The sequence below is a fragment of the Maribacter sp. R86514 genome (assembly GCF_044597005.1).
In the GTDB taxonomy this organism is placed as follows: Bacteria; Bacteroidota; Bacteroidia; order Flavobacteriales; family Flavobacteriaceae; genus Maribacter.
This window is the reverse complement of the sequence record NZ_CP138999.1, coordinates 1,737,643-1,852,985: the sequence shown is the minus strand read 5'-3', so window position 1 is coordinate 1,852,985 and position 115,343 is coordinate 1,737,643. Positions and strand designations below refer to the sequence as shown.

90 protein-coding genes and 3 tRNA genes (2 of these 93 only partly in view) are annotated in these 115,343 nt (G+C 36.2%); 46 read left to right on the top strand and 47 right to left on the bottom strand.

The features are described from left to right. Positions 1-1,108, top strand: the 3' portion of a protein-coding gene (locus tag SJY30_RS08215; protein ID WP_396635071.1) for a B12-binding domain-containing radical SAM protein. 1,073 nt of this gene lie to the left of the window's left edge; the window shows 1,108 of its 2,181 coding nt (coding positions 1,074-2,181); its start codon lies off the left edge, out of view; the stop codon is at positions 1,106-1,108. A gap of 53 nt (positions 1,109-1,161) precedes the next feature. Here SJY30_RS08215 and SJY30_RS08210 read toward each other — a convergent pair whose 3' ends face one another. Continuing rightward, a complete protein-coding gene (locus SJY30_RS08210; RefSeq protein WP_396635070.1) occupies positions 1,162-2,859 on the bottom strand; it encodes an alkaline phosphatase D family protein in 1,698 nt (565 codons plus the stop codon). Between the two features lie 153 nt (positions 2,860-3,012). Here SJY30_RS08210 and SJY30_RS08205 point away from each other — a divergent pair, with 153 nt between their 5' ends. From SJY30_RS08205 to SJY30_RS08185, 5 genes are read left to right on the top strand one after another with little or no spacing between them, the layout of a single operon-like run. Continuing rightward, positions 3,013-3,507, top strand: a complete 495-nt coding sequence (locus SJY30_RS08205) for a GyrI-like domain-containing protein (RefSeq protein WP_396635069.1) — start codon at positions 3,013-3,015, stop codon at positions 3,505-3,507. Next, complete coding sequence (locus SJY30_RS08200; RefSeq protein ID WP_396635068.1) at positions 3,504-4,787, top strand: nitrate/nitrite transporter; 1,284 nt, start codon at positions 3,504-3,506, stop codon at positions 4,785-4,787. The genes SJY30_RS08205 and SJY30_RS08200 overlap by 4 nt, the downstream gene beginning before the upstream one ends. Next, positions 4,750-5,142, top strand: coding sequence for a DUF4345 domain-containing protein (locus SJY30_RS08195; RefSeq protein ID WP_396635067.1), 393 nt, complete (start codon positions 4,750-4,752; stop codon positions 5,140-5,142). Before SJY30_RS08200 ends, SJY30_RS08195 begins: the two co-directional genes overlap by 38 nt. A 30-nt stretch (positions 5,143-5,172) precedes the next feature. Next, positions 5,173-5,694 carry a hypothetical protein gene (locus SJY30_RS08190; protein WP_396635066.1) on the top strand — a complete coding sequence of 174 codons (522 nt, stop codon included), beginning with the start codon at positions 5,173-5,175 and terminating at the stop codon, positions 5,692-5,694. Next, a complete protein-coding gene (locus SJY30_RS08185) occupies positions 5,691-6,509 on the top strand; it encodes a tetratricopeptide repeat protein (RefSeq protein WP_396635065.1) in 819 nt (272 codons plus the stop codon). The genes SJY30_RS08190 and SJY30_RS08185 overlap by 4 nt, the downstream gene beginning before the upstream one ends. A 31-nt stretch (positions 6,510-6,540) precedes the next feature. Here the strand turns inward: SJY30_RS08185 and lptB are convergent, their stop codons facing one another. From lptB to SJY30_RS08165, 4 genes are read right to left on the bottom strand one after another with little or no spacing between them, the layout of a single operon-like run. Next, positions 6,541-7,281, bottom strand: a complete 741-nt coding sequence (lptB, locus tag SJY30_RS08180) for an LPS export ABC transporter ATP-binding protein (protein ID WP_036153061.1) — start codon at positions 7,279-7,281, stop codon at positions 6,541-6,543. A 51-nt stretch (positions 7,282-7,332) separates the two neighbouring features. After that, positions 7,333-7,683 (bottom strand): carboxymuconolactone decarboxylase family protein, encoded by a 351-nt coding sequence (locus SJY30_RS08175; protein WP_396635064.1) that lies wholly within the window; start codon positions 7,681-7,683, stop codon positions 7,333-7,335. Beyond that, positions 7,667-8,548, bottom strand: coding sequence for a twin-arginine translocase subunit TatC (gene tatC, locus SJY30_RS08170; RefSeq protein ID WP_396635063.1), 882 nt, complete (start codon positions 8,546-8,548; stop codon positions 7,667-7,669). Before tatC ends, SJY30_RS08175 begins: the two co-directional genes overlap by 17 nt. After that, entirely contained in the window at positions 8,548-9,525 is a 978-nt protein-coding gene (locus tag SJY30_RS08165) for an SIS domain-containing protein (protein ID WP_396635062.1), read from the bottom strand. The genes tatC and SJY30_RS08165 overlap by 1 nt, the downstream gene beginning before the upstream one ends. A 173-nt stretch (positions 9,526-9,698) precedes the next feature. On the opposite strand from SJY30_RS08165, the gene recQ reads away from it, so the two are divergent. Beyond that, on the top strand, positions 9,699-11,909 hold the full coding sequence (recQ, locus tag SJY30_RS08160; protein WP_396635061.1) for a DNA helicase RecQ: 2,211 nt from the start codon (positions 9,699-9,701) through the stop codon (positions 11,907-11,909). A gap of 303 nt (positions 11,910-12,212) precedes the next feature. Continuing rightward, positions 12,213-12,725: a fasciclin domain-containing protein gene (locus SJY30_RS08155; RefSeq protein ID WP_396635060.1), complete on the top strand. Its 513-nt coding sequence runs from the start codon at positions 12,213-12,215 to the stop codon at positions 12,723-12,725. Positions 12,726-12,813: 88 nt separating this feature from the next. Here the strand turns inward: SJY30_RS08155 and SJY30_RS08150 are convergent, their stop codons facing one another. From SJY30_RS08150 to SJY30_RS08135, 4 genes are all read right to left on the bottom strand, one after another. Then, the gene (locus SJY30_RS08150; protein ID WP_396635059.1) at positions 12,814-14,124 is read right to left on the bottom strand and encodes a carboxypeptidase-like regulatory domain-containing protein; all 1,311 of its coding nucleotides are present in this window, start codon (positions 14,122-14,124) and stop codon (positions 12,814-12,816) included. Between the two features lie 92 nt (positions 14,125-14,216). Further along, entirely contained in the window at positions 14,217-14,960 is a 744-nt protein-coding gene (gene rluF, locus SJY30_RS08145; protein WP_396635058.1) for a 23S rRNA pseudouridine(2604) synthase RluF, read from the bottom strand. Between the two features lie 16 nt (positions 14,961-14,976). Continuing rightward, positions 14,977-16,110 carry a serine hydrolase gene (locus SJY30_RS08140; protein WP_396635057.1) on the bottom strand — a complete coding sequence of 378 codons (1,134 nt, stop codon included), beginning with the start codon at positions 16,108-16,110 and terminating at the stop codon, positions 14,977-14,979. Positions 16,111-16,125: 15 nt separating this feature from the next. Continuing rightward, positions 16,126-16,365: a hypothetical protein gene (locus SJY30_RS08135; protein ID WP_396635056.1), complete on the bottom strand. Its 240-nt coding sequence runs from the start codon at positions 16,363-16,365 to the stop codon at positions 16,126-16,128. A gap of 225 nt (positions 16,366-16,590) precedes the next feature. Here SJY30_RS08135 and SJY30_RS08130 point away from each other — a divergent pair, with 225 nt between their 5' ends. The 4 genes from SJY30_RS08130 (at position 16,591) to SJY30_RS08115 (ending at position 23,004) form a co-directional block, all read left to right on the top strand. Beyond that, complete coding sequence (locus SJY30_RS08130; protein WP_396635055.1) at positions 16,591-17,472, top strand: peptidyl-prolyl cis-trans isomerase; 882 nt, start codon at positions 16,591-16,593, stop codon at positions 17,470-17,472. Between the two features lie 34 nt (positions 17,473-17,506). Then, the gene (locus SJY30_RS08125; RefSeq protein ID WP_396635054.1) at positions 17,507-18,904 is read left to right on the top strand and encodes a peptidylprolyl isomerase; all 1,398 of its coding nucleotides are present in this window, start codon (positions 17,507-17,509) and stop codon (positions 18,902-18,904) included. Between the two features lie 4 nt (positions 18,905-18,908). Next, positions 18,909-19,862, top strand: coding sequence for an AAA family ATPase (locus SJY30_RS08120; protein ID WP_396635053.1), 954 nt, complete (start codon positions 18,909-18,911; stop codon positions 19,860-19,862). Positions 19,863-20,229: 367 nt separating this feature from the next. Beyond that, entirely contained in the window at positions 20,230-23,004 is a 2,775-nt protein-coding gene (locus tag SJY30_RS08115) for a bifunctional aconitate hydratase 2/2-methylisocitrate dehydratase (protein ID WP_396635052.1), read from the top strand. Between the two features lie 105 nt (positions 23,005-23,109). On the opposite strand, the gene SJY30_RS08110 is transcribed toward SJY30_RS08115, so the two are convergent. Next, entirely contained in the window at positions 23,110-24,552 is a 1,443-nt protein-coding gene (locus SJY30_RS08110; protein WP_396635051.1) for a pyridoxal phosphate-dependent decarboxylase family protein, read from the bottom strand. A 343-nt stretch (positions 24,553-24,895) separates the two neighbouring features. Between SJY30_RS08110 and SJY30_RS08105 the strand changes: the two genes are divergently transcribed. Together SJY30_RS08105 and SJY30_RS08100 are read left to right on the top strand one after the other, a co-directional pair. Next, positions 24,896-27,169, top strand: a complete 2,274-nt coding sequence (locus SJY30_RS08105) for an aconitate hydratase (RefSeq protein ID WP_396635050.1) — start codon at positions 24,896-24,898, stop codon at positions 27,167-27,169. A 78-nt stretch (positions 27,170-27,247) separates the two neighbouring features. Further along, the gene (locus SJY30_RS08100) at positions 27,248-27,802 is read left to right on the top strand and encodes a TlpA family protein disulfide reductase (RefSeq protein ID WP_396635049.1); all 555 of its coding nucleotides are present in this window, start codon (positions 27,248-27,250) and stop codon (positions 27,800-27,802) included. An 18-nt stretch (positions 27,803-27,820) separates the two neighbouring features. On the opposite strand, the gene SJY30_RS08095 is transcribed toward SJY30_RS08100, so the two are convergent. From SJY30_RS08095 to SJY30_RS08070, 6 genes are all read right to left on the bottom strand, one after another. Beyond that, positions 27,821-28,267 carry a beta-carotene hydroxylase gene (locus SJY30_RS08095; RefSeq protein WP_396635048.1) on the bottom strand — a complete coding sequence of 149 codons (447 nt, stop codon included), beginning with the start codon at positions 28,265-28,267 and terminating at the stop codon, positions 27,821-27,823. Continuing rightward, on the bottom strand, positions 28,267-29,106 hold the full coding sequence (locus tag SJY30_RS08090) for a phytoene/squalene synthase family protein (RefSeq protein ID WP_396635047.1): 840 nt from the start codon (positions 29,104-29,106) through the stop codon (positions 28,267-28,269). The genes SJY30_RS08095 and SJY30_RS08090 overlap by 1 nt, the downstream gene beginning before the upstream one ends. Positions 29,107-29,112: 6 nt before the next feature. Beyond that, positions 29,113-30,570, bottom strand: a complete 1,458-nt coding sequence (locus SJY30_RS08085; RefSeq protein WP_396635046.1) for a phytoene desaturase family protein — start codon at positions 30,568-30,570, stop codon at positions 29,113-29,115. Between the two features lie 14 nt (positions 30,571-30,584). Then, positions 30,585-31,484, bottom strand: a complete 900-nt coding sequence (locus tag SJY30_RS08080; RefSeq protein WP_396635045.1) for a MerR family transcriptional regulator — start codon at positions 31,482-31,484, stop codon at positions 30,585-30,587. Between the two features lie 110 nt (positions 31,485-31,594). Continuing rightward, positions 31,595-31,678: transfer RNA gene (locus SJY30_RS08075), tRNA-Leu, on the bottom strand. Positions 31,679-31,759: 81 nt separating this feature from the next. Next, complete coding sequence (locus tag SJY30_RS08070; protein WP_396635044.1) at positions 31,760-32,605, bottom strand: AraC family transcriptional regulator; 846 nt, start codon at positions 32,603-32,605, stop codon at positions 31,760-31,762. A 133-nt stretch (positions 32,606-32,738) separates the two neighbouring features. Here SJY30_RS08070 and SJY30_RS08065 point away from each other — a divergent pair, with 133 nt between their 5' ends. The 11 genes from SJY30_RS08065 (at position 32,739) to SJY30_RS08015 (ending at position 43,610) form a co-directional block, all read left to right on the top strand. Then, positions 32,739-33,656: a dihydrodipicolinate synthase family protein gene (locus tag SJY30_RS08065; protein WP_396635043.1), complete on the top strand. Its 918-nt coding sequence runs from the start codon at positions 32,739-32,741 to the stop codon at positions 33,654-33,656. A gap of 119 nt (positions 33,657-33,775) precedes the next feature. After that, entirely contained in the window at positions 33,776-35,353 is a 1,578-nt protein-coding gene (locus SJY30_RS08060; RefSeq protein ID WP_396635042.1) for an aldehyde dehydrogenase (NADP(+)), read from the top strand. A 21-nt stretch (positions 35,354-35,374) separates the two neighbouring features. Then, complete coding sequence (locus SJY30_RS08055) at positions 35,375-36,382, top strand: 4-hydroxyproline epimerase (RefSeq protein ID WP_396635041.1); 1,008 nt, start codon at positions 35,375-35,377, stop codon at positions 36,380-36,382. Positions 36,383-36,392: 10 nt separating this feature from the next. Then, a complete protein-coding gene (locus SJY30_RS08050) occupies positions 36,393-37,640 on the top strand; it encodes an NAD(P)/FAD-dependent oxidoreductase (protein WP_396635040.1) in 1,248 nt (415 codons plus the stop codon). 124 nt (positions 37,641-37,764) lie between these two features. After that, the gene (locus SJY30_RS08045; RefSeq protein WP_396635039.1) at positions 37,765-38,166 is read left to right on the top strand and encodes a response regulator; all 402 of its coding nucleotides are present in this window, start codon (positions 37,765-37,767) and stop codon (positions 38,164-38,166) included. Positions 38,167-38,245: 79 nt separating this feature from the next. Next, the gene (locus SJY30_RS08040) at positions 38,246-38,788 is read left to right on the top strand and encodes a heme NO-binding domain-containing protein (protein ID WP_396635038.1); all 543 of its coding nucleotides are present in this window, start codon (positions 38,246-38,248) and stop codon (positions 38,786-38,788) included. Beyond that, positions 38,781-40,382: a PAS domain S-box protein gene (locus SJY30_RS08035; RefSeq protein ID WP_396635037.1), complete on the top strand. Its 1,602-nt coding sequence runs from the start codon at positions 38,781-38,783 to the stop codon at positions 40,380-40,382. Before SJY30_RS08040 ends, SJY30_RS08035 begins: the two co-directional genes overlap by 8 nt. 10 nt (positions 40,383-40,392) lie before the next feature. Beyond that, a complete protein-coding gene (locus tag SJY30_RS08030; protein ID WP_396635036.1) occupies positions 40,393-41,523 on the top strand; it encodes an FIST signal transduction protein in 1,131 nt (376 codons plus the stop codon). Further along, the gene (locus tag SJY30_RS08025; RefSeq protein ID WP_396635035.1) at positions 41,524-42,588 is read left to right on the top strand and encodes an ATP-binding protein; all 1,065 of its coding nucleotides are present in this window, start codon (positions 41,524-41,526) and stop codon (positions 42,586-42,588) included. Then, complete coding sequence (locus tag SJY30_RS08020; protein WP_396635034.1) at positions 42,585-42,905, top strand: Hpt domain-containing protein; 321 nt, start codon at positions 42,585-42,587, stop codon at positions 42,903-42,905. Before SJY30_RS08025 ends, SJY30_RS08020 begins: the two co-directional genes overlap by 4 nt. Continuing rightward, positions 42,906-43,610: a LytR/AlgR family response regulator transcription factor gene (locus SJY30_RS08015; RefSeq protein ID WP_396635033.1), complete on the top strand. Its 705-nt coding sequence runs from the start codon at positions 42,906-42,908 to the stop codon at positions 43,608-43,610. Positions 43,611-43,631: 21 nt separating this feature from the next. On the opposite strand, the gene SJY30_RS08010 is transcribed toward SJY30_RS08015, so the two are convergent. The 3 genes from SJY30_RS08010 to SJY30_RS08000 all read right to left on the bottom strand — a co-directional run bounded on the left by SJY30_RS08010 (position 43,632) and on the right by SJY30_RS08000 (position 48,110). Beyond that, positions 43,632-44,045 carry a response regulator gene (locus SJY30_RS08010; protein ID WP_396635032.1) on the bottom strand — a complete coding sequence of 138 codons (414 nt, stop codon included), beginning with the start codon at positions 44,043-44,045 and terminating at the stop codon, positions 43,632-43,634. A gap of 1 nt (position 44,046) precedes the next feature. After that, on the bottom strand, positions 44,047-45,834 hold the full coding sequence (locus SJY30_RS08005) for an ATP-binding protein (protein ID WP_396635031.1): 1,788 nt from the start codon (positions 45,832-45,834) through the stop codon (positions 44,047-44,049). Positions 45,835-46,049: 215 nt separating this feature from the next. Continuing rightward, positions 46,050-48,110 (bottom strand): tetratricopeptide repeat protein, encoded by a 2,061-nt coding sequence (locus SJY30_RS08000; RefSeq protein ID WP_396635030.1) that lies wholly within the window; start codon positions 48,108-48,110, stop codon positions 46,050-46,052. A gap of 222 nt (positions 48,111-48,332) precedes the next feature. On the opposite strand from SJY30_RS08000, the gene SJY30_RS07995 reads away from it, so the two are divergent. The 5 genes from SJY30_RS07995 (at position 48,333) to SJY30_RS07975 (ending at position 54,830) form a co-directional block, all read left to right on the top strand. Next, positions 48,333-49,379, top strand: a complete 1,047-nt coding sequence (locus tag SJY30_RS07995; protein WP_396635029.1) for an oligosaccharide flippase family protein — start codon at positions 48,333-48,335, stop codon at positions 49,377-49,379. A 229-nt stretch (positions 49,380-49,608) separates the two neighbouring features. After that, positions 49,609-50,838, top strand: a complete 1,230-nt coding sequence (locus SJY30_RS07990; RefSeq protein ID WP_396635028.1) for a glycosyltransferase — start codon at positions 49,609-49,611, stop codon at positions 50,836-50,838. Between the two features lie 265 nt (positions 50,839-51,103). Continuing rightward, entirely contained in the window at positions 51,104-52,243 is a 1,140-nt protein-coding gene (locus tag SJY30_RS07985) for a response regulator (RefSeq protein WP_396635027.1), read from the top strand. A gap of 35 nt (positions 52,244-52,278) precedes the next feature. Further along, the gene (locus SJY30_RS07980; RefSeq protein ID WP_396635026.1) at positions 52,279-53,535 is read left to right on the top strand and encodes a sugar isomerase; all 1,257 of its coding nucleotides are present in this window, start codon (positions 52,279-52,281) and stop codon (positions 53,533-53,535) included. Positions 53,536-53,600: 65 nt separating this feature from the next. After that, on the top strand, positions 53,601-54,830 hold the full coding sequence (locus tag SJY30_RS07975; protein ID WP_396635025.1) for a glycosyltransferase: 1,230 nt from the start codon (positions 53,601-53,603) through the stop codon (positions 54,828-54,830). A 59-nt stretch (positions 54,831-54,889) separates the two neighbouring features. Here the strand turns inward: SJY30_RS07975 and SJY30_RS07970 are convergent, their stop codons facing one another. Genes SJY30_RS07970 through SJY30_RS07960 form a run of 3 tightly spaced genes read right to left on the bottom strand, consistent with a single transcriptional unit; the run spans position 54,890 to position 60,747 of the window. Next, on the bottom strand, positions 54,890-56,428 hold the full coding sequence (locus SJY30_RS07970; RefSeq protein ID WP_396635024.1) for a glycoside hydrolase family 2 TIM barrel-domain containing protein: 1,539 nt from the start codon (positions 56,426-56,428) through the stop codon (positions 54,890-54,892). After that, positions 56,409-57,656: a hypothetical protein gene (locus SJY30_RS07965; RefSeq protein ID WP_396635023.1), complete on the bottom strand. Its 1,248-nt coding sequence runs from the start codon at positions 57,654-57,656 to the stop codon at positions 56,409-56,411. Before SJY30_RS07965 ends, SJY30_RS07970 begins: the two co-directional genes overlap by 20 nt. A 1-nt stretch (position 57,657) precedes the next feature. After that, positions 57,658-60,747, bottom strand: a complete 3,090-nt coding sequence (locus tag SJY30_RS07960) for a hypothetical protein (protein WP_396635022.1) — start codon at positions 60,745-60,747, stop codon at positions 57,658-57,660. Between the two features lie 276 nt (positions 60,748-61,023). Here SJY30_RS07960 and SJY30_RS07955 point away from each other — a divergent pair, with 276 nt between their 5' ends. Together SJY30_RS07955 and SJY30_RS07950 are read left to right on the top strand one after the other, a co-directional pair. Next, on the top strand, positions 61,024-62,190 hold the full coding sequence (locus SJY30_RS07955; protein WP_396635021.1) for a glycosyltransferase: 1,167 nt from the start codon (positions 61,024-61,026) through the stop codon (positions 62,188-62,190). A gap of 133 nt (positions 62,191-62,323) precedes the next feature. Then, on the top strand, positions 62,324-64,549 hold the full coding sequence (locus SJY30_RS07950) for an FUSC family membrane protein (protein ID WP_396635020.1): 2,226 nt from the start codon (positions 62,324-62,326) through the stop codon (positions 64,547-64,549). A gap of 17 nt (positions 64,550-64,566) precedes the next feature. On the opposite strand, the gene SJY30_RS07945 is transcribed toward SJY30_RS07950, so the two are convergent. The 17 genes from SJY30_RS07945 to SJY30_RS07865 form a co-directional block, all read right to left on the bottom strand. Next, positions 64,567-65,418, bottom strand: coding sequence for a hypothetical protein (locus tag SJY30_RS07945; protein ID WP_396635019.1), 852 nt, complete (start codon positions 65,416-65,418; stop codon positions 64,567-64,569). Positions 65,419-65,509: 91 nt separating this feature from the next. Next, positions 65,510-66,139, bottom strand: a complete 630-nt coding sequence (locus tag SJY30_RS07940; RefSeq protein ID WP_396635018.1) for a hypothetical protein — start codon at positions 66,137-66,139, stop codon at positions 65,510-65,512. Between the two features lie 9 nt (positions 66,140-66,148). Then, positions 66,149-66,592, bottom strand: a complete 444-nt coding sequence (locus tag SJY30_RS07935) for a DUF1569 domain-containing protein (protein ID WP_396635017.1) — start codon at positions 66,590-66,592, stop codon at positions 66,149-66,151. Positions 66,593-66,694: 102 nt separating this feature from the next. Then, a complete protein-coding gene (locus SJY30_RS07930) occupies positions 66,695-67,273 on the bottom strand; it encodes a Crp/Fnr family transcriptional regulator (protein WP_396635016.1) in 579 nt (192 codons plus the stop codon). Positions 67,274-67,412: 139 nt separating this feature from the next. Then, on the bottom strand, positions 67,413-68,510 hold the full coding sequence (locus SJY30_RS07925) for a hypothetical protein (protein WP_396635015.1): 1,098 nt from the start codon (positions 68,508-68,510) through the stop codon (positions 67,413-67,415). 13 nt (positions 68,511-68,523) lie between these two features. Then, entirely contained in the window at positions 68,524-70,485 is a 1,962-nt protein-coding gene (locus SJY30_RS07920) for an FAD-dependent oxidoreductase (protein ID WP_396635014.1), read from the bottom strand. A 487-nt stretch (positions 70,486-70,972) separates the two neighbouring features. Continuing rightward, a complete protein-coding gene (locus SJY30_RS07915; protein ID WP_396635013.1) occupies positions 70,973-71,896 on the bottom strand; it encodes an NAD-dependent epimerase/dehydratase family protein in 924 nt (307 codons plus the stop codon). A gap of 12 nt (positions 71,897-71,908) precedes the next feature. Continuing rightward, entirely contained in the window at positions 71,909-72,328 is a 420-nt protein-coding gene (locus SJY30_RS07910; RefSeq protein WP_396635012.1) for a DUF2147 domain-containing protein, read from the bottom strand. A gap of 304 nt (positions 72,329-72,632) precedes the next feature. Continuing rightward, positions 72,633-73,166, bottom strand: a complete 534-nt coding sequence (locus tag SJY30_RS07905; RefSeq protein ID WP_396635011.1) for a DUF4442 domain-containing protein — start codon at positions 73,164-73,166, stop codon at positions 72,633-72,635. Positions 73,167-73,210: 44 nt separating this feature from the next. Continuing rightward, positions 73,211-73,972: a DUF4272 domain-containing protein gene (locus SJY30_RS07900; protein WP_396635010.1), complete on the bottom strand. Its 762-nt coding sequence runs from the start codon at positions 73,970-73,972 to the stop codon at positions 73,211-73,213. 90 nt (positions 73,973-74,062) lie between these two features. Next, the gene (locus SJY30_RS07895; RefSeq protein WP_396635315.1) at positions 74,063-74,701 is read right to left on the bottom strand and encodes an ATP-grasp domain-containing protein; all 639 of its coding nucleotides are present in this window, start codon (positions 74,699-74,701) and stop codon (positions 74,063-74,065) included. Between the two features lie 259 nt (positions 74,702-74,960). Beyond that, positions 74,961-75,113 carry a hypothetical protein gene (locus tag SJY30_RS07890; protein ID WP_396635009.1) on the bottom strand — a complete coding sequence of 51 codons (153 nt, stop codon included), beginning with the start codon at positions 75,111-75,113 and terminating at the stop codon, positions 74,961-74,963. A gap of 465 nt (positions 75,114-75,578) precedes the next feature. Next, positions 75,579-75,878 carry a hypothetical protein gene (locus SJY30_RS07885; RefSeq protein ID WP_396635008.1) on the bottom strand — a complete coding sequence of 100 codons (300 nt, stop codon included), beginning with the start codon at positions 75,876-75,878 and terminating at the stop codon, positions 75,579-75,581. A gap of 308 nt (positions 75,879-76,186) precedes the next feature. Beyond that, positions 76,187-76,546 (bottom strand): hypothetical protein, encoded by a 360-nt coding sequence (locus tag SJY30_RS07880; RefSeq protein WP_396635007.1) that lies wholly within the window; start codon positions 76,544-76,546, stop codon positions 76,187-76,189. A 17-nt stretch (positions 76,547-76,563) separates the two neighbouring features. Beyond that, positions 76,564-77,010, bottom strand: a complete 447-nt coding sequence (locus SJY30_RS07875; RefSeq protein WP_396635006.1) for a GreA/GreB family elongation factor — start codon at positions 77,008-77,010, stop codon at positions 76,564-76,566. Between the two features lie 212 nt (positions 77,011-77,222). After that, a complete protein-coding gene (locus SJY30_RS07870) occupies positions 77,223-78,548 on the bottom strand; it encodes a sigma-54-dependent transcriptional regulator (RefSeq protein ID WP_396635005.1) in 1,326 nt (441 codons plus the stop codon). A gap of 2 nt (positions 78,549-78,550) precedes the next feature. Beyond that, the gene (locus SJY30_RS07865; protein WP_396635004.1) at positions 78,551-79,639 is read right to left on the bottom strand and encodes a sensor histidine kinase; all 1,089 of its coding nucleotides are present in this window, start codon (positions 79,637-79,639) and stop codon (positions 78,551-78,553) included. A 758-nt stretch (positions 79,640-80,397) separates the two neighbouring features. Between SJY30_RS07865 and SJY30_RS07860 the strand changes: the two genes are divergently transcribed. The 5 genes from SJY30_RS07860 to SJY30_RS07840 all read left to right on the top strand — a co-directional run bounded on the left by SJY30_RS07860 (position 80,398) and on the right by SJY30_RS07840 (position 98,129). After that, positions 80,398-80,745 (top strand): gliding motility-associated C-terminal domain-containing protein, encoded by a 348-nt coding sequence (locus SJY30_RS07860; RefSeq protein ID WP_396635003.1) that lies wholly within the window; start codon positions 80,398-80,400, stop codon positions 80,743-80,745. A 24-nt stretch (positions 80,746-80,769) separates the two neighbouring features. Then, on the top strand, positions 80,770-81,702 hold the full coding sequence (locus tag SJY30_RS07855) for a type IX secretion system membrane protein PorP/SprF (RefSeq protein ID WP_396635002.1): 933 nt from the start codon (positions 80,770-80,772) through the stop codon (positions 81,700-81,702). Between the two features lie 10 nt (positions 81,703-81,712). Then, on the top strand, positions 81,713-83,650 hold the full coding sequence (locus tag SJY30_RS07850) for an OmpA family protein (protein ID WP_396635001.1): 1,938 nt from the start codon (positions 81,713-81,715) through the stop codon (positions 83,648-83,650). 651 nt (positions 83,651-84,301) lie between these two features. Further along, positions 84,302-97,171 (top strand): gliding motility-associated C-terminal domain-containing protein, encoded by a 12,870-nt coding sequence (locus tag SJY30_RS07845; RefSeq protein ID WP_396635000.1) that lies wholly within the window; start codon positions 84,302-84,304, stop codon positions 97,169-97,171. A 25-nt stretch (positions 97,172-97,196) separates the two neighbouring features. Beyond that, positions 97,197-98,129, top strand: coding sequence for a type IX secretion system membrane protein PorP/SprF (locus tag SJY30_RS07840; RefSeq protein ID WP_396634999.1), 933 nt, complete (start codon positions 97,197-97,199; stop codon positions 98,127-98,129). 751 nt (positions 98,130-98,880) lie between these two features. On the opposite strand, the gene SJY30_RS07835 is transcribed toward SJY30_RS07840, so the two are convergent. Further along, on the bottom strand, positions 98,881-99,948 hold the full coding sequence (locus SJY30_RS07835) for a hypothetical protein (RefSeq protein ID WP_396634998.1): 1,068 nt from the start codon (positions 99,946-99,948) through the stop codon (positions 98,881-98,883). A gap of 271 nt (positions 99,949-100,219) precedes the next feature. Between SJY30_RS07835 and SJY30_RS07830 the strand changes: the two genes are divergently transcribed. Next, entirely contained in the window at positions 100,220-101,449 is a 1,230-nt protein-coding gene (locus tag SJY30_RS07830; RefSeq protein ID WP_396634997.1) for a glycosyltransferase family 4 protein, read from the top strand. Positions 101,450-101,518: 69 nt separating this feature from the next. Here the strand turns inward: SJY30_RS07830 and SJY30_RS07825 are convergent. Both SJY30_RS07825 and SJY30_RS07820 read right to left on the bottom strand, forming a co-directional pair. Then, positions 101,519-101,591: transfer RNA gene (locus SJY30_RS07825), tRNA-Lys, on the bottom strand. Between the two features lie 97 nt (positions 101,592-101,688). After that, positions 101,689-101,764: transfer RNA gene (locus SJY30_RS07820), tRNA-Lys, on the bottom strand. Between the two features lie 132 nt (positions 101,765-101,896). Here SJY30_RS07820 and SJY30_RS07815 point away from each other — a divergent pair. Then, on the top strand, positions 101,897-102,421 hold the full coding sequence (locus tag SJY30_RS07815; protein WP_396634996.1) for a shikimate kinase: 525 nt from the start codon (positions 101,897-101,899) through the stop codon (positions 102,419-102,421). Here SJY30_RS07815 and SJY30_RS07810 read toward each other — a convergent pair. Together SJY30_RS07810 and SJY30_RS07805 are read right to left on the bottom strand one after the other, a co-directional pair. Then, positions 102,413-102,910, bottom strand: a complete 498-nt coding sequence (locus SJY30_RS07810; RefSeq protein ID WP_396634995.1) for a phosphoribosyltransferase family protein — start codon at positions 102,908-102,910, stop codon at positions 102,413-102,415. The two genes, SJY30_RS07815 and SJY30_RS07810, sit on opposite strands and share 9 nt — an antisense overlap. 47 nt (positions 102,911-102,957) lie before the next feature. Continuing rightward, positions 102,958-103,383, bottom strand: a complete 426-nt coding sequence (locus tag SJY30_RS07805) for an RNA-binding S4 domain-containing protein (RefSeq protein ID WP_396634994.1) — start codon at positions 103,381-103,383, stop codon at positions 102,958-102,960. Positions 103,384-103,461: 78 nt separating this feature from the next. On the opposite strand from SJY30_RS07805, the gene SJY30_RS07800 reads away from it, so the two are divergent. Further along, entirely contained in the window at positions 103,462-104,400 is a 939-nt protein-coding gene (locus SJY30_RS07800) for an FKBP-type peptidyl-prolyl cis-trans isomerase (protein ID WP_396634993.1), read from the top strand. Between the two features lie 70 nt (positions 104,401-104,470). Here the strand turns inward: SJY30_RS07800 and SJY30_RS07795 are convergent, their stop codons facing one another. Further along, on the bottom strand, positions 104,471-105,061 hold the full coding sequence (locus tag SJY30_RS07795; protein WP_036153264.1) for an outer membrane beta-barrel protein: 591 nt from the start codon (positions 105,059-105,061) through the stop codon (positions 104,471-104,473). Between the two features lie 230 nt (positions 105,062-105,291). On the opposite strand from SJY30_RS07795, the gene tgt reads away from it, so the two are divergent. From tgt to SJY30_RS07765, 6 genes are all read left to right on the top strand, one after another. Continuing rightward, a complete protein-coding gene (tgt, locus tag SJY30_RS07790; protein WP_396634992.1) occupies positions 105,292-106,422 on the top strand; it encodes a tRNA guanosine(34) transglycosylase Tgt in 1,131 nt (376 codons plus the stop codon). Then, complete coding sequence (locus SJY30_RS07785; RefSeq protein WP_396634991.1) at positions 106,422-107,504, top strand: LptF/LptG family permease; 1,083 nt, start codon at positions 106,422-106,424, stop codon at positions 107,502-107,504. The genes tgt and SJY30_RS07785 overlap by 1 nt, the downstream gene beginning before the upstream one ends. Next, complete coding sequence (locus tag SJY30_RS07780) at positions 107,491-108,390, top strand: DMT family transporter (RefSeq protein ID WP_396634990.1); 900 nt, start codon at positions 107,491-107,493, stop codon at positions 108,388-108,390. Before SJY30_RS07785 ends, SJY30_RS07780 begins: the two co-directional genes overlap by 14 nt. 49 nt (positions 108,391-108,439) lie before the next feature. Continuing rightward, positions 108,440-109,393 carry an acetyl-CoA carboxylase carboxyltransferase subunit alpha gene (locus SJY30_RS07775; RefSeq protein ID WP_396634989.1) on the top strand — a complete coding sequence of 318 codons (954 nt, stop codon included), beginning with the start codon at positions 108,440-108,442 and terminating at the stop codon, positions 109,391-109,393. Between the two features lie 166 nt (positions 109,394-109,559). After that, entirely contained in the window at positions 109,560-111,110 is a 1,551-nt protein-coding gene (gene dnaB, locus SJY30_RS07770; protein WP_036153273.1) for a replicative DNA helicase, read from the top strand. A gap of 172 nt (positions 111,111-111,282) precedes the next feature. Next, a complete protein-coding gene (locus SJY30_RS07765) occupies positions 111,283-112,545 on the top strand; it encodes an asparagine synthetase B (RefSeq protein WP_396634988.1) in 1,263 nt (420 codons plus the stop codon). Between the two features lie 84 nt (positions 112,546-112,629). Here SJY30_RS07765 and SJY30_RS07760 read toward each other — a convergent pair whose 3' ends face one another. Both SJY30_RS07760 and SJY30_RS07755 read right to left on the bottom strand, forming a co-directional pair. Further along, complete coding sequence (locus SJY30_RS07760; protein WP_396634987.1) at positions 112,630-114,000, bottom strand: hypothetical protein; 1,371 nt, start codon at positions 113,998-114,000, stop codon at positions 112,630-112,632. Positions 114,001-114,020: 20 nt separating this feature from the next. Continuing rightward, positions 114,021-115,343 carry the 3' portion of a carboxypeptidase-like regulatory domain-containing protein gene (locus SJY30_RS07755; RefSeq protein WP_396634986.1) on the bottom strand. 1,095 nt of this gene lie beyond the right edge of the window, so the window shows 1,323 of its 2,418 coding nt (coding positions 1,096-2,418); the start codon falls outside the window, past its right edge — the gene reads right to left on this strand; the stop codon is at positions 114,021-114,023.

Below are 115,343 nucleotides of genomic sequence, written 5' to 3'. Positions count from 1 at the left end.
ATGTACTTTCTGCGATATCTCTTTAGATTATATAAAAATTTACGAACCTGTAGCGGCTAGTTTGTTGGTTGACCGTGTAGAAACATTAGTGGAACAAACCGGGGAATCCGGATTTCATTTTGTAGATGAAGCGGCACCACCTTCTTTAATGAAAGCTTTTGCTTTAGAGGTTTTAAAAAGGAATTTAACCATTACCTGGTGGACGAATATTCGTTTTGAAAAGAATTTCACACAAGATTTGTGCTATCTACTAAAAGCATCGGGTTGTATTGCGGTTTCTGGTGGATTGGAAGTGGCATCTGACCGATTGTTAAAACTCATAGATAAAGGTGTAACGGTTGAGCAAGTGGCGCAAGTAACTCGCAATTTTACCGAAGCCAACATAATGGTGCATTCCTATTTAATGTACGGCTACCCAACACAGACTATTCAAGAAACGGTTGATAGTTTAGAAATGGTGCGCCAGTTGTTTGAATTGGGTATTATTCAATCTGGTTTTTGGCATCAATTTGCATTAACGGCTCATAGTCCCGTTGGTTTACATCCGGAAGAATACGGAGTTATGCCAGATTTAAAAACCATCAGCTTTGCGAACAACGATATTGACTTTAAAGATAAAACGGGAGTTGACCACAGTAAGTTCAGTTTCGGATTAAAAAAATCGCTTTTCAATTTTATGCACGGCATCGGTTTTGATATGAGTTTACAAGAATGGTTCGATTTTAAGATTCCACCTTCAACCATATCCGCAGATTACATTTACAATTGCCTGCAACAAGAAATGGTGTTAACTACAAAATCAACCGCTAAAATAGCATGGATAGGTCCAATGCCTATTACTGCCGAACGTGTGAAGAAGAAAAAAGGCATGACCTGGCAGCAATTAGATTTAGTTTTTCATACCAATTCTGATTTGTATGAGATAACCGTAGATAGGGATAAAGGAGAATGGTTGTTGTCTACGTTAGATAAAGTGAAGCCTGAAAACAAACCCGTAAGTTATGGTCAGTTGAAAAAAGATTACGAAACGCAATTAGAAGATTTTGAGTTGTTTTGGTATTCTAAGCAAGTAACAGGTTTACGTGATCATGGACTATTGGTATTATAAAAAAATGTCGCGTTGAACATGCAACACGACATTTAATTTTATTTTAGAATTATTTAGGAGTAGCTTAAAGAATATCCTATTTCTGTTGAATAGCTTTCTGATAATAAAGTGTCTACAAAAATCCATTCAGACGTTACATCTGTAGTTGTAAATGTTGTCATCATATATCCTCTTCTTGATGCATCAAAATAATTTAATCCATCTATTAATGCTACTAAAGCTTCTTGAAAACCTGCAACTAATTCAGGTGAAGAATTTGCACCAAGATATGTTTCAAAGCCTGGTGAGCTAATTGAGGATGTTGCCAATTCTATACCTACTTCCGTTTCATTTTCTGAAGTCAATGTATTTTGCCAAGCATTATGGGTGTCGCCAGCAAAAGTTACTATCTTTTTGCCGTTCAATGCACCATAAATAATCTCCCTGTCAATTGGGTAGCCGTCCCAAGCATCTAAATTATAAGGTATAACGGTAGTTACTCTCGCAATTTCTTCTACACTTAAGCGAGGGTCGTTATTTAATAATCTTAACTTGATGGTCACAAGTTCTGTTAGAATGGTACCAAAATTTTCTGTACCAAATGCAGTTAATAACTCCACAGGTATGTTCATTTTACCCATGAGTACTTGTTGACCTAAAACCTGCCATTTGGCAGAACTACTATTTAGTTCAGATATAATCCAATCTCTTTGGGTTACTCCTACTATAGAACGGTTTGGGTCTGTCAATGCAGTTTGAAATGCTTGGGCATCAAAGCCTGTTGCTGTATAATAATCGCCAATATTCAATTGCTTATCCCTACCTATTAGACGGGTGTCCATTAAAATAAGGTTAACAAGGTTGCCAATATTTACAGAACGGTAAATAATGCTATTGTCATCTGCAGCTATTCTGGAGAAAGGTAAAAACTCGCTATATGCTTGTAAAGCATTTTGTTTTCTGATTTCAAAACTGCCTTCAGTGGCTTCATCATGATTTTCTGCTCCTTCTTTATAGGTGTCATTGGCAATTTCATGATCGTCCCAAACACAAATGAACGGTTTCTTTTGGTGGGCTAATTGTAAAGAAGCATCTGATCTATATTGCTTGTATCTAGTTCTATAATCATCTAGAGAAATAATTTCTCCCGCAGGTTCATGAAAACGGTTTAAGAAAGCGTTCTCTTCTGTAGAACCGTATCCACCTGCACCATATTCGTAGAAGTAATCACCTAAATGCACAATGATATCTGCATCTGAATTTGCCATGGCATCATACACATTAAAAAGACCTGCTTGGTAATTTGAACAAGAGCATACTGCTAATTTAGCCTTAGTGGCATCCGTAGGTAATGTGATGGTTTCACCTACAACGGAAATTGAATTGTCTGTTGTACTAATAAATCTATAATATAGTTTTTGGTCTGCATCTAGCTCTGTTAATTCAATGGCCAGAGTGTTGTCCCTAGAATCTTCAGTTGTTATTTTTCCGGTTCTTAATATGTTATTGAAATCCGATTGCTTAGAAACTTCCCAGATAATTTCAACATTTGCGGTATTAAAACGGCTCCATATAATAACTCCGGAGCTACTTGGATCAAAACTGGCTACTCCATAATTGAAGTTTTGTACCGTTAATTGCGATTCGTCATATTCAACTTGTAGATCATCATCATCGCTACAGCTTATAAAGTTTGGAGCTAAAATTAATCCTCCGGAAGCCATTAAGGTTTTTTGAATAAAATTTCTTCTTGTATTTTTCGTCGTTTTCATCTGGTCATTTAGTTTCCTCAAAATTGTTTTAATTCTGATGAATCAACGTTAGTTGAACTTTATGTTTATGTTATTGAAACTATTGATGATAATAATTGAAATTTGATGCTAGTCAGTTTTCTAGGTTTTGAATGAATTCCTTAAGTTTGATTAATGGCAAATACATACACGACTCCAAAAATTGTTACTCTAGAAGAAAAAATATTAGTTGGATTTTCAACCGAAATGAGTTTAATGGATAACAAAACTCAGGAACTTTGGAAAGGCTTTAGGCAGCGTAGTAAGGAGATTGCCAATAGGTCGTCTGATGATTTTATCTCTCTACAAGAATACCCGGTAGATTATTTTAAAGCGTTTTCTCCTGCAAATAGATTTGTAAAATGGGCTTGTGTTGAGGTGGAGGATTTAGAGTTCATTCCAGAGAAAATGAATAGTTTAATTTTAGAAAACGGCTTGTTTGCTGTTTTTAATTACAAGGGGACTGCAAAAGATGCGCAGGCATTTTTTCAATATATTTATAGTGAATGGATACCTAATTCTGATTATATCTTAGATGACCGTCCTCATTTTGAAGTGTTGGGAGCTAAATACAAAAACAATGATTCAAACTCAGAAGAAGAGGTTTGGATTCCGATAAAAGAAAAATGAAAGACCCCGAAAAAGCGCCTTGGTATTATCTGTTGTTATTGATTTTAGCAGGGGAGAGCGTCTTTATTTTACCTTTTGTATTACAGCGTGTTTTTAGACCTACCGTTTTAAAAGTATTTGAACTTGATAATGTTTCGTTGGGTTTGTGTTTTTCCGTTTATGGCTTTGTTGCATTGATTTCTTATTTATTAGGAGGTCCTTTAGCCGATAAATTTCAGCCAAGAAAATTAATAGCCATTGCGCTTTGGATGACCGCTCTTGGCGGATTGGTCTTTGCTACATTCCCAGACTATTTAACCTTGCAAGTACTTTACGGCTTTTGGGGTTTTACCACAATTTTCTTGTTTTGGTCGCCTATGATAAAAGCTACCCGAGTGTGGGGAGGCCAAAGTTCTCAAGGCAAAGCTTTTGGTTTTTTAGATGGCGGTAGGGGATTGGTAGGTGCACTATTTGGAACATTGGGAGTGCTTGTTTTTTCTCACTTTATGTCGGCAGATCTAGAAGTTGCCACTTTAGAAGAAAGTAGGTTTGCTTTTCGGTATGTAATATTGACTTCTTCAGCTATTGTATCTATTGTAGGTGTTCTTGTCTGGTTTTTTATGAGATTACCTCAAAGCCTTGAAAACGAGATTGTCGTAGAAAGAATCACCGTTTCTCAAATTAAAAAAGTACTACGTTTACCTTCGGTTTTACTACTAATGATTATAATTCTATGTGCTTACGTAGGTTATAAAATCACAGATATTTTTTCGCTTTATGCGCAAGATGTAATGTTGTACAATGAGGTGGAATCTGCAGAAGTAGGTACCTTTTTATTATTCGCAAGACCGCTAGTAGGTGTTATTATAGGTGTGATAGCAGACCGTTCTAGACCAACTCTATTTCTATTGATAGGTTTTGTAGTTGCACTGTTAGGTTCTTTGTTGTTCGCATCGGGTATGGTTGCCAATGTTTCTTATTTCGTATTCTTGTTCTCTATCATGATTGTGGCATTGGGCGTGTATGCTATTCGTTCTTTATACTTTGCGGTAATGCAAAGCGGAAGAATTCCCTTGGTGCTTACTGGAACTGCGGTGGGGTTAATTTCGTTGATAGGGTATACTCCCGATATTTTTGCTGGTCCGGCAATGGGGTATTTATTAGATGCATCACCTGGCTTAGAAGGGCATCAACAGGTATTTTGGATGCTAGCCCTATTTTCATTTATTGGTGGAATAGCGGCATTTAGATATTTTCAACTTTATGGCAAATCAGGATATGACGATTCCAAAAAATCTTAATTTATTATTATCAGGGGTTGTTGTTATTATAGCCGGTGTGGTTTATGGTGGCCATCCAACATATATTATGCCCGAACTTTTGGGTTTTGAAGTGGTTGATCTAGAGCTAAAGAATATGCTACGTGCAGTAATGGGTATTTATATGGGTGTAGGGCTGTTTTGGATATTGGGGTCTTATAAAACGAAACTTTGGTATGCAGCAACCTTATGTAATGTGCTCTTTATGGGCGGAATTTCTTTTGGTAGAATAATAAGTACGCTCTTTGACGGAGTATCACCATTATTTACACCCGCATTAATTTTAGAATTGATATTCTTTGGTTGGGGATTATATAATCTTAAAAAGTATTCTTAAAGCAATGATCGTATGTTTAATTTTAAAAATATGAGTACTCTTTTTAAAATAAGTAGGATTTGGAACGTGTTACTTTGCCTTGCTATGTTTTCATGTGTAGGGACAACAACAGAAGAAAAGTATTATAATGATTTAGGAGAAATACGTTTTGATGAAAAACTTGACGATATAAACTTTAAGGTCTGTCATGAAGACTATACGTTTCCGTTTAATTATGGAGGAGTAGGTTTAGTTTATACAGGGGAAAAAAGAGAATTGGAAAAGACTTATTTTGATAATTATAAGAATACTAGAATAGAAGGTCAGACCGGTTTTATTACTATTCGCTTTATCATAAACTGCGAAGGTAAAGCTGGTAGGTTTAGGGTCGAAGAGATGGACCTTAACTTAGAACCTAAAAAATTCGATGATACAATTTCTACTCAAATTATAAATATAACCAAAAGTCTTGACGGATGGCAAGCTTATGAGTATGAAGGAATAACTTATGATTACCAGCAATACTTAACTATTAAGATAGAAGACGGCAGGTTAAAAGATGTTTTACCATGAAAAAGTTGCTTTATTTTTTAATTTTAGTATCCTTTCAAATGAGCATCTTTGGTCAGCAAAATTGTGAAATTTTAAAAGATAATTCAAAATGCTACCGAGCTTGTTTGATAATGAACAAAGAGAGCTTATTTAGGCAAGGTTCTTTTGAATCTCAAAAGCATTTAAGCGATGCAATAGAAATGTGTCCGACTTTATCCAATGCTTATTTTGAAAAATCTGTAGCTTATTTAAAGCGTGGTAGGTTCGTGGAGTGGAAAATGCTCATGGATAAAGCTGTAGAATTAAATCCAGAAAAGCATCTTTCATATAGAGCATGGTGTCAATTTTCATTTCTACATAATTATGAAGAAACCATAAAAGATTTAAACCAGCTTTCAGTCATTAAGAATACCCCATTTATCGGTGTAGGGCAAAGTGGTGATTATGATTTGCGAATGGTCTTGGCACTAAGCTATAAATTTACTGAAAGAAAAGAAAAAGCAATTGATATAATAGAAACTGCGCTACAGGATGAAGATTATTATGTTGGGCTTTATGACTATTTGCATTTAGGGGTGCTATATCTTGAAAATAACCAATTTGAAAAAGCAGTTAATTCATTTCAGAAACAAATTGAAGAAAATGAATTGGCTGAAGTTTATTATTATTTAGCTAAAACCTATCATAATCTGGAAAAAGAATTAGAAGCTAAAAGGACTATAGAAAGAGCACTTGAAATGTATAATAAGGGACGGAAAATGCATAGTAATTATTATCAATACGCAGATCAAATTTATGAAAAGGACATACTAGATCTACAAAAAAAAATAGGCTAAAAATAAGAATATGCTACAGTAGCTATTTTGCTTAAAAATCCAATTTTTTCTTTCTTAGTTCAAAGTTCTGACCCAGATAAACTTTACGTACCATTTCATCTGCAGCTAATTCTTCTGGTTCTCCTGATTTTAGAATACCACCCTCGAACATTAGGTAAGAACGCTCTGTAATAGCAAGCGTTTCCTGTACGTTGTGGTCAGTGATAAGTATACCAATGTTTTTGTCTTTTAACTGCGCTACAATACGTTGAATATCCTCTACTGCCACGGGATCTACCCCGGCGAAAGGTTCATCTAGCAAAATAAATTTTGGATCTGTAGCCAAAGCTCTAGCGATTTCTGTTCTTCTTCGCTCACCACCTGATAATAAGTCACCACGACTTTTGCGTATATGACCTAAACCGAACTCTTCTATAAGCGACTCCATTTTCATGTGTTGCTCTTTTTTGCTCAATTTTGTCAATTGAAGTACGCTTAAAATATTCTTTTCAATACTTAGCTTTCTAAAGACAGATGCTTCTTGTGCCAAGTACCCAATACCATTCTGAGCTCTCTTGTACATAGGAAATTTGGTGATTTCCATATCATCTAAATAGATGCTGCCGCCATTGGGTTTTACAAGCCCAACGATCATATAAAAGGAAGTGGTCTTACCGGCACCATTAGGTCCAAGTAACCCTACAATTTCACCTTGATTAACTTCAAGAGAAATTCCTTTAACCACCCTACGACCTCTGTAGGACTTCATTATATTGTCGGCACGTAACTTCATGTTTTCAAATCTATTGGTTATTGGTCTGTTAGAAAAGTAATTGGCGATTTTTTAACCTTGTTGGTTTTCTAATTCTTCCCAATATTCATAAGCTCTTCTCAAATGTGGAATTACAATTGTACCGCCAACTAAGGTGGCAATACTTAAAGTTTCCATGACCTCTTCTTTAGAAACGCCTTCGTTGTAAGTACTTTCTAAATGGTATTTTACACAATCGTCGCAACGCAATACGGTTGATGCAACAAGACCTAATAATTCTTTGGTTTTAACATCTAAAGCACCTGCAGCAAATGCATTGGTATCTAAATTAAATATACGTTTTACAACTTTATTGTTATCTGCCAGTAACTTATCGTTCATCTTAGAACGGTAGGCATTAAATTCTTCAATTTGGTTTGACATTTCTATTTTTCTTTTTTTCTTTTTCAGCTTTTTTCCTTTCTTTTCTCAATACCATCGCAGATATAAAAATACTTATCTGGTATAGTACGATTACCGGTATGGCAACTATAATCTGACTTGTAACGTCTGGTGGTGTAATTACAGCAGAAAGTATTAAAACAACTACCAAGGCTATTTTTCTGTACTTCTTCATCAGTTCAGGTGTAACTAAACCTACTTTAGTTAAAAAGAAAATGATGATCGGTAGTTCAAATAATATACCACAAGCAAGTACGGATATTTTTAATGTTCCAATATAGGAGTCCAAATCGAACTCGTTTAAAACGGAGTCACTAACAACATACGACCCTAAGAAGTTAATTGAAAGTGGCGCTACAATGTAGTATCCAAATAAAACTCCTATAAAAAATAAGATAGAGGCAATTAATATAAAACCGCGGGAGTTCTTGCGTTCATTGGCATGTAGCCCCGGACTAATAAATTTCCACATTTCATATAATATGTAGGGAAATCCAAGAATAACACCTGCCCAAATGGAAGTCCAAATGTGGGCAGAAAATTGTCCACCCATTTCACGACTCTGAATGGTAAACGGAAATTCATCGCCACAGAAAGAGGAATCTATTACCGTAAAAGATTGCACTTGATTCAACCACGTTGCAATATCACAAAAGAAGCGATATGTGGGGAAGTTCATGTTTTTTGGTCCGAATATTATGGTGTCAAAAATGAAACCTTTCATTAAAAAGGCAACACTTCCTATAATAACAACTGCCAATACGGATCTTATTAAATGCCATCTTAGTTCTTCTAAATGATCAAGAAATGACATCTCATTTGGTGGCGTGGTAGTTTTGGAACTCATTATAAAATACCTTCGTTTATTAAATTATGTAAATGGATAACGCCAACATACGCATCTTCATCCATGGCTAACAATTGTGATATTCCCTTTTTTTGCATGTGTTCTAAAGCCTTAATTGCCAAGGTGTTTGCAGGTATGGTCTTAGGGTTTGTAGTCATGATGTCTTCTGCAGTCAAACCTTTAATGTTGTCATGTTTGTTTAGCATGCGTCTAATATCGCCATCGGTTACGATACCAACAACTTTTTTGCCATCAAGTACAGCTGTTACACCCAACATTTTTTTAGAGATTTCAATAATTACTTTTTTGACCTCTTCATCTTTTTGAACTTGTGGTACTTGATTTTTACTTACCAAGTCTGCAACTCTTAAATATAATCTCTTTCCTAAAGATCCTCCAGGATGATATTTTGCAAAATCAGAACTGCTAAACCCTTTGATTTCTAAAAGTACAATTGCAAGTGCATCACCCATAACTAATTGAGCTGTAGTACTGGTTGTAGGAGCTAGTCCGTTAGGGCAAGCTTCCTTCTCCACATGTGTATTTAAAATAAAATCTGCTTGTTTTGCCAAAAAAGAATCGGTGTTCCCCGTCATGGCAATTAGCTTGTTCGTACCTCTTTTTATGAGCGGAACCAACATCTTTATTTCTGGTGTATTTCCACTGTTGGAAATACAAATAACAACGTCATTGTCCTGTACGGTTCCCAGGTCTCCATGAATGGCATCTCCGGCATGCATGAAAATTGCGGGAGTACCAGTAGAATTCAGGGTAGCTACAATTTTGGTGGCAATGATAGCGCTCTTCCCGATACCTGAAATTATTACGCGTCCTTTTGCTTCAATAATGCAGTTTACGATGCTAGCAAAATCATCGGTTAAAAGTGAGGAAAGTTGTGCTATAGCATCACGCTCAGTTTCAATGGTTTTTCTCGCTAAGCCAATAATGGTGTCCGTTGCAATCAATCTATTATTCAAATTATGGATTGTATTCCTAAAAGAATGTATTATCTTTAAGATGACAAAATTAAACAAACTTAATTTTAAATGCCGATTATAGCATAATAATTTAGAAACGCCTAGCTAGGCAATTTGTAATTTTGTTCGCTTATAAAATTTTAAAGTAAGTAGTGTCCCCTTAAATGTAAAATGTGACAGACAGTAAAGAATTTGACAATATCGATTTACATTCCTCATTAAAAAAATATTTTGGTTTTTCTCAGTTTAAAGGACTTCAAGAAGAGGTAATTAAAAATGTTTTAAAACAGAATAATACGTTTGTAATCATGCCGACTGGTGGTGGTAAATCTATGTGTTACCAGTTACCTGCCCTTATGCAAGAGGGTACAGCAATTATCGTATCTCCGTTGATCGCTTTAATGAAAAATCAGGTAGATGCCATACGTGGGGTTTCTTCTGAGGTAGGAATAGCCCATGTTTTAAATTCCTCATTAAATAAAGGGGAGATAAAACAGGTGAAAGAAGATATCACCAATGGAGTCACTAAACTACTGTATGTTGCACCAGAATCTTTGACTAAAGAAGAGAATGTAGAATTTCTACGTTCGGTAAAGGTCTCATTTGTAGCGGTAGATGAAGCGCATTGTATATCTGAATGGGGGCATGATTTTAGACCTGAGTATAGAAATTTGAAATCTATAGTTGCAAGATTAGGAGATGATATTCCTATCATCGGACTTACAGCAACGGCAACCCCAAAGGTTCAAGAAGATATTATTAAGAATTTAGGTATAGGCGGGGCAAAACTTTTTAAAGCTTCATTTAACCGACCTAATTTATTTTACGAAGTACGTACCAAAACAGAGAATATAGAAGCGGATATTATCCGTTTCGTGAAACAAAATTCTGGTAAATCAGGAATTATATATTGCCTTAGTCGTAAAAAGGTAGAAGAGTTAGCTCAGGTATTGCAGGTAAACGGAGTAAGTGCCGTGCCATACCATGCAGGTTTTGATGCAAAAACAAGATCTAAATATCAAGATATGTTCTTGATGGAAGATGTAGATGTGGTTGTCGCTACCATTGCTTTTGGTATGGGTATAGATAAGCCAGATGTGCGTTTTGTTATTCATCATGATATTCCAAAAAGTATTGAAAGTTATTATCAAGAAACAGGTAGAGCAGGTCGTGATGGTGGAGAAGGGCATTGTTTAGCTTATTATTCTTATAAGGATATTGAAAAGCTAGAGAAGTTTATGTCTGGTAAACCTGTTGCTGAACAAGAAATAGGAAATGCTTTATTGCAAGAAGTGGTGGCGTATGCCGAAACCTCCATGTCTAGACGTAAGTTTATGCTTCATTATTTCGGAGAGGAATTCGATGAGGTCAATGGCGAAGGTGCAGAAATGGATGACAATACCCGAAACCCTAAAGAGAAAGAAGAAGCGAAGGAAAATGTTGAGAAGTTACTTAAGGTAGTTACGGGTACAAGTGAAAAGTTTAAATCTAAAGAGATTGTAAATGCGCTACGCGGTAAAACAAACGCGATAATATCTTCACATAAGACCAATGAAAAGGAGTTTTTTGGCATTGGTTCTGATAAAGATAAAAGCTATTGGATGGCACTTATTCGCCAGACATTGGTTGCCGGATTATTAAGAAAAGAGATAGAACAATACGGCGTATTACATGTAACGGATAACGGTAAGGAGTTTTTAACTAAGCCGTCATCTTTTATGATGACCAAGGATCACGTTTACAATGCCGAAAATGATAATGCCATTGTTGGTGCCGCTAAATCTGGCGGTATTGCCGATGAGAAATTATTGAAGCAATTGAAAGATTTACGAAAAGCACAGGCAAAGAAAATAGGTGTTCCGCCATTTGTAGTTTTTCAAGATCCTTCTTTGGAGGATATGGCTTTGAAATATCCTATTTCACATGAAGAAATGTTGAATGTTCATGGAGTAGGAGAAGGTAAGGCTAAGAAATACGGTAAGCCATTCATTGCTTTTATTGCCACTTATGTTGAGGATAATGAAATCATTAGACCAGATGATCTTGTAGTTAAAAGTACTGGGGCTAATTCTGCCTTGAAATTATATGTTATACAGAATGTAGATAGAAAATTACCTTTGTCTGATATTGCATCGGCAAAAGGATTGGAAATTCCTGATCTTATTAAAGAAATGGAGCAAATTGTATACAGCGGTACAAGGTTGAACCTGAATTATTGGATCGATGAGATTTTAGATGAAGATCAACAAGAAGAAATACATGAGTACTTCTTAGAGGCAGATAGTGATAACCTTGAGGAGGCAATGACCGAATTTGACGGTGAGTATGAAGAAGAAGAGTTAAGATTGTATCGATTAAAATTCATCAGTGAAGTAGCGAACTAATCTAATTAGCTATAATTTATTTAGAAATCCATTACCCAATTTAAATTGGGTAATGGATTTGTTTTTTAATAGCTGTTTTAAAGCTAATTCATGTTAACTTTTTGTGTGGATTCTAACCGTATCTGGTCTATTTTAAACGTAAGGAACTCGATATATCAAATTTCATCTCCTTGATATATTTTCAAAGTACTGATTTACAGTAAATTATATATTGTTTAATATTTTAAATAAAACTTTAAACAAAATTTAAGACTATTGCTCGTAGTTCCGTTATACTTTTACAGAAATCTAAAAAAAAGAACTATGAAAATTTTAAAAATTACATTATTAAGTGCAATTACATTGTTTGTAACGAATATTTCTGCCCAGACAGAAACCATTGTAGGTGTTGCAGCAGGAAATGACAATTTTACAACATTAGTAGCTGCAGTAAAAGCGGCTGATTTGGTAGAAACATTAAATAGTGAAGGTCCGTTTACTGTTTTTGCACCTGTAAACACAGCTTTTGAAGCATTGCCAGCAGGAACTGTAGATACATTATTAAAGCCAGAAAGTAAAGACGCATTGACTGGTATTTTAACTTACCATGTAGTAGCTGGTAAGTTTATGGCTGTAGATGTGATTAAGGCAATTAATGAAAATGATGGTATGTTTTCAGTTAAAACAGTACAGGGTGGAATGATCACATTATCACTGAGCGGTGATAAGGTAATGTTGAAAGATGAAAAAGGGAATATGGCAACCGTAGTTATGGCAGATGTAGCTGCTAGCAACGGAGTAATACATGCTATAGACGCTGTAGTGATGCCTAAATAAGGTATTCAAAAAACTAGAAATAAAAATCCCTTTGTAATTCTGTTATAGAATAGCAAAGGGATTTTTTTTAAACACTACTTAAAACTTACTATCTCGCAGCTGTACCACTGATAGATTTACCTTTTCGTAATTGTCTTTGTATTTTTTTGATGGCGGATTCTATTGATTTTTCCGGTTCAATAATATTATATTCTCCCCAGAAATCTGGATCGGCAAAGCCAATAGCTTCATCACTCAGTATAATAGAAGACTTCATTCTATCTTTATATTTGGGGAAGGCATTGTCGGTATTTTTCTCCCAATCTGTAATGGCCATTTCGCAATTCATGCTGTAAATCGAGTTGAATAAGCGTTTGTCCCAATCTATTTTAAACTCTAACAGCACATTGCTATATCCATAATACCATTTTCCATCTTTTTCTCTGTAGTCAACACGGTAAGAAACCTCTGTTGGCCATACGTCCGCGTTTTTTGGTTTTCTTCTTACAAACATTTGAGATGCCAACCTTTTATCTGTAATGTTTAGAGAGTAAATAGCACTGGTTAAAATCTTGTTTTCTGCATCGATATATAATTTACCGTTATATAATGGGTCTATAATTTCAGGCTTTTGCTTGAAATCAATAACGTAAATCAATTGGTCGTTTACTCGTGTAGAAGTGTCAAATGAGAAATTATAATATGCTAATGTCTCGGGAGTAAATATGTAGTTAGGGTATTTTACCATATCTACGAACAAGGTGTTGAACGGTCCTCCTTGAAGTTTTAAGGCCACAGTATCTAATTTGGTGTAATCAGTACTTTTTCGTGCCTTGTAAAGTTTCATTGCATCTGTCTTTTTAGATGAATACGGAGTTTTGTAAATATTCACTACCGCTTCGGAAAGACTTACGTTTTTTCTTCTTTTTTTAATAGTTTCTCTGTAAAAGGCGGTCATTACAGTACTTTCATTTAAATAATTGTCCCCTTTTTTGTTCAGTGTCTCTTTTACTAAAGCTTCAGCATCATTTGGGGCATCTATATTTGCCTCAGATAAAGCCATAACGAATTCTGTCATGAAGATTTTATTCTTCTTTTCCTCTAATTCAGCAATAGCAATTTGTTTGGTTTTATACCCTAAAAAGGCAATGGTTAAATTGTTTTCGGTATTCTCATTTGGAACTTTCAATGAAAACTGTCCTTCAGAGTTGGTGATGGTGGTTACATTGGTGTTGTCAACGGTTAGTGTTGCGAAAATTAATGGTTTCTTACTGTCGGCATCTAAAACTTCACCGGTGTATTCGGTGTAATTAATAGTCTGTGCCCACATGGTATTGCTTCCTATTCCTATACAAACAAGAAATAATAATACAAATTTAATGGAAGAAGGTTTTGTTGAAAAATTGTTCTCTTTTAGCATGATGTAATTTTTCTTATTAAGATAATGATTATTCGTGAATTATTAAGCTAAATATTGTTAAAGCCTTAATAAGGTAGATAGTATGCTGAAATCTATTTGTTGCCATCAAATGTATTAGACGAGGTGCTTACCAGTCTATTGATTTCCTTTAATTCTTCTTCGGTTAGATCACGCCATTTTCCAACGGGTACATCTAATTGCACGTTCATAATTCTAATGCGTTTCAACTTCTTTACCCTGTAATCTAAATATTCGCACATTCTACGAATTTGCCTGTTTAGACCTTGAGTTAGAATGATCCTGAATTGATACGTACTTACTTCAAAAACTTCGCATTCCCTAGTTACTTGATCAAGAATGGGAATTCCTTTTCGCATCCTATTTAAAAAATCTATCGTAATAGGTTTGTCTACCGTTACCAAATACTCTTTCTCATGATTGTTACGCGCGCGTAGAATCTTGTTTACGATATCGCCATCATCGGTTAAAAATATAAGGCCCTCACTTGGTTTGTCTAATCTCCCAATTGGGAAAATACGCTTCGGGTAGTTAATATAATCTATAATATTATCCTTTTCTACACCTGTATCTGTAGTACAAACAATACCTATAGGTTTGTTGAATGCCAAATACGTAGATTTTCCCTTAGGTGCTTTAATTAGTTCTCCATCAACTTTAACAACATCACCGGCTGATATTTTAGTTCCCATTTCTGGCACTTCTCCATTAATGGTTACTCTGCCTTGATCGATCAATTTGTCTGCAGCTCTACGTGAGCAATATCCAGCTTCGCTAAGGTATTTGTTTATTCTAGTTTTATTGGTGTTGTCTTGCATAATCAGCTTGCTGTTTCTAATGTTGATTTCGATTTACTTCTTGTTGGTAGATCTCTCTTCCTAGTTGTGCTAAAAACGGAATTCCGATTTCGTCATACTCATAAGCATCGTCATTGAAGATACCGTCTTTGTTCACTAAAATTGTGGCGGTTAAAAGAAAGTCGATATTCTTTTCTGTGTCTTTGATATATGCGCAATCGGTTAGCGTACCGTAGGCAAATCCTACTTTATTATAAATTTCAATATGCTGGGGTATGTCTTTTTTAGTATCGCCATATATAAAAAACTTACAATAGCCATCGTAATATGTGGTAGGGTCATAACCTACTTTTTGAGGAACGGTATACATTGCTGTTAATAAATGTTCACGCTGTTCGGTACTCAGGTCAAATTGTTCTGATGCTTTATACTTTTGAGGAAATACTACTCTTTTTAAAAGGTTGTGTTGCGATTGAATAGGGTAATAGTTTTTCAAACTAAAATCGAAAGGTTCTTTAATTAACTCTTCACCTTCATAATAACCTACGCCCTTTTCAATATTTAACAGTTCTAACTTTTTAGGTGTTTTGTTGAGTAAAGAATTAGTAATGCCCGTTGTTGAATCGTTTAAATAGATAATTAAGGGCTTTGTTCTTAAATCATCTGAATGATAACCTAATCTGTGGCTAAGTCTAACAGGTGATATTTTTTTATTGTTCAAACTCTCATTGATGGCTTCAAACCCTAAGAATTCCACCAATCTATTGTTTGCTAAATTATCGCTAACAGCAAAAATTTTGGATACATCTTTGGCAAACGTACTTTCAATAGTGTCACCTTCTATGTAATACCTGGTGTTTATAGTTAAGCTGTCTATTTGATTTAACTTTTCTAGAGCTAGTACGGCAGTTGGGAATTTAACTGTGCTTGCAGGATAAAAATACACGCTGTCGTTTACCTGAAAATCATAATCGGTAAAAAAGACGCTATCATTTCTTCTATCGATTTGTGTGTATCTAATTTGAACTTGATAGTTTTCAACACTATCCATCACCCTTTTTATTTTAGGATTATCAGAAGATAGTGCAACCTCAAGAAAATTTAAATTCCGTTGTTCTTGAGCGCAAGAAGATAAAAGGACACCACATATAAAAAGAAGAAAGTGCTTCATGCTACTATGATTTATTTATGGAATATAGACTTCACCGCGGTGAGGTTTCAATAAGTCTCTTACCGTAATCATTTCCTTTTCTTCCACGACCATAAATGCAATACTGTACATGTCGTTTATTTCTTTAAAACCGGTAATGTTTAACGCTGTTTTTTCTGAAGCTATGAATTCATTTAGGTGTTTAACATGATGTTCTGCCGTTTTTAATGCAGCAGGACCTCTAAAGTCCCATATTAGTTTTATCTGTCGGTTCAAGAATATGTTGTATTAGGTTATAAAATAAGTAACAAATTTACCTAAAAAATGGCAGTTTGTGGTTAGTACGTAATGAGATTACTATGGGTTGAATTACTATTTTTAGTTCATTATTAGCTATTTGTTATATCTTGTGAGACCTAAAAAAATGTGTTAAGTAAATCATTATGCATTTGCACACGATTTGGTTATTGCTATTTTTGCTCGATGTTTTTTAAGAAATCAATGTTTTTACTACGTAAGTTCTACCCTATTGTGACCATAGGGCTAATTTCTTTTGCTTTCGTTTCTTGTGACGGTCTGTTTAAGAAAGAAGAGGAAAAGAAGATTATTGCTAGGGTAGGCGAGTCTTTTTTATATGAAGATGACCTGGCGCCGTTGATCACAGAGAATATGACAAAAGGGGATAGTGCTTCTTTTGCCGTCAATTATATAAACAATTGGGCTTCTAAGCAGTTGTTGCTTTCTAAAGCAAAAATTAATCTATCAGAAGAAAAACTGGCAGAATATAATGCTTTGGTAGATGACTATAGAACTGAACTATACACAAGTGTTTATAAAGAGGCGTTGGTGGCACAGGCTACAGATTCGGTTATTACAGACGAGCAATTAAACGAATTCTACGAAAATGCCAAAGAAAATTTTAAGCTTAAAGAGCGTATTGCAAGAATACGTTTTGTTGCTTTGCCAAAGGGATTTTTAAATCAAGATGAGGTAGGTAAACGGTTAAAAAGATTTAGACAAGAGGATATCAGATATTTAGACTCTATTGGCGTTCAGTTCACTAAATTGAATTTTAATGATTCTATTTGGGTACGCTACACTAGAATTTTTGAAGAAATACCGCCAATTACACTTGACAATGCGGACAAGTACTTAAAAAATTCACAATTTTTTGAATTAGAGGATGCAATCGGGGTATATTTGGGAAAAATAGAGGAAACTAAAGATGTTAACGACATAGCGCCTTTGTCTTTTATTAAACCTACAATCGAACAAGTTTTATTAAGTCGTAGAAAAATGGACTACCTACGCAAATTAGAAACTGAATTATTAGATGAAGCAATCAAGGATAATGAATTTGAAGTTTTCGAAAATAAAAAATAGTATTTACATAGGGGCGGTTTTACTGTTCTCGGGTATGGCAACAGCGCAAGATTCTATACCGAATGTCTCTGCTGATGTAGCAGAACCAATGGAAGCTATAGCTGAAGCGGCGCCAGTAAAAAAAGACTCTTCAACTAATTTTAAAAGAATTAAACTAGATGGTATAGCCGCAGTTGTTGGTGATTACGTAATCTTAGATTCTGATATTGAAAAAACATTGATCGATCTTAAAAGTCAAGGTGCATCTACAGAAGATATTACACACTGCGGACTTTTAGGTAAGTTAATGGAAGATCGTCTGTATGCTAACCAAGCTGTTCAAGATAGTATCTTGGTTTCAGATGATGAGGTAAATGCAACCGGTGATCGTCAACTGCAGTCTTTAGTACAGCAAATAGGTTCAATGGAAAAGGTGTTGAAGTACTATAAGAAAACCGACGAAGCTAGTTTTAGAGAAGAGCTTTACAAGATCAATAAGTTACGTATGCTTTCTGAGCGTATGCAACAGGATATTATTAAAGAAATTGAAATTACCCCAGAAGAGGTTCGCCAGTTCTTTAATAAGATACCAGAAGATGAGCGTCCGGTATTTGGTGCTGAGTTAGAAATTGCACAGATTACCAAAGAACCAGAGCCATCTGATGAAGAAAAGCAGAAAGTAATTGACAAGCTGAATCAGATCAAGGCAGATGTTGATGATAACGGCTCTAGTTTTAGTGTAAAGGCTATTTTATATTCTCAAGATCCAGGCTCTAAATCTAAAGGTGGTTTTTATAGTATTACGAAAGACACAGGTTTTGATAAGAAGTTTAAAGATGTTGCCTTTAGTTTGAGAGAGGGTGAGGTTTCTGAGCCATTTGAGACTACTTTCGGGTTTCATATTATTTATATCGAGAAAATTAGAGGTCAAGAGCTTGATTTAAGACACATATTGATTCAACCTGAAATATCTCAAAATGTTCTGGATGAAGCCAAAGCGGAGTTGGATAGTATCCGTAAGAAAATTATTGATGGCGAATTTACTTTTGCCGAGGCTGCGTTAAATTTCTCAGATGAGAAAGAAACCAAGTTTGATGGTGGTTTGTTACGTAATCCAATAAACTTCGATTCTAAATTTGAGTTGACAAAAATGGATCCTACCTTATATAATCAAGTGCAGAACTTAAAGGATAATGAAATTACATATCCTGTATTGGAAGAAGATCCAAGAGGTGGAGCTCCAAAATATAAAATTCTTAAGATTACCAATAGGTATGATGAGCATGTTGCAGATTTCTCTAAAGATTATACTAAGATTCAAGAATTGGCGCTTACTGAAAAGAAATACAATGCCATCAAAAAATGGATGGACGAGCATATAGAAGATACCTATATTAGTGTTAACGATGAGAACAAAGATTGTGAGTTCGCTAATAACTGGGTAAAAGAATAGATATATGTCAGACGTTGCAGCAATAGAACGCCTAGTAGTAAAACATGCTGAGCTTAAAAAGGAAATAGCCAAGATCATTGTAGGTCAAGATGAGGTTATCGAACAGATTTTGCTTTCTATTTACACAGGTGGCCACTCTTTGCTGATCGGCGTGCCAGGCTTGGCAAAAACTTTAATGGTGAATACCATTGCCCAAGCATTAGGTCTCGATTTTAAAAGAATACAGTTTACACCAGATTTAATGCCAAGTGATATTCTTGGTAGTGAGGTATTAGATCAGAACAGAAACTTTAAGTTTATAAAAGGTCCTATATTTTCAAATATTATTTTGGCAGATGAGATCAATAGAACTCCGCCTAAAACTCAGGCAGCACTTTTAGAGGCTATGCAAGAGCGAGCGGTAACTATTGCCGGTCATCAGCATAAGTTAGATTTGCCATACTTTGTTTTGGCTACACAAAACCCGATTGAGCAGGAGGGAACCTACCCTTTACCAGAAGCGCAATTAGACCGTTTTATGTTTGCCATAGAATTAAAATACCCATCTATAGCCGAAGAAATACAAGTGGTGAAGAATACTACTGCGAATAGCAAGCCGGTTATTAACGCACTTTTCAATGCTAAAGATATTATAGCTATTCAAGATTTGGTACGTAGAATACCTGTGGCAGATAATGTTGTGGAGTATGCGGTAAAATTGGTAAATAGTACAAGACCTAACTTAGACTCAGCTTCAGATTACGTAAAACAATATTTAGATTGGGGAGCAGGACCAAGAGCATCTCAGAACCTTATCTTAGGGGCAAAGGCAAATGCTGCCATTCACGGAAAGTTCTCTCCAGACATAGAAGATGTACATGCCGTTGTTAAAGGTATACTACGTCATCGTATCATAAAAAACTACAAAGCAGAGGCAGAAGGTATCAGTGAAGAGGATATTATTGATAAGTTACTTTAATAAAACACCTTGTTTTCTGCGTTTTTAAGTGAAATTAAGCTCTTTAAACATTACTATTGTTTAATATCTACGCCCTTATTATATCATTTGAGAAAAAATAAGTAATCATACTTAATTAATTTTAAATCCGTTCTATATTACGTAATTTTACGAAATTGCGTTAACTTAATATTAATTAACAGATGACATTTGACATTGATGGATTTAAACGAGTATATATTGTGCTACATCAATAATATGTATTCATATCAATTGTTTCTGTCAGTTTGTAGTTATCATGAATTTCATTTCAACAACAAATCTTCAGAACGAAATAGAAATTAAACTACATACTCAACGTCTAAACTAACACACAAATCAATTTTTAATGAGCATTTATACAGATTACCTTAAGGAGATCGAAGAGCGTAAAAGTCAAGGTCTTCATCCAAAGCCAATTGATGGTGCTGAATTACTAAGCAAAATCATTGAGCAAATTAAAGATGTAGATAATGAGTATAGAGAAGAATCTCTAAACTTTTTTATCTATAATGTTTTACCTGGTACAACTAGTGCTGCAGGGGTAAAAGCTAAATTTTTAAAAGAGATCATTCTTGGTGAGTCGGTCGTAAAAGAGATTACTCCCGCTTTTGCTTTTGAGCAATTATCTCATATGAAGGGTGGACCCTCTGTGAAGGTATTGTTAGATATCGCTTTAGGTTCTGATGAAGCTTTGGCAAAACAGGCAGCTGAGGTCTTGAAAACTCAGGTTTTCCTTTATGAGGCAGATACGTCTCGATTAGAAGAAGCTTTAAAAAATGGTAATGCCATTGCAAAAGAGATTATAGAAAGTTACGCACAAGCGGAATTCTTTACGAAGCTTCCAGAAGTAGAAGAAGAAATTGAGGTGGTAACATACATTGCCGGTGTTGGTGATATATCTACAGATTTATTATCGCCAGGTGGTGATGCACACTCAAGATCAGACCGCGAATTACATGGTCAATGTATGTTTGAGCATAATAAAGAAATGCAAGCTGAATTATTGGCTTTAAAGGAGCAACATCCTGATAAGCGAGTAATGCTGATTGCGGAAAAAGGAACAATGGGTGTTGGTTCTTCTAGAATGTCTGGTGTAAACAACGTAGCATTATGGACAGGTATTTCTTCTAGTCCGTATGTACCTTTTATTAATATTGCTCCGGTAATTGCCGGTACAAACGGTATCGCTCCAATTTTCTTGACTACAGTAGGTGTAACCGGTGGTATAGGGTTAGACCTTAAAAACTGGGTGAAGCAAAAAGATGAAGCAGGTAATACTATAGTTGATGAAGATGGCGAGCCAATTCTAAAACAATTGTATTCTGTTGCTACAGGTACGGTGCTTACTATTAATACAAAAGAGAAAAAGCTTTATCACGGTAAAGTTGAATTAAAAGATGTTTCCGCAGCATTTACTCCTCAGAAAATGGAGTTTATGAAGGCAGGTGGTTCTTACGCCGTTGTTTTTGGTAAAAAATTACAAACATTTGCTTGTAAAACTTTAGGAATTGAAGTGCCACAAGTATACGCACCTTCAAAAGAAGTTTCTATAGAAGGACAAGGATTAACAGCTGTTGAGAAAATTTTCAATAGAAATGCTGTAGGTACTTCAGGCGCTACATTGCATGCAGGTTCTTACGTTCGTGCTGAAGTAAATATTGTAGGTTCACAAGATACTACAGGTTTAATGACTTCTCAAGAATTAGAGATGATGGCAGCAACGGTTATTTCTCCAATTGTGGATGGCGCATACCAATCCGGTTGTCATACAGCTTCGGTTTGGGATGATAAGTCTAAAGCCAATATTCCAAGGTTAATGAGCTTTATGAACGATTTCGGTTTAATTACCGGTCGTGATCCAAAAGGAAAGTATTTTCCAATGACAGATGTTATTCATAAAGTATTGAACGATATTACTGTAGGTGATTGGGATATCATTATTGGTGGAGATTCGCACACACGTATGTCTAAAGGTGTTGCTTTTGGTGCTGATTCAGGTACAGTTGCTTTAGCATTGGCTACAGGTGAGGCGTCCATGCCAATTCCGGAATCGGTTAAAGTGACCTTTAAAGGACAGATGAAATCTTACATGGATTTCCGTGATGTCGTACATGCTACACAACAACAAATGTTACAACAGTTTGGAGGCGAAAACGTATTCCAAGGTCGTGTAATAGAGGTTCATATTGGTACGTTAACTTCTGATGAAGCATTTACGTTTACCGATTGGACAGCAGAAATGAAAGCGAAAGCATCTATTTGTATTTCTGAAGATGACACTTTAATAGAGTCGTTAGAGATTGCAAAAGGTCGTATCCAAATCATGATTGAAAAGGGTATGGACAATGCAAAGGGTGTACTTCAAGGACTTGTTGAGAAAGCAGAAACTAGAATTACGGAACTTAAAACAGGTATTAAGCCATCTTTAAGACCAGATGCAGATGCTAAATATCATGCAGAAGTAGTTATTGATTTAGATGAAATCGCTGAACCAATGATTGCTGATCCAGATGTAAATAATGAAGATGTATCTAAGCGTTATACGCATGATAATATTCGTCCATTATCTTACTATGGTGGAACCAAAAAAGTAGATTTAGGTTTTGTAGGATCTTGTATGGTTCACAAAGGTGACATGAAAATATTAGCTCAAATGTTGAAAAACGTTGAGGCCCAAAACGGAAAGGTAGAATTCAAAGCTCCTTTAGTAGTTGCTCCTCCAACATACAACATTGTAGATGAGTTAAAAGCAGAAGGAGACTGGGAAGTATTACAAAAATACTCAGGTTTTGAATTTGACGATAGCGCACCTAAAGGATTGGCACGTACCAAGTACGAAAACATGCTGTACTTAGAGCGCCCAGGTTGTAACCTATGTATGGGTAACCAAGAAAAGGCAGAACCAGGAGATACGGTAATGGCAACATCTACTCGTTTATTCCAAGGTCGTGTTGTAAAAGATACAGGTGAGAAAAAAGGAGAGTCATTATTATCATCTACTCCTGTTGTAGTATTATCTACGATTTTAGGAAGAACTCCTACAATGGAAGAATATGAAGCAGCTGTTGATGGTATAGTTTTAACGAAGTTTAAACCTTCTACTAAGCAATTGGTGAGATAGTTGCTAAATAATTAGTTTGCAATAAAAATGCCTGAGTTTAACTCAGGCATTTTTTGTTACTACTAATAAATAGAGTTTTATAGTCAGGCTTTTTAATAATTATTATTAAACCGATTTTTTCCAATCTAAGATAATCTGTTTTGCGAAATTTTCACATTGATTTAAAGTGTCTTTGATGTGATCTAATGTCGTGTCTGGGTTAATTAAGCACATTCTTATGACCACTTGGTTTTGTAAAACTGTGGTTACTAAAAGTGCTTCTTTAGAAGCTACAACTCTTGCTGAAATTTCTTGATTTAGCTTGTCTAATTCAACTTCAGATAATTTTAATTCCAATGGGTTATATCTAAAATTAATAATAGCCAAAGTTGCTAACGAAACAATTTCCCAATTACCACTTTCTCTTAAAAGGTCCTCAGTTTTATCGGCTAAGTCAATATTATAAGAGATTGCTTTTTTAAAAGCGTCTAAACCATACGTTTTAATTGACATGTAAAACTTTAAGGCTCTAAATCTTCTTGTTAATTGAATACCGTAATCGTAAAAATTAATTTCTGATTCGTTCCCTTCTATATCTCTTAAGTATTCTGGTTTTTCGCTAAAGGTGTTACTTAGCCAAGAAGAATCCTTTACCAATAAACATCCGATTTCATATGGCTGAAAGAACCATTTATGAGGGTCTACGGTTAAAGAATCCGCACGTTCAATACCTTGTAAAAGCTTACTGCCTTTATCGGATAAAATAGCCGCTCCACCATAAGCACCATCAATATGAAACCAAAGTTTTTCTTTTTCACAAATATCTGCTAAGGTGTCTAAAGGGTCTACCGTGCCCGTATTTGTCGTACCTGCAGAAGCGATGATACAAAAAGGTTTTTTGCCTTCAATTTTATCTTTTGCAATTTCATTTTTAAGTTTATTGATGCTTATTTTAAATTCTAAGTCGGTAGGAATTATTTTAATTTGTTCTTTTTTAAATCCTAAAACCCTAATTGCTTTAATATTGGACGAATGGGCTTGGTCAGACAAATAAATAATAGCATTGGAAAAATCATCCCCACATTTTACTCTTCTAGCCGTTACTAATGCTGTTAAATTAGCCATAGAACCACCACTTGTAAAAATACCTCCACCTTTTTTGATGGGAAAATTAAACATCTTCAAAAGCCAGTTTAAAGTAACGATTTCTAGCTCTGCCGCAGCAGCGGAAATAATCCATCCGCCAGAAAAAATATTAAAACCTGTTGCTAGGGAATCTGAAATAGCACTAATAAAATTACTTGGTCCTGGTACAAATGAGAAGGATTTTGGATGACCGGATATATTGGAATTTGGTATTACATTATCCATTACAAAGTCTAAAACTTCATCTGCAGGCATACCATGATCTGGAGCTTCTTGTAAAAAAAGAGAATCCATTTCTTTTCTTGTGGCAATACTTACAGGATTTTTATTTTCAATTTCTGTATAATGCTCAACAATGAAATCGACAACTTTATAACCATAGGATTGCATTTCTTCTTTTGATAAATGAAAAGGTGATGTCATAAAGTTTCAATTTTGGTCAAAATTACATCAAGTTTAAATCATATAAAAGTTTGTTTTATAAGCGTTTTTACAGGTAGGGTCATAGATTTTAGTTTAGTTGCATGTGTCTTTAGATAATATGCAACAGAGCTGTTCGGTATAGTTGAACTTGTACTTTATTAAAAAGTTGGTCATCATCTAAAGTTGTCCATAAATAAGAAGCCCCAAAAGCCGTATGGTCATAAAGCCTTTTATAACCGCATTTTTTATAATCATTCTTAATTTCATATGCGCTCTCAAAATCATCTTACATTTTGTATCTTGTACAAGCAAGAAAGATTAACAATTTTTATAAATAGATTTTATGGCTTTTGACATAGATATGATTAAAAAAGTTTACGCTTCCATGTCGGAACGTGTAGACAAAGCAAGAGATGTGGTAGATAAGCCACTTACACTTTCAGAAAAGATTTTATATTCTCATTTATGGGATGGTAACCCTACCGAAGCATTCACCCGAGGAAAGGATTATGTTGATTTTGCTCCGGATCGTATTGCCTGTCAAGATGCTACGGCTCAAATGGCTTTGTTACAATTTATGCAAGCCGGTAAGCCAAAGGTTGCAGTACCTACAACGGTTCACTGTGATCACTTGATTCAAGCTAAAAATGGTGCTACAGCAGATTTAAAGTCGGCAAACTCAACAAGTGCAGAGGTTTTTGATTTCTTGGAGTCTGTTTCAAATAAATACGGAATCGGTTTTTGGAAACCAGGTGCAGGTATTATTCACCAAGTAGTATTGGAGAATTATGCTTTCCCGGGCGGAATGATGATCGGTACCGATTCGCATACCGTTAATGCAGGTGGGTTAGGTATGGTCGCAATTGGTGTTGGTGGTGCCGATGCCGTTGATGTAATGGCAGGTATGGCTTGGGAACTTAAGTTTCCAAAATTAATTGGTGTTAAGTTAACCGGTAATATCTCTGGTTGGACAGCACCGAAAGATGTCATATTAAAAGTTGCCGAAATTCTTACCGTTAAAGGTGGAACAGGAGCGATAGTGGAATATTTTGGCGAGGGAGCCAAGAACCTTTCTTGTACAGGTAAAGGAACTATTTGTAACATGGGAGCTGAAATAGGGGCGACCACTTCTACTTTTGGCTATGATGAGTCTATGGAGCGTTATTTAAGAGCTACCGATAGGGCTGATATTGCCGATGCTGCAAACAAGGTAAAAGAATATTTAACTGCAGATCCCGAGGTGTACGCAAACCCAGAGCAATATTTTGATGAGGTTATTGAAATAGACCTTTCTAAATTAACGCCATTATTAAATGGTCCTTTTACGCCAGATTTATCTACGAAAGTCGGTAGTGATATGACAGAAAAGGCTACTTCTCATGAATGGCCACTGGCCGTTGAGTGGGGCTTGATAGGTTCCTGTACCAACTCTTCTTATGAAGATTTATCTAGGGCTTCTTCAATAGCGCAACAAGCTATTGATAAAGGAATTAAAATGAAGTCGGAACTAGGAATCAACCCAGGTTCTGAACAAGTAAGATATACAGCTGATCGTGATGGTATTCTTGGAATATTTGAAAAGTTGGATGCTAAGATTTTTACCAACGCATGTGGTCCATGTATTGGACAGTGGGCACGTTATAGCGACCCTAAAAATGCACCTAAAAATAGTATTGTCCATTCTTTTAATAGAAACTTTGCTAAGCGTGCGGATGGTAACCCCAACACACATGCCTTTGTAGCTTCTCCAGAAATTACAGCTGCCATTGCCATTGCAGGTAGATTGGATTTTAACCCGATGACGGATAAACTAATCAATGCAAAGGGAGAAGAAGTAATGTTCGATGAGCCTACGGGATGGGAATTGCCTCCTAAAGGTTTTGAAGTTGAAGATGCTGGATACTTAGCTCCAGATGAAGATGGTTCAGGCGTAGAGGTTAAAGTTTCACCTGATTCTGAAAGATTACAATTGTTAGAGCCTTTTACTCCAATTAAGGACGAAAGTCTAATCGGTGCAAAGTTACTGATCAAAGCATTTGGTAAGTGTACAACGGATCATATCTCTATGGCAGGACCATGGTTGCGTTTTCGTGGGCATTTAGATAACATTTCTAATAACTGTCTAATTGGTGCCGTAAATGCATTCGGCAAAAAGACGAACATGGTTAAAAACCAATTAACCGGTGAGTTTGGCGGAGTGCCAGATACTGCGCGGGCATATAAAGCAGCAGGAATAAGAAGTGTTGTTGTCGGTGATCATAATTATGGTGAAGGTTCTTCACGTGAGCATGCTGCGATGGAGCCACGTCACTTAGGTGTTGCTGCGGTAATAGTTAAATCGTTTGCACGTATTCATGAAACAAACCTTAAAAAGCAAGGTATGCTAGGGTTAACATTCGCTAATGAAAGCGATTATGATCTTATTCAAGAAGACGATACTTTTAACTTTATAGACATAGCGGAATTTGCTCCAGATAAGCAACTGACCGTTGAGGTAGTTCATGCCGATGGTAGTAAAGATGTATTGAAATTGAACCATACATATAATGCCGCTCAAATAGGGTGGTACAGAGAAGGTTCTGCTTTAAACGTTATTAAGAGGGAAAATGCCTCATAATTCAACAACTCAAAATTTGTAAGGAAAACTCCTGATATTAATCAGGAGTTTTTTAGTTTTGATGCCTATCTAACTTTTATGAAGAGACAAACGGTTTTTACCTTATTGATCATTGCTTTTGTACTTTCTTTTTTTGTTACTCCTTTAGGTGATTATAGCAAGATTGTTCTCAACAGGGTTTTTGCCACTTCCCCAACCATTATACAGCCAGAAAAACGCGGTAAGATAACTGACTACGACTGGAAGTTGAAAGATGTAAATTGGAAGTTTTTTAATTTTGACGAGGCGAAAGGGCAGGTAGTGTTCATTACTTTCTGGACTTCTTGGCATATGCCTTCTCAAGCGCAATTAAAAGACATACAATACCTTTATGATACTTACGGCGACAAGATGAAGTTCTATGTAATAACCAATGAAGAGAGGGGTCCAGTAGAACTTTTTATGAGTGAGCAGGGGTATACTTTTCCTGTAACCTATCAAATTATTGGAGAACCAAGCCCTATATCATTACTAAAACCACCAGGGTCTTATGTTATCGATAAAAATGGTGCGATAGTAATACACCAAAACGCAATTGCAGATTGGGATAACGAAAAAGTCGATACACTCTTAAATCAACTTATAGCAGAATAAACCTAGTTGTTGTAATTCCTATTTTTTAAAATATTTAAAAGGTACTATAAGCATCCCAAAACATTCGCCGTCTGCTTTGCCAATATGTTTATGGTGCATTTTGTGTGCTCTTCTAACACCACGGCTGTACCAATTATTAGCATTTCTAAAAAGCTTAAAACGCTGGTGAATAAATATGTCATGTACTAAAAAGTAGGCGATACCATAAGCTAAAATACCTAATCCTAACGGGTAACCGTACCAAAAACCGGTAGTGCCTGCATAAAACAAAGACATACTTACTATTGCGTAGAAAATAAAGAAGGCGTCATTTCTTTCAAACCACGAGTCATGGTCTTTTTTATGATGATCTTTATGAAGACTCCATAAAAAACCATGCATTACGTATTTGTGGGTAAACCACGCCATAAATTCCATGAACAAGAATGTTCCTAGAAAAATCAATATTCCAATAACTATATTCATTATACTAAGTTCATTTTAAATTTAACATATGAACGTGCAAGCAGTCCAAATTTCTGATAGTTTGGTACTCTTATACGTGCATTTTTAATTTCTAAAGAAGGTGTGCCCTGTAATTTTTTAAGTAGTTTAAAATAGTACTTATAAGCAGTATACACTCCGAATTTAGCTTCTGCAGGTAAATTTACTATACCTTCATAGCCTAATTTGAAATCTGCCTTTATTTCTTCAACAATTCTTTTTTTAGATGCCTCGTCTAATTCTTTTAAGTTAGTATTGGGGAAATAAGATCTGTTTAGTTCTTCAAAATCAGCTTTTACGTCTCTCAAAAAATTCACTTTTTGAAATGCCGATCCTAGAGCCATTGCCGATTCTTTTAATCTATTATACTCTTCAACATCACCCTTTACAAAAATCTGAAGACACATTAAGCCGACAACATCTGCAGAACCATATATATACTCTTTATATTCTGCATCGGTTCGGTAAATATTCTTCACCAAATCCATTCGCATACTTTTCATAAACGAATCTACTAAATGCTTAGGTATACTGTAGGTGTGGAAGGTATGTTGAAATGAATTTAAAATTGGATTAAGACTGATTTTATCTCGTAAAGACGCTTCTAACTCCTCTTCAAATTTATCAAAAAGAACTACTTTGTCGAAATCGTGAAAGGTATCAACGATTTCATCTGCAAAGCGCACAAAGCCATAAATATTATATATGTGGCTACGTATAGATGGGTGTAGCATTTTAGTTGCTAATGCAAAAGATGTGCTATATCGTTTTGTAACGATTTTACTGCACTGGTACGAAACTTGATCAAAAGTATCTTTCATAAACTACTAGTTGTCCTTAATAATTAATTCTGACACTAATTTTCCAGAGATCAAAGCGGGTGGCACTCCTGGTCCAGGTACTGTCAGTTGTCCTGTAAAGTAAAGATCGGTAACTTTTTTACTTCTTAAGTTTGGTCTCAAAAAAGCCGTCTGTGTCAATGTATTTGCCATACCATAAGCATTTCCTTTGTATGAATTGTATCTGTCCACAAAATCATTTACACAAAATGTTTCTTTGAATATAATATTATTTCTGATGTTTTCGCCGGTTCTTTCCTGAAAACGATCCATTATTATATCAAAATATTGATTCCTAAGTTCTTGCGTGTCTTCTAATGCCGTAGCAATTGGCACCAAGAAAAAGCCTGTCTCACAACCTTCAGGAGCCATGCTCGCATCTGTTATAGAAGGAAAATTAGCATAGAATAATGGATTTGTTGGCCATTTAGGATTGTCATAGATTTCTTTCGCATGTAATTCGAAATCGGTATCAAAAAATAAATTATGATGTTCTACATTATTTAATTTTTTATCAAACCCAATATAAAATAAAAGAGACGAGGGTGCAAAAACCTTTTTTTCCCAATAGTCATGGCTATATTGTTGGTATTTTTTATCCAACAAACTTTCTGAATGCTGGTAATCTGCTCCGCTAAGAACTTTGTCGGCCTTATAAGTCTTCTCATTACACACAACACCGGTAGCGTTGCCATTGTCAACGATAATTTTACTAATAGGTGAGTTTGTATGTATGGTTACACCCAATTCCATAGCTAAGCTTTTCATAGCCTTGATTACCTCATACATACCACCTTTAGGATGCCAAGTACCTAAACCAAAATCTGCAAAATTCATAAAATTATAGAATGACGGTGTATTACTGGGCTTAGCACCAAGAAACAACACAGGAAATTCTAGGGTAGATACCAATTTCGGATTTTTAAAAGACTTACGTACTTGTGAACTGATAGTTTTAAAAAACTGATCAACTTTTAAAATCGTTTCTTTAGTTACCAATTCTAAAGGTGAAAGCCCTGGTCTTAGAACTACCTTATTGATGGCAATATCATAATTTTCTTGTGCCTTATCAATAAACTTTCTTAATGCTTTTGAGCTACCTGGCTCTATGCGTTCAAATTCCTCACAAATTTTATCCATACTATCACCAATGGTGATAACATCTTCTGAAAAGAAAATTTTATAGGCCGGACTCAGTTTGTCCAATTGATAGTAATCTGATGTTTGTTTATTGAAATCAGCAAAAAACTTATCAAAAATATCGGGCATCCAATACCAACTGGGGCCCATGTCAAAAGTGAAACCATCTTTTATGAATTGCGATGCACGACCGCCAACAGATTCATTTTTTTCAAAGATAGTTACATTCCACCCTGCCTTTGCCAAATAACATGATGCTGAAAGTGATGAAAACCCAGAACCGATTACAATACAACTTTTATTCATTTAATTCTCTGAGATTATAGGTTGTTTACTAGGCTGTCTATAGAACTAAATGTTCTGCAGAATGCTGGTTTGGTATCTTCATCAATGAAATTTGTTTGCCTACCCAAAATCCAAAAATTAGGATTGTTATATGCAGATACCAGTTCAGAGAAATCTTCCATATACTTATTTACTTTATCTTTTTCTGGAAAAACAGTGAAATAAGAAACGAAATAAATATCATCAAAATATTTAAGAACATCCTCAAGATTTTCCATTGGTATGGTTGGGCCTAAATAGATGCACTTATATCCCTTTAAAATAATTTCATAATTGATATATAATAAGCCTATATCATGAATTTCATTTTCAGGTAAAAAAGCAACAAAGACTTTATCTTTCTTAGTTGGTTCTAAATGTTGCAGCTTTTCTGTGTTCAGTAAAATCTTTTGTTTTATAAGACTGCTGATAAAATGTTCATGCGCCGGACTTATAGTATCCGTTTGCCATAGTAGTCCAAGTTCATTTAATAATGGAATGAAAGTTTCTTTAAAAATCTCTCTAAAAGAATTTTCACCCAACAACGCGTTATAAGTATTAAAGAACATAGTCTGATCAAAATTGACCATGGCTAGTTTAAAAGCATTGATAGCTTGACTCTTATGACTATGTTTTGCTACTATTTCACGAACTACGTACGGAATATCTTTATCAGAAATCTTGGCGATTTTAGAAATTTTATGTCCGTTATTATATAGTAGTGTAACGTTAAGTAGCTTTTGTAGGCTAGAAAGGCTATACGTTCTAATATTCGTATCTGTTCGTTCAGGAGATAAAAGATTGTATCTTTTTTCCCAAATTCTTATGGTGTGTGCTTTAATACCAGAGAGGTTTTCAAGATCTCTTATACTAAATTGCTTTTTTACATTGTTCATACTTTATGAAAAAGGATTAAACAAATCTACAATTTATTAAAATGTATTAGGGCACTTGATAGTTAAAATTATCAAAATAAAAAAGGTTAGATCTAAATCTAACCTTTTTGTGCCCACGACTGGAGTCGAACCAGCACGTCCTTACGAACACTACCCCCTCAAGGTAGCGTGTCTACCAATTCCACCACGTGGGCATATTTAATCAATAGATTGGCAAATATAGAAAGCTATATTTCAATTTAAAATAATATAACAACTTAAATAATAACATTTGCTTAAGTTGAAAGTGACCGTTGATATTCAGTTGGTGTAATCCCTTTTATTTTTTTAAACTTCTTATTGAAATTAGAAATAGAATTGAAACCAGAAAGTTCGGCTATCATGTTAACATTCAGTTCTTTATTTGAAATCAATAATTGGCAGGCATGTGCAACACGTAGTTCTATTAAAAATTGAAAAAAGGTCTTGTCTGTACGTTGTTTAAAAAAACGACAGAAGGCATTAGGTGTCATATATGCCATTTTCGCTATCTCATCTAATGAAATTGGTTGATGGAAGTTTTTGAATACGAAGTCAAAAATGTCCTGTAAGCGCTTGCCTTCTGTAGAACTCAACGTTTTAGAGTATATAAACTTACTAAGAGGTTCTATATGTACTTTACTTAGTTCTTCTAAAAGATATAAAAAGGAAACAAAAAGGTTTAGTTTTTGTTGCGACTGTATTTCTAATAATTGATGGGCAATCTGTTTTTGGTTTGATGTTACTTTAAATCCCCCGGCGGCATTAGTAAAGAAGTTGCCTAGGTCATTTAAATATGGTAGCTTGAAGAATGATGTGCCAAAGGATTTTTCAGTAAAGAATACAGTTAACATATGTGCATCTTGCTGCCCTGGTACGCTTTTAAAAACGTGTGGCATGTTACTGCCAATAACATAGATATCTCCCATAGCGTATTGATGAATGCTATCGCCTACCAACAACTTTCCGTTACCGTTTATGATATAGCTTATTTGTATTTCTAGATGTTGATGAAGCTTATTATAAAAAACAGGTTCCTTATCTACTTGAATTATTAAATGCTCATCTAAGGGCTTTGGTATTTTAAAGGGAAATACTTTCATATGCATCTAATTTATCACTAAAAAATAAATATTGAATAATAAGATGGTAGAATAGTACCATGTCTAGATAATATGACGACATATAAAACAGCATGATATACCTAATTTTGGATATTAAACAAAGGAAAGCAAAATGAGTATTTCATGGAAAGGCGTTATGCCAGCGGTTACCACAAAATTTACAGATAAAGATGAACTTGATCTAGATATGTTCTCTATTAATATTAAAGCGCAACTAGATGCAGGTGTAAGCGGAATAATTTTGGGTGGAACTTTGGGTGAAGCCAGTACACTTACCTATGACGAGAAGAAAGTTTTAATGAGAGAGACCGTAAAACTGGTAGGAGGTAAAGTACCCGTAATCATTAACATTGCCGAACAAACGACCAAAGGAGCCATTCATGCGGCTCAAGTAGCTAAAGAATGTGGTGCTTCAGGTTTAATGATGTTACCGCCAATGCGGTATAAGGCCAATGACCATGAAACAGTCACGTATTTTAAAGTAACTGCCAATAGTACAGATTTGCCGATTATGATTTATAATAACCCTATAGATTATGGTATAATGGTTACTCTTGATATGCTAGAGAAGTTAACGGTTTGCGAGAATATACAGGCGGTAAAAGAATCTACTAGAGATATATCTAATATTACCCGCATTAAAACAAGATTTGGAGATAGACTTAATGTGTTAACAGGAGTTGACACTTTAGGTTTAGAAAGTACACTAATGGGAGCCGATGGTTGGGTTGCCGGCTTGGTATGCGCTTTTCCGGCAGAAACATGTGCAGTTTTTGAACTAGCTAGAGCTGGTAGAATTAAAGAGGCTTTAGAAATTTACCGATGGTTTTTACCATTATTAGAATTGGATATTAGTCCGCAATTGGTCCAGAACATAAAAATGGCAGAAGTGGCTACAGGTATTGGTAGCGAGAATGTTCGTGCACCAAGATTGCCGTTAGTGGGCGAAGAACGCGAAAGAGTAGCGGCTATTATAAAACAAGGAATGGCAACTAGACCCACATTACCAAATTATAAGGAGATCAACTAAGGAAATAGTACTTTTTGATATCTAGTAGGAAATATGCATATGGATGGAAATGTAAGGAAAGAATCGAAATTTGTTTCAGCATCTTTATTTACTTTTGAGTAACACCATAAATATAGAAAATGATAAGCGGTACAAATGCAATAGGGAGCAAATCTTCAAAGAAAGGAAATAAAACTTTTAAGACTTTTAATCCTAAACAAAATATAGATACGGAGTGGACATTCTACGAAGCATCTGTTAATGAAATTGATGAAGCCATTGATTTGGCAACAACCGCTTTTAAGGTATATAAAGATTTTTCAGGAGCTAAAAAGGCTGGGTTTTTAGAAGCTATTGCCGATGAAATTGAAGCAATTGGAGATGAACTAATTCATACCTATTGTAAGGAATCTGGGTTGCCAGAGGGTAGGGCAAGAGGTGAACGTGGGCGTACCATGGGGCAACTTCGTGCTTTTGCCAATTTATTAAAGGACGGTTCTTGGGTAGAGGCTGTTATTGAAAAAGCACAGCCTAATAGAGAACCCATGCCAAAATCTGATATCAGAAAAATGCTATTTCCTCTAGGTCCGGTAGTGGTCTTTGGTGCAAGTAATTTTCCATTGGCATTTTCTACAGCTGGGGGAGATACGGCAAGTGCTCTTGCTGCAGGCTGCCCCGTAATTGTAAAAAGTCACCCAATGCATGCTGGTACTGGTGAATTGGTATCTTCTGCTATTATTAAGGCAGCCGAGAAAACGGGTATGCCAAATGGTGTATTCTCTAATTTAAACAGTAGCGGTATAGGAGTAGGGCAGCAATTGGTGAAACACCCAAAAGTAAAAGCTGTTGGTTTTACCGGTAGTATAAATGGTGGTACGGCATTGTATAGATTGGCAAATGAAAGAGATGAGCCTATTCCCGTATTTGCAGAAATGGGAAGTATAAACCCGGTGGTTGTATTACCGTCAGCTTTAGAAAATGATGGTGATGTTTGGGCAACTAAATATGCTTCTTCAATTACTTTAGGTGCTGGTCAGTTTTGTACCAATCCTGGTTTGGTGTTGGCAGTTAAAGGAGAAAAGTTAGATGGATTTATAAAAACATTATCAGAAGAAATATTAAAACTGGAGCCTACCTGCATGTTGCATCCAAACATTTACTCTAAATATAATGAAGGTAAAAAGGAATTGTCAGCACAGAACGGAGTAACTATTACTGCAGATTATAAGAAGGATACAAATACGAATACTGCTAAACCTTCTATTTTAAAAGTGAGTGGTGCAGATTTTTTGGCGAATACAAAATTACATAGAGAAGTTTTCGGTCCATTTTCCGTAGTGGTTGAGTGTGAGAATATCAGTGAATTAGAAGCTATCTTAAATCATCTAGAAGGGCAGTTAACAGGAACTATTTTAGGTTCTGAAGAAGATTTAGAGAATAATTCTGGCGTTGTAGATGCTTTACAGAGTAGGGTAGGGCGAATTTTGTTCAATGGTGTACCAACTGGTGTAGAGGTTAATTCTTCTATGGTCCATGGAGGTCCGTTTCCTGCAACTACAGATCCTCGTTTTACATCTGTAGGTACATCGGCAATTAAAAGGTGGGTGCGTCCGGTTTCTTTTCAAGATTGGCCAAATAAATTATTACCATTGGCTCTTCAAAATGAAAATCCTCTTAAAATTACCCGATTGGTAGAAGGGGAATACACTAAAAACTGAAACATATAACACACTCTTAATATGGCCAGTAGCACTTTTGTTTGTATAGATGCTCATACTTGTGGTAATCCTGTTAGGGTTATAAAACAAGGCGGTCCAGATTTAGTCGGTGTTACTATGAGCGAGAAACGTCAGCATTTTCTAAGGGATTATGATTGGATAAGAAAAGGGTTGATGTTTGAGCCACGAGGTCATGATATGATGAGCGGTAGTATTTTTTATCCGCCAAGCGACCCAAATAATGATTTCGGTATTTTGTTTATTGAAACTAGCGGATGTTTGCCCATGTGCGGTCACGGAACTATTGGTGCCATTACCATTGGGATTGAAGAGGGGTTGATACAGCCTAAAACTCCTGGTGAAATTCGTATGGAAACTCCCGCTGGTTTGGTACATATTACATACCAGCAAACTGGAAAAAAAGTTGATTGGGTAAAATTGACCAATGTAAAATCTTACCTGGCAGCTACTGAACTAACGGTTGACTATTCTGCGTTGGGTGAATTGGTTTTTGATGTATCGTATGGAGGAAATTTTTATGCCATTGTTGATCCACAAAAGAATTTTAACGGTATACAAGATTATTCTGCCAATCAGCTAATTCAGTTCAGTCAAGAAATTCGGGAAAAAATCAATCTGAAATATCCTGATTTATTTATACATCCAGAAAATGAAACCATTAAAGATGTGAGTCATATTTTGTGGGCGGGTAAAACAATTTCCGATAAAGCTACTGCTAGAAATGCCGTCTTCTATGGCGATAAAGCTATTGATCGCTCTCCTTGTGGTACAGGAACATCTGCCCGCATGGCGCAATGGTTTGCCAAAGGAAAATTGAAAGTAGGTGATGAATTTATACATGAAAGTTTCATAGGGTCTCAATTTATAGGTCGTATAGAAAAAGAAACTACTTTAGCGAGTATACCTGCTATAGTGCCTAGTATAAAAGGATGGGCAAAAATATATGGTCAGAATACGATTACTATTGATGATGATGATCCGTACGCTCACGGTTTTCAAGTAATTTAATATACAGAGAATGAAAAGTGTCGTTATTATTGGAGGAGGAATTGTTGGGCTCAGTACTGCGTACTATCTGCATAAAGAAGGTTTTGAAGTAACGGTAATTGATAAAGGCGACATAACTACTGGCGCATCATTTGTGAATGCTGGTTACATTACCCCAAGTCATATTATTCCTTTAGCATCACCAGGTATGATAGCAAAAGGTATTAAGATGATGTTCAATTCTGCTAGTCCGTTTTACATGAAACCGAGATTAGATGCTGATTTTTTAAAATGGTCCTGGTATTTTCATAAGTCATCTACACCTGAAAAGGTTGAAAAAGCAATTCCGGCAATAAAAGAAATCAACCTAATCAGCAGAGAACTGTTTACCGATATTAAAAATTCTGGAGATTTGGGTGATTTTCAATTAGAAAGAAAAGGACTTCTAATGCTTTACAAAACCGAAGCTGCTTACCTACATGAAAAGCAAGTTGCGAAAAGGGTAGCCTTTGAAGGACTAGAAGTGTCTGATTTGAACAAGTCAGAATTGCTAAAACTAGAACCTAACGTAAACATCGCTGCAGAAGGAGCTATACATTATGAATGTGATGGCCATACAACACCAACTGAAATTATGCCCAAATTGCTGGCATACCTAAAAGGTGTAGGTGTCGTCATTAAAACAAATGAAGAAGTTGTTGATATAAAGAGCTCAAGCAATAAAATAATAGAAGTTATTACAGATAAAGATAATTATCAACTAGATGAGGTAGTATTAGCTGCAGGCTCATGGAGTGGAGAACTTGCTAAAAAAATGAAACTAAAACTGGCCCTGCAAGGTGGTAAGGGGTATCGAATTAATGTAGAGCGTGATACCGGAATTTCAATACCGGCTATTTTAATGGAATCGAAAATGGCAGTTACGCCTATGAACGGATTTACTAGATTTGCTGGTACCATGGAGTTTTCTGGCAATAATAATATTGTAAGAAATGAACGTGTAATGGCTATTGCAAATGGTGCCCATTCTTTTTATCCAGATTTGACAATCAACGAAACTGAAATTAAAAATGTAAAAACAGGATTAAGACCCGTTTCACCAGATGGCCTACCTTATATTGGCAAATCAACTAAAATCAAGAATTTAACGATTGGTACAGGTCATGCCATGATGGGGTGGAGTTTAGGACCCGCTACCGGTAAATTAATTACAGAGTTATTGTCTGGTAATAAGACGTCTATAAATATAGCGGCTTTTGATCCCAATCGTTCATTTTAAGTAAACTGTTAAATGCCCAACGGTATTTAATTACCATTCACCGACACTTAATTGTCACTCGTCTACACTGATGAGATTATTTGTAGGTAATCTTTCATCTTTGTAGTATCAAAAATAAACCACAATGAATATCTTACTAATAGAAGACGATTTAATTGAAGTAATGAAATTGAAACGAACAGTTTCTAAACTTGAACTTAAGCATTCGATTAAAGAAGCTAAGAATGGTGAAGAAGCTTTGACCTTTTTAAGATCGGGTGAAAAATTACCTGATATTATTCTATTAGACCTGAACATGCCTAGAATGAACGGCATTGAGTTTTTAAATATATTAAAGGCAGATGAGATACTTCAATATTTGCCTACGGTTATTTTGACAACATCTGAAAATAGGGCAGATTTGCTTAAATGTTACCAAGCTGGTATTGCCGGTTATGTAATTAAGCCGCTCAAATATGAAGATTATGAATACAAATTAAATGCGGTTTTGAAGTATTGGAGTGTTAACCAACTAGTAAAAGGCTAACAAAAAAGCTCATTTCACAACATTTTTACTTATTTACGTATTAATTTTCCTACGTTTGAATATGTTATAAAAAATTCAAATGAAAGGAATAGTATTTACCGAGTTTTTAGAAATGGTCGAATCTGAATTCGGATTAGAGACCGTTGACAATATTATTGAAAAAGCAGATTTGCCTTCTCAGGGCATTTACACCTCTGTTGCAACCTACGAATTTAACGAAATGGTGGCGTTGATCACCCAGTTAAGTGCAGAAGTAGATTTGCCGCCTGGGGATTTGATTTATGCATTTGGACTGTATTTGTTTTCTAGTCTAAAAAATGCACATCCAGAGGTTATCCAAAATTACAAATCTCCTATTGGACTTCTATATTCCATAGAAGATCACATTCATGTACATGTGCAAAAGCTATATCCAGAGGCCGAGCTACCTACATTTAAGATTCTAGAAAAAACAGAGAACTCTATTTCAATGGTCTATTCTTCTTCTAGAGGATTGTACAGATTGGCTCATGGTCTTATAGAAAAGGCTTTTGAGCACTTTAATGGAAAAGCCGATATTGCCTACGAACTTCTAAAAGAAGATGGTACAGAAGTAAAATTTGACGTTGTACAGCATGGATAGTAAAGAAGTTACTCTTCTTAAAAAAGCTTTAGCTAGGCAAAAGATGGCTCGCCAACAAGCCGAAAAGCTATTAGAGCAAAAATCCCTTCAGCTTTATGAAGAGGCACGTCATTTGAAAGAGTCTAATCATAAATTAGAAAACTTATTAAGTGAAAAAACTTCTGAGCTAGATGGTGTCTTTATCAATATAATTGACCCTTATGTAGTCATGGACTTGTCATTTAACGTGATAAGTATGAACCAATCCGCAAAAAACTTTTTAGGGTATGATCATAAAAAAGATACTATCAATCTTTGGAAAATGGTACACAAAGATTATATGGAGTATACCATAGAATCATTTAGTAGTTTACAAGAGGTTGGTAAACTTAAAAATTATAGGGCTAAGATAATTGTAAGAGATGATGTCGAAAAATGGATAGAGATTAATGCAAGTTTAATTTATAATAAGGACAAGCAGCCTATAGCGGCACAAGGTATTGTTCGCGATATCACCCAAGAAATGGAGGTGACAGAGATGTTGTCTGAACAAAAACGACAATTGGATATTATCGTGAATGCATCCCCATTGGGAATTGTTCTTGCCAATACAGAAAAGATCATTAAGGTCAACCACGCCATGACAGACCTGTTAGGCTATAGTTTTGAAGAATTTAAAATGATGAGCATAGATGATATTACGGCTACTGATGATGTGGAGAACAGTAATATATTAATGCAAAAAATTTACAATGGTGAAATAGATGATGCTACAATATCTAAAAAATATGTAAAGAAGAACGGCGAAGTCTTATACTTAAAGGTATCTCTTAATTCTGTTAAAAATATACAAGGTAAAACAGGTTTTGTATTGGCAATGCTAGAGGACATTACCAAACAAAAAGAATTGGAAATACAGAAAGAGCAACTGTTAAATGATTTGGAGAATAGTAATCAAAGCTTGCAAGAATACGCCCATATAGTTTCTCATGATCTTAAATCGCCGCTTAGAAGTATTAGTGCCCTTGCTACTTGGCTTAGCGATGATTATAAAGATGTATTAGATGAACCTGGCAGAGAAAACTTGTCGTTAATGCAAGAGAAAGTAGCCTCTATGGATAAGTTGATACATGGAATTCTCGAATATTCTACCGCAAATAATTCTGCTTTAGATGATTCTAAAGTCGACTTAAATGAAGTGATCAACGATATTGGTGAAACCATTTTTATTCCAGACCATGTAAAATTGGTCATACCTGAAATGTTGCCTACAATTATGGCAGATAGGACTAAAGTGCACCAGGTTTTTCAAAATATTATAGGTAATGCAGTTGTTCATATAGAAAGAGAAGTAGGTCTTGTAGAAGTTCTTTTTAATGAAAACAAAGATTTTTGGCAATTTACAATCAGTGATAACGGCGTAGGTATACCAGAAGAATATCATAAAAAGATTTTTGATATCTTCCAATCTATAGGTAATAATGAAAGATCAACCGGTATAGGGCTTTCAATAGTAAAAAAGATTATAGATCGCTACCAAGGTAAAGTGTGGGTAGACAGTGTTGTTGGCGAAGGTACCCAGTTTCATTTTACCATAAAAAAGACCATTATTTAAACAACTATAGATGAAAACGGTACAAGCAATTAAAAGAAAAAATGAATCTTTTGTATTTCAAAACCAGGCTGATTTAAATGAACCTTTAGTCTTGGTTTTTGGCAATAGATATATGTTGGAGAGCAACGATATTTACGATGAGGTTCGCGAACTGTTTCCTAATGGTCATATTATTTTTGGGTCTACATCTGGCGAAATTATAGATGACAAGGTTTTAGACGGTACGGTTGTTTTAACCGCTATAGAGTTCGAAAAAAGTTCATTTATAGTAAAAAACCGTAACGTAGATGATTTTCACCAAGATGATGAAAAGTTAGGAAAACATTTAATTGCAGAATTCCCTAAAGAGCATTTAAAACATTTGTTCGTAATATCTGAAGGTAGTACGGTAAACGGTAGTGCACTTATAAAAGGCCTTGAAAATTTAAAGAGTACTTCTTTTGGTTTATCTGGTGGTCTTTGTGGAGATGACGATCGTTTTAAAAGAACATTGGCATCTTACAACGAAACGCCTAAAGAGGGTGAAATTATCGCCATTGGCTTTTATGGCGAGAGTTTAGAGATTACGAGTTCAAACTATGGCGGTTGGACCACTTTTGGACCAGAACGTATTATAACAAAATCTGAAGGTAATTTACTTTATGAACTAGATGGTAAACCGGCCTTAGATCTTTATAAAACGTACTTAGGGGAAAAGGCAGATGAATTACCAAAATCAGCATTATTATATCCACTTAGTGTAAAGGAAACTGAAAATTCAGATCCACTGGTACGCACCATTCTTAATATAGATGAAAAAGAGAATACCATGTTGCTAGCCGGTGATGTTCCAGAAGGTGCGAGGGTTCAATTAATGATGTCTTCTGTAGACGACATTGCCAACGGTGCTTCACAAGCTGCTGAGCTGGCTATGAATGGTAGAAAAATGCCACCAGAGCTAGCATTGTTAATTAGCTGTATTGGAAGAAAATTGGTCATGGACCAACGCACCGAAGAAGAATTGGAGGAGGTAAAGGCCATAGTTGGTAATGATACGGTAATAAGCGGATTTTATTCGTATGGCGAAATGGCTCCGTTCAGTGGTCAAGATAGTTGTAAATTGCATAACCAGACCATGACACTAACTTTATTTAGCGAATAAATGCATTCTCTGTTAAAAAGACAAATTAGAAAATATTTACCTGCAGATTTAGAATCGAATCCAGAAATGGAGCAATTTTTAGATGCTATAGAAAAGTCATATGAAAACTATGACGATAAGTTTTCTATGTTGCATAGAGCCTCAAGTATAAGTTCAGAAGAGCTTTTTATTGCCAATAAAAAATTGAGGAAAGAGGCAGAACAGCAGAAAAAAATACTTGTATCGTTAGAAAATGCTATTCTTAGTTTAACAGATTATTTAAATGAAGATCAATTATTTGGCCAAACTATAAATGAGGACTTCAACGCAGAACACCTAGCAGGCTATATTAGTAATTTGGCATTACAGATATCTGAAATGTCTGCAGAAAAAGATAAACTTCTTAAAAGTTTGGAAATGCAAAATCAATCTTTACATAACTATGCACAGATGGTCTCGCACGATTTAAAGTCGCCTATAAGAAATATATCGGCTTTGATGAATTGGATTATGGAAGATGAAAAAGATAAGTTTAGTGAGTCTAGTAAGGGTAATTGTGAATTGGTATCTGAGAATCTAACAAAAATGGATAAGCTGATTACGGGGATTTTGAACCATGCTACCATGGGCGATACCGAAGAACACAAGACCTTATTCAATCTAGAAGATAGTTTAAGGGATATTGAAAAAACAATTTTTGTTCCAGATAATATCACTTTTGAATATCAAAAAGATTTGCCCCAAATGAACTTTGAGAAATCGCGTTTAGAACAATTGTTTATGAACTTATTTACCAATGCCGTCAATGCAACTGAACATGTGGAAAACGGAATTATAAAAGTTGGATATGAACCAGACAAAGAGTATTGGAAGTTCAGTGTTTCAGATAATGGTAAGGGCATACCTATTAAACACCAAGAGGGTATTTTTCAAATGTTCAAAAAATTAGAAACCACCAATAATGCTACTGGTATAGGTCTTGCAATTGTTAAAAAAATTGCGGTACTTTATGAAGGTGATGTTTGCTTGGTTTCTAAGGAAAATGTAGGTACTACATTTTATATAACTTTAAAAAAGAATTCATGATAGACCAACCAAACCTTAAGTATGTAGATGAACTTGCAGGAGATGATGCTGCATTTAGAGGTCAATTCATAGATATCATTAAATCTGAATTTCCTGTAGAAAAACAAGAATATTTTGAATTTGTAGAAAGCAGTAAAGATAGGGAAGCTGCAGAGATGGTTCATAAATTGAAACATAAATTCAATATTTTGGGCATGGAAAATGCCTATAGACTAGCGGTAGCTTATGAAATGGAATTGCTAGACGGTAAACGCGATATTAAATCTAAATTCGATGAAGTTTTAGAGATCATTGAACAATATATTAAAACGATTTAAATGAACTGTATAATAATTGATGATGAGTCTACCGCACGGGCAATTGTAAAACAATTGTGTTCTAAAATACCTGATTTAGATGTAGTTGAAGAATTTGACAATGCTATTTCGGCTATTAAGTTTTTAAATCAGCAAACTGTTGATGTTATTTTTTTGGATATTCAAATGCCTGGGTTCAGTGGTGTTGATTTTGTGCAAACACTTAAAAACCCACCAAAAGTGGTCATGACCACTTCAGATACCGATTTTGCTATTGCCGCTTACGAATATGAGTGTATCGTTGACTATTTGGTAAAGCCGATAACTTTTGATCGATTCGAAAAAAGTATAGTAAAAATCAAGAATAGTAAGGTAAAACAAGCACCTTCAACAGCTGAACAAAATTCTTCTGAAGGGAAAGATCTATATATTAATATCGATAGAAGGTTGATTAAGTTGAAACTAGATGATATTTTGGTTATTGAGGCTAAAGGAGATTATATAGATATTAAAACGGTTAACGAAGATTATAGAGTACACACCACCCTAAAAAAGATAAAAGAAAAATTGCCTGAGCGCCTATTTTTACAAATACACCGATCTTATATCATCAACTTTACTAAAATTATCGATATTGAAGATAACAGCGTGCTGATCGCTAAGAACGTTGTACCCATAAGCCGTTCTAACCGCCCTGAATTAATGAGACGGTTAAACTTGCTTTAGAATTTAAAAACCATTGTGCATCTACCAGTTTTCATGGTAGATTTTCTCAAATATTTCTGCTAATTCCACTTTGGTTACCGGCTTTATTACATACCCCGTAAGTTCTTCAAAATTAGATGCCCTTTTAACATCAATTTCACGCATAGATGAACTTACCATATAAATATTTATGCTGTTTATGATTTTAGGTTTCAGTTTTTTAAATTCATTTAAAAACCCCCATCCATCTAAAAATGGCATATTGATATCTAAAAATATAACCTCGGGCAACTCCACGTTATCTTCGGTACATCTTTCAATATATTCAACGGCCTGTTCACCATCTGTAAAGGTACTTACCACCAATTCATTGGATAATTGCTTAATGGTTTTCTCCATTAAATAGAGATAAAGTTCATCGTCATCTATTAGTAATATATTTGGCTTCGTTTTCATATCAAAATATAATTTTAAATGTAGTGCCTATGCCTACTTTACTATCTATCGTTATTGTGGCATTTAGAGCCTCTAATTGAGACTTTACAAGAAATAATCCCATTCCTTTTCCAGAAACATTTCTATGAAATCTTTTATATAGTTTAAACACACTCTCACCGTGCCTATCCAAATCTAAACCTATACCATTGTCCCTAACGTATAAAACTTTTTGGTCGTTTTCAATTGCAGATTCAAATTCAATATAAGCTTCAACGTCACTTCTTTTATATTTAATGGCGTTAGATATAAAATTATGGATAATACTTTGTAAATAGAATTTTGAATAAGATATATTTTTCCAGGTTTTTAAGTCTAGTAATACTTTAAAACCACTGTTTTCAAATAGCGTTTCGGTAAATTCATGCTTGATCTCTTCTACTAAATTTTCTAAATCTATGTTATCTATTTTTAGCTCTTTGTTATCTAAAATAGATACATAATCATTTATGTCTTCGGTTAAATGGGTAATGCTAGTGGCAACTTGATTAAGTTTTGGTAATAATTGTTGTTGTACCTCTGGATTTTTCTCATTCTGTATCATTTCAACTATTACTGACATACTGGTGACAGGAGAACGTAAATTATGAGAAATTAAATAGTTGAAATCACTTAATTGTTTATTTCTGATTTCTAGACTATTGTTTATTTTCTTTACTTTTTTATTATTCTCCTCTAATTTATCTTTACTTCTGGTCAATAAGATGTTTTTACCTTCTAACTCTTTGTAGAATTGTTCTTTTTCTATTTTCTTTTTTTGAAATACATAACATAGTATTAAAAGACCCGCTATAGCAAAAATGTTAAACATGAACAGACTTCGAAATAAAGGTAGTAACTCGGCTTCTACTACTCTAGGAGGAACTTCTAAAGCCAAAAGCAAATTAGCCTGGGTTACTACTTCTGTAGGTAGGTTAGATTGAGAACCAAACGTAAATGTCTTTCCATTTAAATTAATGGACTGCTGCGACCAAATATGACCATTTTCAACAAAAGTGCTGTCTCTAAAATGGGTTATTGCTTTGGTATTTAAAATACCATCTAAGTAACTATTTTTATTTTCAGATTCATAGGGTAGATCTTCTTCTATAGTACTTGCAGTTATAACTTTAAAATTCTCATCTAATAAATAAATATTTTTTTCTTCAACCCTAGATTTTATTTGATCTAGCATTTTTTTCATTTTAAAATTGATGACCACTAAACCAATTTTATTTTCATCGATATCAAAAATAGGAGCCACAGCTCTCATTACCGGTTTATGCGGTATTTCAATTTTCCCATTTTCCTTATTTAAGCTTATTTGAGAAAGGTATATTTGATTTTTTTTTAATTGTAACCCTGCTTTAACATAGGTATGTTGATTTTTATCTTGTAAAGGGTTAATGATAAGGGTATCGTTTCCTACGCGTTGTGCTCTAAAAAATTCTTTTCCTTCTAAATCTATAAAGCGAAATTGATCATAGATAGTTATATATTCAATAAGTTCTAGATATGAATTTAAGAAAGAAGAATGCTCTGCTAGAGGATCAAAATTCTTTGGATATTTTAAATTGGCCCAATATTGGATATTACGCAAAAAAGAAAGATATTTTTCTTCAAAAGAAACTTTCTTCATCGTGTTAGCACGAATCTGACGCTCCATAATAGCATCAATTTGCTCTGCCTTTTGAGAGTGATATAAAAAAAGGGTAAGCGCAAAAAGTGGCACATAAAGGCCAATAAACATTTTTAAAACTTTCTTCCACATACAAGATCTATTATAGTATCTTTTTCATTTTGTGTTCTCGAACATGTAAAGTCTATAAAACTTACGCTAAAGTAGATAAAATTCTTACAAAATTGAAATTAATATTGATCATAAATATTAAAATCGGTTTTATCTCATATGATATGAAAGATTGGCAATGTTTTTTTGTTGATTTTAATATATAGCCTGAAATACTATAAAGGTGAAAAAGTCACTTAATCTAAATTTAGTTTATTGTAAAACAAGGGTTTCTTTAAAAATAGCCACTTTGCTTTTATTCCTATTTCCGTAAATTCAAAACCAGCTGCTGTCGCAGAGGCTATATTACTGTATTTACCATAGAAATTCAAGCTAAACCTATTTGAGAATTGGTGTTGTATAGATGCTTCTGCCCTAAAGATATTTGTTTTGGGATCGTCTTCGACTTTTTGAATTCCGGTGGCTGCGCTTACCATGTAAGTAGTCTTTTCCGAGATTTTACCTCTAACATCAGCAAAGAGTTCAACTGCTTGGTATTTTTCTGGACTAAAGTATATGGTAGGTACTTGATCCTTAAAGGTTATGTATTGATAGTTAAGACCCATTTTTAAAGCTGGTTTCTTAAGTACATTATAATACAGTGATGTAAAAAGTAAATTTCGCACATTGTCATCGCTCTGTTGTGTATGCATTAGTTGTGTGTACCATCCAAAATTTACATTGGTACCAAGATTATAATTTAGACCGTAGTGGTTCTGTACTATTTCACGCTCTATTAATTCGGCATTAAAACTTTGCACTTCTCTTTGGTACCCCAGGGTTAAATTCTGTAACTTAAAAGGTTGCAAATCTAATTTAACATCAAGAACGGGCTGTGTATATGCTTGTTCCAAAAATCTAGAATTATTAAAGCCTATTACAGATTTCAAAATTGTTTTAGGAAATAATTTATATTGCAAACCAACTAGGGCTACATGAGAAGTTGCTTTGTTATCTGTTACCGTATTTTCGGTAGACCTAAAGAAATAAGAAAAAGTAGTTTTAAATATAGTGGAGAAGGGTACTTCTACCGTCGTGTTTGTAAAAAAGGCCGAATTATTACCATTATCGAAAGTATACGCGGCGTGCTCTTCAATAGTAGGTGTATGCATTAAGTTTAGTTTTTTTATAAAGCCTTTGGCATCTTTTTGATTGTCATAAAATTTTAAAGTCTGGTTTGCCATGTTATATGCCGGTATTATTCTATCTGACGCAAATAGGGCATTAGCCTTTCCTAAATTTCCGTCGAAAGAAGCACTGTCATTGACCAAAATTCTATCATAGCTTTCAATACTTGCTTTGGCATCGCCCGTGTAAAGACCTAAGGTTGCTTTTAGCGCATGTATCCAATTCTTATTGACAAAATGAGATTCTAAACTATCGATTTTTTTACGTGCCGGTATAAATTTCTTATTCCATATCAAAGCCTGTACATAACGGTCGTAAGTACTTTGGGTCAATTTTATATCATTCAATTTATCAACCTTAATGGTAGCCTTTTTAGCGATAACTAAAGCTTCTTTGTCATTTTCGTCTAAATGTTCTGCAAGGGCGATACCGTTCAATGCCGTAATGGAATCTTTTGGAGAGGTAGCATACCTAGCATACATGTTTTTAGCTTTATCAGCTTGTTTGGTTATGAGATAAAGATTGGCCAGGTTAATAAGTACATCTTTATCATTGGGGAAATCTTCAAATATTTTTTGCAACGTTTTTTCTCCCTGTTCATATTGCTGGTTGTTCACAAAGGCACTTGCATAGCCCAATCGCATGAATTTTCTTGAAATTTTGGCACTTTCATTCTCAGGCTCTAGTGCAATTGCCTTTTCTACCCAACTTAATGCCAACTTATATTCTTTTAGATTACTTAATGTATTGGCGTAGCCCAATACTGCACCGAATTTCGTGGGGAATTTTTCTACCAAATCTGCATATAGAGGTCTAGCTTCTTCATATTCTTTGGCCCATAAAAAAGATTCGTTGTAGTTGATCAATATTTCAAAATCTCCTGGATATTCCTTTAGTAAATCTGCGAATAGACCTGTTGCTTTTTTGGGTTCACCACTTAAGCCAACTGCTCTACCGTAACACAGTAGTGCTGTTTTGTTATTGGGATCTTCTTTTAGGTATTCACCAAAAAAAAGTTCCGCTTCCTGAAAATTTCCTTTTTCTAAAAAACCAAAGCCTTTCGTCATGTCGGATTGGGCTTTAAGCACTGTAGAGCTTAAAAGAAAAAAGAATACTATTTTTTTAATCATTAAAGTAAGATTTATACTACAAGTACCTAACGGTAATTATTGCAATTTATTTGTCAATATGAATATTGTAAAGATAAAATTGTATCAATGGCTATGGAAGTAGCTTAATTGCGACTCATCTACACCTAATGGTCATTCATCTTAACTGCTTAAAAAAAGAAGCCTGCCATTAAGATCTTTGAGAACCAACTACTAGAATGTTAGTCACTTTAAATACTACATATGATAGCTCTTAAATTAATATGTGAGAAAGTTTGTTTTAAAAAAATACTTATAGGTGGCATACTCTTCGTTAACCTTGGTAATTATTTTTATAGTATTGTTTCGGGTAGTCTGTTTAAATCTGAGGTGCGTAGTGATGTCGCTTTGTTGATTAGGTTCTTGCTTGTTTTATCTCTTTTAATATTGACATTTCTACCGAACACCGCAAAATTGGTAGACATATTTGTTAATGATGAGCGGGCGATCTTAAAATATGTGCCTTATAAATTTGCCCTTGTTTTTGGAATGTTAATAGGTTTGCTTCTATTTACCTTTACCGATAACTTGCTATATGAGTTTTATACAGCATCCGATCTACTCTATATAATTTTTGTTTTTTCTGTAGTGTTCAGTTTAAAGTATAACCTTCAAAAAGTTTCTTTAAACAAAGAGAACGAACGTAAGGTAGTCAGTTTTGTAATTTTGATCGCTTACCTTGAATTTATCCAAATAGTAATACACAACTGTAATATACTTTTGGTAAAACATTATTTCGATACGGTAGATGTGGGTATTTATAGTTCGTTGGCAATGATAGGGAGTATAGTTTATTTCGTGATTTTGATGTTCGTATTATTTTTAATACCCGCTGTAATACAAAGACAAAAAAATGGTAAGGTAACGGCACCTGTACTCATGAAATATATAGGTTATATTGGTCTTTTGGTAATTTGTATAATAATCGGCTGTACCGTTTTATCGAAGTTTATTATCAATTTAATGCTTGGTGAGGCTTTTTTGGGCATGGCACCATTACTATGGCAATATGCATTAGCTAGTTCACTTTTTGCTATCTCAAACCTATTTGCATATCATTTTTTATCGCTAAATCAATATTTACCCGTCATCCTATCTGGGGTGATAGCAATAGCTCAAATTATAATAATCGCCTTCTTTCATAGTTCTTTGGTTATAGTGGTACAGATGCAGATTATTGCTATGGTCTTCTTATTGACAGCTCAAATACTTTTTTTTAAGCATAATTCCATATTACATAAATATATGTAAGACGATTTTTAGTTATGTATGGTAGTCAAATGATTAGTGTTTTTGGGTCTTTTGAAATTATATTTAAGAATATTGATGACTAAAGTGTATTTGTCAAAAGAGTTTAACCGATCAAAACTTCCATTCGTCTACAGTAATTCTTCATCGGGCTAATGATCTTCTGTTTAGCTTTTTCTTAGTTCGATATTTGTAAAAGAAATAACCGAATTGAATTTTAAAACTTAACCTTATGAGACTTGCCATAGTAACCGCATACCCGCCTAGCAAAGTAACATTAACAGAGTATGGTTATTACTTGGTTAAACATTTTAGAACTCAAAAAGAGGTTACTGAAATTATTTTGATAACAGATAAAACAGAGGGGGAAAAAGATTTAATGTTTAATGAGGATGGATGTAATGTTTTGGTAAAAGAATGCTGGAGTTTTAATGATTACAACAATCTATTCCAAATCAATAAGGTAATATCTGCAACCAAGCCAGATGCCATATTTTTTAATTTACAATTTTTAAAATTCGGAGATAAGAATATACCAGCAGCACTTGGTTTAATGCTACCTCTTGTGTGTAAACTAAGAGGTATACCTACCATATCGTTATTTCATAATTTATTAGAACAAGTCGATTTAGAAAATGCAGGAATCACTTCTAATAGAATGGTAAAGAAAGTATATAATGTAATTGGAAATGCGCTTACAAGATTTGTGTTGGCATCAGACATTGTAGCCGTTACCATAAGTAAATATAAAACCATTTTAGAGCAGAAGTATAAATCTAGAAATGTAGCTTTAGTTCCGCACGGATGTTTTGAAATACAGCAAGAGCCAAATTATGAATTACCTATGGGTTCAATGAAAGTGATGGCTTTTGGTAAGTTTGGCACCTACAAAAAGGTGGAAATTATGATTGAAGCCGTAGAATTGATCAGGCAACGTACCGAACTTGATATAGAAATTGTTATTGCCGGTACAGATAGCCCAAATACCTTAGGGTATTTAGATAGTATGAAAAAGAAATATGCACATATTGATCAATTGTGTTTTACAGGTTATGTTCCAGAAGAAGATGTGTCGCGTGTATTTAAAGAAAGTGCAATTGTTGTATTTCCATATACGTCTACTACAGGTAGTTCTGGAGTGCTGCACCAAGCAGGTAGCTATGGTAAAGCGGTTGTGTTACCAGACATTGGAGACCTTAGTATTCTCGTGAAAGAAGAAGGTTATAAAGGTGAATTTTTTAAACCTAATAATGCGGTTTCATTGGCAGATGCTATTGAGAATATTTTAGAGCATGACTCTTACAGAAAGTATTTATCTAAGGCGAACTATAAAGCGGCTTGTTCAATACCAATGTCAGATATTACAAATATCTACATAGAATATTTTAAAGCATTACAAATGGCAAAATCTAAAGGATTTCAATTAGATATCTCTTTATTGGAGAAAGAATTAACGATATAAACGTTTTGGTTAGGTTTAGTGAAAAGGGGGTAGTGTGGTTAGCTACCCCTTTTATTTAAAATCAAGACCTATATATTTAGGTGATAATTACATTTCCATAACTATATTTTGTGCAAGCTATTTAAATGAATACAGTTTTTTTTAAACATCAATAATCAAATATACTAGGTGGTTAGTAATGATTTTATTAATATTTTTTACTCTTAAAGTACAATTTTACGAAACTTCTCCGTTATATGTAAGTTAAATCTTACTTATGTAAACCATGAAAATACTAACTATTGATGATCAACAGCTAATTTTATTATCTGTTGAAAAACGACTTACCGAGCTTGGCTATACTGTTAAAACGGCAGATTCGGGTAGTAAAGGAATAGAATTATATGATTCTTTTAAACCTGATCTTGTACTTGTTGATATAAATATGCCGGGTATGTCTGGTTTAGATGTTGTAAAGCACATTAAAGGTGGCGATAGAAAAGCTACCCCGGTCTTAGTAATGTCCGGTAATACAGAAGAAAAGGTGATCATGGATGGTTTTACCCTAGGTATCGATGATTATATGAAAAAGCCCGTGAGCTTGTCAGAAATGTCAGCTCGTATTAAAAGGCTAATTGGTGCACCTATTGTTGAAATGAATACCGATGTTGCCAATGCCGGTAGAATGCTTCAAAAAAATTGTGTAGGTGTTGTTATACCTTGTTATAACGAAGAAGAACGACTTTTAGGTAAAGAGTTTAGAGACTTTGCACACAATAACCTTGGTTATCACCTTTGTTTTGTAAACGATGGTAGTACCGATAAGACTTTAGAAGTTTTAGAAGAATTAAAAAAAGGCAACGAAAGCAATATAAGTATCTATGATTGTAAGAAAAATGGCGGTAAAGCAGAAGCTGTACGCTTAGGTATGCTACATATGGCTAAAGATCCACAGCTAGACTATATAGGTTTTTTAGATGCCGATCTTTCTACTGATTTTAGAGACTTTGATGATTTGGTAGAAACTCTTGATAAATCAGATTTTAAAATTGTCAGTGGCTCTAGAATGAGTAGAATGGGCGCGGATATTACCAAAGAATCTGCTCGTAAAATAATTAGTATGACCATTAACCTTATCATACGCACTATTTTAAGAATGCCCTTTAATGACACTCAATGTGGAGCTAAGGTTATGGATCGTTCTGTAATACCACTAATGTTTAGCAAACCCTTTATAACTAAATGGTTGTTTGATGTGGAGATGTTTATACGAATGCGAAAATACTTTGGCAAAAATGAAGCTATCAAGCTTATTTGTGAGCAGCCTCTTAAAAGATGGATTCATGCAGATGGATCAAAACTGTCAATGAAAGATTCTGTTAAAATTGTTGGTCAACTTGCTAAAATTGCGGTTGTATATAGATAATTACACCTCTAACCCCCAAAAACCACATTATCAAAATGACTGCGATTAAATTAGCCTTAAAGCGAATCTCCCCTAAACAATTGTTTATGGGCAGTGCTTTACTAGTAAATGGGGGCAATTACCTTTACAATCTATTATTAGGTAGATTGTTGGGGCCAGAAGCCTTTGCAGATGCTGCATTGTTGGTCACTTTACTTTTGGTTCTGTCTTTTGTGGGCATGACATTTCAACTGGCCACTACAAAATTTGCGGTTTTATTCACAGATTATAAATGGTTGGCTTTTAAAAATACCATGTACAGGTACGCATTGGTATTTGGCATATTTACAGGTATTTTGGTACTCGTTTTTTCTAAGAACCTTCAAGAACTGTTCAATACCCAAAATCACTACATGTTCATGATTTTTGCGGTGGCCATACCTTTATATTTCGTAATGAGTGTAAATAGGGGAAGATTTCAAGGAGGTCATGATTTTGGGAAATTGGCAGGTACGTACCAAACCGAAATGTGGAGCAGGCTTTTGCTCACCTTTGCCTTATTGTTTTTACTGCCTTTTGAATCGGGTATAATGATTGCGACTGGTATAGCACTTTCTTTTGTGTTCGGACTTTATCCTTCAGATTTTAAAGGTGTTCAGGTATTTTCAAAAGATAAGTTGGCTGCACCAGATCTAAAACAGGTTTGGATATTCATTGGTCTTACCGCAGGTTATGAACTTACCCAGATTATAATAAACAATAGTGACATTTTATTGGTCAAGCATTATTTTGATGATAAGCAAGCAGGCTTATACTCTTCATTGGCATTGATCGGTAGGGTAGTGTACTTTGTGGCTTGGATGTTTGTTATGCTTTTAATGCCAACGGTCATTCAAAAACAAAAAGATGGTGAGCCAACGGCGCCGGTGCTGTTTAAGTATGTATTCTTTATCGGTAGTTTATCAACTTTCATTGTAGTGGTGTGTTCTTTGTTTCCTAATTTGATTATCACCTTAATGTTCGGTGATGCTTATTTATCAATAGCTCACTTGTTATGGAAGTATGCCTTGGCGACATCACTGTTCGCTGTGTCTAACATATTTGCCTATTACTTTTTATCGTTAAATCAATACTCACCTGTAATATTATCTGGTTTATTGGGCTTCTCACAAGTTGCTTTGATCATGCTCTACCATGATAATCTAGAGACTGTAGTGCATATGCAAATTATTGCCATGGTCATATTATTGGTAGCTCAACTATTGTTTTTCATCATTAAAAATAAATCGGATTCCAAATCCATAAAAGTATAGAACGTGTATAAAATACAGTAATGCTACATTAAAAAAATAGTCTTGTTTAATAAAATATAATTCAAATGAAATTAGCCATAGTAACCGCATACCCGCCTAGTAAAGTAACCTTAACAGAATATGGTTACTATCTGGTAAAGCATTTTAGACTGCAAGAAGAGGTAACAGAATTAATATTGATCACAGATAAGACCGAAGGGCCAAAAGATTTAAATTTTGAAGGCGAAGGTTGTAAAATAACCGTAAAAGAATGTTGGAGCTTTAATAGTTATGCTAATATTTTCAGTATTAGCAAAACTATTACAAAGCTAAAACCCGATGCTGTCTTGTTCAACCTTCAGTTTTTAAAATTCGGAGATAAGAAAATACCAGCTGCAATGGGCTTAATGTTACCATTTATATGTAAAACCAAGGGTATACCTACAATTTCATTATTGCATAATATTCTTGAACAGGTAGATCTGGAAAATGCTGGTTTTACCAAGAACAAGGTGCTTCAAAGTATCTATAATTTTATTGGTACTACATTGACGAAGTTCGTATTGGCCTCAGACATACTTGCGGTAACTATCAGTAAGTATGTAACCACTTTAGAAGATAAATACAAGGTTAAAAATGTTGCCTTAATTCCGCATGGTGCTTTTGAGACTCCCCCAGAGCCAGATTTCAATCTTCCCCAAGGTCCAAAACAAGTTATGGCCTTTGGAAAGTTCGGTACCTATAAAAAAGTAGAGATTTTAATAGAGGCAGTAGAAGAAATTAGAGCTAGAACAAACGAGGATATAGAAATTGTTATTGCCGGTACCGATAGCCCTAACACACCAGGGTATTTAGAAGAAATGAAACAGAAATATAGTCATGTACCGCAAATACGATATACCGGCTACGTTGCTGAAGAAGATGTGCCAAAAATATTTGGGGAAAGTGCGGTTACGGTTTTTCCATATACTTCTACGACAGGTAGTTCTGGGGTACTGCACCAAGCAGGCAGTTATGGTAATGCAGTTGCTTTACCAGATCTGGGAGATTTAAGCGTATTGGTCAAAGAAGAAGGCTATGTAGGCGAGTTTTTTGATGCTTACGATACGTCGTCTTTGGCAAATGCCATTGAGAAAATCATTACAGATGACTCATATAGAATTCATTTGGCGAAACAAAATTATAAAGCGGCCTGTTCTTTACCAATGTCGGCTATAACACAAATGTATATTGATTACTTTAAGGCAATACAGAAATCTAAAGAAACAGGTTTTAATATAGATATATCAACTATGGAGAAGAAATTGGTTCATTAAGAATCGATATGGTTAGTATTTGAAGGCTGGTGTGGTAACCAGCCTTTTTTTATACTTGATCATTTCTTTATCACTAATTCGTAATAGGAGGGCTTTTTGTTGCCCAACGAATCTATACAACCAAAGAAGTGTTGTTTCTTTGTTTTCCAAGGAAGGCTGCCGGCAACTGAAGTCGGTACTTTTTCAAAGTCATAAAGAGTCCAGAATAGGTAGGGTATATTCTCTTTTTGTAAATAGCCTTGCATTTCTTTATAATAGGCGGCCTGTTTTTCTTTAGAACCTGAGAACAAACTCCACATACCATCATAAGAAGAATTACCATATTCTTGTAAAACTATAGGTTTAATTGGTGCCAAATACCTTAATATTTTAAAAGACTCTATAAAATGTTGAGGCTCTTTGTAGTAATGAAAGGAAATAAAATCAACTTCATCGGCTAGAATCAATGCTGCCTCTGGGTTAGACCAACCTATGGTTATTGGGTTTTTAGAGTCCCAATTTCTAATTTCCAAAATCATTTGATTGAGCCATTGTACTACATTGTCTTTACCACGAGAGTCAAAATCTAAATCGGGTTCATTTTTTATATCCCATCCTAAAAGTGCTGGGTGGTCTTTTACGGCATTTACAATGGCTTCTGCGTGCCTGTGGGTCAATGTCCAATTAGATATGTCATAATCCCCATAAAAATCGAACAGTGTTATAAGAACATCAATCTTGTTTTCTTTTGCCCTATCTAAAAGTTTTTTTAAGAGTTTTAGTTTTTTTGCATCTACCTTATTTTTTCCAAAATCTTCATACTGTATAAATACACGTATGGTATTTAGACCCATATCATGTATTATTTTAAAATCTTTATTGATTATGGTATCATTAAAACGCTTTCCAAAAGTATCCCAAGGAGAATCTTTTGGATAATAGTTCAACCCTTGCTGATTTTTTATTTTTTCTAGTTTCGCCTTTACATCTCTTTGCTTTAGAGTATTAGTGTCACTAACGTTAGGTATTTGCTTTAAGTGACGTATACGCCAAAAACCATCTTCCAATAACATCATTACCTGGTAGCTTGTAGTATCTTTTTCCTTAAAAAGAAGATTTTCGCCTTCATAGGTTTCTTGATATTCCTCTACATTATAATCTTTAAATACGACCATGGTACCATCGGCAGTATAAAAATCAAGCGCCGGATTATGGTTTAGGGTGGTGCGCTTATACCAATGGTTGTTTTTTACGTTCAAATCTATATTTTCGTACAATCTTACGCGGGCACTATCGGTATAAAAATCTTCAATTCCATAGCGGTCATTTTTCTTGAACGCTATATTTCTAACATGCCAGGCATTCATATAATCATTAGTAATCTCACCTAAGGCTTGCTCTTCCATTTCCCTGCCTGGGTTGTCAAGATCTGTCCAGTTTAAGTTGGGTTTATAAACATCTTCCATGGGTACTTCTAAATGTAGCATGGAGGTTTTGTCGGCCCCGGTGTTCATAAATGCCCAAGCGGCTCCTATACCGTATATTATAAGAGCGTTTATAGCCAAAAAGGTGGCTATTAGTACCGTTCTGTACAATGTTTTATTTAACTGTATCGCCATGAATATTCTTTGTAAATTCTTTTGTAATACCTGCAGCGGTCAATTTTAATATATAAGCTCCATCTTCTAGAAAATGTTCACCTAGGTAGATGTTGCATACGCCATTTTTAGATGTGGTTTTCTTTGTTTCAATGAACTTTCCGTTACCATCATAAATATCTAATTGTAATAAGAGCCCGTCTGGTATCAGCTGTTTCATAAAACTTTCAAAAGGTCCTACGTCTATATTTCTGTTGCCTTTAGAAAAATGAACGGCATAATCTTTAATGGCAGACTTGAATTCGAATTTAGTAGTGTTACTTTCTGCTGCCCCTGTTACAAAAGCCTGTATTTCCCAAGTAGCGGCTTTATCTGGATGTAGGGTTTTAGCTTCTGCAATACCATTGATCGTGGTGCCAATGGTATATAGATATTGGTCTTTTTCATTTTTTATTACAAAAGTTACCAGGGTACCATTGGTAACCGTATTGCCAAATTCATCTCTTATGATATCGGATAAAAATGTTATTATTTGATTGCCATCAGCGAAATTATGGGCACTTGAGCTGCTTATTGAAAAATTAACGGCATTGGCAGGGTAGACAATGGTTGCCAATTCTTTAGATGTTGTACCGTTACATTCCGATGTTACCAATATTCTTCCAGACTTTAGGGTAGACGCAACATTGTACCACGCTATAAAACTTTCAGTGGTAATTTGTAGTTCTTCAATATTTTCTAAAAACTGATATTTAACGGTTACCTCTGTACCATTATCCAAAGGGTTATCATAAACATCTGTAGGGGAAACGGTCAACATAGAGAAATCATTTCTACCTGCTGTAACACTACGTGGACCAAAATAAGATTCTACATAGGTGGCCTTTGAGGCATTTGTAGCAATATGATGCATGCCTTCTTCTAAAACTTCGTTACTAAAGACTAATTTCCAATTAAATAGACCTGCAATTCTCGTGAAGTTTTTAGGAATGCTGAATTTGATGCTATCGGCACTCGTCTCTTCAGGGTCTATAAAAACACTGCCATACGCATTTTTGACCTGTAATTTATAGGTTTCATTTGGTGTATCGGTTTTGAAGGTTATTGCGATTACTTCACCTGCAACAGTATTTTCTGAATGTGATAATAACTCGGTTTTGGGTATGTGAATTTCTTTTGGCTGTTCTTCTTTTTTTTCAGAACACCTCAATAATACAAGACCTAAAAGTAGTATAATGGTATTTTGCATACTATTTAGGATTACCGATATAACTGTTGATCTCAAATTTTATATGTTCAAACCCTTTTCCTTTAAAAGGCTGTGTCTGTTGTATACCGTGTTCTAATTTTCTATTGGGAAAAAGCTTATCTGCAATAGCTTTGTTAGGTGAACCGTTGACAAAGCAGTTTTCTAGACTGCTATTTATTACCTCTAGACTATCTAATTCCAATGGTTTGTAATTGAAAAATTGCTTTCGCTGAATTCTTACACCTTCCGCAACAAATTTATGATCCACCCAAATAAGTTCTTTATTTTCATCGTAATAAGAAATGATCAATTGCGGAATGGTCACTTCTTGTACTCCAGAGTTAAACAAGACTCCGTTAAAACCTTGTTCTGTATATTCTAGATCCTGTAGGGCCACATGTTTATATAAATCTGTATTAGCGGTATTACCTGCAGATTGTAGGTTGAACTTAGTGGGTTGCTGTTCAAAACTGACCGGTGTAAATTGGTCTGGGTCGAATGTTGGTGGTAAGGTGTCTTTTGTCGATGACCATGCAATACCTTCAAAGTTAATTTTAAAAGTCGTTGTTTCTTTCGGCATTAACTTATGTTTTATTTGATGCTTTGCATTGTAATTCGCCAATTCTTTGTTGTCGTCGTTGTAAAGGGTGGCTTTAATTACAATATCCGCCGGTGTGTTGTCCACATTTTGTAACTCGCCTATAATGCTATATTGACCCTTGTATTTCACCAATTTGGCAGATAAAATTTCTAGTACAGGTTGTTTTAATACATCTTCATGATAGGTTTCTTGAGTTGTGATCTTTCTTCTACCATGGTTATAATACGTAGTGCCATTAGCGGTAAATAATTGATCTGGCGGTATGTCGTTATCAAATTTCAACGATTTTAGGTACCATTTGTTTTTTCGTTTTACTAGCTCATAAAATTCATTATTGAATACATTTTCCAAAGGGGTTATCCAGCGTGTAGCTACTTTGGCTTTTGCGCTATTTTCTGTCTTGTCATAGATTTCTACGCCTAAAGAGTCTAGTTTGGCGTATGAGCTCAAAATACCATCGGTTACAGAGACCTCTAGCATATATTGGGCAATATCAATATCATCTTCTGGATCAATGTATGAATGTGCTCTTGAGAATTCTTTGAAATCTAGCGCATCGTAATAAGCCTCTACAACGTTGTTGGGCGAAATTTGTGTTACGTTCTTTACATAAAAAAGATACATTCCGTAGCCCATACAGATTAGCACTAACAACGCCCACCAATGGGAGAAGGTCAATAATTTGGAGGGAAATTTATTGTATGGCAATTCTAACTTCATAAAAGAATGGACCGGTACTTTTCTAGACTTTAAAAGTCTGATCCATATCATTTGAATATTTACCATTATTGCTATGAGTACTGTAGATATAGGTATAATGCCCCACATGATTTTCATTATAGTAGGTACATCTTGCTTTGGCATAATTTGGGGTATAGGTGCCACATTGAGCTTTTCCCAAACCATAATGCCGTTTTCTAATTGCTGCAGCCGTTGCCAACCACAGTAATAGAGAATGGGGTCATAGAATTTATCGTTCGAGAAAATATATTTGAGATTGTATTTCTCGGGTACGGTCAAAAATTGCTGCAAGGATCCAATACCTTCTACGCCTCTAAATTTGGAGTTTTCTATGCGCTCTATAGCTCTGGTAGTTAATTCTGGCAATCTGCGTGCAGAGTGGTAATTACCATCAACGGTCATTGCTCTTGTCTGTGCAGAGAGCCATGCCATTTGGTCGCCAAAACCTAAAGGTAAATAGCGCCAAGAGTCATGGGAATCTGCCCCAAGAAAGTTAACAATGGGCAGCATTTTGATCTTAGCGGGTTGCGATGGCCTAAAATACCCCAATGTCATTGTAAAAAGCACCATAAATAACATACCGCCGGCTATAAGTCCGCCCAATACCCTATGGTAAACCCCTCCGAATTTATCTTGTATCAATGTTTTAAGATCACCTTCTACCATCCGGTAGGCGAACTCGGCGAATATAGGGAGCGCCATAATGGTAGCCCATAAGGTAAACCTATCCAAAGTTAAAATGTTAAAAGCCATTTCACCCAACATTAAGCGTGGTATAGGGGTGGTACCACCTGTACCTAATATGGTCAATAGCGTAAACGATAATCCGAAGAAAACATACCTTTTACTGAAATATCTGTAAAAGAAGTAGGGTAGTATAAAAAGAAATACACCCCAAGGAATCAGGAAAAACACAAGGCCCGATGAGGTAATCTCTAAGAAATTATCTCGAGAACCATGTGGTATGGCCACTTGGGTAATTGGGTTTCTCTTAGAGTTGTACCAGTATGGGAATATGCAGAAAACCAGTAAAAATATTGCAGTACCACCAAACTTGGCTATACGCCAAAAATGCTGTAGCGTAGTACCCCAAAATACTTTGAAGGTAAGTGCTTTATAAGATTCAACCTTTTCTCTGGCGGCATCCATAACGGCCATGCCCATTAACGGGGCTATAAAGAAAACCATACCGAACAGCGGAGTTACATGATGAGATGTTACCGTTACCGCTAGCATGGTTGCAGATGTTATAAAATACCGTGTCTTGCCCGTTTTTATCCAAAGGTAAATTTCTGTCATGGAGTGTAACAGAATGGATAATGCCGATACACTGGGCAGCTGGCCGAAAATGTGCAGTGTTTCAACAAATGTTGATGAAAATACCGCCATAACCGCCCCGTAACCTGCAATACGTCGGCTGCCTGTCATGAGTAGGGTATACCTATAGGCGCCTGTTATGAACAGCACAATGGCTATTAACGCAACGGTGTACATGCCAAACTTAAGCCCACCAATATAGGAAAGTATACCTATAAGCTGGTGAACCAGTGGAGGGTACGACTGTACCGTAAAGCCCGTATACCATCTATATTCCCAAGGGTCGAACCAGCTGCTGGCATAATGGTCGGCAAAAAATAAATGGATCAAGGCATCGTAGGTATACTCTAACGTAAAGAAAATGGCAGAACCATGAAACGCTAGCCCTACGATCAAAGCCAGTATTAAAAGGGTATTGGTTTTTTTTTTCAAAAGTTATATTAGAACTAATTCTACATAAAGGTACTTAAAATATATAAGAAGATTTTTACAATAAAAATAGTTTTGTTTTTGTTTTAACAATAGATTACTTACAATATTTTAATCTGCTAATTTAATAACTTAAAATCTATTGATTGTCAAATTTGTGAACGATTGATTTAAACCATTGGCCTACACTAAACGGTCAACCATCTTCTTTTGACCAAAATAAAAATGTTTGGCACCTAAATTTGGCAATGTAAACTATCACTAACCATAACCGAACGTATGAAAATTTTAGCCATAGACGACCAAAAGCTTATTCTCCTTTCCGTTGAAAAACGATTGACGGAATTGGGCTATGTGGTTGAAACTGCAACTTCTATAGAGATAGGTATACAGTTATTCAATTCTTTTCAACCAGATTTGGTGTTGTTGGATATGAACATGCCAGAAATGTCTGGTACAGATTTGGTTTCGTGTACCGGTACAGAAGTGGTCAAATATATACGATTGTTCATGAGAAACGATACGCCTATTCTGGTGATGTCAGGTAATACTGATGAGCATGTGATTATGCAGAATTTTGATTTAGGTGTCAATGATTACTTAAAGAAACCTGTGAGTTTAGATGAAATGGCCGCTAGGATCAAAAGAATAATAGGTGCTCCTAAAACCAGTGGCGTTAAAAGCGAAATAAAGACAGATACTCGTATTCTACAGAAGAATTGTGTAGGTGTAGTCATACCTTGTTATAATGAAGAAGAAAGACTCTCAAGTGAAGCTTTTAAAGATTTTGCACATAAAAACCTAGGCTATCATTTATGTTTTGTTAACGATGGTAGTACCGATAATACGCTGGCGGTTCTTAATAAATTAAAAAAAGAGAACCCTGCTAATATTAGTATTTATAACTGTAAACAAAATGGGGGTAAGGCAGAAGCCGTACGGCAGGGTATCCTTCATTTGGTAAAAGATCAACAATTAGATTACATAGGCTTTTTAGATGCCGACCTTTCTACTGATTTTAGAGATTTCGATGATTTGGTAAAAACCATTGAAAGTTCAGATTTTAAAATAGTAAGCGGTTCTCGAATAGCTAGAATGGGCGCTAATATTACAAAAGAGTCTGCTCGAAAAATTATCAGCTCTACCATTAACCTGATCATTCAAACTATTTTGGGTATGCCATTTAAAGATACCCAATGTGGTGCTAAAGTAATGGATAGGGAGATAGCCTCTAATATGTTCAATAAAAAATTTGTTACCAAATGGTTGTTCGATGTTGAGCTATTTATGAGAATGAAAAAACACTATGGCAAAAAAGCCGTAAAAAAGATGATTTGTGAACAACCTTTAAAAAGATGGATTCATGCCGATGGGTCTAAATTATCAATGAGAGATTCTTTGAAAATTGTAGGTCAGCTTGCTCAAATTGCAGTTCACTATAGATAATATTGTTTAAAATTTTGGGATCATAGGTTTAGTTTTGAAAGTGTTGAGATATAATCATCTCAGCACTTTTTGTTTTTATGTAGTCAATGTCTCTTATTACCAAAGTGTATCTTTGTGTTATATTTTAAAGGTATTGGGCAACATTCAAAATTATACTACAACTACTTTTAACGAACTGCTACAGTTTCTTGGTAGCACCAGTTTTTCAAAATCGGTTTTGACGGTACTTGCCGTGGTAACACCATTGGGTATAGGTTTATCTACAGGTTATGCAGAAATAGGCGTTGCTATTTGTTTTGGTGCCTTTTGGTGTAACCCAAGTGATGTTAATGGTAGCCTTAAACATAAGGTATACGGTATTCTATTTTCTGCGGCCTTGGTTATGGTAGTAAGCTTTATTGGCGGTTATGTTCATTATTCTCCTTTACTTTCTTTAGTGATATTAGGTGTAACCAGTTTTGCTATTTCTTTGATTTCGGCTTATGGCTTTAGGGCTTCGCTCATTAGTTTTTCTGGTTTATTGGCATTGATATTAAGTTTTGCCCATACGCCTGGTGAGCTAAAAATTTATGAGTATTCTTTATTGGTTGGTCTTGGCGGGCTATGGTATTTGGCAGTATCTCTAGTTTGGTTTAAGATAAACCCAAAAGGACAGACAGAAGAGATTTTATATGAAACTATTGGGCATACCGGTAAATTATTAAAAAAAAGGGGAAAACTTATCGATGAGAATTCTAATAGAAAAAAATTGCTCAAAGGTTTATTCTTAATACAGAGCCAACTTACTGAGCAACATGAAACTCTTCGTGAAATTCTTATTCTTTCCCGTAAAAATTCGGGTATATCAGTGTATAATGGTAAGCGAGTGCTAGTTTTAGTGCAGCTTATAGAAATGCTAGAGACTGCTGGCGCCAATCCGGTTAATTATGCCAAGATGGATAAGCAGTTTCAAATGTATCCAGAGTTTATTAAGTTGTTTCAAAGCCTTATTTACGAAATGGCAAAGCAATTACGAACAATTGGTGAAATTGGTAACAAGCCTAACAAAATACCTAGTCATGTTGAGCTAAATACCCGCTTTGAAAAAATACGGATTAAAATAGAAGAACTTGGTAAGATAAAGGATGCCAAGGCTTATGAAGCTTTTATTATGTTCCAAAACTTGTTGGAATATCAAGAAAAGCAATTTGATACACTTAAGCGCATAAAGTGGTTGCTCAGTGATCATGACGTTGCTTCAGAAGAATTTATAGATAAAGAGATTTTAAAACGTTTCTTGATTTCTCAAGATTACAGTCCACGGATATTATTGCGAAACCTCAGTTTTAGGTCTACTATTTTTAGACATTCATTGCGTATGGCGATTACTTTAATGATCGGTTTTGTACTGGGTAATGTATTCGCTTTCCAAAATACATATTGGATCTTGTTGACCATTATATTAATCATGAGACCAAACTATGGCCTTACCAAAACGCGCTCTAAAGACCGAACTATTGGTACTTTAATTGGTGGTGTCATAGCTACGGTCATTGTTTATTTGGTACAAGATGTATATGTGTACGCTACTTTGGCATTGATTTCATTTGTCATCGCATTATCCATGCTTCAAAAAAATTATAAGGCATCTGCCATATACGTAACGCTAAGTATTGTATTTATTTATGGAATTTTGCAGCCCGATGTAATGACGGTAATACAATACCGAATTATCGATACCCTTTTAGGTGCAGGTTTATCGTATTTGGGTTTTCTTTTTTTATGGCCTAGCTGGAGTTTTCAAGAAATACAAAAAGATATTACAAAGAGTGTTGAAGCGAACAGAATGTATTTATCTAAAATTTCAGATTATTATGTAAACAAGGGCACCGTACCTACAAGCTATAGACTGGCACGTAAAAGTGCCTTTTTACAAACTTCAAATTTAAGTTCGGCATTTCAGCGCATGACTCAAGAACCACACTCTAAGCAGAAGAACTTGAATAAAATTTATGAGTTGGTTGAGCTGAACCATAACTTTTTATCCTCGTTGGCATCATTAAGTATTTATATTCAACACCATACCACAACAGAAGCATCAGAACGATTTAGTGGTATTGTTTCTAAAATAGATGAAAATCTTGGTTTGGTGCTACAATCACTTTCCAATAGTATTGACAGTGGTAATGAGCCTAATTTTGAAGAGGTAGTTTCATTTGAAAAACAATTGCCTAAGTTCGATTCTGAAAATGTGAATTTGAATGACGAAGATAATAGTATTATAAAACGAAATCATCAAGAAGAACAGCTAATTTGGGAACAGTTACGTTGGTTATATTCCCTAAGTTCTACTATGATGAAGTTGACTTCAAGTTTGTGATAAGAATTTAGATTATACTATTCTTCGGAAAAATCGTTCTTCTTAAAATCAACACTTTTAGTTTCTAGGTAAGTCCATATTTCTGCCATATTACCTGAATCGGATAGTTCATTGAAATCGGGTTGAGAAAGGCAATAGGTGAGAAAGCCGTTTACGTTTGATTCTGGTATATTAAAATGTTCTGCTATTGTTCGTTTTGAAAATTTATAAATAATTTCTTTTTCTAAATTCATGTTTTCATCGCGCTCCACCATTTCTTCTAATGATTTGGTTCTGCCAGAAACTTTGTTCATGATTTTATGGGTGTTTACCTTAACACTCAACCCAACATAACTCAAAATTTCATTTAGCTTACCGTACTCATCCATTATTTGGAGACTTACATATTTTCCTCTATCAGCTTCTTGTAACAGCCTTTCACTTTGGGTCATTTTGGTGACATCTGCATTTTGTAGCCCTAAGGAATATGATGTTACTGTAGGTTCTATATGCAGCCTATCTATATCTCTGTCAATATCTCCGGTTAAATTATATGGGGTTACTATAACTTCTTTTAAATCAATTATATTATCAATTAGTTGAATAGTAATTAAACTACTATTCATATGAGATTCACTAATTACTATTTCTTTTGGTAGGTATTGCACGGCAGTAATACGTACCGAGTCTTTTAACTTTACCTCGATAGAAAATATACCTAGGGAATCTGTTATGGTAGATTTGTTAGAATTGAGATTTACGATTAATACGTTAGAGACATCATTTTTAGAACTTGAAACCTTGCCTTTTAATAAGGTAGTATTGTCTTGGCCAAACCCCAAAAAGGAGGCTAGTACTGCTATAAGTATGAATAGTAAATGTTTTGGCAATGGTTGTGTTTGTGCTAAAAATACTACGCCTTTATTTAAAAAATGAAAAGATTAAGTTAAAACAGGAATACTGATTACTAGTATTTTAGAATTACTTAAGGTGTCTAATAAGCAAGAAATGAGACATAAAAACGATGGGTACTATACATGTCGGTAAAAAACAATATGGATACTGAAAAAGAGCCACATTTGGTTGCTCAAATGCAAATTGCTGAATTGGTAAAGGGGAAGACAATATGGCTATAGTTACAATAAAAGATAAAAATAGCAGCCCAATGTAATTCCAAACTATGAAAGATGTTCGTGCCATCACTTTGTTTTTTACCAGTTCATATATTAAAATAATACCTGCGGACATCCCGATGAATACATCAAAATTCCAACCTGAGAATGTCATAATTTCAGGAATCATACTTTCTATGTAAAGTGCATAAAGACATAATTCTACAGGGATTCTTATAATGTGAATTCCTATCAAAAAAAATCTGTTCAATTTGATGACGGCAATCATCCTAAAATACACAACAGATAATAGAATAGTAGCGATAATAGCCAATGGGAATAATAAGGGCTTTTCTTTAAACACTTCAAAGTAAGACAGAAGTCCTATGACTACCTGCCAAACAATGAGAACAGATACCATTTTTAGGTTTTTTCCTATTCCATTAAAAAACAAGAATAAGGTCAGTAGTGTAATAAATAAAAATACGGCTTCTAGCATAATATCTTATTATCTACCAAATTGCTGTAAGTGATGATCGGTATGTTTATAAACAAATATGCCAATTTCGTCGTTGGTCATTTTTCCAAAAAACGGATGAATGAAGTTTGTGTTTGAGTAACCGTTATAATCGTTTAGTAAACTGATCCACTTTTTCTTTTCAATATCGAAATCTCCTGACCCAGATATTTTTAATTCAGGATGCGTAGGTTGGTTTTTCTTCATTGGGTGTTCATTTTTTATAATTCCCTTTAATGCCATTTTGCCAAATAATTTGCCAATGAAGAGTCTTTTATATTGCTTTTTACCTTGAAACATTTCTTCGCCTAACGTGCAATGTTTTAGCATTTGATATGCGTTCATCTTACCCCATTTTGCACTGTCAGATTCCTTTAGGTTCTGAATTCTTTTAATCAGTTCGCTATTAGTGTTCTTGTCGAATATTGTTTTCATAAAGTGGTTTTATATTTTTTGTCTTTTTGAACAGCTGTTGTTATAAAGACAAATATATATGCCACTTTTCACTAAAAAATTGCCCTATGGCAAAAACGGACTTTACGATGCTATTTCTTTGCGAATACGACTTAACGAATACTTTGTAATGCCTAAATATGTGGCAATATGCTGTAGCGAAACGTTTTTAATAACGTGTGGTTTCTCTTGTAGTAATCGTAGATAGCGTTCTTTTGCTTCATCTGCTATAAATGATACACGCTGATTCTTAAGTGCAAAATAACTACCTACCAATTTTTTACGTCCTTGCTCCCTAAAAGGTTCAATGCTATGAAATAGTTGTTGAAAGGTATCAAAGTCTAATTGCCAGCAAACAACGTCGGTCAAGGCTTGAATATTTTCTCTCGTAGGGTTGCGAAGAAAAAAGGAAGACCAATCTATTGCGATTTCGCCTTGCCCATAAAAATCTGTAGTAATATCGTTGCCTTTGGTGTCATTAACAAACGAACGCGCAAAACCGCTTTCTATAAACCAATAGTGGTTTTCGGTTTTACCTTCTTTTAAGAGAAAGTCGTTTTTACTAAAACTTACTTTTTTGAATTTTGGAATAATGATTTTCAGTTCGCTTTCTGAAAAAGTAGTAGGGGAGAATATATGCTTTAGAAAATGTTGGTCTTGCATTTTAAATTTTTATTAGCTGTAGTTTCTGCTGAATTTTATTTTAAAAATTCGGTTCTAAACTACTAAAAATTAACACTTAAACTATTTATTAAAATGTAAAATTTCAATATTGTTTTTAAAGACTTTTACCACCTCTTTATTAGAGTCTATCTTTCCATTTCTCGAAAAAATCAGAGGTTTTTCTTTCATTCTCTTTGGATAAGTCCATACCTTCTAAAAAATAATATGCCCTACGGCTTTTGATAAAATTCTCTGCTTTAAGTAACGGTATAATGCTTTGGATTATATTATTCGTTATCATTTGCTTTTCCTTTAAAATGTTCAGGAAAATATCAATTTCTTGGTAGGTAAACTCAGAAATTAAAGGGGTGAGTTGATTAAAAAAATCAGGACTCAGTTCTTGCTGTGTTTGCAGAATAGAAGTTAAGAATAGCATACGGTTCGTTGGCTTTAGCATGGATAATAACTCTTCTGAACCAAAAACGTATTTGCTTTTAGGTGCATTTTCCCAGTAAGGCAAACTTGATTTCAATAGCGAAGGGTTTGTTTCTATTGCATTTAAGATAGCACGGACCGTTTGTTTTGAATAATCTTCTTTCTTTGTCAATTGCTCGATGGCAAATGCTTGATAATCCTTTTGTTTCAATAATAACCGTAAATCTTGTTTTGAATACGATTTTCCTGTGATATCTTTTATGTGTTGTTTTATATCGCCATGAACCCAATGCCAGAGAGAGTAGCACGTCCACACGGCACCTTTTACATATGCCGATTTTTCCAATAAAATGGTTTCTCCAGACATAGCGTCAACCCCTTCACCACCAACGGTACCTACAATTTCATCTTTAAAAACATCTTGTAGTGGAGAATCTTCATTTTTTAATATGTCATTTAGTTTTTTATAATCGGTATCGGTAAAGCTTATACCTTCGGCTTTTTCTAAATGCACATCTTTTGGTAATACCAGCTTATTAAAACGCCCTAATTCATCCCAATATATGCGAACCACATCTATTTTACATTGATTGTCTCCGCATACAACAGATTCTACATCCATATAGAATTCATGGGGCAAGGCACTATCATTTGTTACTTCTACCAAGGTGCAAACAACAGGCTTGGTTAAGCTGATACCTTTATGTATAATTTGTAAAGAATGTTTTATTTCATCTGTAGAATTAAAACCAACCCATAGGCAAAGGCAAGTAGAAGTAATGAAATGAAGTAAATTTTTCATCTGTAATGCTAAGTTAACTATAACATCTTACTTCAAATAACTTTGCGTGTTCTGCCCCATACGTGCTTTTCAAATTTATACGAATGGCCGTAGTTTCAATCGTGTCAAAATTGAACTTGATCAATCTAGTTTTGTTTTTGTCGATGGTTTCTATGTTGACCCACTTACCGTTTATACGAGCTTCAATATCTAACGATTGTAGCATCTCTTTTGGAATTTTGGTAGTGTATATGTCATTCTCTAAACTGTCTCTACGTAGCATTAAGTTCTTTTTTACGTTGGTATCGCATTTTATTTCAAGTTTAGAAATGCTAACACGGTCTTCCCATTCTACTTGAACGTGTGCCGGTAATCCGTCAGACTGCCAATGATGTTTTTTATCGTGGTAATCTCTAGACCAACCGTCTTTCAATAATTTAGCATCGCCAGAAGATGTACTAGAGCCAAAAATCAACGCAGCGCTTTTGAGCAGATTTGTGTTGTCATTTGCAGGTCTGTTGGGTATAAAGGCATCGTCCCTAATTAATTGTTCTTGTAAATCGTTTATATGGTTTTCACCTAAAGTACGTGGTAATATTTTCTTTTTCACGCACAAGGCTGCCGCAGTACCAACTGCTTGCCCTTCTAAAGCACAGGTAGCCATTATGCGAGAAGAGGATAATGCAATATGTGTCTGACTTATATTTCTTCCGGCAAATAGCAGGTTTGGTACATTTTTAGAGTACAACGAGCGAAACGGAATTTGATAGGGTTCTTCAAAATCTTCATGAAAATAACTAGGCGGTTCGCTTAAATTCTCAATACCGCCAGGGTTATGTTCATCTAAAGACCATCCGCCAAAGGCTACGGCATCATTAAACTGCTTGTTTCCTATTAAATCTGGCTCGCTAAGAATATAGTCACCAATAAATCTGCGGCTTTCTCTTTTACCTGGTAATGATGATACCCAATCAAGGGCATAGTTTTCGGTCTCTGGGAATTTTCCTGAGTTTTTCATGTAATCCCAAACGCCATAGGCATACCCTAATAGTTTATGCTTATTGTCTTCAAATTCACCTATAATATCTTCATCACTTCCTAATTCAACCCACCAAAAACCCAATTCAAAAGGTTTTAACTGTCTTCCTTTATGAGATTTTTCCGCATCGTATTTTATGGTAAAATGTGGCGGTTCAAAAGGCATTGGCTTACCCATATCTTTTGATCCCAAAAGAACGGTAGAACCCATTTGCCATCCATCTGCCTCATTGGGTGCATATTTCTCGTTGAATTCAGATGAGGCTTCTCTACCGGTTCTGTATAGTGCACCTGCAGTTGCTCCCAATAGTCCATCTCCAGAGCAGTCAATGAACATATTCGCTTCTATGGTAAATTCGGTTTCAGTGGTCAACTGCCAGCAATAAGCAGCTTTAATAGTACCGTCGTCTGACAGTATTGCCGTTATTGCCGTGGTGTTGAGTTTTAGGTCAAGATTCTCTTCTTTGGTAATAAAGTCATACAAAACATGGTCCCAAACGGGATAGGAGTCTTGCGGATTATGAAAACGATTGTGCAGTAGTATTTCTTCTATAATACCGGTTTCGCGTTCAGGTAATCCATTTCTCAAATGATTTACACCATTAAGGTGCACACGTATTTCGCTTGAAGAGTTACCGCCTAAAACAGGGCGATCTTGAATTAAAACTACTTTAGACCCGTTTCTTGCGGCTGATATTGCAGCGCACATACCGGCTGCGCCACCGCCAATTACGGCAACGTCATATGTAACAGTTTTACGCCTGTCTGGTCTTGGCTTTTTACCAGAACCCATTTGGTGCCATTGTTTTGGATCTGTATTACCAAATGGTTTTTCGGTATTTATTGAATTATAGTCTGTTCTTGTTTTTTCTGCCGGGTTGGAAAATCCGCTTAAAGGTATCATGCTTGCACCCAATGTGCCTTTGACAGATTTTTTAAAAAACTTTCTTCTTTTCATATTTCTGCGAGTCATTTAAGTGATCAAAACTTTTACGCTCTATTACTAGTCCATATTTAAATATTTGTAGCCAAAGCTATATGCCGTTTTTTACATTAGAATTAAATATATAATTATGGGAAAGCGCAGCCGGTACTAATTAAGAGATGCCTTCTTTGTACGAGCTAAACAATTATATGAATTTTAAATTCCTTTTAAAGAATGGGAAGATAGGTTTTGGTGATTGTCTAGTTTTTTATGAGAAAATAATTAGTGATTGGAAGTTAAATTTTAATCATAGTTGAATTTTCGCATTATTATGTATAATTATTAAGATAAAAGAGAAAAAATTGTGATGTATACTGATGAATTATGAATAATATTCACAATAAATTTTTACAATAGTTTGGTCTATTTATAGATAGGAAAGAAAAATTAAGGTTTAGTTAATTACAAAGAGACCTAACTAAAACGTAATTTGTTTTAATCAGTAAAACATTGCTGATTTTTATCGCTCATTTTTTATCTGCTCAATGCCTTCTTGATAGGTGGTAACCAAAAACCCTGGAAATCTTTTTTTAAACTTGGTAGAAACGAAAATGTTATTATGCTTGTACCTTGGTAACAATTCTTGCAACTCTTTCATCTGTGACTTAAAAACACCACCTATTTTAAAAGCAATTTTAGGTACAATGGTATATGAAAACTGTTTGCCGTAAATCTTTGAGGTCAACGCTATAAGCTGTTCATAGGTTAATCGGTCATCATCGCAGGGTAGGTGCCAAGTTTGATCAAAGGCGTTGGGCGTATTACCTATTAGAGCCATTGCTTTACTGGCATCTGGTGTCCATATTAGTGTTCTTAAGGTAGCGTCGCTAATAAATACTTTTAATTTTTTGCCTTGTTTTATATTGTCATAAATGATGGCGTTGGTGATGCTTTGCGTTTTGCCAGGACCATAAAATTCTGGAGCTCTACAAATAACTGCTTCTAAATTATTTGCAGCCATTTCATCTAAAAGCATTGTGGTAATTTCTGCTCTTACTTTTCCTTTTGGTCCTACAGGTGCAAATTCGCTCTTTTCGGTTAATGGAGTTTCATTTTGGGCATACATGTAGGTGTTATCAAAGAACACCAATTTGGTATGGTGCTTTTTACAGGCATCGATAACATTACGCATCATTATTGGAAATTGGTCTACCCACATTTTGGTATTCATGGGTAGACCAACCGTTAAATATGCAATTTCACTTCCCTTTACGGCTTCTTCGGTTTTTTGCTTGTCTAATAAATTAGCGGAAAAAAGCACATCGGTATCATGGACCTTCTGCGGATCCCGACTTACAAGCCTAATGTTAGAAGTATACTTTTTCTTTAACTCTTTTGCTAATTCTATTGCAATTTGACCGTTTGCCCCAAGTATGGTTTGCATTTATTTATTTATTTATTGCTTTCTGATCCAGTATTGGGTTCTTCCTAAAAGAGAAAATCCTAAATAACCTCTTACTTTCAGTTTGTTAGGTTCTTCCAATTCTAAGTAACACTTATATTCTTTACCGTTTTCTGGATCTAAAATTGTACCGTCATTATATTCGTCGCCGTCTTTCTTAATATCTTCGATGATAACTAGACCTCTTATTTTTTGACCTTTTTTAGCACCCTTACAGTTGTCGCAAACTTTGTCTGCATCACTTTTATAGCTATTAACTATTTTGGCGAAATACGTATCGTTTGTTTTGTAAATTTCAATAAGCGCTTTTTTCTCGTTAGTCTCATCATCATAGGTTTCCCATTGACCGGTAATAGTTTGTCCGTAGCTAATAAAGCTTATTGTCATTAATAAAAGCGTAAATAAATTTTTCATGTTTTTGTGCTATGTTATATTGTTAATTGATTTATTACCCACTTTTAGTTCTTTAATATTTAAGTTATAGTGGGTAAAAAATAAAGATACTATTTCTTAGTATACTTAAAGCTAATGCAGATTTATAGCATTAAAAATTCAATTTAAAATTTACGATTTTTTCAGATTTATTAAACTCGATTTCAGTGGTTTATAATTGGTAAATAGTATGTTCAACTCTTATGAAAAAATATATTTCACTTACCTAACCAACTACCAACTACCAACTACCAACTACCAGCAATCAGCAACCAACAACTCACAACTAAGCACTAACCACTTGTTTTTTCTTACGCTTCTCTTTAAAATACGCTTTGTTAGCTATGTAAATTGTTTTTCTAACCTCACAAAATACTTGAGTTTTTTCTTTATTGGTGAGCTGCGTGGTTTTAATAACATCAATTTCTTTCTTTTCGGCTACCTGAGCTTTAATTTCTGCAAGCTCATCTTCAGAAAAATTAAAGTCTGCATATAGATTTTCTTTTGCCGGTTTTTTAAAGAATATTTCAGCAGATTTATCCCAAACAACATAGTCGTTGCCCATAATGCTCAAAAGCTGAATCATAGGTATGGGATCTACGGCAGAGAATAGACTACCACCAAAAATGGAATTGACGTAATTTTTGTTTTTATAAGAAAGCGGTAATTTAATTCTAACGTGTAATAAATCTTCTGATACCTCAATTATCTTGGCAGTACTTCTTTTGTACATGGGTGATAGATTAAAACCATATTTAAAAATGGTGTTCTTCTTAAATACTTTAGATGCTACTGCTTCAACTTTTTGGTAAAGGGACATATTTGTGGGTAATTTTCTAATTATAATTTAGGATAAAAGTACGATTAAGTACTTAAATCAGTATCTTCCCAACTGGTATCTTTAGAAACCATATATGTTAATGAAAGTCTTCTTTCATGGATTACGCCACCATTGGCCATAGGGTCAAAACCAGCAGGAACCGTATCACTACCTAATTGTGCACTTCTAACTGCGTTATGTAAACAGTAGAACAAGTCTTCTTTCTGCATCAAATCGTCTTTTGAGACTATTTCCTTATCTTTTATCCAATCTGCTATACTGCCATCTAATTTGCATGTATGATTACTTAAAATATCTTGCATTTGGTCGCCTGCCATCATTTGCCCGGTTATTCCAGGTTCTTTGTATCCAAAATACCAAGCTAACGGCCACGCATTTTCAAATTTCCAACCAATAGCGTTTCTTGCTTGTTCATCATCTCTTGGTGTATCTAAGATTGCTTTTTCATCTTGGGTCATGAAATCTTGAAGATCATTGTTTTCAATAAAATTTAAGATGTGTTCTTTTGGTAAATTTTCTTCAGGTACCATTAACCATAATACCAATGCTTTTATGGCATGTAGTCTATTTGCTATTTCTATAACAGGTCTTAATTGTCTGCCTAAATCTGTTGGTAGTGAGATGGTAGGTTTAAAGCCGGCATTGAAACAATTATCCAGATTTTCTCTTCTTAAATCCGTCATCCAAGAAATGTCATCATAAGATTTTGAAATAGTTTTGTTTTGAGTTTCCTTTTTTGGTTCTTTATTATCTTTTGAACCGAATAGCTTTTTGAATATGCCCATAGCACTGTTGTAATTGTAGTTTGATTTTTTAACGTTTTTGCATATGCTTTGTTGTATTGGTTTAGGCGCAATTAAACTAAAATGATGAATTTAGATGGTCCACGATTGTCTTATCATGTTTTTTAAAAGGTCAAAATAACTCCAGCCTATTTTTCTTGCGGAGAGCAGTGTTAAACTATCTTGATTTTGTCTTTGTGGTCTAGAAGGACCTGTCATGTTAGGTTTCATATTTAAATCGAATAAATAATACTTTCCATTTTCATCTGCACGGCAGTCTATACGAATAGGTGCATTTATTTGTAGCAGTTCCCCAGCTTTTTGGCAATGGCTATACACTTCTAAAATTTCTTTAGATTTCAGTTCATCATCACTCAACACCAAACTATTATTTATGACGGCTATATTACCGTTGTATGGGGCGATACCATCTTTGTGGTTAAATCTTTTTACTGCAGGTAGGCACCAAGGGGTATCGTGTTTTATTTCGTTTTGCTTAATTACATATGTGCCTGAAGGCATTAAGGTAACTGTTATTTCTTGACCGTTTAAATATTGCTCTAGAAGAACGATGTCTCCATATTCTTTATCAGAGAATATATTTTTAAGGCTGTTGTCTAATTCTTTTTGGTTTTTTACCAATGTTACTCCTTGACTTCCACGACCTCTTATGGGTTTAACGACCAAAGGGAAACTTAAACTTAATTTGTATTCGTTAAGGTCTTTTGAGATGATTAATTGTGATTTAGGAACCGGAATTTGATTTTTTCGTAATAATTAGTTCGTAAAATATTTATCATCATAAATGTCCACCTTTTCAGGTAATTGCCCTATAAATTGAAGTTTTTTGTCAAAAAAGTGCTCAATTTCATGCTTTTTATATAAAACGGTATTCAACCAAAATGTGTCTGCTCCTTTACTTATGGCATGTTCGATCCCTTCTTTTGTATCTGGAAAGACCCAATCTAAATCAATGTTAATATCAGGATTTTCAATTGGTGTAATTATGTGAATGCCGTTTTTTTTTCAATTCATAAGCTATGTCGGCTCCACTATCTGAATACCCACCAGGTTTCATTGGTTTCTGAATTCCATTTTTAATAGGTGGGAGTTTTGCCTGATATAAAATCGCTATGTTATTCATGATATTTATTTTAGGTTAAACTGTTAACCTGATACAATAAATATACGTTTTCAAAGAATCCATGCTTTTTAAAAAGGATAAAAGCGGGGAAACGCTATGTTCTTCGATTCAATTTTACCTTAGCTAACTTCGCCAAATAATATATAAGATTCCCTTATAACAAGTAAGATTGTTAATTTGAAACATCTAAAGTATCAACTTTTTATAGGTAGTTAATTAACTGTTTTTTTACAAAACGACTATTGTTTTAACTTATAAGATTTACCGTTTAATTAAGCTATTAATTTCTCTGCTGATATTTTTAAGTTTGTATTTGATATGCAAACGATTTGGCAAATATGTTTTAATTATAGGGTTTAAGCGAAGTTAAATGATGTTTGGCCTTATAAGTTCATTACATAAGTGTTAATGTCTAGTGTGTAAGTTCTAAAAATATGAATTATACACTGAATGAAGCTAAAGCCCTTAAGCTTCAAGGGTATCGGTTTTTATATCATCGAAAGGTATATTTGGCTCTTTTTTAAGCTGTTTCACGGTATAAAAAGCACTTAGTGCCGCCATTATCAGTGCAGGTAGCAATGCCATAAAAATACCATCGTCAATATCAGTATTTGTTAGTGTGAAAAATAAAATGATAGTGACTATTTCTACACCGAACCAGGTTAGTACCAATCTCCATATCCACTTACTAGGTTTTATATTTTTTTCGTCAGCTATTGTTCTGATTTTTTTTGTAAAATAGCCAATGGCGAGTATTTCTAGCATAGATACTTATTAAAGGTTCGTGAATGAATTGGTTCTTATAACCTTTAAATACTATTTATATTTCTTTTACCTATCTAAATTTTATATGCTTAATCATTTTTAAAGTGTACTATTTTCTTATTAAATACCACCGTGTGTGCTATTTGCGATAGCAAGTGCTCCGCTTCTTTATTTTTAATGGTAACCAAGGTGTGTTAATCGATAATTGTATCTAGGCAAAAGGTATTATTAGAACATCCACTTGGTTAATCTAAATATATCAGCCAATTTATACTAGAAACCAAGTGGATGTATATGTAATTAAATAATTATAGTGCTTGTAATTCGCCCGAGGTAATGGCGTCCTTAAAATCTGCGGTAACTACCGTATGGCTATTAAAAAAACGCCCGCCGTCGTTACGCTTTATTTTAACTTGTGTTGTGCCGTCTTTTAACTCTCTAACGGCTGTTACTACAACTTCTTCGCCATGTGCTCGCCTATAATTGGCTATGCCACCACGCTTTATAATAAAGTTTTCTCTTGGGAAATCTATGTGTTTGTATTTGTTGGATTCTGGTTTTCCAATTTCAAAAACATCACCGACATTTACCTCGGTTTGGTTAGTGACGTTGTTTTGTGCGTTTAATAGACTTACTGAAAATAATAGGGTAATTACGTATTTTAACATAACTGATCGATTTAGAGTTAATAAATTTTTTCTTTTTTGGTCTTTTGCTCTTCAGTAGTGCTTTTGTTGGCTGTATTTGGTTGGTTTACTTTTGTTATTTTTAATGAAATAAGGTCTCCGGGTAATCCGTATGAGATTTTATCTTCTACCGCACGGCCAATAACCGATGCGCCTAAACTGCTGATTACAGAAATTTTATTGTTCTTAATATCAACTTCGTTAGGTGATACCATTTGAAATGTTTGACAAATACCAGATTCACCCCTAACTTTAAGCATAGAGTTTAAAGTGATAATATCGAACGGAATATCTTCTGCACTTAAACACAATGCGAAATTCATATTTTGAGTCAGTATTTCTAACGTATTTTTATGAGCATAGTCTTCTATAATATCATTGTTTTCTAAATGATTTTGTATCATCCAAAATTCACTTTGTTCAAAAACGAGAGTACCGTATTTCATATGTTGCCTTATAATGATTGTACTGACTATTCGAAATATTTTTAATAATTAACTATTCGTTGTCTATAGAGCAATTGATGTGCCTATACCTAATATAAAAATCAAATAATTATATAGTGTATTGATTGTCAAATAATTATAATTAAAATTTATTTTATTGAAATTTTTATAACTGGGGTTAAATTACCCAGTTGAGGAGAAATTACCCGGTGTTATTTTAGTTTTTCGCGTAGGGTTTTGCGATCTATCTGAAGAATTTCAGCAGCTTTGGTTTTGTTGCCCTTAGTGTGAGCTAACACTTGTAGTATATATTCTTTTTCCATAGCACGTAGCGGGCGTAATTCGTTTTCTGGAAAATTAATTTGGTATTTTAAAAATTCGGGCAGATCTTTTACTTCAATACTACCATCTGCCATGATAACGGCCCTTTGAATAATATTTTCTAATTCCCTAATATTTCCAGGCCAATTATATCGCTCAAGTATTTGCAATGCTTCCGGAGAAATACGAAGTAAGCGATCTTTAAATTCTATACCGTATTTACGCAAAAACTTATCGGTTAAAATACTTATATCGGATTTACGCTCGCGTAGAGGAGGCACATTGATTTCTACAACTGTTAATCTGTAATACAGATCTTCTCTAAACCTGTTGCTTTTTATCTCTTCTCGTAGATTAGCATTGGTAGCCGCAATAATTCTAATATCGACTTTTTCAATCTTTTGTGAACCTACTCTGGTAATTTCTTTCTCTTGTAGTGCACGGAGTAATTTTGCTTGCACGGCTAATGAGGCTGTACCGATCTCATCTAAAAATAAAGTTCCTCCTTCAGCCGCCTGAAAAAAACCGTTTCTATTTTCGTTGGCACCTGTAAAAGCTCCTTTAATGTATCCGAATAGTTCAGCTTCTTGTAAGTTTTCTGGTATGGCTGAGCAGTTAACGGCAATAAATGGCTCTCTAGAAAATTTGCCTGAATAGTGAATTGCTCTGGCAACTAATTCTTTTCCCGTTCCACTTTCACCAGTAACGATTACTGTTGCTTTATTATCTTTTACGCGTTCAATGATATTGGTAACTTTTTTAAAAGCTTCAGATGCGCCAACCATATCAGAATATATGTTCTCGCCAGATTTCAGTTGAATACTTGTTACTTGTTTACGTTTTACATTTTGAGTCAATGCTTTTTCAATCGCCTCTTTTAACTCAGCTTTGGTGAAAGGTTTGGTCAAATAATCTATGGCTCCAGATTTTATGACCTCTAAAGTTCCTTCTACAGAGGGGTAACCGGTAACTACCAATTTAGGGATCTCAGGATAATGCTCATTAGCGAACTTCAATAGTTGGAGTCCGTCTATTTCGGGCATTTGTATATCGGTAATGAGTAGGTCAATAAAAGTATCCTTTAATATAAATAAAGCTTCTTTCACTGAAACGGCTTTATAGCTATGATAGTCCATAGACTTCAGGTGCCTTTGTAAAAGCTCTAAAATGTCTATGTCATCATCTACTATAAGAATGTTCTCTTTGCGCAAATACATAATTACAATATAGGAAAGTCAATGGTAAATATAGTCCCTTTAGGTGTATTTGGTTTGTGTTCTATTTTACCTTTGTGGCTAGTAATAATACCATGTACAACACTTAGTCCTAAGCCAGAGCCTTCTCCAATAGGTTTAGAAGTGAAAAAAGGCTCAAATACTTTGTCTTCTAATTGGGTCGGTATACCTTTTCCTTCATCGGTAATTTCAATACTTACATGACTTGCGGTTTGTAAGACATGTATGGTAATAGTACTATCATGGGGTGAATAGTAGATAGCATTCATAATCAGATTGAACATTACTTGGGTCAATTGCACATTATCTGCCCTTAGTTCAATGTCATCATTATCAAAAGATGTAGTAAGCTTTAGACTTTTAGGCCGTAAAGAGGGTTCAAGCAATTTTATAACACTGGTAATAATTGGGTTCAGTTTTACCATCTTCATTTCTTGTGGCATTTCACAAGCAAAGAACATCAGTTTTTTCACTATTTCCCGACTAAAAATTGCGCTGTCCATTATTTTTTCAAGGTCTCTAACGGTCTCTTTATCTGTAATTTTATCGGTCAATAATTCAGCAAAACCAAGAATATTTGCAAGGGGAGTATTTAATTCATGTGCAATACCTGCGGTAATTTCACCTAGAATATGCAAGCGGTCCGTACGCTCCATTTTTCTTCTTGTAATGGCTTCCTTATCACGAATTTGTTTTCGTTCAATTAAGTTACCAATAGCTAAGGCTACGTTATTCAATAAGGCCTGTTCTTCAATTAAAAAATCGTCAATAGTATATTTGTTTGAAGGGTAGCCAACGAAAACTTCGCCTTCTATTTTATTGAAGACCTTGATCTTGGAAACTAAGGTGACCATATCTTCTTTATAATCCTCGGTCTGTACTTGGTATTCGCCTGTTTTTAAAAAGACTTCTGTAACATTTTCAAACTGCCAGGCTCTTTTAAGACAATAGGCGATAGCTTCAAGAGAAGCTTCTAATTGGTCATAATCAGAATTAACAATTATAGAAGTAACCTCATAAAGGCAGGTAAGTTCTTTTACACGTTCTTTTAATTTATCCTCTGCGGTATTCATAGCAATTACGATTCTAACCTAAATTTCTACAATATTTGGGAAGTTAAAAAATATGCCTTGTTTAATTCTATTTTTTTGCAAATTCCGAATCGAAAAAATAAAAAATTGATTAATTGATTTTTTTTATAAAGACAGCAAGCGATACTTAGAAAGTAGGAATGACTTTCTGTAGGAAAGTATAAACATTTTTTTAAATTTTATTAATATAATATTTGTAGGAATTACTGGTTGACCAATTTAGGGTGTGCCTGATATTTACACTTGCTCACAAAGATTTGGTCAAAATTAGAATTTCAATATTTAGGCTCTTAAGACCCGTAAATATTGGGTTTAGCTCAAAAACTACTTTTTAGCGAAGTATGTCTGTTTAATACATGCCCTTGCAAAGCCTGCTATAACTTACTTCATCGATAAAGTGCAATAAAATTACGATATTACACATACGTTTTTTAACATTTGCCATACAACTATCTTCATTTTACAACAAAAAGTATAAAACATTTTAGTCTTCAACTAGATTTGTGCGTGTAGCATAAAATATGTAGTATTAAACTTACTTATTAAGTAAGTCTTTTGAAATATGAAAATTTACATTTAGGAAGTAGTTTTCCTCTATAATTTTCTTTATTTATTTGCTACTTATGTTTTTGTATAAAAGTAATAAAATGGCAAAAATAGAAAGTTATTGTTATGCTGTATATCTAAACCCACAAGATTAAGCTACTTGTGGCGGTTTTAATAATTCTTAGGAAGAAGTATTGTTCAGAGGAGAAAAATCTTTCTGTTATAATTTCAGTATAATATTTGATTTATCATATGACGTTGAATATGTTGCAGATGGCGATGGTGTAAATGATTCTTTCCTGATTCAGAATATCGAGTCGTACCCTAACAATACGGTAGAAGTATATAATAGATGGGGGGTAAGTGTGTACAAGATGTCTGGCTATGATAACGTAAGTAATTTATTTAAAGGATTATCTGACGGTAGAGCAACCATAGATAAAGATTCCAAATTACCAGTGGGTGTCTATTTCTATGTAATCAAGTATAATAACAACGGAGATAACTTGAACAAGTCCGGTTACCTATACATCAACAGATAAAAAAATCCCCTTAAAAAAGATACGATGAACAAATATTTTCTAACCATTATAATTACCGTTGCGGGACTCTTTATGGGGCAAGCGCAGCAAGACGCCCAGTACACGCAGTACATGTACAATACGATATCGGTGAACCCTGCGTACGCAGGTTCCCGGGGAGTATTGAGCATAGCCGCGCTTCACCGTTCGCAGTGGGTGGGGCTTGACGGCGCACCGACGACACAGACGTTGAACTTCCATACCCCTGTCTCCGACCATGTAGGCCTTGGGCTATCGGTGGTGAACGACGAGATCGGTAACGGTACCAACCAGGATACCTATATCGATGCCGCGTTCAGCTATACGGTGAACACCTCTGAGGAAGGGAAGCTGTCGTTCGGTCTAAAAGCGGGCGGGCACCTGTTCAACGTGGACTTCACGAAACTGAGAAACTACGGGGCGGAGAGCAACCTACCGAACATCGACAACAAGTTCTCGCCGAACTTCGGAGCTGGTATCTATTACCATACGGACCAATTCTATGCGGGACTATCGGTTCCGAACTTTTTACAGACCGAACATTTCGACAGTTCCGATTCGAACAGTTCGAGTTTGATCGCGCAGGAGCGTATGAACCTCTATCTGATCACGGGGTACGTGTTCGACCTGAACCCGAACGTAAAGTTCAAGCCTGCGGCACTTGTAAAAGCTGTAAAGGGGGCACCTTTACAGGTAGACCTGAGCGCGAACTTCCTTTTCAACGACAAGTTCTCCTTGGGAGCGGCGTACCGCTGGGACGCGGCGATCAGCGCCCTGTTCGGTTTTCAGATGACCGACCAGTTGATGCTCGGTCTGGCGTACGATAAGGAAACCACCGACCTTGGGGCGACCAGGTTCAACGACGGTTCTTTCGAGATCATGCTGAGGTACGAGTTCTTGAACAGGTACAAACGAGTACTGACCCCAAGATTCTTTTAAAAAAAACGACATGAAAAAAACAGGATATATATTTTACGGCCTGGCGGTAATGGCCATGATGGCAAGCGCACAGGACAAGAAAGTAGAGAAAGCGGATACAAAATTCACGGACTACGCCTATGCCTCCGCGATACGATCGTACGAGCAATTGGTAAAGGATGGAAATACGGAGGAGGATATCTATAAGAACCTGGGCAACGCGAACTATCTGAACGCGAACTACGAAGAGGCATCGAGCTGGTACGGCAAACTGTTCGCACTGGAAGGTGCTGACATCGATCCGGAATATATGTACAGATACGCACAGACCTTGAAGTCATTGGAGAACTATACGGAATCCGACACATGGATGAACAAGTTCAAGACAGCCAAGGCCATGGACCAACGTGCCATCGCATTTAACGACAACCAGGACTACCTGGAACAGATAGCGGAACGTTCGGGCAGGTACGAACTAAAGAATATAGGGCTGAACTCGAAGGTATCGGACTTTGCGCCCTCTTTCTATGAAGACGGACTGGTGTTCTCTACGGCAAGGGACAGCGGACTGCTATCGAAGAACATCCATAAATGGAACAACGGCTCTTTCTTGAACCTGTACAAAGCGGCACAGGACGACCAAGGAAATTTCACCAATGTGGACAAACTGAGCAAGAGACTGAACAAGAAGACCCATGAATCGTCAACGGCATTCACTAAGGACGGACAGACGATGTACTTTACACGTAACAACTCTGACGAAGGCAAGTTCGAAAGGGACGAAGAAGGGGTAAGCCGATTAAAAATATATAGGGCAAAATTGATAGAAGGCGAATGGAACGATATAGAGGAACTGCCCTTTAACGGGGACAGCTATTCGGTAGCACACCCAACGCTGAACAACGATGAAACCAAATTATACTTCGCTTCGGATATGCCGGGAACGAAAGGGGAGTCCGATATCTACGTGGTGGACATCAACACGGACGGTAGTTTCGGTACACCGAAGAACCTTGGACCAAGAATCAATACGGAGGCAAGGGAGACCTTTCCGTTCGTAACGGAATCGGATAAACTATATTTCTCTTCTGACGGGCATCCGGGACTAGGGGGACTTGACGTTTTCGCAACGGATCTGAACAATGAAACGGGAGAGATCTACAATGTTGGACGCCCATTGAACGGGGAGGAAGACGACTTCTCGTACATTATAAACGAAGAGACGAAGAAAGGCTTTTTCGCATCGAACAGAAAAGGAGGACAGGGCAATGACGATATCTACGGTTTTGTAGAAATGACCCCGCTCGACTTCACCTGCCATACGAATATTACGGGAATCGTAAAGGACGAGAAGACCAATGCACTGTTAACCGATGCATCGGTAACGGTATACGACAAGGATAACAAAGTGATATCTAGCTCGAGCACTGACGAGAACGGAGCATTCGAAATGGAAGGCAACTGCGCAGAAGGAAGTTATAAGGTAGTAGCGACCAAAGCGGACTACGAAGAAGGCAACAAGACCTTCATGACCGTCAAAGCAGAAGACGCGACCGGCATTGAGATCGTACTGGCACAAGTCGACCCATCGGCACCTGCAGGCACCGACCTTGCGAAATACCTGAACATAGAACCGATCTACTTCGATTTCGACAAGTACTTCATCAGGGAAGATGCAAGGATCAGCATAGAAAAGGTATTGGCATACTTGAACGAATACCCAAGTGTAAACGTACAGGTACGTTCGCATACCGATTCACGTGCTAACGATGCGTACAACATGCGATTATCGGCGAACAGGGCAAAGGCCACCGCTGAATATTTGATGGCGGCCGGTATCCCTGGCGAGAGGATCTCATACGAAGGCTATGGCGAAACGGAGCTTACGAACAACTGTAGCAACAATGTACCATGTAGCAAAGAGAAACATCAGCTCAACAGAAGATCGGAGTTTATTGTGGTAGAATAACTAACATAGACCAAAACAAAAAAAGGGAAGGAGCAAAGCTCCTTCCCTTTTTTTGTTTTGTTTATAAATTGGACTACAAAAAATAGTGTGGTACATCCGATTTTTTAAAATAGAAATTAGTATATGATTCAATTTAAGACTACAAAAACATAAAATTCTTACAAAAATGAAGTTGTTTACTCCGTTTAAAATAAAGGTTTTATCGATGAAATACATCTTTTTGCAAATTTTTTACATACAAAAATCATCATTTTACAACATTTTATTCTAGGCAGACAACATAAGTTGACAACTAATCGGGTTCTCTCTATACTTTTAGGAAAAATTACAATATAATGTAGTATAATGCCTACTTTTAAATAATTCGCTAGCTTATATTTATCAATACTAATAATAGCAAAACTAGAATTTTAAGTAAATAAGATGCGACGAGAATTTTGACATTAAAATGAAGATGAAAATAAAAAAATACGGTTCAACGATACTTTTGGTTCTTTGGCCTTTGTAGAATTACCAGTTGTATTAAAAAATCAGTTTTCAAATCCTATAACATCTTTCTTTGGTATTATCAACCCAAACCAAACTTAGCTAAAAATCAGTTTTAATAAAATTTAAAATTCCCCTGACTACGTTCCCTTTATAATAACCACTATGAAAAAATCACTGCGAATTACAGACACTTCATTCATAAAGTATCTAAGTTTATTTATTTTATATTTAGGTTTTTATCATCCTTTAGAATTACGTTCCAATACTCCAATTGATAAAAGTAGTATTGCTATGAATACTAATAATAATCCAATTGGTAAACCTATTTTAGATGTTGGTTTTTATAATTATGCGTTACCAGTATTAGATTTAAATAGCGCTACAGCAGGTAATAATTACGCTTTTAGTGTTGATCCTACCACCAGCAATGTATATCCTATAAGTTTAAATTCATCCTTAACTTCTGATGCAAATACAATTCTAAACGCAACTATTACCGTATCGGGCGTTGTAGATACCCCCAATGGGGAGTTGTTATCCTTTAATGATGGTACAAGCGGATTTGTTTTATTTTATTTAAATGGAACACCGCCATTTCCTTCTAGATTATATAATTTTGCTGGTACGAGTATACGCATTGCTCAAGTTACTGCGACAAGTTTTCAAATTACCGAAGCTTCTGGTAACCCAATACCTAATGCTGTATTTGAAGCTGTAATGACTGGTGCCTATTATGGTAATTTATCAGCTTCTCAAACAGATGGTTTACGAACTATCGATGTTCAAGTAACTGATACAGCTTCGCAAACCAGTACTTCACAAACATTGATTACCGTATACACTGCCCCAGTTGCTACTGATAATGTAAACGCTATTGCTGCCAATAATACAGGTGCTATAGCCGGAAATGTCTTAACTAATGGAACTCCTGATTCTGGTAATAATATTTTTGTTTCAGAGGTAGATGTCTATCCATCTAGTGTGGGTAACCCATATCATACCCTATATGGTAGTGTTACCATACAGGCAAATGGTAGTTATACTTATGACGTTGATGAAACAAATTCATCGGTTACAGGTTTAAAAAATGGGGAAATTTTACAAGATATAGTTTCTTATACAATAGAAGATGTAGACGGTTATATAGATTATGGGATTTTGACTGTTACTATAAACGGGGTTGATGAAATGCCCGTAGCTTTAGACAATAATGATGATGTTACCGTTTTTACCGAAACTAATGCCAATGGAAATATTATAACAGACATTGGTGTCAATGGTGCAGATTATATTGATAGAGGTTTATCTACTTTAGTTTGGGAAAATGAGTTCAGTGCTCCAGGTGGTGTATTTACAAATTTATCTGCGCCAGTAACTGGCACAACCAGAACTGTTGATGGTGTTTTACTAAGTTTTACCTCTACGGATCCTTCTGGAATAGGTATAGCTAATCAAAATCAAGTTGTATACCAAACAGCCACCAATGGAGGGCATACCGGCTATTTAGGTTATGCTATAAATTCAACCACCAATCCTGTTAGTGATACTGAGTTAACGATAACTTTTGATGAACCTGTATTTAATTTAGGCTTCTTATTAGTTGATATAGATTATTCACAGAGTACTTCATGGCAAGATCAAATTACAATTAATGGGTTTTTAGATGGTGTTTCATCCAATTTTAAGTTTGTAACCACAGGCGGGGTAGTAGATGCAGGTAGTAATACCTTTTACGGAACAGGAAATGCAATTACTTCAGATGCTACCGGTAATGTTAACGTTTTTTTTGAAGAACCTATTAATCAATTGACATTAAGTTATAACTATGGTCCAAATGTTACAGATGCAGACCCCGCACAGCAAATTGCAGGTGTATCAGATATATACTGGCAGGGTGGAGCGGATAATGTTCTTGTTATAGAAATAGATGGTAACCCTGTTGTTGTAGGTTCTACCTTTGTAGGCCTATATGGAACAATTGTTGTAAACCCAGATGGTAGTTATACGTACACACCAGATACTAACAACCCTACTGTTGCAAATTTGCTTATTGGGGAAACACTAACTGAAACATTCCAATATAGATTATCAGATGGTACTAATTCAGATACCGCTAACTTAATAATTACACTTAATGGATCAAAAAATCCTCCTACCATTTCCATCACGACTCCAATAGAAGGGGACAATATCGTAAACGCATCGGAAGATGGCGATGTAACGATATCGGGAACGACGACAGGTGTCGAAGACAACCAAACGGTTACCGTAACGTTGAGCGACGGTACGACCACCGTAACGACAACGGCAACGGTAATCGGAGGAACATGGACCGCAACGGATGCGGATATTTCGGGACTTACAAACGGAACCATTACGGTAACGGCGAACGTAACCGATGTAGCATTGAACCCTGCGACGGACAATGACCCGATTACATTGGATAACTCGATCCCAACGATCGATATCACGACTCCAATAGAAGGGGACAATATCGTAAACGCATCGGAAGATGGCGATGTAACGATATCGGGTACCACTACCGGTGTAGAGGACAACCAAACGGTTACCGTAACGTTGAGCGATGGTACGACCACCGTAACGACAACGGCAACGGTAATCGGAGGAACATGGACCGCAACGGATGCGGATATTTCGGGACTTACAAACGGAACCATTACGGTAACGGCGAACGTAACCGATGTAGCATTGAACCCTGCGACGGACAATGACCCGATTACATTGGATAACTCGATCCCAACGATCGATATCACGACTCCAATAGAAGGAGACAATATCGTAAATGCTGCGGAAGATGGCGATGTTACTATCTCTGGTACCACTACCGGTGTCGAGGATAATCAAACGGTAACCGTAACGTTGAGCGATGGTACGACCACCGTAACGACAACGGCAACGGTAAGCGGAGGAACATGGACGGCAACGGATGCGGATATCTCCGCATTGACCAATGGTACGATCACGGTAACGGCGAACGTAACCGATGTAGCGTTGAACCCGGCGACGGACAATGACCCTATCACTTTAGATAGTTCAATCCCAACAATCGATATCACCACTCCAATAGAAGGGGACAATATCGTAAACGCATCGGAAGATGGCGATGTAACGATATCGGGAACGACAACAGGTGTAGAGGACAACCAAACGGTTACCGTAACGTTGAGCGATGGTACGACCACCGTAACGACAACGGCAACGGTAATCGGAGGAACATGGACGGCAACGGATGCGGATATTTCGGGACTTACAAACGGAACGATCACGGTAACGGCGAACGTGACCGATGTAGCGTTGAACCCTGCAACGGACAATGATCCTATTACATTAGATAACTCTTTACCTACTATAGATATCACGACACCGATAGAAGGGGACAATATCGTAAACGCATCGGAAGATGGCGATGTTACTATCTCTGGTACCACTACCGGTGTCGAGGATAATCAAACGGTAACCGTAACGTTGAGCGATGGTACGACCACCGTAACGACAACGGCAACGGTAAGCGGAGGAACATGGACGGCAACGGATGCGGATATCTCCGCATTGACCAATGGTACGATCACGGTAACGGCGAACGTAACCGATGTAGCGTTGAACCCGGCGACGGACAATGATCCTATTACATTGGATAACTCGATCCCAACGATCGATATCACGACTCCAATAGAAGGAGACAATATCGTAAACGCATCGGAAGATGGCGATGTAACGATATCGGGAACGACAACAGGTGTAGAGGACAACCAAACGGTTACCGTAACGTTGAGCGATGGTACGACCACCGTAACGACAACGGCAACGGTAATCGGAGGAACATGGACGGCAACGGATGCGGATATCTCCGCATTGACCAATGGTACGATCACGGTAACGGCGAACGTGACCGATGTAGCGTTGAACCCTGCAACGGACAATGATCCTATTACATTGGATAACTCGATCCCAACGATCGATATCACGACTCCAATAGAAGGAGACAATATCGTAAACGCATCGGAAGATGGCGATGTAACGATATCGGGTACCACTACCGGTGTCGAGGATAATCAAACGGTAACCGTTACTTTTTCCGATGGAACAACAACCGTAACAACAACGGCAACGGTAAGCGGAGGAACATGGACGGCAACGGATGCGGATATCTCCGCATTGACCAATGGTACGATCACGGTAACGGCGAACGTAACCGATGTAGCGTTGAACCCTGCAAGCGACAATGACCCTATCACTTTAGATAGTTCAATCCCAACAATCGATATCACCACTCCAATAGAAGGGGACAATATCGTAAACGCATCGGAAGATGGCGATGTAACGATATCGGGAACAACTACCGGTGTAGAGGACAACCAAACGGTTACCGTAACGTTGAGCGATGGTACGACCACCGTAACGACAACGGCAACGGTAATCGGAGGAACATGGACCGCAACGGATGCGGATATTTCGGGACTTACAAACGGAACCATTACGGTAACGGCGAACGTAACCGATGTAGCATTGAACCCTGCGACGGACAATGACCCGATTACATTGGATAACTCGATCCCAACGATCGATATCACGACTCCAATAGAAGGAGACAATATCGTAAACGCATCGGAAGATGGCGATGTAACGATATCGGGTACCACTACCGGTGTCGAGGATAATCAAACGGTAACCGTTACTTTTTCCGATGGTACGAATACGGTGACTACGACAGCTACCGTTACGGGTGATGCTTGGACGGCAACGGATGCGGATATTTCGGGACTTACAAACGGAACGATCACGGTAACGGCGAACGTGACCGATGTAGCGTTGAACCCTGCAAGCGACAATGATCCTATTACATTAGATAACTCTTTACCTACTATAGATATCACGACACCAATAGAAGGGGACAATATCGTAAACGCATCGGAAGATGGCGATGTAACGATATCGGGTACCACTACCGGTGTAGAGGACAACCAAACGGTTACCGTAACGTTGAGCGATGGTACGAATACGGTGACTACGACAGCTACCGTTACGGGTGATGCTTGGACGGCAACTGATGCTGATATATCTGGCTTGAATAACGGACCAATTACTGTTACTGCGGATGTTACCGACGCTGCATTGAACCCTGCAAGCGACAATGATCCAATAATACTTGATAATTCAATCCCAACGATAGATATCACGACTCCTATAGAAGGTGATGATATCGTAAATGCTGCGGAAGATGGCGATGTTACTATCTCTGGTACCACTACCGGTGTCGAGGATAATCAAACGGTAACCGTAACGTTGAGCGATGGTACGACCACCGTAACGACAACGGCAACGGTAATCGGAGGAACATGGACGGCAACGGATGCGGATATTTCGGGACTTACAAACGGAACGATCACGGTAACGGCGAACGTGACCGATGTAGCGTTGAACCCTGCAACGGACAATGATCCTATTACATTAGATAACTCTTTACCTACTATAGATATCACGACACCGATAGAAGGGGACAATATCGTAAACGCATCGGAAGATGGAGATGTAACGATATCGGGAACAACTACCGGTGTAGAGGACAACCAAACGGTTACCGTAACGTTGAGCGATGGTACCAATACGGTAACAACAACGGCAACAGTAATCGGGGGAACATGGACCGCAACGGATGCGGATATTTCGGGACTTACAAACGGAACCATTACGGTAACGGCGAACGTAACCGATGTAGCGTTGAACCCGGCGACGGACAATGATCCTATTACATTGGATAACTCGATCCCAACGATCGATATCACGACTCCAATAGAAGGAGACAATATCGTAAACGCATCGGAAGATGGCGATGTAACGATATCGGGAACGACAACAGGTGTCGAGGACAACCAAACTGTGACCGTAACGTTGAGCGATGGAACAACTACCGTAACAACAACGGCAACAGTAAGCGGAGGAACATGGACCGCAACGGATGCGGATATTTCGGGACTTACAAACGGAACCATTACGGTAACGGCGAACGTAACCGATGTAGCGTTGAACCCTGCAAGCGATAATGATCCTATCACATTGGACAACTCAATCCCAACAATCGATATCACGACTCCAATAGAAGGGGACAATATCGTAAACGCATCGGAAGATGGCGATGTAACGATATCGGGAACAACGACAGGTGTCGAAGACAACCAAACGGTTACCGTAACGTTGAGCGATGGAACAACAACCGTAACAACAACGGCAACGGTAAGCGGAGGAACATGGACGGCAACGGATGCGGATATCTCCGCATTGACCAATGGTACGATCACGGTAACGGCGAACGTGACCGATGTAGCGTTGAACCCTGCAAGCGATAATGATCCTATCACTTTAGATAATTCAATCCCAACGATAGATATCACGACTCCAATAGAAGGTGATGATATCGTAAATGCTGCGGAAGATGGCGATGTTACTATCTCTGGTACCACTACCGGTGTCGAGGATAATCAGATCGTAACGGTTACTTTTAGTGACGGTACGAATACGGTTACTACGACGGCTACCGTAACGGGTGATGCTTGGACGGCTTTGGATGCTGATATTTCTGGCTTGAATAACGGACCAATTACTGTTACGGCAGATGTTACCGACGTTGCATTGAACCCTGCAAGCGATAATGATCCTATCACTTTAGATAATTCAATCCCAACGATCGATATCACGACTCCAATCGAAGTTGACGATATCGTGAACGCTGCTGAAGACGGTGATGTTACCATTTCCGGTACCACTACCGGTGTAGAGGACAACCAAACGGTTACCGTAACGTTGAGCGACGGTACGACCACCGTAACGACAACGGCAACAGTAATCGGAGGAACATGGACCGCAACGGATGCGGATATTTCGGGACTTACAAACGGAACCATTACGGTAACGGCGAACGTAACCGATGTAGCGTTGAACCCTGCAAGCGATAATGATCCTATCACATTGGACAACTCAATCCCAACAATCGATATCACGACTCCAATAGAAGGTGATGATATCGTAAACGCATCGGAAGATGGCGATGTTACTATCTCTGGTACCACTACCGGTGTCGAGGATAATCAAACGGTAACCGTTACTTTTTCCGATGGTACGAATACGGTAACCACGACGGCTACCGTAACGGGTGATGCTTGGACGGCTTTGGATGCTGATATATCCGGATTGGCTAACGGACCAATTACTGTTACCGCGGATGTTACGGATGTTGCATTGAACCCTGCAAGCGACAATGATCCTATCACTTTAGATAATTCAATCCCAACGATAGATATCACGACTCCAATAGAAGGTGATGATATCGTAAATGCTGCGGAAGATGGCGATGTTACTATCTCTGGTACCACTACCGGTGTCGAGGATAATCAAACGGTAACCGTTACTTTTTCCGATGGTACGAATACGGTGACTACGACAGCTAACGTAACGGGTAACGCTTGGACGGCCACGGATGCGGATATATCTGCATTGAATAATGGACCAATAACTGTTACCGCAGATGTTACCGACGCTGCATTGAACCCTGCGACTGATAGTGAGTCTGTAATTTTAGAAAACTCCATTCCTACAATAGACATTAGCACTCCAATAGAAGTGGACAATATTGTAAATGCCGATGAAGACGTTGATGTTGCCATCTCCGGTACTACTACTGGTGTCGAGGATGATCAAATCGTAACGGTTACTTTTAGTGACGGTACGAATACGGTTACTACGACGGCTACCGTAACGGGTGATGCTTGGACGGCTTTGGATGCTGATATTTCTGGCTTGAATAACGGACCAATTACTGTTACGGCAGATGTTACCGACGTTGCATTGAACCCTGCAAGCGATAATGATCCTATCACTTTAGATAATTCAATCCCAACGATAGATATCACGACTCCAATAGAAGGTGATGATATCGTAAATGCTGCGGAAGATGGCGATGTTACCATTTCCGGTACCACTACCGGTGTCGAGGATAATCAAACCGTAACGGTAACCTTCTCAGATGGAACAACTACCGTAACAACAACGGCAACGGTAAGCGGAGGAACATGGACGGCAACGGATGCGGATATCTCCGCATTGACCAATGGAACGATCACGGTAACGGCGAACGTGACCGATGTAGCATTGAACCCTGCAACGGACAATGATCCTTTCACTTTAGATAATTCAATCCCAACGATCGATATCACGACTCCTATAGAAGGGGACAATATCGTAAACGCATCGGAAGATGGAGATGTAACGATATCGGGTACCACTACCGGTGTAGAGGATAATCAAACCGTAACGGTAACCTTCTCAGATGGAACAACTACCGTAACAACAACGGCAACGGTAAGCGGAGGAACATGGACGGCAACGGATGCGGATATCTCCGCATTGACCAATGGAACGATCACGGTAACGGCGAACGTGACCGATGTAGCATTGAACCCGGCGACGGACAATGATCCTTTCACTTTAGATAATTCAATCCCAACGATCGATATCACGACTCCTATAGAAGGGGACAATATCGTAAATGCTGCGGAAGATGGCGATGTTTCCATTTCTGGTACCACTACAGGTGTCGAGGACAACCAAACTGTGACCGTAACGTTGAGCGATGGAACAACTACCGTAACAACAACGGCAACAGTAAGCGGAGGAACATGGACCGCAACGGATGCGGATATTTCGGGACTTACAAACGGAACCATTACGGTAACGGCGAACGTAACCGATGTAGCGTTGAACCCTGCAAGCGATAATGATCCTATCACATTGGACAACTCAATCCCAACAATCGATATCACGACTCCAATAGAAGGGGACAATATCGTAAACGCATCGGAAGATGGCGATGTAACGATATCGGGAACAACGACAGGTGTCGAAGACAACCAAACGGTAACCGTTACTTTTTCCGATGGAACAACAACCGTAACAACAACGGCAACGGTAAGCGGAGGAACATGGACGGCAACGGATGCGGATATCTCCGCATTGACCAATGGTACGATCACGGTAACGGCGAACGTGACCGATGTAGCATTGAACCCGGCGACGGACAATGATCCTTTCACTTTAGATAATTCAATCCCAACGATCGATATCACGACTCCTATAGAAGGGGACAATATCGTAAATGCTGCGGAAGATGGCGATGTTTCCATTTCTGGTACCACTACAGGTGTCGAGGACAACCAAACTGTGACCGTAACGTTGAGCGATGGAACAACTACCGTAACAACAACGGCAACAGTAAGCGGAGGAACATGGACCGCAACGGATGCGGATATTTCGGGACTTACAAACGGAACCATTACGGTAACGGCGAACGTAACCGATGTAGCGTTGAACCCTGCAAGCGATAATGATCCTATCACATTGGACAACTCAATCCCAACGATCGATATCACGACTCCAATAGAAGGGGACAATATCGTAAACGCATCGGAAGATGGCGATGTAACGATATCGGGAACAACGACAGGTGTCGAAGACAACCAAACGGTTACCGTAACGTTGAGCGATGGAACAACAACCGTAACAACAACGGCAACGGTAAGCGGAGGAACATGGACGGCAACGGATGCGGATATCTCCGCATTGACCAATGGTACGATCACGGTAACGGCGAACGTGACCGATGTAGCGTTGAACCCTGCAAGCGATAATGATCCTATCACATTGGACAACTCGATCCCAACGATCGATATCACGACTCCTATAGAAGGTGACGATGTCGTAAACGCATCGGAAGATGGCGATGTAACGATATCGGGAACAACTACCGGTGTAGAGGATAATCAAACCGTAACGGTAACCTTCTCAGATGGTACCAATACCGTAACAACAACGGCAACGGTAAGCGGAGGAACATGGACGGCAACGGATGCGGATATCTCCGCATTGACCAATGGAACGATCACGGTAACGGCGAACGTGACCGATGTAGCATTGAACCCTGCAACGGACAATGACCCGATTACATTGGATAACTCGATCCCAACGATCGATATCACGACTCCTATAGAAGGTGACGATGTCGTAAACGCATCGGAAGATGGCGATGTAACGATATCGGGAACAACGACGGGTGTCGAAGACAACCAAACGGTTACCGTAACGTTGAGCGATGGAACAACAACCGTAACGACAACGGCAACGGTAATCGGAGGAACATGGACCGCAACGGATGTGGATATCTCCGCATTGACCAATGGAACGATCACGGTAACGGCGAACGTAACCGATGTAGCGTTGAATCCTGCAACGGACAATGATCCTATCACTTTAGATAATTCAATCCCAACGATCGATATCACGACTCCTATAGAAGGGGACAATATCGTAAACGCATCGGAAGATGGCGAGGTTACCATTTCTGGTACCACTACCGGTGTAGAGGATAATCAAACCGTAACGGTAACCTTCTCAGATGGTACCAATACCGTAACAACAACGGCAACGGTAAGCGGAGGAACATGGACGGCAACGGATGCGGATATCTCCGCATTGACCAATGGAACGATCACGGTAACGGCGAACGTGACCGATGTAGCGTTGAACCCTGCAAGCGATAATGATCCTATCACATTGGACAACTCGATCCCAACAATCGATATCACGACTCCTATAGAAGGGGACAATATCGTAAACGCATCGGAAGATGGCGATGTAACGATATCGGGAACAACTACCGGTGTAGAGGATAATCAAACCGTAACGGTAACCTTCTCAGATGGTACCAATACCGTAACAACAACGGCAACGGTAAGCGGAGGAACATGGACGGCAACGGATGCGGATATCTCCGCATTGACCAATGGAACGATCACGGTAACGGCGAACGTGACCGATGTAGCGTTGAACCCTGCAAGCGATAATGATCCTATCACATTGGACAACTCGATCCCAACGATCGATATCACGACTCCTATAGAAGGGGACAATATCGTAAACGCATCGGAAGATGGAGATGTAACGATATCGGGAACAACTACCGGTGTAGAGGATAATCAAATCGTAACGGTTACTTTTAGTGACGGTACGAATACGGTTACTACGACGGCTACCGTAACGGGTGATGCTTGGACGGCTTTGGATGCTGATATTTCTGGCTTGAATAACGGACCAATTACTGTTACGGCAGATGTTACCGACGTTGCATTGAACCCTGCAAGCGATAATGATCCTATCACTTTAGATAATTCAATCCCAACGATCGATATCACGACTCCAATAGAAGTGGACAATATTGTAAATGCCGATGAAGATGGTGATGTTACCATTTCTGGTACCACTACTGGAGTAGAGGATGATCAAATCGTAACGGTTACCTTTAGTGACGGTACGAATATGGTAACCACGACAGCTACCGTAACGGGTGATGCTTGGACGGCTTCGGATGCTGATATATCTGGCTTGACTAACGGACCGATTACTGTTACCGCCGATGTTACGGATGTTGCATTGAACCCTGCAAGCGACAATGATCCTATCACTTTAGATAATTCAATCCCAACGATAGATATCACGACTCCAATCGAAGTTGACGATATCGTGAACGCTGCTGAAGACGCTGATGTTACCATTTCGGGTACTACTACCGGTGTCGAGGATGATCAAATCGTAACGGTTACTTTTAGTGACGGTACGAATACGGTAACCACGACGGCTACCGTTACGGGTGATGCTTGGACGGCTTTGGATGCTGATATTTCCAGTTTGACTAACGGACCAATTACTGTTACCGCCGATGTTACGGATATTGCATTGAACCCTGCAAGCGACAATGATCCTATCACTTTAGATAATTCAGCTCCTATTGTAGATAGTTTCAATACCATTGATATCACACCGGTATTAACTGGTCAAGGAAATCCTAACGAAGCTCTTACGATTGATTTGGATACAGATGGAGATAATGTAATAGATGTTGTGTATTCTGTGACCACTGATGCTTTAGGGAACTGGATTTTAGATACGGAGACGGTAATACCTGATTCAGGAATCTTCCCAATTTTAGGAGATCAAGATGTAATTAATATTACGGCTACCGATCCTGCTGGTAATACAGGAACGGGAATTGTAAATATTTCCGTGGATACGGACAATGACGGTATCAATGATAATGATGAGGCTATTTTAGGAACTGACCCGAGTAATCCTGATTCTGATGGTGATGGTATAAATGATGGTCAAGAAGTAAACGTAGACACAACAGATCCTTTAAATGATTGTGACTCTGTAAATGGTAGTCCGTTAGGTAATAGTGATTGTGATGAAGATGGTCTGTCTACCGATGAGGAAGTTGCCACTGGTACTGATCCTAATAATCCAGATTCAGATAATGATGGTCTTTTAGATGGAGAAGAGGTATTATTAGGTACTAATCCAAATAATTCAGATACTGATGGCGATACAATACAAGATGGTCAAGAAGTCACTGAAAATACAAGTCCGCTTGATGATTGTGATTATATAAATGGTACTGCATTACCGGCTAGTGATTGTGATGGTGATGGATTGACCACTTCTCAAGAAGATGCTATAGGTACGAACCCAGAAGTTGCGGATACCGATGGCGATACTATAACAGACGGTCAAGAGATATTAGACGGTACGGATCCGCTTAACCCATGTGATTCATTGAACGGCGTGCCTACTTTAGAAGCGGGTTGTGATGAAGAGTTGGTAGAAACCGGTATTGCTGTTGCCAATGAGATAATTAGCCCAGATGGCGATGGTGTAAATGATTCTTTCTTGATTCAGAATATCGAGTCATATCCTAACAATACGGTAGAAGTATATAATAGATGGGGGGTAAGTGTGTACAAGATGTCTGGCTATGATAACGTAAGTAATTTATTTAAAGGATTATCTGACGGTAGAGCAACCATAGATAAAGATTCGGAATTGCCAGTGGGTGTCTATTTCTATGTCATTACATATTTTAAAGATGGAAATATTTTAAATAAGTCCGGTTACCTATACATCAACAGATAGAAAAATCCCCTTTAAAAAAGATACGATGAACAAATATTTTCTAGCCATTATAATTACCGTTGCGGGACTCTTTATGGGTTATGCGCAGCAAGACGCCCAGTACACGCAGTACATGTACAATACGATATCGGTGAACCCTGCGTACGCAGGTTCACGGGGCATGTTCAGCATAGCCGCACTTCACCGTTCTCAGTGGGTGGGGCTCGATGGCGCGCCGACGACGCAGACGCTGAACTTCCATACCCCTGTCTCGGAACATGTAGGATTGGGACTGTCCATAGTGAACGACGAGATCGGAAACGGCACCAACCAGGATACCTATATCGATGCCGCGTTCAGTTATACGGTGAACACCTCTGAGGAAGGGAAGCTGTCGTTCGGTCTAAAAGCGGGCGGTCACCTTTTCAACGTGGACTTTACGAAGCTGAGGAACTACGGGGCGGAGAGCAACCTGCCGAACATCGACAACAAGTTCTCGCCGAACTTCGGTGCGGGGATCTATTACCATACGGACCAGTTCTATGCAGGGCTATCGGTACCCAACTTCCTACAGACCGAGCATTTCGACAGTTCCGATTCGAACAGTTCGAGTTTGATCGCGCAGGAGCGTATGAACCTCTATCTGATCACGGGGTACGTGTTCGACCTGAACCCGAACGTAAAGTTCAAGCCTGCGGCACTTGTAAAAGCTGTAAAGGGGGCACCGTTACAGGTAGACCTGAGCGCGAACTTCCTTTTCAACGACAAGTTCTCTTTGGGAGCGGCGTACAGATGGGACGCGGCGATCAGCGCCCTGTTCGGTTTTCAGATGACCGACCAGTTGATGCTCGGTCTGGCGTACGATAAGGAAACCACCGACCTTGGGGCGACCAGGTTCAACGACGGTTCTTTCGAGATCATGCTGAGGTACGAGTTCTTGAACAGGTACAAACGAGTGCTGACCCCAAGATTCTTTTAAATAAATATTAATAGCTTGGTAGTTATGTAAGGTATGGCAAGTAAAAATGGAAGGAGTTTAGAAATGAGATAACTGGTATGAATATGAATAATATATTTATAGTGGCATAATTTAATGAACGCGATATAGAAAAGCTAAGTTTTTAGGCTTAATAGTTTTAGTAAATGTGCGGATTTGGCTATTAACTATATATGTTATCTTACACATATAAAACAAGTGTATCCTAAATGGTTGGAACTTGCTCGTAAAATACAAATGCTCAAGATATAATGGGAAAATTGATAGCTGTTTGATATAAGTAGAGCATTATTAAATCTACTTAGATATTTTTAGAGGATAGTCGGGCAAATATTTTTTTTGTAATATCATGATAATTTTAAAATTTGGTATTTTAAATCACTTTTCGTTGTATAGTTTTATTCTTTTATTCATAAAAAAGGATAAATAAAAATTAATAAGGTTACAACGCAAATTGTTTGATCTGAAATATATCAAAAGGCAGATTAGATAATAAATGAAGTTTTAATAATTGTGCTTAAAGTGCCTTAAATAAATTTGTTAAATAGGCTAATTCGTATAATTGAATATTATAGCTATAACAGTATTGAATATTTAATGAGTAAAAATAAATATCTAAATAAAAGGTTCTAACATTTATATGACAGCATAAAAAAATGGGTAAAGGTTACCGTATTAAAGTAAAATGGTTTCGTCAATTTATAATATTTTAGATTCATTAAAAAGAAGGATTCTAAACAATACTCGACCAATCCAATTCATGTAAGTCAGAGTATTTCCAATCGCCAAATCGACCTAATGGAATAATGTCGTTTTGCTTTAAAACATTTATACTATCCAAAGTGTCTGGTGTCGAAATAAGCTCCACAGGGTAGGACATAGGTACAAAAAGCTCTTTGGCAAATTTAAGTTCTTTAATGCTTGGAACTAATCTTTGAATTCTTTTTTGAATCTTTTCAGTTGATATTTGACCGTGTTTGTCACTTCTTAATTGAGCTAAAAGAAAGTTGTCTTTTACAGAAAAAATTCGAAGAATATCTGATTTAAAATCACAGTCATAAATTATTTGATTAGCATTGAAACCGTTTTTATATTCAAAAAAATAAAAATACGAGCTGGCATAATTAGTGTTATGATCTTGCTTTAAGTTGCATATGTCTAGTAAAAAATGAATAGGTACTGTTGATATTAGTTTATTATATTTAATAATGTAATCGTCGGTATGCACCTCTTTCTTTTCAATATCTACTTTCTCCAAATTAGCATAATCCAAAACTTCAGGATTTAGCTTATCTACAGCATATTTGAATAAAGATAGACCATTTACATATCCCATTCTTGTATTCCCACCGCTTGAAATATAATGCCTTTTAATTTTATCTTGAACTTGACTAAATGGTGTAGTAAGCATATCATCCCCCCATTGTTTTAGTCCTAAGCATAACCTTGTGTCTATACCATCATTAGAAAGCATGAATGATGCAAGTGATCCATCTTTTATTTGATAATCTTTATGATTGAAATTATCAAGTGTTGAAAAACTTACCGATATAGGTTCTTGCTTACGTACATTATTAAATAAACTTGATTGATACAATTTTGACTCTTCTACGGGAAAAATAGGTAACGGACTAAAAGAATGTCCCTCATGCTCGATAGTAAAAATTGGAGAAGTATTTTTGTTACGTAAAATTAAAATTTCTTTATGGTTCGAAATTTCAAGTAATTTGTGATAGCCTATTAGAGATGCATAGCCATGGCCTAAAAAGCAATTTTTTATTTGTATTATTTTTTTGTTCATTTTTTGGTAAGATGGTTTTCTAAATAAAATGAATGACGATAAGGTACATAATGAAATAAAATTATAATCTAGATTGTATCAGATATAATATGTAATATATATAAGCTTTATTGAAAATAGGGTTGACTTAATAAGTTTTTTTATTCACTAAGTATGATTTAAAAGAATATTGTTAAGGTTTTTAAATTTATATTTTTGGTCAGCATAAATGTTTCAAATACGGTATAAAATTTTTACAAGTTAATAACGTTCTATTTTTTAATAAATTTTAATGAAAAAAGTTTTATTAAGTGCTTATGCTTGCTCTCCATATAAAGGATCGGAATTTTGTGTTGGTTGGTCTTGGGCTGCTGGACTGGCAAAAAAAGGTTTTGAGGTGTGGTGTGTTACGAATATTGAAGATTATGAAGAATGTGAGGAAGAAAAACGTAAACTAAATCTCATTAATTTACATTTCGTGCCCGTACGAATTTCTTCTTTGATAGATAAGCACTGGCTCGATAATAATAAAAAGACAATTTACATTCATTACTTTTTATGGAAGATTAAAGCAGCAAGAGTTGTTGAAAAATTACATTTACTGCATGATTTCGATGTTGCCCAACATGTCAGTTATGGTAGTTTTCAACAAGGAAGTAGTTTGTATAGATTAACTGATTGTAACGTGATATTCGGTCCTGTTGGTGGAGGTCAGATGTCTTTACCTATTTTTAAGCCTTATTTTGGTTCTTCTTGGAAAATTGAGAAAATCAGAAAATTTGTTTCGAATTACTTAGTCAATTATGGTAGAGCCTTAAATGAAACACTTAAAATAGCGGATGTAGTTTTAGCGGTTAATCAAGAAACAGAAGATCTGCTTAAAACTTCTAAGCATTACAAAGAAGGCAGTAGCTTTGGAATAAGTGATTCTGCGTTGCCAGTACAATTTGAAAATAACTTGTTTATAGACAGAGTTCCTGAAAAGGAATTTAGAATACTATGGGTTGGAAGGTTCTTGCCACGCAGAGGACTTGAGTTGTCTTTAAAGGCAATTTCTTATTTGCCAAATAATGTAAAGTATAAATTAATAATTATTGGCGATGGAGTACAAGGGGGTAATTTGCCGCAATGGATCAAAAAATACGATTTAAATACCGAAAAAATTGAGCATTTAGGTTGGATACCCTATGAGCAAATGCGCGAGGAATATATTAAGGCTGATGTTATGCTTTTTTGTCCCTTAAGAGATACGGCAGGTTTACAGGCTACAGAGGCCATGGGATTTAGTTTGCCTATTATTACTATGAACATAAGTGGTATGAGAACAATAGTTTCAGACGAGTGTGGAATAAAAATTACACCGAGTACAACTGACGGTACTGCTGTAGACATAGCCAAAGCTATCGAACATATGTATTATAATTTAGACTTTAGAAAAAAAGCAGCTAGAGCAGCATATAATAGAGCCATGAAATATACTTGGGAGCATAAAATTAATGAAGTTGTTTCAAGGTTTTATTAAAAAATCTTTTTTCATTACTTCTAAAAAACAAAAAAACCTCCAAATAGTACATATTTGAAGGTTTTAAAGTGACCTGGCTGGGGCTCGAACCCAGGACCCTCTCCTTAAAAGGGAGATGCTCTACCAACTGAGCTACCAGGTCAAAATGTCTAAAGAACTTACTAGGTCATTAAGTCAAATAAATCAACTCAAAATTTTAAATAAAAAAGCCTCTTTTATTTGAAGAGGCTAATATTTAGTGGTGACCTGGCTGGGGCTCGAACCCAGGACCCTCTCCTTAAAAGGGAGATGCTCTACCAACTGAGCTACCAGGTCAAAAGCATATTCAGAATTAATATTCCCTCAATGCGGGTGCAAATATACGTCGATTACTTTATTTTGCAAGCCATTTATGAGATAAATTTATTTTTTTTTGAAAACCCTTTTATTTAGTCCAATTTTGTGCAAATGAAAGATGTGAAAATAGTTTTGGTCGGTTATATGGGTAGTGGTAAAACAACTGTGGGCAGAATAGTTGCTAACCATTTGAATATTAAATTTTTAGATTTAGATGATTATATAGAAGAAGCTGAGGAGATGTCTATTCCTTCCATTTTTGAGACAAAAGGAGAGATATATTTTAGAAAAAAGGAAATAGAATACCTGCAAAAAGTTTTTTCAAATGAAGATAGTTTTGTGCTTTCATTAGGTGGTGGTACGCCTTGTTTTGGAAAAAATATGGAAATTATCAATGAACAGACCGCTAATTCTTTTTATTTAAATGTGGGTATAGATGAACTTACAAATCGTTTAAAGGAAGAAAAAAGTCATCGCCCTATGATTTCTCATTTAGAAGATGAAACGTTAACCGAGTTTATTGGCATGCATTTATTCGAGAGAAGCTTTTTCTATAATCAGGCACATCAGAAAATAAAGAGCAATAATAATACCCCAACTGAAATTGCAGAAATGATCGTAAATAAATTAGTCTAAATAGACCCTGTCGTTTTTGGTTTCAAAATGTACGTTTACATGTTCTTGTAATGAGGTAGATAAAGAAATTCCTTTATAATCTGCTTTAACCGGATATTTTTTGTGGTTTCTATTGACCAATACTGCAGTTTTAAGTTGTTTTAAAGGGGTTTTTAGAAAGTGGTGTACTCCATATATTAATGTAGTACCGGAATTTAGAACATCATCAACGATTACGACCGATTTATTTATGAAGTCATTATCGGGCAAAGAGGTAGTTACACCACTAGCTAACGGATTTTTCTTATCCATAGATAGTTTGCATAATACAATTTTAGCTTCGGTTATCTTTTTAAGCTTAGCAACGATTTTCTTCGCAAATTGTAATCCGCCGCCATCTATACCTGCTATAATAATTTCTTCTTCAGAAACATTGGCTTCATAGATTTGGTACGCTATTCGTTCTATTTTATGTTGTATTTGTTGATGTGAAAGTATATTCTGTTGCATATGCTGTTCTTAAGGCATTAAAGATAGGTATGTTTTAGAAAATTAGATTAATCTTTGGGTTTACTTTCTGAGTCATTTTCTAAACTTGTTTTATCGTCAGTAGTTGACGGTCCTTCTAGATATTCATCTATATCCCTTCTATCTTTTTTTGTAGGTCTACCAATTCCTTTTTTACGATAATAGTCTTTTGAATATTGCAATAGTTCATTATGCTCAAAGGCTTCTTTTGGTGTAGTATCTTTTCTATAGATGTCTACTAATTTAGCACCAATACGACTTGGTGGTATGTCAAGAACAGTAAGTTGATAATCGATTTGATTTTTGCGTACCACTATTTCATCCATCGGAAAAACCTCTTTGCCGGGCTTAGCAGTGTTTCCATTGATTTTTACATGTCCTTTTTTGCAAGCGGTAGATGCAATGTTTCGGGTTTTAAAATATCGTATACTCCACAAGAATTTATCTATGCGCATTATGGGTTGCATTTCTTTGTTAACTTCCAAACAAAAATAGGGGAAAATTGTATCTTGCGCGTTCAAAATATATTATTGATGAAATTGAGAAATGCTTATTTGATTATAGCTGGTTTACTGATTATAACTTCATGTAAAAAAGACGATGATGGGGTAGAAGCTGTGCAGCCAAGACTATTAAGTGAAGTTACTGTTGAGGACGATGCTGAAATCATAGATTTTTTAAAGACACATTTCTACAATGAAGATGAGTTCGCGAACCCACCGGAAGATTTTGATTTTAAAATAAAATTTGGAACAATTGAAGGGGAGAATAGTGAGAGGGAATCAATATTTGATAGTCAGAAATTAATTACCGAAACCATCATATTAGATTCAGAAGATTTAGGAAGAGATGATGGTGAAAAGATTGAGCAAAAACTATATACGTTAGTTGTAAGGCAGGGTGTTGTAGAAGGTAAACCAACTATTGGTGATAATGTGATTCTAAGATATGAGGGTTCTTTTTTGGATGGAAGTCTTTTTGATGCTTCCTCAAACCAACCCATACCTCTAAATTTATCTGGAGTTGTAAGAGGTTTTGGAAATGGGATGAAAAATTTTCAAACAGGAATTGGTCCTAATGATAATGGTGATGGAACCGTTAGTTATGAAGGTTACGGAATAGGTGCAATATTTATTCCTTCAGGTCTTGGATATTTTGATTCCAGTCCAGTAACTGGCAATATTCCTGCTTATTCTCCATTGATATTTAAGGTTGATGCGTTTGAATATGAGGCTGATACAGATGCCGATGGTGATGGTATTCCTTCAATACAAGAAGATTTGGACGGCAACGGTAATCTAAATGATGACAATACAGATTTGGATTTATCGCCTAACTATAATGATAATGACGATGACGGTGACGGTATTTTAACGATTGATGAAATTGAGTTAGATGCCGAAGGTAATTTTGTTGGCTTCTTAGATACCGATGGTGACGGAACTCCCGATCATCTTGATAACGACTTATAGAAATTTATTCTAAAGCATAAAAAAACCTCTTAAGCATTCTTAAGAGGTTTTTTGTTTCTTGTTGTTTTGTTTACATCGTTAAAGACAAACTCAAAATCAATTGATCTGGTCTAGTGTCTATTCTACTTGGACCTAAATTTGTAATGTTCGTATTTATAAAAGAAGCTTCGTTGTCACTAAATCCTCTCTCATAGCGTAAATCTATCCCTAATTTACCAAGGTTAACTCCAGCACCTATATTCATCCCAACGGAAAAATCATTTTCCACATCGTCAATAGTAATACCGTCAAATTCAGTGTCTAAAATGTATTGAAAACTAGGTCCGGCAAAAACATGCAACGGTCCAACCAAGTTGATGCCTAATAATACCGGTACATCTAATTTGCTCATATCAAAATCAGCTCCATCATAATCAGACTTTGTTTTGGTATATACCAACTCTGGTCTAACATAAACTTTAGAAGCACCAATTTTTCCGAAGATACCTACGTGGTACCCAATGTTTCTATCAGGATTTCTAGCAACATCTCCCGCAGATTCAAAATAATCTCCGTTTGCGTTGTAATTTAATCCTCCTTTAATACCAAATCCCGAATCACCCTGTGCCATTCCGTAAAACCCAGAGAGTGCCATGAAGGCAACTAAAATTGTTTTTTTCATATCGTTGTTGTTTTAAGTGGTACATGTAGCAAATACGATACCAAATGTTCCATTTCTCGTTATACCATCAGAACGGAGGTAAAATATCTTTATTGTTTTGTATTTCGTTTGGGTCAATTTCAATTTTATAAAGTCACGCTTTGTAATTTATTGGTTTCATTAACATCTTTGCTTTTTATTAAGTTTTTCCCACAGACAGTTCATTATATTTGCAGCTAGATTTAGAAATTTTGAAGTTTACACTACACAATACCGATTTACAATCAAAAGCTAGGGCAGGTACTATTGTTACCGATCATGGTACTATTGAAACCCCAATATTTATGCCGGTGGGCACGGTAGCCTCTGTAAAAGGAGTGCATCAAAAAGAACTAAGAGAAGAGGTAAATCCAGATATTATTCTTGGAAATACCTATCATTTATTTCTTAGACCCAAAACTGAGATTTTAAAGAAAGCAGGCGGACTCCATAAATTTATGGGTTGGGATAGAAATATTCTTACAGATAGTGGTGGTTACCAAGTTTATTCTTTATCCGGTAATAGAAAGATTAAAGAAGAAGGGGTCAAGTTTAAATCGCACATTGACGGATCCATGCATTTGTTTACACCAGAGAATGTAATGGAAATCCAACGGGTAATCGGTGCGGATATCATTATGGCTTTTGATGAGTGCACGCCTTACCCGTGTGAGTATAATTATGCAAAACGATCTATGCATATGACGCATAGGTGGTTAGATAGATGTATCAATCATTTGGAGAAAACACCTTTTGAGTATGATTATGCACAAACATTTTTCCCTATCGTTCAAGGGTCTACTTATAAAGATTTAAGAAGGCAATCTGCAGAATATATTGCAAATGCAGGAGCTGAAGGGAATGCAATTGGCGGATTATCTGTTGGTGAGCCTGCCGAAGAAATGTATGGTATGACAGAGGTGGTGTGTGAAATTCTACCAGAAGATAAACCAAGGTACCTTATGGGTGTTGGTACACCTATTAATATATTGGAGAATATTGCCTTGGGCATAGATATGTTCGATTGTGTGATGCCTACTAGAAACGCTAGAAACGGAATGTTGTTTACGGCCCACGGTACAATTAATATTAAGAACAAAAAGTGGGAAGATGATTTTTCTCCTATTGATGAAATGGGAACCACTTTTGTAGACCGTGAATATTCTAAAGCGTATTTAAGACATTTATTCGCTGCTAATGAATATTTGGGTAAACAAATTGCCACAATTCATAACTTAGGCTTTTATATGTGGTTGGTGCGTGAAGCACGAAAGCATATTATTGCAGGAGATTTTAGAATGTGGAAAGATATGATGGTAAAACAAATGGATAAAAGGCTATAATGCTATCAATAATAGATAAATACATTCTAAAACGGTATCTAGCGACTTTTTCGCTAATGCTTTTGTTATTCATTCCCATCGGTATTATGGTGAATTTGGCAGAACAGATCGGTAAAATGATCGATAATGAAGCACCGTTGAATGAAATAGTTATGTATTATGTAAATTTTACGATTTACATTGGTAATCTATTGTTCCCTATTTTTTTATTCTTATCTGTAATATTCTTTACCTCTAAACTTGCTAACAATACCGAGATTGTTGCCATATTAAGTTCAGGGGTTTCTTATGGTCGGTTTTTAAGACCTTACATTATTGGAGCTTCTATGGTAGCTGTTTTAATGTTCTTTATGACCATGTTCATTGTACCCAACGCTAGTGTGGGCTTCAATGAATTTAAATACAAATATCTTAAAAAAGGCAAACAAGATCGGGTCACCAATAATATCTTTAATCAACTCAATGAAACCGATTTTATTTATGTGAGTAGTTTTGATCCGGCTAGACAGTTAGGTCATAATTTTACATTTGAGCGTTTTAAAGAAAACAATGAATTAGATTTCAAAATATCTGCCGCAAATATTAGATGGGTAGATAAGGATTCTAGTTACCGATTAACTTCCTATAAAAAACGTACCATTATGGGGGATACGGCAATTATTGAAAGTAAACGAAGGTTAGATACCATTTTTGCATTTGATATTGGCGATCTTACCCCGGTTTCATACGTTGCAGAAACAAAGAATCTTTTTGAATTGGACACCTTTATTAAGGATCAAAGGAGAAAGGGTGCATCTAATATTAATACCTATGTCTTGGTTAAATATAAGCGTTGGGCGTTGCCGTTAACCGCTTTTATATTGACTATTATTGCTGTTTCGGTATCGTCGGTTAAGAGACGTGGTGGTATGGGGGCTAACTTGGCATTTGGTATTTTAATTGCTTTTATATTTATATTTTTTGATAAGGTATTCGGTGTACTGGCAGAGCAATCGGGCTTTTCTCCTTTACTTGCGGTTATCATACCTAATGTAGTTTTTGGATGTCTGGCATTTTATCTACTTCAAAATGCAAAAAGATAGAATACTTAATCTACTACACTTACATTTCATTGTCTTTATTTGGGGCTTTACAGCCATTCTAGGAAAGTTAATCACTATAGATTCATTACCCTTGGTGTGGATTAGAATGGGTATGGCAACCTTATTTATAGCAGTATATATTCTTTTGGCCAAATTCAGTTTAAAAGTTTCAAGGAAAACATTTTGGTGGTTGTTAGGTGGGGGAGTGGTTGTCGCTTTACATTGGGTAACCTTCTTCTTGGCAATTAAAGTCTCTACAGTATCCGTAGCATTGGCCATGATGTCTACAGGAGCTTTTTTTACAGCCTTAATGGAACCTTTTTGGTATAAGCGAAAGATAATTGGTTATGAGATATTCTTCGGGTTAATGGTCGTTGCTGGACTCTATTTGATTTTTAAAGTAGAAACCGAATATGTCTATGGTATGATCATCGCATTGATATCGGCATTTTTGGCAGCAGTCTTTTCATTGATAAACGGTAAGCTGGTTCAAACTCATCGTCCATCGGTTATATCTTTTTATGAATTAGGCGTGGGCATGGTTTTCTTATCAATAATTTTAATTGTTAGGGGTGATTTTAGTATGTCATTAATAACCCTGCCACACATGGATTGGATTTATTTATTAGTATTAGCGCTTATTTGTACGGCGTATGCCTTTATTGCGTCGGTAAAGATTATGCGTGTTTTAACTCCATATACGGTTATGCTTACAACAAATCTAGAGCCGGTCTATGGTATTCTTTTAGCTTGGTTTATATTTGGATCAGAAGAAAAAATGGAACCTATGTTTTATGTGGGAGCCTTAATCATACTCAGTACGGTCATTGCGAACGGTATTTTAAAACAAAGAGCAAATATTAAAAAAAGGGTACCCAAGATTTAGGTATTAAAGTTTTATCTTTGAGCCGCAACTAAAGAAACTTTATAGAAATATGGAATATTTGGATTTTGAACTTCCGATCAAAGAGTTGGAAGAACAATTGGACAAGTGCATGATCATTGGAGAGGAAAGTGATGTTGATGTGACCGAGACATGTAAACAGATTGAAAAGAAACTTTCCGAAACAAGAAAAGATATCTATAAGAATTTAACTGCTTGGCAACGAGTACAGTTATCTAGACATCCAAATAGACCTTATACATTAGATTATATTAAAGCCATTTGTGGAGATACGTTCTTGGAACTTCATGGTGATCGTACCGTAAAGGATGATAAGGCTATGATTGGTGGTTTAGGTAAAATTGGTGATCAGAGCTATATGTTCATTGGTCAACAAAAGGGTTATAATACTAAAACACGTCAGTATAGAAATTTTGGTATGGCCAACCCAGAAGGGTATAGAAAGGCTTTACGCTTAATGAAATCTGCAGAAAAATTTCAAGTGCCTGTAGTTTGTTTTGTTGATACCCCGGGTGCATACCCTGGTATTGAAGCTGAAGAAAGAGGACAAGGAGAGGCAATTGCAAGAAATATTCTTGAAATGACACGCCTTAAAGTACCTGTAATTGTTGTAATTATAGGTGAAGGTGCTTCTGGTGGTGCATTGGGTATAGGTGTTGGTGATAAGGTGTTAATGTTAGAGAATACTTGGTATTCTGTAATTTCACCAGAATCATGTTCTTCTATTTTATGGAGAAGCTGGGAATATAAAGAAAGAGCTGCCGAGGCTTTAAAATTGACAGCGACCGATATGAAAAAGTTGAAATTGATCGATGAAATCATACGTGAGCCTGCAGGTGGAGCGCATGCCAACAGACCAAAAACTTTTGACACAGTAAAAAATAAAATTTCTTCTCATTTTGAGGAATTGCAAAAGTTATCACCAAAAGAACTAGTAAATCAACGCATGGATAAATACGCACAAATGGGCGTTTTTAACGGCTAATCTGCATTTTAGGCTTCTTAAAAATATACCGAGGATTTTATTCCTCGGTTTTTTTATGTTATCAACAGAAAATCGTAACTTATTAACAGTCAATTGTTAGTCAACTGTGAACATCGAAATTGATATTTTTCACGTTAACTAAAGGTTAATTGTATACTTTCGCACTATGGAGAACACGAAACCTTTTGTCGCTCGAAAGATCGACAAATCTAATATTATAAGTCTTGAAAAAGGCAAAATTCCACCACAAGCTATTGATTTAGAAGAGGTTGTGTTGGGGGCTATGATGATAGATAAAAAAGGTGTTGATGAAGTTATCGATATTTTACACCCAGATGTATTCTATAAAGACGCTCATAGATTCATTTACGAAGCTATCTTCATTCTCTTTGAAGAGTCGCAACCTATAGATTTATTAACCGTTTCGTCACAACTTAAGAAAGCTGGTAAGTTAGAGGTCTGTGGAGGCGATTTTTATTTGATAAAACTAACTCAGAAAGTAGCTTCATCCGCTCATATTGAGTTTCACGCACGTATTATTCTTCAGAAGTTTATTCAGCGTAGTTTGATCAAAATTTCAGGTGAAATAATTGAAGAGGCATATGATGAAGCTGTAGATGTTTTTGATTTGTTAGACACTGCCGAAGCAAAATTATATGATGTTACCCAAGGTAACTTAAAGCGTTCTGCTGAGACTGCTCAAGATTTGGTAATACAGGCTAAAAAACGAATTGAAGAGATTGCCGGTAAAGAGGGAATGAGTGGTGTTGCATCCGGATTTGATAAGTTGGATAAGCTAACATCTGGTTGGCAGCCAAGTGATTTAATTATCGTTGCAGCACGTCCTGGTATGGGTAAAACGGCTTTTACCTTATCTATGGCAAGAAATATGGCCGTGAATACAAACACTCCTGTAGCTTTCTTCTCTTTAGAGATGTCCTCAGTACAGTTGATTACGAGATTGATTTCTTCTGAAACAGGTTTGTCTTCAGAAAAATTAAGAACCGGTAAGCTAGAAAAGCATGAGTGGGAGCAGTTAAACGTAAAGGTGAAAACTTTGGAAAAAGCTCCTTTGTTCATTGATGATACCCCGTCGTTATCTATATTCGATTTACGTGCAAAGGCAAGACGTCTTGCTTCTCAGCATGGTATAAAAATGATTATGATCGATTATTTGCAGTTAATGACAGCTGGTGGTAGTCAAAAAGGAGGAAACAGGGAACAGGAAATCTCTACTATTTCCCGAAACTTGAAAGCCCTTGCAAAAGAACTGAATGTTCCTGTTATTGCATTATCTCAGTTATCACGTGCCGTTGAAACACGTGGAGGTAGTAAAAGACCTATTCTTTCGGATTTGAGGGAATCTGGAGCAATCGAGCAAGATGCCGATATTGTATCCTTTATTTATAGACCTGAGTACTATAAGATTGAAGAATGGGATGATGAAGAACGTACGCCTACACAAGGTCAGGGTGAATTTATTGTGGCAAAACACCGTAATGGTGGTTTGGAAAATATTAGGTTGAAGTTTATCGGTAATCAAGGTAAATTCGATAACCTTGATGATTTTGATTCTCCTTTTGAATTTCAATCCAAAATGAATGCAAATGAAGAGAATCCGTTTGCTACTAAAAACTTGCCAAGTGCAGATGATGCTTTTGGTAGTAGTATGAACAATAGTCCGGATTTAGATGAGGATAACGATGTTCCTTTTTAAAATAGCATATATTTAAAAGTCTGAAAGTCTTCCATTTGGGAGACTTTTTTGGTTTTAAATCAATTGATTTAAAAAAAATCTCGTTAACTTATTTACAATAGCTTTAACTGCATCTTAAATACTGCTCAAAAGATTTTACTATATCTTTGAGTGAATAGTTTTAGAATACTTTATGCGTAAATTAATTACCTCTGCTTTATTCCTCTTTTTTTCTTTGCAAATGTTCGCATCATCTATTCTTATACCTATGGATGCGGATAGTCAAAAGAATCATTTAAAAGCGTACGGCATTACATATTGGGTCTTGGCAAAGCAACAAAAAGTACAGTGGTTATTAAATTACCGTGGTGGTTCTTTTTTATTGCCAGACGGAGAAAGTATTAGAAAGGAATGCCAGATTAGAGGTGTAAGTTTTGAAATTTTATCGGACGGACAAGCAAATGGAATTTTAGATGAAATCAGTAGCCCTTCTATTAATCAAGATGCGGTAATTTTGGAAAAAGCTCCACGTATAGCGGTGTATTCACCAAAAGATAAACAACCTTGGGATGATGCGGTAACCATGGCATTGACCTATGCCGAGATACCTTATACTACAATTTATGATGAAGAAGTGCTTGGAGATAAGCTGGCATTGTATGACTGGTTGCATTTGCATCATGAAGATTTTACTGGTCAATATGGTAAGTTTTATGGTGCGTACAGAGCAACCCCTTGGTATATAGAGGGAAAGAAGAATTCAGAAAAGTTAGCTAAGAAATTAGGTTATGATAAAGTATCTGAAGAAAAAAGGGCGGTTGCCTTGAAAATTAGAAATTATGTTATTGGCGGCGGATTCATGTTTGCTATGTGTTCGGCAACCGATAGTTTTGATATTGCCTTGGCTGCTGACGGTATTGATATTGTAGAACCTATGTTTGATGGTGATGCTTCTGATCCCAACTATCAAGCAAGCTTAGATTATGGAAAAACTTTTGCTTTCACAGATTTCATTTTAGAACGTAGTCCGTTGAAATATGAATTCTCTTCTATAGATATGACTAATAAAAGAGGTAATGTTCCAAAAGAGTCAGATTACTTTTCTTTGATGGATTTTTCGGCTAAATGGGACCCTGTACCTACGATGTTATGCCAAAATCATACTTCTTTGGTAAAAGGGTTCATGGGGCAAACAACTGCCTTTACACGCTCAGAAATAAAGCCGACTGTTTTGGTATTAGGGGAAAATAAACTTAATGAGGAAGCTAGATATATACACGGAATTAAAGGAAAGGGATTTTTTACCTTTTATGGCGGACACGATCCGGAAGATTACCAACATAGGGTAGGGGATCCTAAAACGGAGCTGGAGTTGCATCCAACTTCGCCTGGTTATCGTTTAATATTGAATAATGTATTGTTCCCAGCAGCTAGAAAAAAGAAACAAAAGACTTGATTTTAAATTTAATTGGAATAAAAAAACCGATTTCAAGACACTCGTCTTGAAATCGGTTTTTTTATAGTTGTATATTTTAATATACTAGAATACGCCTATAAAATGGCTACCTGTTGTATTAACCAATTCAGCACCTTTAGTAACAGCACCAGTTTCAGTATCTACTACATAGATATTTCCATTCTGTCCAACAGCGCCTTGAGTAAGATATATCTCTGTTCCTTCAACTACAAATCCTTGATATTGGAATAAGTAGAAGTCTGGGTCATAAGGTATATCGTCAATTCTTACTGCAGTTTGTGCATTTAAATCAACAAGGGCAAAAAATCCTTGTAGACCAGCAACACCTTCTGCAGATCCGTTATGACGGTAAGCTACAACGGCTTTACCATTTGCAGCAGGTCTCCATGCAAGTATATATGCTCCTTCAATACCTAAGGCTTCATCTAGGTTGAAATTGTACGTGTCATCGTACTCATTGTCAGCATCGATTTTTAAAATATAAGAACCTTCTGGGTCACTTTGGTTGGCTTGGTACACGCTGCTATTATATTCGAAAGAATTAATACTACGGTATCCATTGGTATTTCCATGACCAACGGTAGAAGTTATAACTGTTGGGTTCAATAGAGACGGGTAGTCCAATACAATTGTTTTAGAACCTAAAATCTCATAATCACTATCACTTTCTGCTGTAGCAGGATCAACTTTACTTAAACGGGCACCAATATATAATTTGTCTCCTGCTGCATTTAATGTTGGCATATCAATTCTAGAAATATAGTATCCAGCAGCTTCTTCTTCAGCGGACAACGGAACACTGTGCTCTTGGAATTCTTTAATAGAAGAGTTGACCAAATCTAATGTTACTACGCCAATGGTAGCCTCGGTACGGGTGTAGGCATCATTGTCGTCAAATTCGTTTTCAGTAGATACATATACAGCTGCACCAGTTTGATCTCCGTCAAATAACTTAATCCAACGAGGAGCTGTACCAACATAAGGAGCTATACTGACTTCAGATCCAGATGGGGTAATTGTTTGTCCGCCTTCAACAGTATATTTAGTATAATTTCCTCCAGTATCACCTGCGTAGCTTATATTGAAAATGGTATTTCCATCTTCGGAAGATTGTAATCTTGCCGTTCTGTTTGAAGGTGCTATAAATCCATTTTCAAAAGGATCAATAGAAACTGTAGGGTCTTTGGCGTCAAGACTAGTTACAGCATAAATTAATGTACCTCCGTTTCCATCACCTGGATCTTCTCCCATTTTTGCTCCTGCAACGGTAATCCATCTTGGATCTTCTTCTTCAACTGGTTCTTCTGTTTCTTGTTCCTCGGTATCTGTATCTGGTGTAACTACGGTATCGTCATCACTGCTACAAGCGGTCATTAAACCAGCGGTAAGTATTACGGCGGCAAAGGTTTTAAGGTTTAGGATAGTTTTTTTCATTTTATGTATTGATTAAAAGATTAGAATTTATTTATTGCGTAATTTAATTTTAGGTAAAAAGCTCTTCCTGGTTTTTGTACAGAAAGATTATCGTAAACGGGTTCGTCAAATATATTTTTGACATCAAAACTTACTACAAATCTGTTGTCTGGAAACGCATAACTAAGTCCAATATCTTGAGACAACTGCTGTGGGACTTCAAAGAATTCATTGCCAACAGTATTGCTGCCTTGTGCAGTTAAGAATGAGAATTCGTCAGTGAAATACACATTGTAGAATGCGTTTAATCTAGATTTCTTTTGAATAAGATTTTTAAATGAATAGCGTAAGCCACCGTTCATGGTGAAAAACGGAGTATTAGGAACATCGATTTCTATTCCTTGATTTTCAATTTTCAAGTCGAACTTTGATATATTAAAGTTGAGCCCAAAATTGTTGTTATATGAGTAATTTAATTGTGCATCAAAACCTTTTGATGTTCCACTACCTTGATTTACATAAATAATTAATTCATCATCTACATTCAAAGATGTTTCTATTGGTAGCCCAATTCTATCTTTTATATTTCTCGTGAAAACATTGGTTGATATGGTGAAATCATGTTTTTTAATAGAAAAGTTTCCAAATCTAAACCCTAAGTTATAATTCTCACTACTTTCTGGATCAATGCTTGAATTGGCTATAACATTGTCTCCGTCATTACCAAAAATTTCGGTTTCATCTGGTAATCTGATTACTTTTTCTACGGATGCTAAAAAGGTGATATTAGGCACGATTTCGTAGGAAGCCGCAAAGCCATAACCATCGTAATTTTTATTGCTGCTTACTACTTCATCTACTATTACATCATTTCCGTCAGCATCAGTTTCTATTGCGGGGTCAACACTAGTTGTTTTCTGTTGATAGTGCTTACCAAATAAACTGGTTTTTAGTTTTTCGTCAAAAGCCGTTAGTTCATAGGTTATGGAGTATATATTCTTTTTTAAATCTCTGGTACCCACAAAAGTGTTTTCTAAAACAGATTGTAGAGCGTCACTATCTTCTCTGTCAATTCCACTATAAACATGATTAGCCGAGAGTTTATGATTTTTGTTTATAGTATAAGAAACACCGGTTCTTATAGATGCCACATTCCTTTTTATTTTTGCTAACGTAGGACCATCTACTTGTTGAGAACGCCAAGTATATTGATATTCATTTCCTCTAAAATCAATTGCTCGTTCGCCTGTCCAACTATAGGCCCAAGAGACCGTATCGTTAACAGCACGATTTCGATTTCCGTATAAACCGTTAATGTTGACGTCAAGACCTTTTGTGAATAAATCTTTCTTTTGGTATTTAAT

Excerpts from the sequence above, each read along its gene's own strand:
- SJY30_RS08005 (WP_396635031.1), bottom strand. The coding sequence starts at position 45,834 with ATGTGGAAGAAAGTTTTAAAAATGTTTATTGGCCTTTATGTGCCACTT.
- SJY30_RS08125 (WP_396635054.1), top strand. The coding sequence starts at position 17,507 with ATGGCAACAGCGCAAGATTCTATACCGAATGTCTCTGCTGATGTAGCA.
- tatC (WP_396635063.1), bottom strand. The coding sequence starts at position 8,548 with ATGAGTTCCAAAACTACCACGCCACCAAATGAGATGTCATTTCTTGAT.
- SJY30_RS07785 (WP_396634991.1), top strand. The coding sequence starts at position 106,422 with ATGCTATCAATAATAGATAAATACATTCTAAAACGGTATCTAGCGACT.
- SJY30_RS08150 (WP_396635059.1), bottom strand. The coding sequence starts at position 14,124 with ATGCTAAAAGAGAACAATTTTTCAACAAAACCTTCTTCCATTAAATTT.
- SJY30_RS07815 (WP_396634996.1), top strand. The coding sequence starts at position 101,897 with ATGAAAGATGTGAAAATAGTTTTGGTCGGTTATATGGGTAGTGGTAAA.
- SJY30_RS08030 (WP_396635036.1), top strand. The coding sequence starts at position 40,393 with ATGAAAACGGTACAAGCAATTAAAAGAAAAAATGAATCTTTTGTATTT.
- SJY30_RS07930 (WP_396635016.1), bottom strand. The coding sequence starts at position 67,273 with ATGCAAGACCAACATTTTCTAAAGCATATATTCTCCCCTACTACTTTT.
- SJY30_RS08205 (WP_396635069.1), top strand. The coding sequence starts at position 3,013 with ATGGCAAATACATACACGACTCCAAAAATTGTTACTCTAGAAGAAAAA.
- SJY30_RS07920 (WP_396635014.1), bottom strand. The coding sequence starts at position 70,485 with ATGAAAAGAAGAAAGTTTTTTAAAAAATCTGTCAAAGGCACATTGGGT.
- SJY30_RS08015 (WP_396635033.1), top strand. The coding sequence starts at position 42,906 with ATGAACTGTATAATAATTGATGATGAGTCTACCGCACGGGCAATTGTA.
- SJY30_RS08070 (WP_396635044.1), bottom strand. The coding sequence starts at position 32,605 with ATGAAAGTATTTCCCTTTAAAATACCAAAGCCCTTAGATGAGCATTTA.
- SJY30_RS07800 (WP_396634993.1), top strand. The coding sequence starts at position 103,462 with ATGAAATTGAGAAATGCTTATTTGATTATAGCTGGTTTACTGATTATA.
- SJY30_RS07840 (WP_396634999.1), top strand. The coding sequence starts at position 97,197 with ATGAACAAATATTTTCTAGCCATTATAATTACCGTTGCGGGACTCTTT.
- SJY30_RS08035 (WP_396635037.1), top strand. The coding sequence starts at position 38,781 with ATGGATAGTAAAGAAGTTACTCTTCTTAAAAAAGCTTTAGCTAGGCAA.
- SJY30_RS07925 (WP_396635015.1), bottom strand. The coding sequence starts at position 68,510 with ATGAAAAATTTACTTCATTTCATTACTTCTACTTGCCTTTGCCTATGG.
- SJY30_RS07955 (WP_396635021.1), top strand. The coding sequence starts at position 61,024 with ATGAAAATTTTAGCCATAGACGACCAAAAGCTTATTCTCCTTTCCGTT.
- SJY30_RS08115 (WP_396635052.1), top strand. The coding sequence starts at position 20,230 with ATGAGCATTTATACAGATTACCTTAAGGAGATCGAAGAGCGTAAAAGT.
- SJY30_RS08040 (WP_396635038.1), top strand. The coding sequence starts at position 38,246 with ATGAAAGGAATAGTATTTACCGAGTTTTTAGAAATGGTCGAATCTGAA.
- SJY30_RS07915 (WP_396635013.1), bottom strand. The coding sequence starts at position 71,896 with ATGCAAACCATACTTGGGGCAAACGGTCAAATTGCAATAGAATTAGCA.
- SJY30_RS08200 (WP_396635068.1), top strand. The coding sequence starts at position 3,504 with ATGAAAGACCCCGAAAAAGCGCCTTGGTATTATCTGTTGTTATTGATT.
- SJY30_RS08010 (WP_396635032.1), bottom strand. The coding sequence starts at position 44,045 with ATGAAAACGAAGCCAAATATATTACTAATAGATGACGATGAACTTTAT.
- SJY30_RS07880 (WP_396635007.1), bottom strand. The coding sequence starts at position 76,546 with ATGTTAAAATACGTAATTACCCTATTATTTTCAGTAAGTCTATTAAAC.
- SJY30_RS07830 (WP_396634997.1), top strand. The coding sequence starts at position 100,220 with ATGAAAAAAGTTTTATTAAGTGCTTATGCTTGCTCTCCATATAAAGGA.
- SJY30_RS08120 (WP_396635053.1), top strand. The coding sequence starts at position 18,909 with ATGTCAGACGTTGCAGCAATAGAACGCCTAGTAGTAAAACATGCTGAG.
- SJY30_RS07780 (WP_396634990.1), top strand. The coding sequence starts at position 107,491 with ATGCAAAAAGATAGAATACTTAATCTACTACACTTACATTTCATTGTC.
- SJY30_RS08190 (WP_396635066.1), top strand. The coding sequence starts at position 5,173 with ATGAGTACTCTTTTTAAAATAAGTAGGATTTGGAACGTGTTACTTTGC.
- SJY30_RS07855 (WP_396635002.1), top strand. The coding sequence starts at position 80,770 with ATGAACAAATATTTTCTAACCATTATAATTACCGTTGCGGGACTCTTT.
- SJY30_RS07865 (WP_396635004.1), bottom strand. The coding sequence starts at position 79,639 with ATGAATACCGCAGAGGATAAATTAAAAGAACGTGTAAAAGAACTTACC.
- SJY30_RS07900 (WP_396635010.1), bottom strand. The coding sequence starts at position 73,972 with ATGGGCATATTCAAAAAGCTATTCGGTTCAAAAGATAATAAAGAACCA.
- SJY30_RS08130 (WP_396635055.1), top strand. The coding sequence starts at position 16,591 with ATGTTTTTACTACGTAAGTTCTACCCTATTGTGACCATAGGGCTAATT.
- SJY30_RS08175 (WP_396635064.1), bottom strand. The coding sequence starts at position 7,683 with ATGTCAAACCAAATTGAAGAATTTAATGCCTACCGTTCTAAGATGAAC.
- SJY30_RS08085 (WP_396635046.1), bottom strand. The coding sequence starts at position 30,570 with ATGAATAAAAGTTGTATTGTAATCGGTTCTGGGTTTTCATCACTTTCA.
- SJY30_RS07975 (WP_396635025.1), top strand. The coding sequence starts at position 53,601 with ATGAAATTAGCCATAGTAACCGCATACCCGCCTAGTAAAGTAACCTTA.
- SJY30_RS08050 (WP_396635040.1), top strand. The coding sequence starts at position 36,393 with ATGAAAAGTGTCGTTATTATTGGAGGAGGAATTGTTGGGCTCAGTACT.
- dnaB (WP_036153273.1), top strand. The coding sequence starts at position 109,560 with ATGGAGAACACGAAACCTTTTGTCGCTCGAAAGATCGACAAATCTAAT.
- SJY30_RS07805 (WP_396634994.1), bottom strand. The coding sequence starts at position 103,383 with ATGCGCATAGATAAATTCTTGTGGAGTATACGATATTTTAAAACCCGA.
- SJY30_RS07875 (WP_396635006.1), bottom strand. The coding sequence starts at position 77,010 with ATGAAATACGGTACTCTCGTTTTTGAACAAAGTGAATTTTGGATGATA.
- SJY30_RS08155 (WP_396635060.1), top strand. The coding sequence starts at position 12,213 with ATGAAAATTTTAAAAATTACATTATTAAGTGCAATTACATTGTTTGTA.
- SJY30_RS07990 (WP_396635028.1), top strand. The coding sequence starts at position 49,609 with ATGAGACTTGCCATAGTAACCGCATACCCGCCTAGCAAAGTAACATTA.
- SJY30_RS07775 (WP_396634989.1), top strand. The coding sequence starts at position 108,440 with ATGGAATATTTGGATTTTGAACTTCCGATCAAAGAGTTGGAAGAACAA.
- rluF (WP_396635058.1), bottom strand. The coding sequence starts at position 14,960 with ATGCAAGACAACACCAATAAAACTAGAATAAACAAATACCTTAGCGAA.
- SJY30_RS08000 (WP_396635030.1), bottom strand. The coding sequence starts at position 48,110 with ATGATTAAAAAAATAGTATTCTTTTTTCTTTTAAGCTCTACAGTGCTT.
- SJY30_RS08100 (WP_396635049.1), top strand. The coding sequence starts at position 27,248 with ATGAAGAGACAAACGGTTTTTACCTTATTGATCATTGCTTTTGTACTT.
- SJY30_RS08055 (WP_396635041.1), top strand. The coding sequence starts at position 35,375 with ATGGCCAGTAGCACTTTTGTTTGTATAGATGCTCATACTTGTGGTAAT.
- SJY30_RS07985 (WP_396635027.1), top strand. The coding sequence starts at position 51,104 with ATGAAAATACTAACTATTGATGATCAACAGCTAATTTTATTATCTGTT.
- SJY30_RS07940 (WP_396635018.1), bottom strand. The coding sequence starts at position 66,139 with ATGCTAGAAGCCGTATTTTTATTTATTACACTACTGACCTTATTCTTG.
- SJY30_RS07795 (WP_036153264.1), bottom strand. The coding sequence starts at position 105,061 with ATGAAAAAAACAATTTTAGTTGCCTTCATGGCACTCTCTGGGTTTTAC.
- SJY30_RS08195 (WP_396635067.1), top strand. The coding sequence starts at position 4,750 with ATGGCAAATCAGGATATGACGATTCCAAAAAATCTTAATTTATTATTA.
- SJY30_RS07845 (WP_396635000.1), top strand. The coding sequence starts at position 84,302 with ATGAAAAAATCACTGCGAATTACAGACACTTCATTCATAAAGTATCTA.
- SJY30_RS08185 (WP_396635065.1), top strand. The coding sequence starts at position 5,691 with ATGAAAAAGTTGCTTTATTTTTTAATTTTAGTATCCTTTCAAATGAGC.
- SJY30_RS07890 (WP_396635009.1), bottom strand. The coding sequence starts at position 75,113 with ATGAATAACATAGCGATTTTATATCAGGCAAAACTCCCACCTATTAAA.
- SJY30_RS08065 (WP_396635043.1), top strand. The coding sequence starts at position 32,739 with ATGAGTATTTCATGGAAAGGCGTTATGCCAGCGGTTACCACAAAATTT.
- SJY30_RS08105 (WP_396635050.1), top strand. The coding sequence starts at position 24,896 with ATGGCTTTTGACATAGATATGATTAAAAAAGTTTACGCTTCCATGTCG.
- lptB (WP_036153061.1), bottom strand. The coding sequence starts at position 7,281 with ATGAAGTTACGTGCCGACAATATAATGAAGTCCTACAGAGGTCGTAGG.
- SJY30_RS07910 (WP_396635012.1), bottom strand. The coding sequence starts at position 72,328 with ATGAAAAATTTATTTACGCTTTTATTAATGACAATAAGCTTTATTAGC.
- SJY30_RS07905 (WP_396635011.1), bottom strand. The coding sequence starts at position 73,166 with ATGTCCCTTTACCAAAAAGTTGAAGCAGTAGCATCTAAAGTATTTAAG.
- SJY30_RS07850 (WP_396635001.1), top strand. The coding sequence starts at position 81,713 with ATGAAAAAAACAGGATATATATTTTACGGCCTGGCGGTAATGGCCATG.
- SJY30_RS07935 (WP_396635017.1), bottom strand. The coding sequence starts at position 66,592 with ATGAAAACAATATTCGACAAGAACACTAATAGCGAACTGATTAAAAGA.
- SJY30_RS08140 (WP_396635057.1), bottom strand. The coding sequence starts at position 16,110 with ATGAAGCACTTTCTTCTTTTTATATGTGGTGTCCTTTTATCTTCTTGC.
- SJY30_RS07980 (WP_396635026.1), top strand. The coding sequence starts at position 52,279 with ATGACTGCGATTAAATTAGCCTTAAAGCGAATCTCCCCTAAACAATTG.
- SJY30_RS07835 (WP_396634998.1), bottom strand. The coding sequence starts at position 99,948 with ATGAACAAAAAAATAATACAAATAAAAAATTGCTTTTTAGGCCATGGC.
- SJY30_RS07965 (WP_396635023.1), bottom strand. The coding sequence starts at position 57,656 with ATGCAAAATACCATTATACTACTTTTAGGTCTTGTATTATTGAGGTGT.
- SJY30_RS07760 (WP_396634987.1), bottom strand. The coding sequence starts at position 114,000 with ATGAAAAAAACTATCCTAAACCTTAAAACCTTTGCCGCCGTAATACTT.
- SJY30_RS07810 (WP_396634995.1), bottom strand. The coding sequence starts at position 102,910 with ATGCAACAGAATATACTTTCACATCAACAAATACAACATAAAATAGAA.
- SJY30_RS08080 (WP_396635045.1), bottom strand. The coding sequence starts at position 31,484 with ATGAACAATGTAAAAAAGCAATTTAGTATAAGAGATCTTGAAAACCTC.
- SJY30_RS07885 (WP_396635008.1), bottom strand. The coding sequence starts at position 75,878 with ATGCTAGAAATACTCGCCATTGGCTATTTTACAAAAAAAATCAGAACA.
- SJY30_RS08020 (WP_396635034.1), top strand. The coding sequence starts at position 42,585 with ATGATAGACCAACCAAACCTTAAGTATGTAGATGAACTTGCAGGAGAT.
- SJY30_RS08210 (WP_396635070.1), bottom strand. The coding sequence starts at position 2,859 with ATGAAAACGACGAAAAATACAAGAAGAAATTTTATTCAAAAAACCTTA.
- SJY30_RS08045 (WP_396635039.1), top strand. The coding sequence starts at position 37,765 with ATGAATATCTTACTAATAGAAGACGATTTAATTGAAGTAATGAAATTG.
- SJY30_RS08095 (WP_396635048.1), bottom strand. The coding sequence starts at position 28,267 with ATGAATATAGTTATTGGAATATTGATTTTTCTAGGAACATTCTTGTTC.
- SJY30_RS07995 (WP_396635029.1), top strand. The coding sequence starts at position 48,333 with ATGATAGCTCTTAAATTAATATGTGAGAAAGTTTGTTTTAAAAAAATA.
- SJY30_RS07970 (WP_396635024.1), bottom strand. The coding sequence starts at position 56,428 with ATGGCGATACAGTTAAATAAAACATTGTACAGAACGGTACTAATAGCC.
- SJY30_RS07765 (WP_396634988.1), top strand. The coding sequence starts at position 111,283 with ATGCGTAAATTAATTACCTCTGCTTTATTCCTCTTTTTTTCTTTGCAA.
- SJY30_RS08090 (WP_396635047.1), bottom strand. The coding sequence starts at position 29,106 with ATGAAAGATACTTTTGATCAAGTTTCGTACCAGTGCAGTAAAATCGTT.
- SJY30_RS08110 (WP_396635051.1), bottom strand. The coding sequence starts at position 24,552 with ATGACATCACCTTTTCATTTATCAAAAGAAGAAATGCAATCCTATGGT.
- SJY30_RS08025 (WP_396635035.1), top strand. The coding sequence starts at position 41,524 with ATGCATTCTCTGTTAAAAAGACAAATTAGAAAATATTTACCTGCAGAT.
- SJY30_RS07870 (WP_396635005.1), bottom strand. The coding sequence starts at position 78,548 with ATGTATTTGCGCAAAGAGAACATTCTTATAGTAGATGATGACATAGAC.
- SJY30_RS08060 (WP_396635042.1), top strand. The coding sequence starts at position 33,776 with ATGATAAGCGGTACAAATGCAATAGGGAGCAAATCTTCAAAGAAAGGA.